Source organism: Mesorhizobium sp. AR10 (assembly GCF_024746795.1).
Classification (GTDB): Bacteria; Pseudomonadota; Alphaproteobacteria; order Rhizobiales; family Rhizobiaceae; genus Mesorhizobium.
Genome location: NZ_CP080524.1, coordinates 797,285 through 908,519, shown reverse-complemented (window position 1 = coordinate 908,519; position 111,235 = coordinate 797,285). Strand labels below are relative to the sequence as shown.

Below are 111,235 nucleotides of genomic sequence, written 5' to 3'. Positions count from 1 at the left end.
GTCGGCCCCGAGCATTCCTGGCTGCGCGATTCCGGACGCGTCGAATACGTGCCGATCCTCGACGACGAAGCGCTGGAGGCGTTCAAGCTGACGACGCGTGTCGAAGGCATCATTCCGGCGCTGGAATCGGCGCACGCCATCGCGCATGCGGTGAAGATCGTTCCCGCCATGGACAAGGACCAGATCGTCATCGTCAACCTGTCCGGTCGCGGCGACAAGGATGTGCACACGGTGGCCAGCATGCTGGGCATGGAGATCTGATCATGGCCACCCGCATCGACCGCCGCATGGCGAAACTGAAAACCGAAGGCCGTCCGGCGCTTGTCACCTATTTCATGGGCGGCGACCCGGACTACGACACCTCTCTGTCGATCATGAAGGCATTGCCGAGCGCCGGCGCCGACATCATCGAGCTCGGCATGCCGTTTTCCGATCCGATGGCCGACGGCCCGGCGATCCAGGCGGCCGGGCTCAGGGCGCTGAAAGGTGGCCAGACGCTGGTCAAGACGCTGAAGATGGCGTCGGACTTCCGCGCCGGTGACAACGAAACGCCGATCGTTCTGATGGGCTACTACAACCCGATCTACATCTACGGCGTCGACCGTTTTCTCAAGGACGCGATTGCCAGCGGCATCGATGGGCTGATCGTCGTCGACCTGCCGCCGGAGATGGATGAGGAGCTGTGCATCCCGGCACTCAAGGCGGGGATCAACTTCATCCGGCTGGCGACGCCGACCACCGACGACAAGCGCTTGCCCAAGGTGCTGCAGAACACCTCGGGCTTCGTCTACTACGTGTCGATGACCGGCATCACCGGTTCGGCGCTGGCCGACACCGGCAAGGTGGCGGCGGCGGTCAAGCGCATTAAGGGCCACACCGACCTGCCGGTCTGCGTCGGCTTCGGCGTCAAGACCGCCGAGCAGGCGCGTGTGATCGGTGCCAATGCCGACGGCGTCGTCGTCGGCACGGCCATCGTCAATGCCGTCGCCAATGTGCTGGGGCCGAAGGGCGAAAAGACGGCCGACCCGGCCGAAGCGGTTGCCACGCTGGTCAGCGGCCTTGCGCAAGGCGTGCGATCGGCCCGCCTTGCTGCCGCCGAATAAACTTCCTACGTCTTCGTCAGGACAGGAGCCGAAGCGATGAACTGGATCACCAATTACGTTCGCCCGAAGATCAATTCGATGCTCGGCCGGCGCACCGACATGCCCGAGAATCTCTGGATCAAGGATCCCGAGACCGGCGAGATGGTCTTCCACAAGGATCTGGAGCAGAACCAGTTCGTCATCCCGTCCTCCGGCCACCATATGAAAATCTCGGCCAAGGAGCGGCTGAGATTCTTCCTCGACGACGGCAAATACGAGCAGCTTGAGAATCCAAAGGTCATGCAGGACCCGCTCAAGTTCCGCGACGAGAAGCGCTACACCGACCGGCTGAAAGACGCCAAGGCCAAGACCGGCCTCGAGGACGCCATCGTCAATGCGCTTGGCTCCGTCGAAGGCCTGCCGGTGGTGGTGACGGTGCAGGATTTCGCCTTCATGGGCGGTTCGCTCGGCATGGCCGCCGGCGATGCCATCGTGCATGGCTTCGAGGTCGCCTTGCAGCGCAAGCGGCCGCTGATCCTGTTCGCCGCTTCCGGCGGCGCCCGTATGCAGGAAGGCATCCTGTCGCTGATGCAGTTGCCGAGAACCACTGTCGGTGTCGATCGGCTGAAGGAAGCCGGGCTTCCCTACATAGTCGTGCTGACCAACCCGACCACCGGCGGCGTCACCGCCTCCTATGCCATGCTGGGCGACGTGCACATCGCCGAACCCGGCGCGCTGATCGGCTTTGCCGGACCGCGCGTCATCGAGCAGACCATAAGGGAAAAGCTGCCGGATGGCTTCCAGCGCTCCGAATATCTGATGGAGCACGGTATGGTCGACATGGTGGTGTCGCGGCTGGAGCTGCGCGGGACAATCTCCAGGTTGCTGAAGATGCTGCTCAAGCTGCCGGAAGAGCAAAAGCCGCTGGAGCCGGAAATCCTGCCGCCGGCGGTGATCCCGGCAGAAGCGCGCCCGCAAGCCTGACGCGACATCGTTTCGCCGCGAACCGCGATTGCGTGCGATCTATCGCGCTGTAGCTTCTTGATTGCGCATGATCCCCAGCGAAAATCGATTCCGATTTTCGCGGTCATGCACTAGGATTCCCGTAATGACCACGCTTGCCGCAAACCGCGAAATCGAAAGCCTGATGGCACTTCATCCGAAGGGCTTCGACCTTTCGCTCGACCGCATTTCGCGGCTGCTCGAACGGCTGGGCAATCCGCAGGACAAATTGCCGCCGGTCATCCATATCGCCGGCACCAACGGCAAGGGTTCCTGCGCTGCCTTTTCGCGGGCACTGCTCGAAGCGTCGGGCTACCGCGTCCATGTCCACACCTCGCCACATCTGGTGAACTGGCACGAGCGCTACCGGCTGGCCGCCGATGGCGGCGGCAGGCTGGTCGACGACACGGTCTTTGCCGAGGCCATCGCCCGCGTCGCCAAGGCCAATGGCGGCGAGAAGATCACCGTCTTCGAAATCCTCACCGCCGTCACTTTCCTGCTGTTTTCCGAGCATCCGGCCGATGTGGCCATCATCGAGGTCGGCCTTGGCGGCCGCTTCGACGCCACCAATGTCATCAATGAGCCGGCTGTCTCGGTGGTCATGCCGGTCTCGCTCGACCACGAAGCCTATCTCGGCGACCGGGTCGAACTGATCGCCGCCGAAAAAGCCGGCATCATCAAGCAAGGCTGCGCGGTGGTTATCGGCGCCCAGGAAAGCGAAACGGCGCTGCAGGTGCTCATCGAGACCGCCGAGCGGCTCGACTGCCCCACCTTCGTCTATGGCCAGGATTTCCTCGCCTATGAGGAAAACGGCCGCATGGTCTACCAGGACGAAGATGGCTTGCTGGACCTGCCGCCGCCGCGCCTGCCGGGGCGTCACCAGTTCGCCAATGCGGCGGCCGCGATCGCCGCGGTCAAGGCTGCCGGCTTCGAGATCAGCCAGCGCGCCACCGAGAAGGCAATGGCCACGGTCGCCTGGCCGGGCCGGATGCAGAAGCTTCCGCAAGGCAGGCTGGCGGAACTGGCGCCGAAGGGCGCCGACATCTGGCTCGACGGCGGCCACAATCCGGGCGCCGGCGTGGTCATTGCCGAAGCGCTGGCCGAGCAGGAGGAAAGGAACCCGCGGCCGCTGTTCCTCGTCTCAGGCATGATCAACACCAAGGACCAGAGCGGCTATTTTCGCGCCTTCAAGGGCCTGGTCCGGCATGTCTACACGGTGCCGGTGAGCCTCAGTGAGGCCGGCGTGCCAAATGACGAACTGGCGATCCGGGCAACCGAGGCCGGGCTGACGGCCGAACCGGTCAGTTCCGTCGCCAGCGCGCTGATGCTGCTGCGCGACACCTGGGACGGACCGCCGCCGCGCATCCTGATCGGCGGTTCACTGTACCTGGCCGGTGCGGTATTGGCCGAAAACGGCACCCCGCCAACATGATCAAGGTAAAGCAGCTCGCTCACGTCTGCATTTTCGCGCATGATTTGGAAGTGACGCGAAGCTTCTATCGGGACGTCCTTAGCATGGACACCCAATTCAATTTCTTGCGCGACGGCAAGATTTTCGGTTTCTACCTCAATTGCGGCGGACGCAGCCATGTCGAGGTGTTTCAGAAGGACGGCACGAGCCATAGCGAGCTAAACCAGATCAACCATCTCTGCCTTGAAGTGGAAAACATCAACGCAGCGATCGCCCACATCAGGTCGAAGGGCGTCGACGTCACGTCAAAGAAACACGCCTGCGACGATACCTGGCAGGCCTGGATTCGCGATCCCAACGACGTGAAGATAGAGCTGTTCGAATATACCGAAAAAAGCGCGCAATTCGCCGGCGGCGACCGTATCGCCGATTGGTGATCGCGCCTTGTCACGGGGCGGCAGCGCCTGCCCTGATGCGACCTGGCGGATTATTTCAGCTCGATCTCGATGAAGGCGTATTCGCCCTCATTGGCGTTGATGACGTCGTGTTCGACACCTTCCTTGCGAAAATAGGGCGCACCCTTCTTCATCTCGGCAAAGGATTCGCCGTCCTTGGTCAGGAGCTTCACCTTGCCGTCCATCAGCGGCACGACGACATAGTCGTGGCCATGGCGGTGCCAGCCGGTGTTTTCGCCCGGCGCGAAGCGGTATTCGGTGACGATGACGCGGTCATTGTCGATGAAGACGGTGGCCTTGGCGGATCCGGTCATGTCGTTTCTCCTGTTTGCCAAAACAGAGGACATGGAGCCGGTCGGCGCGAGGGCCAGAGCCGCTCAGCGATGACGCCAACAAAAAACCCGGCCATTGGCCGGGCTTTTGTCGGAAATGTCGGTCTGCTCAGGCGAGGCTGCCATTGATCCAGTGCGACAGCGCGGTTTTGGGCGCTGCACCCACCTTCATGTCGGCCATTTCGCCGCCCTTGAAGATCATCAGCGTCGGGATCGAGCGCACGCCGTACTGTGCGGCAAGCTCGGGATTCTCGTCGATGTTGAGCTTGGCGATCTTCACCTTGGCGCCGAGCTCGGTGGCGATGTCTTCGAGCGCCGGCGCGATCATCTTACAGGGGCCGCACCATTCCGCCCAGAAATCGACGACGACCGGTACGTTGGCGTCCAGCACATCGGTCTGAAAATTGCTCTTGTCGACCTTGACGGTGGTCATGCGGAAAAATCCTTTCGAAAGTTTTTGTCCCACCAAATGTGGTGGTGATAGCGCCCTTCTTCAAGCAGGTGTTGTGTCACGCTCCCGTGAGTCGGGCAAGGGCGTCATCCATGGCCACTGGCGGCAGCTCGATCAGCCGCGGCGCTTCGGTAAACAGCAGCGCAGCCGAGACCTCGCGGCCGGGGTAAAGCGGCTGCAGCAACGCTCGATAGAGGGCAAGTTGCAGGACATAGGCTGGCGGAACCTCGGCAATCGTCATCGGCGCCGGCCGGTTGGTCTTGTAGTCGACGATCGAAACGCTGTCGGGCGTCACCGCCAGCCGGTCGATCTTGCCGGAGATCGAGCGCATTTTGCCCTTCACCTCCAGGCTGCCCATAACGGCGACTTCCGCCCGCGACATTGACCCAAACAGCTGATCGAAGCGGCTGTCGGCGAGGATCGCCGTCACCGAGGCCAGCGCCCTGTCGCGCTCGGCATAAGGCCACTCTGCGCCCGCGCGGATAAGATAGCGTTCCGCCGCCGCCCGGCGTTCGCTTTCAGCAATACCGGGCAGCATCTGCAGAAGCCTATGGAGCGCCAGCCCGCGCATCACCGCAAAGCCAGGCTCCGCCTCGCTATCCAGCACCGGCGAGCGTGTATCGACCACGGCCTCCTTGCCTTCATCGATTAGCGCCGAGGCGCCGGACGGCGACAGCGGTCGTGGCAGATCCTCGTAAGGCGGCAGCGGCCGGAACAGGGTGGCTGGCAAGAGCCCGAACTGGCGCGCTTGTCGCGCCTCTTCGACGGCTACGGGCGTCATCGGCAGCAGCTTTGTCACGTGAAACCGATGCACAGCTTCGCCGATCGCGGGGTGCTGGCGCTCCTCGCTTTCAGGCGCGCCGACCAGCGCCCGGCTGACGATAGAATGCCAGGTGCCGGTGCTGGGCGCCCGCTTGCCATGGTAGCCGCAGACGATCAGCCGGTCCTCGGCCCGCGTCATGCCGACATAGAGCAGCCGGCGGTATTCGTCGTCGGCGAGATCCCGCGCCCGAGCAGCGGCAGCCCGCGAAAAGCCGTTGGCAACGTCGCTGGCGGCGCGCCAGAGATAGCCCTTGCCGTCCCAATGTTGACCTGAGCCTTCGAACGGCATCAGCCGCGGCAGATGCTGGTCGCTGAACGGCGCCGAACCGCCATCGACCAGGAACACCACTGGCGCTTCCAGGCCCTTGGCGGCGTGCACGGTCATGACGCGGACCTCGTCGCGGGTCTGGTCCATTTCGCGCTTGATCTCGGGGCCGGTGTTCTCCAGCGTCGACAGGAAGGATTCCAGCCCCGGCAGGCCAGTCCGCTCCTCGGCCAGGCAGAAGCTCAGGAATTCGTCGAGAATATCTCCGGCTTCCGGTCCCAGCCGCGCGATCATCTTCTTGCGCAATCCGTCACGCGCCAGGACGCCGGCGTAGAATTCAAACACCGGCTTGAACGCCGCTTCGTTCGACCATGAGTCGAGCCGGGTGACGACAGAAGTCAGCGCGGCACTGTCGCCGGCGTGTTGACGCAGCGAAGCTATCAGCGAAAGGCCAGACGGCCTCTCGCCTGCCAGCGTGAAAAGCATCTCTTCCGCAACATCGAAGATCGGGCTGCGCAGCACGGCGGCAAGCGACAGATCGTCCTGTGGCTGGATGAGAAAATGGCCGAGCGCGATCAGGTCCTTCACCGCGATATGGCCGGGCAGGCTGAGCCGGTCGGCGCCGGCGACAGGAATGTCGCGGCGCTTCAATGCGCGCGTCAGCGCGTGGACAAAGCGGTCGCGCTTGCGCACCAGCACCAGCACATCGCCGGGCCGCAGTTTCGTCCCGCGGCCTTCGATGATTTCGCCGCTACCGATCCAGCCGGCAATGGTTGCCGCGACGTTTTCGGCAACGCGCACCGCTGGTGCATGGGCGTGGTCGATGGCCTGCGTCCAGTCGTCAGGCTCGTCGACAATGTCGGCACCGATCGACGGCCACACCTCGACATAGCCCGGCGCATCGGTGCGGATCGCCTTGTGGTCCAGCGGATCTGGATCATGGCTGATGCCACGCCGTACGCCCGGCTCGGCGAAGACGCGGTCGACGGCGGCAAGGACGTCGTCGGTCGAGCGGAACGACCAGGTCAGCTTGAGATCGGCGAACGCAGCGTTGGCGTCGCGCACGCGTCCGGCAAACAAAAGTCGGCTGTCGGCGAACGAGTCCGGCGCAGCGCCTTGAAAGGAATAGATCGACTGCTTCTCGTCGCCGACGGCAAACACCGTGCGGTGGACGCGGTCGCGGGCGCCGTGCCCGGCAAAGAACTCTTCCGCCAACCGCTTCACCACCACCCATTGGTCGGGGCTGGTGTCCTGCGCCTCGTCGAGCAGGATGTGGTCGATGCCCTGGTCGAGCTTATATTGCACCCAGGGGCCGGCATCGGGCCGCGCCAAAAGGTTGACCGTGCGGGTGATGAGGTCGTTGAAATCGAGGAAGCCGCGGCCGCGCTTCAGCGCCTCGTAGCGGGCGATCAGCCAGTCGGCGATGGTCAGCGCCGCGCGCGTGCCCTCCAGCATCCTGAACAGCGCCAGCCGGTCGGAGATGTCGAGAATGGCTCTGACCGTCGAGAGATAGCGATCCGGCAGCTCGGGCAGCCGGTCGAGCAACGCCTTCTTGAAGGCCTTTGCCGGATCGTAAGGGTCGCCATCCGCCTTGAGAAAAGCCCGGCAAAGCAGACCAAGCCTGCGCACCGGATCACCCTCCGCGAAGGCTAACCTTGCATAGGGCAGGATGTTGTTGAGCACGGTGCGGGCATCGGCATCCTCGGCGGCGCGGGCGAAGCCGGCAAAATAATCCGGCAGGAAGCCCGGCAACGGCCAGACGGACGCCGCTATGTTTTCAGCAGTCTGCCCGGCCCTGAACTGGAATTCGTCGAACAGCGCTTGAAAGCGGTCGCGGCCGGCAACATTGATAAAGGCACGCAAACCGTCACGCTTGCGCACGATCTCGGCCAGCAGTGCGTCGAGCCCGGCCTCGCCGCTGCGTTCCAAAACGGTGGCGAAGGCCTCGGCCAACTCCATGTCGCCGGCCGCGGTGCCCGAAATCATGTCGCGGCAGGCGCTGGCGAACAGCGACGCCTCCATCTGCGGATCGAGCATCTCGAAATGGGCGGGGATGTTGGCTTCCAGCGGAAACTGATGCAGCACCGATTCGCAGAAGGCGTGGATGGTCTGGATCTTCAGCCCGCCCGGCGTTTCCAGCGCTTCGGCGAACAAGCGCCGCGCCCGGCGCATGGTGTCGCGATCGGGCCGGCGATTGTCCAGCGCCTCTATCCTGGTCACCAGTTCCGCGTCGCCCAGCGCCGTCCATTCCGACAATGTCGAAAACACCCGGTTCGACATGTTGGCGGCGGCGGCGCGCGTATAGGTCAGGCACAGGATTTTCGACGGGTCGGTGCCGCGCAGCAAAAGCCGGATGACGCGCTGGGCCAGCACATGGGTCTTGCCCGATCCGGCATTGGCCGACACCCAGGCCGAATTCAACGGGTCGGAGGCACGCGCCTGGCTGGCTGCGGTCTCGGTGGGGATGGGATAGGCCTTCTTCACGCCTCCCCTCCCTCGTCACTGGTGTCGCCGCCGGCAGACCATTCGAGCACGCGGGCGAGATGGTCGTAGTCGCCATCGGTCTCGCCCTCGCGGAACGGCAGCGCCCGCGACAAATAGCCGGTCGTCGGATCGGCATAGTGGATCAGCAGCTGTTCCAGCCGCGCCCAGGCCTCTTCGGCGAGATCGGTGGCGGTTCGCGGCTTGCGGTTGTATTCGAGGATCGATTCTTCGAACACCTCGCCATTCGGCTTCAGCCTGATGAAGGCCAGTTGCGACGGTTCGCGCGCGCCCAGCCCCTTGAACGCGCCGCGCCTGAGCAGCGCGCCCTCCAGCGCCAGCTGCGGCGCCAGCAGCGTATGCGCTTGTGCCTTGGACGGTGAGGAGCCGGTCTTGTAGTCCAGAATGTCGGCCATGCCGCCGGCCAGCAGGTCGACGCGATCGGCATAGCCGGACATCGTCACGCCGGATTGACCGACGACGGTTTTCTCGGCGCGTTCCTCGGCATGCCGCCTTGCCACGGCGGCGGCGCGGCCGCGCTCCCACTCGATGATGCTGGCGGCCAGTTTTTCGAAGCGCGGCCACCACACGGCCTCGACATCGGTGGGAAGGGCCGCCTCGGCAAAGCAGGCCCGGCCTGCGGCGATGAGACCCTCCAGCGCCTCAGGCGCGCGCGGGTCGGCCACGCGCCGTGAGAAGAGGTGCAGGATGGCGTGAAACAGCGTGCCGCGCTCGACGGCACCCGGATCGCGGATAACCGGATCGAGCGGCATCAGGCCAAGAATCCTCCTGGCGTATACCGCGTAGGGGTCGCGGCGCAGCGTCTCGATCTCGGTAACCGAGAAATGCTGCGGCCGCACATTGAGTGGCGGCTTCGGCTGCGGCCTTGGCGCGAAATCTTCCCGCTCACCGGCATCGAGCGCGCGCGCCCAGGCCAGCAATTCGTCGCCGCGCCGGCGAAGCACGGCCGCGTGCTCCTTGCCGGTGAAGGTAAGGATGCGCTGCAGCCAGCGCGACGGCACCGCCGGCGCGTCACCGGCGCGGGCGGAGCGGGCCAGCACCACCTTCTTCGCGCCCATTGCCATCTGGAAATCATGGGCGGCAAGGCCGATACGTCGTTCCGGCGGTTCAAGATCGATGCCGGTCTTCATCAGCCGCGACATGAAGCGATCGCTCTCCGGCTTGCGCGGCCACACGCCTTCATTGAGCCCGCCGATCACCAGCGTGTCGACGCTCTGCAGCCGGGCTTCCAGCGCGCCCCAGATGGCGATGTTGCGGTCGGTGCCTTGCGCCGGCTTGACCGTTTCTGGCGCGATCAGCGCGTCCATCACATCCGGCCATTCGTCCGCCGCGAAGGCAAAGGAAGCTGATACGGCGACCAGCCCGCGCAGCAGCTCGGCAAGCTTTTCACCGGCGTCGCCGGCATAGAGTTCACTTAGGCTCCCGTCCGCCCCACGGCCGAGATTTTCCAGCGCGACGATGCTGGCCTGCGTCAGCATGGCGAGATCGGCATTCTCCTCACCGCGAAAGGTCGTCAGCGGTGCCAGCGCATAGGCAAGACGGCTGAGCAGGTCGCGCGCGCCTTCGATGCCTGCAACGGTCAAGCGGGAAAACCAGAAAGGCTGGCGCTTGTCGCCGCTCAGGCCGGCAAGACGAGCCTCGAACAGCGCCGGCAGCGATGCGATATCGGGGCGCCCGGTGCCGCCGCGCAGCGCCACCAGTTCTACGATCTCAGCCGCATGACGGACCCTGGCCCGCTCCAGGCCAAGCGCAAGCAGCGGGTGCTTGAGCAGCGACAGCAGGCCGACCGGATCACCGGGGCGGAACGTGGCCTGAAGCGCCAGCCTGAGCAGGCTGGCCGCCGGCGTGTTGGCGAGCGGCGTGCCGCCGGAATCGTCGGCGACGACACCGAAGCGCAACAGCTCGGCCGAAACGCGCCGCGCCAGCGCGCGATCGCCAGTAACCAGCGCTGCCCGCTGTCCCGGCTCTTCGACCGCAGTCTTGAGCGCCACGGCAATGGCCACCGCTTCGTCGCGTTCGCTGGCGGCCTCCACCAGCGTCACATCGGCAAAGGCCTCGGCGATGTCAGCGGCGGCAAAACGGATGCGTGTCTCGACCCATAGCTCGGTGGTTTCGGCCGGCCGCAGCGCTTCGCCGACAAGAGCCGCGCGGATGGCAAGCGGCCTAGCCGCCTCCACGATCTCCTCGACATCGGCGCGTAGCACGCCGATCTTGCCGATCAGCTTTGCCAGGCCGTATTGCGGATGGCCAAGCAAGGCTGGGCGGGCGCCGGGCGCTGCAATCGCCGCGAAGGATGGATCGTCGAGCATCCGGTCGAGGCCAGGAAGCACCACGGCACCATTGGGCAGTCTGGCGACCACGGCAAGCAGTTCAGCCGTGGCCGGGATCGAACCGGTGGAGCCGGCGGCGATCACCGGCCCAGCGGGCGGATTGCGTTTCAGCCGCGCCGCTTCGAGACGGATCAGCGCGTTGCGATGTGCGGCTGGGTTGGAGCGGTCGTGCTCCTGCAAAAGTTTCGGCCAGTTGTCGGTGACGATGCCGAGGAAATCGAGTGTCACCTGCCACCAGCCGGCGAGGTTTCCGGTCACCAGATCGGCAAGCCGGGTCCAGTCTGAATCCTCGGTCTCGATCTCGTCCATCAGCCGGGCAAGGTCCCGCGCCAGCCAGATGGCGTCGGCGGCGGAGGCCGGCACGACGATCTCCTCGTCGAACATTGCCGCGACATGAGCCGGCAGGTTGCGTTTCCAGGCACGCACCAGCGGCGCCAGCAGCAGCAGGCGTTCGATCGCTGCAATCGGCGGTGCAAGGTCGATGGCGGCTGATGCTTCGGCCTCGAAAGCAGCCTCGTCCTCGTCGAATTCGCCGAGCGGGCGGATGACCGGCAGGATCGCCGAGCGGCCACCCATACTGTCCACGAAAGCGCCGCGCAGAGCGCGCGCGGCGCGTCGCGTCGGCACATAGATGGTCACATCGGCCAGCGTCAGCGGATCGCCGTCGAAGCGGAAACCGGGAACCAACTGGCCCGCAAGCAGCGCCTGCGCCAGCGTCGGCAGAAACGGCGCTCCGGGCGGGATCGAGAAAACGCGGCGGGAGCCGCTCATCGTGACTCAGTGAGGGCGCCGGCGACCGCCGCTTCCGCCAGCGGAATGGCGTCGGGTGTGCCGACGGTGATCCAGCGGCCGTGCATCGTCATGCCGAACAGGCGCCCAGCGGCAATCGTCGTGTCGAAATAGGCGTTGAGCGAGTGCGGCTCGGTCGGGGCATCCTTGAACAGGCGCGGATGGACGATGGCAGCGCCGGCGTAGATCAGTCCCGCCGGATCACCTTTTGAACGTCGTAGAGCGCCGTTCGGCGCCACCAGGAAATCCGTGCCGCCGCTGTGTCCGGTCGCTGATGGAAGGTCCGCGAGCATCAGCAGAATATCCATTTTCGCCGCGTCCCATGCAAGGGCGAGGCGGGAAAGGTTGGGCACGCCGCTGTCGATCCAGAATGTGTCGGCATTGATGATGTAGAAGGGGCCGTTCCCCAGCTCCGGCAATGCCTTGACGATGCCGCCGGCGGAATCGAGCAAGATTTCGCTCTCGTCGGAAATGACGACCTGCGGGGTGTGGCGTGTGGCGACGTGGCCGACGATCTGTTCGGGAAAGTAGTGAACGTTGACGATGGCTTTGCTGACACCGGCGCCGGCCAGGCTGTCCAGGCTCCAGTCGAGCAGCGTCTTGCCGGCGATCCTGATCAGCGGCTTTGGGATCGTGTCGGTGATCGGCCGCATGCGCTTTCCAAGCCCGGCGGCCAGCACCATTGCGGTCTTGGGACTTGCCGTCACAGCGATCGTTCCTCCATCAGGCCATGGGCGACGTAGAAGTCCCGCAGGCTTGCCAAGGCCGGGTGCGCCAGTGCCCGCCGGAGATAGTCGCGGATACGCGGCAGGTGCTTCAGGTAGTAGGGCTTGCCGTCGCGCTTTTCGAGCCGGACGAAAATGCCGAGGATCTTCGAATTGCGCTGTGCTGCCATGATTGCATAGGCCTCGGTGAACTTGTCCTCATCGAAGGCGCCGGCCGCGCGTCGCGCTGCGATATAGGCGTCGAGCGTCTGCCTTTCAATTTCCGGCGACATGGTGACACGAGCATCCATGGCCAGCGACGCGACATCATAGGCAGCGGGGCCGATCAGCGCGTCCTGGACATCGACGACGCCGAGGCGATCATGGCCGGAACGGTCGCCGCGCCAGATGATGTTGGGCGAATGAAAGTCGCGCAGCATCAGCGTGTTTTGGTGACCTTTCAAGCGGTCGAGAACCGCGTTCCACGCGTTGTGGTAGCCGGCCCGCATGGCATCGCTTGGCGGGCTGCCGGTCAGCATCGGCACATACCAGTCGACCAGCAGGTCGGCTTCGATCATCATGGCATCACGGTCGAAAGGCTGCACGTGGTGAAGAACGCCGGGCGCGACCTCCATCCGGTCGGGCCAGGTCTTGCCATGCATCATGGCAAGCAGTTCGGCCGCCGCCGCAAAGCGTTCGGCCACCGGCTCGCCGTGCCCGTCGAGAAATCCCTCCGAACCCAGATGCTCGATCAGCAGGAACCCCTGTTCCAGGTCGTCGGCATGGATCTCCGGGACGCTGACACCGCCGGCCAGCAAGGTCCGGTCGATGGCAACAAAGGCGGAAACGGACTGCGCTGTGTGGGCGATCAAGGCATAGGGCTTGCCGTCGCGGACCGGCGGCCCCAGCACCAGCCGCGGCGAGTTCATCAGCACCCGCGGCGCAAAACCGGCGAGCGAGACGATTTCATAGGAGCGGGCCGAGGCGTCGCCGACAAAATATCGTCTCTGCGCTTCGCCCCAGCCAGCCCGGTGGAGAAAGTCGCGCATCGCCAGCGATCGCGCCACGCGCTCGAAGGCCGCGCCTTGTCCCGAGAGCCTGGCAAGGCGTCCGTCGCCCTCTTGAGTTAGTTCGATCAGGATCGAGGTCTTCGGCAGAGTGGACTCTGCCCGTTCCGGCCATTCGACCAGGGCGGCGCCTTGCGCCAGCGCATCGTCGAAGCCCAGCTCGTCGATTTCATCAGCCGAAGACAGCCGGTAGAGATCGAAATGATGGACCGGGACACGCGTGTCGTAGCTCTGCACCAGCGTGAATGTCGGGCTCGGCACGTCGAGGCCGGGATCGTCGGCCAATGCCCGGATCAGCGCGCGCGCCAGGGTCGACTTGCCGGCGCCGAGATCGCCTTTGAGGGCAAGCACGTCACCGGGCCGCAGCGACATGGCGAGATCTTCGCCGAGCCTTGCCGTCGCAGCCTCGTCAGCGAGAAAACGCTCCAGCCCTGCCATGCAGCGCGCTACTCGGCCGCTTCGCGGATGCCCGACGGCGTGTCGGGGAAGGTGCAGATGACGGTGGTGCCCTTGTCCTTGCCGGTCTCGATGCGCACGCTGCCGCCATGCAGCTCGACAAAACTCTTGACGATCGACAGGCCGAGCCCGGCGCCGCGCCGGCGGCCGCCATTGGTCTTTGGCTCGAAGCGGCGGAACACAGAATCGAGCAGGTCCGGCGGCATGCCGGGACCATCGTCATGGACGGAGAACTCGACGCCTTCCCCAAGCTGGCGGCAAGCGAGCGTGATGGTGCTCGCCTCCGGCGCATAGTTCGCAGCGTTGCTCAGCAGATTGTAGAGGATCTGGCGGACGCGGATCTCGTCGCCATGGAAACTTTTTGGTGCGGCAGCAGCGTCTATCCTGAGCTCGATCGAATGCTGCTCCAGCCGATCTGAGACCAGTTCGGCGGCCGCCGCGATGGTCCTGTCTATGCTCACTTCGGAGATGTCGAGCTGCATGATGCCGGCGTCCACCGTCGCCAGATCGAGTATGTCGTTGACGATGGTGAGCAGTACCGAGGAGGACGATCCGACATGCTCGACATATTCGCGCTGCTTCGGGCTCAACGGTCCGGTTGTCGGCAGCGACAAAAGCTCGGTGAAGCCGATGATGTTGGTCAATGGCGAGCGCAGCTCGTAGGAGACGTGCTGCACGAACTCGTTCTTGAGCTGGTCGGATTTTTCCAGTGCTTCGTTCTTGTCTTTCAGCGCCCGCTCGACATTGACGCTGTCGGTGACGTCGACGAAGGTCATCATCACTTGACCGTTGGGCAGATGGATGACGGCGTAGCGCAGCACATTGCCGTTGTTGAGCTCGGTCTGGCCGTGGCGGTCGCGGCGCTCATCGTCGAAACCGGTGATGGCGGCAACAAACCCACTCCAAGGGCTGTCAGCGGCATGCTGGTCGCACAGATCGCGGATCGTTGAGACATGGACGTTTGGCTTGACCACGTCCGCGCCCAGTCCCCACAGCGCGACAAAAGCGGGATTGGACAGGCGCAACCGCCCATCCGGGCCGAACACCGCCACGCCTTCGGCAAGGTTGTCGAGCGTTTCGCCCTGGACCCGCACCGCGGTCTGGTAACGGCTTTCCAGGTCCATCTTCTCGGTCAGGTTCTCGAACACCCAGGTCACGCCGCCCTTGGGCTGCGGGTTGGCCACCACGCGGATGGTCTTGCCGTCGGGCAGATGCCACCAATGTTCCTGCGATTCGACGGCGCGGTAGGCGCCGAGCAGGCTTTCCTTCCAGCGCCGCCATTCGGGCTGCTCGGCGATCTTGCCTTCGCTGCGTAGCCGGTCGAGCAACAAGGCGTTGTCCGGGGCGCTGTGCAGGAAGCCGCTGTCGAGGTTCCATAGCTTCTGGAATGCCTGGTTGAAGAAACGCAGCTTCTCGTCGGTATCGAAAATCGCAACGGCCGTGTTCAGCTGGTCGAGCGTGTCGGCATGGCTTCTCACCGTCCGCTCATATTCGCCACGGATGGTTTCGATGGCGCTGGTGTCGCTGGCGATCCCGGCGGAGCCGTCGGCGCCGGCGAAGTCGGTCACCGCGAACATGCGGCGGTCGCCCTCGATCACCGTCGACAGCGTCTGTTCAAAGACCGGGCGCGATTTGTGCTGTTCGGCGATCGCATCGCGCGCCTGGCCGCCGAGGAATTCCTTGGCGTCACGAACAGCGGCTTCTGCGGTTTCAGCTTCGACCGCCTCGGCATAGGCACGGTTGACCCATTTCAGCCGTCCGTCGGCAGCGCGCAGCCATGACGGCATCTTGAGCGCGTCGAGAAGACCGATCATGGTGTCGTAGTCGGCGGCCAGCCGCTGGTTCTCGATTTTCAGCCTGGCCTGGCTTCGCTGCGTTTCCGAAAGCGACACGAAACGCACAAGCACATGGGCTGCACTCTTGCGCCCGTGCACTTCGAGCGGCGCTCCGGCCTGCGATTCGATGACGAGATCGAAGGCCTTCGTCTTTTCGCGCAATCCCGCCACGGCATTCTCGAGCGCTGCCGCCGAGCGCGGCATCAGCCAACGGCCGAAGGCGAGGAAGGCGGCACGGTCTTCGGGCGCCCCGCTCTCGATCGGCAGCGTTCCTATCAGTTCAGGCTTCTTGTTTTCCGAGCCCCACACGATTACGCGCTGATCGCGCAGGTTGAGCAGCGCCTCGGAGCGCTGCAGCGCTGCATTGACGTCGGCGATGCGGGCCCTGAGTTCGCCATTCTGCGCCGAGGTTCGCGCCCTTTCGCGGATCAGGAAAATCGCCGAGACAAGTGCCGCGCCCATGACGCCGGCAAACATGGCAAGTTGCATGACCTCGACCGTGCTGACCGAGAGTCCGGTTTTTTGGGCAATGCTGGGCTCGGCGTGCGCCGCCAAGCAAAGCAGCGGACCAGCGAGTGTGGCCGTGGCAAGAAACGTCGCGACGCGGGCGCGCCATGAAAGGCTCCCGCCTGTGACGACGGAGCCGATGGCCCCCGAATCGTTGCGGCCGCCGGAAACGGCCTGTCCCGCGCGAGGCGGGTTTTCCCCCGGCATGTCTTGGTCCTTTTCGCCGCCTGAATGCAAGACCGCCCAAATGCGTACGCCGGTCCTCGTCCCCGGACCGCGAATCAGCACCATAGCGCTTGCTGGAATCGGCGTGAAGAATCAATCAGCGCAAAAATAAAGCCGAGCGAAAAGTCAATCGCCCGGCTTCAATATCTAGTGGTAACCTCCGCTTTGGTTAATAGCGGTAGTGTTCCGGCTTGAACGGTCCCTGCGGGGTCACGCCGATATAGGCGGCCTGTTCGCCCGACAGTTCGGTCAGGCGGGCACCGAGCTTGTCGAGATGCAGGCGCGCGACCTTTTCGTCGAGATGCTTCGGCAGGACATAGACCTGATTCTCGTACTGTCCGGGCTTGGTGTACAGCTCGATCTGGGCCAGCACCTGGTTGGTGAACGACGCCGACATGACGAAGCTCGGGTGACCGGTTGCGTTGCCGAGATTGAGCAGGCGGCCTTCCGACAACAGGATCATCCGCTTGCCGTCCGGGAAGGTGATCAGGTCGACCTGCGGCTTGACGTTGGTCCATTTCAGGTTGCGCAGCGCCGCCACCTGGATCTCGTTGTCGAAGTGACCGATGTTGCCGACGATCACCATGTCCTTCATCGACCGCATGTGGTCGAGGGTGACCACATCCTTGTTGCCGGTGGTGGTGATGATGATGTCGGCCGTCGGTGCGGCATCTTCGAGCGTGACGACTTCAAAGCCGTCCATCGCCGCCTGCAGCGCGCAGATCGGATCGACTTCGGTGACCTTGACGCGGGCGCCGGCGCCCTTCAGCGAGGCCGACGAGCCCTTGCCGACGTCGCCGTAGCCGCAGACAACCGCGACCTTGCCGGCCATCATCGTGTCGGTGCCGCGGCGAATGCCGTCGACCAGCGATTCCTTGCAGCCATATTTGTTGTCGAATTTCGACTTGGTCACCGAATCGTTGACGTTGATCGCCGGGAACGGCAGCAGGCCCTTCTTCTGCAACTGGTAGAGTCGGTTGACGCCGGTCGTCGTCTCTTCGGTGACGCCGCGGATCGCCGCCGTCTGCTTGGTGAAGAAGCCGGGCGATGCCTTCATGCGCTTCTTGATCTGAGCAAACAGGATCTCTTCCTCTTCGCTGCCCGGATTGGACAGGACATCCTCGCCGGCTTCGGCGCGGGCGCCGATCAGGATGTACATGGTGGCATCGCCGCCATCGTCGAGGATCATGTTGGAGGTGCCGCCATCGGCCCACTGGAAGATGCGGTCGGTGTAGACCCAATAGTCCTCGAGTGTCTCGCCCTTGATGGCAAACACCGGAATGCCGGCTTCAGCAATCGCGGCAGCCGCGTGGTCCTGGGTCGAGAAGATGTTGCAGGAGGCCCAGCGGATGTCGGCGCCAAGCGCCTTCAGCGTTTCGATCAGCACCGCCGTCTGGATGGTCATGTGCAGCGAGCCGGTGATGCGCGCGCCCTTGAGTGGCTTCTTGTCGCCGAATTCTTCGCGGCAGGCCATCAGGCCCGGCATTTCGGTTTCGGCGATCTCGATTTCCTTGCGGCCCCAGCCGGCAAGCGAGATGTCGGCGACCACATAGTCCTTGCTACCCGTCATGGCAGTGCTCCGATGTGAATTATCTGCGGGATGCGCCCACGCCGGAAGGCATGTCGAAGGGCGCGAATTGCCGGCCTGACTAGCAGATCGCCGGTCGCACGACAATGGGATATAAAGAAATCTTTATTCGTGCATGTCTTTGGAAGCGCCTTAGGCTTCCTCGCCGAAGCGCGACGCGACCAGCTGCTCCAGCGCGTCGATGACCTGCTCGGCTTCGGGCCCGCTGGCGGTGACGCGGATCGAATAGCCGGGGCTTGCCGCCAGCATCATCAGGCCCATGATCGAGGTGCCGCCGACCTTGACGCCGTCCTTCTCGACATGGACCGAGGCGTTGAAGCCGCTGGCGACCTGAACGAACTTGGCCGAGGCGCGCGCATGCAGCCCGCGCTGGTTGACGATCGGAAACTCGCGGACGACCTGGTCCCTCTCCGGCAACAGCGCGTTCATTTGCTGCTCAGAAGCTGGCTGGCGACGTTGATGTATTTGCGCCCCGCAGCCTGCGCCTCGTCGAGCGCGGCGGTCATGTTGTCGCCCTTGCGAATGCTGGACAGCTTGATCAGCATCGGCAGGTTCATGCCGGCGATGACTTCGGTACGGCCGGATTCCATCACCGAGATGGCCAGATTGGAGGGCGTGCCACCGAACATGTCGGTCAGCACGATGACGCCCGACCCGGTGTCGACGCGCGCCACGGCGTCGACGATGTCGCTGCGTCGCTGCTCCATATCGTCATCGGCGCCGATCGCCACGGTTTCGAAATTGTCTTGTGGCCCCACGACATGTTCCACGGCATGGCGGAACTCGGCGGCCAGTTGACCGTGCGTTACAAGCACGAGTCCGATCATTCGTTGGTGGCTCCCGTCATCGCCGCTTCACAGGCATATTTTATGCTCGCCGGCCATTCCAGGCGGCGGGAGCGCTATCTTGTCGACGCGAGGCGCGTTGACAAGCCCAAAATTGCGCCGACCTACGCCATTTTGACGCATTGCAGCAAAAAATCCAAACCGGATCATATGAAAGGCGCAATCGACAGCCGCGCCATTACGGCCGGCAAGGCCGTCGCAACGTTGCGCTCGATTAGATCGATCCGCGGTACCGGACAGCCCGCGATCGGCTCGCTGAAGTCTTCCTGAAAGCGGTCCCTCTCATGCTTCGGCACCAACCGGATATGGAGGTCGATCACCCCGCCCGGCTCGAACGGCAGCGGTCGCGGCATGAAACCCGGCACTTCCGCGAGGCCGGCAATGGTCGCGGGTACGCGGCAGATCAGCCGCCCGGCGCGAGCGGCCGCAAGCAGCCTGTCGTCCCCGATCAGCCGTGAAAACAGCCCTCGCGCCCGGCAATGGTCGATGAGCACCAGCGCCAGTGTCGTTTTGCCGGCGCCGGACGGTCCGGTGATGAGCACACCGCGTTCGCCGATCAGAAGCGCCGTTCCGTGAATGTTTTCAGCCTCAGTGACCGGCTCAAGCGTGTTCTTGTCCGAAAACCGGTTCCCACTTTTCACTGCGTGGACCTTCGGTTCGAGATCATCCCTCAGCCTTCGGCCGGCAGCGTCACGACGAAGCGCGCACCTTTGATCTCGCCGGGCTTGGTGCCCGGGATGTTCTCGGCGGTCAGCGTGCCGCCATGGGCTTCGACGATCTGCCGGCTGATCGATAGGCCGAGGCCTGAATTCTGGCCGAACGCCTCGCCGGTCGGCCGGTCGGTGTAGAAACGTTCGAAGATGCGGTCGATGTTGTCGGCCCGGATGCCGGGGCCGTTGTCATCGATGGTGACGATGTTGAACTTGCCGGCGCGCGCCAGCGACATGGCGATGTGACCGTGTTCCTCGGGAACGAAGGAGCGGGCATTCTCGATCAGATTGGTGATGACCTGGCCGATCCTGAGATCATGGCCGACGACGAAGTAGCCTTTGACGCCTTGCGGCAGTTTGGCGACCTTGAATTCGATCTCGACCGCCTTCTTGTTGCGCGTGGCTTCGCGCGAAACGGCGACGAGATCGGTGATGAACTTCTTCAGGTCCACCGTTCCGGCATCTTCACGCGCCAGTTCGGCATCAAGGCGGGAGGCGTCGGAAATATCGGTGATCAGACGGTCAAGCCGCCTTACATCGTGCTGGATGATCTCCATCAGCCGGCTGCGCGAATTGTCGTTCTTGGCCAGCGGCAGGGTTTCCACCGCGCTGCGCAGCGACGTCAGCGGGTTCTTCAGCTCATGCGACACGTCGGCCGCAAAGCTTTCGATCGCCTCGATGCGGGCGTAGAGCGCATTGGTCATGTCGCGTATGGCGATCGACAGATTGCCGATCTCGTCCTGCCGGTCGGAGAAGTCGGGGATTTCCTCACGGTTCTTGACGCCGCGCCGCACCCGCACCGCCGCTGCCGACAACCGGCGCAACGGGTTGGCGATGGTCGAGGCCAAGAGCATCGACAGGATGGCGGTGACAAGGGCAGCAATGCCGAAGACGCGCAGGATCGCCCTGCGTTCGGCCGCCACGATCTTGTCGATGTCGCCGCCTTCCGTCGACAGCATCAGCACGCCGAGAACGGCGCGGAAACGCTGGATCGGCACGGCGACAGAAACGATCTGCTCGCCCTGCTCGCTGATCCGCACGATGGTCGATGGGCTGCCGGTGAGCGCCTTGACCACTTCCGGAAACGCGGCGCCGTTGCCGCCCGGCTGTTCGTGATAGACCGGCAGTTCGGTGTTGCGGAAGAAATCGAAGACGAATTTTTGCATCCGCTCGACAAGATCAGGCTCTTCCTCCTCGACTGGCGGCAGGTCGTAGCGAAGGATCTGGCCGCGCGAATAGAGATGGCGCGAATCGAGCAACAGATTGGCATCGCGGTCGTAGATGCGGGCGCGCGTCCGCGTCGGCGAAATCAACCGCCTGAGCACCGGCGCCACGCGTTCCGGATTGATCGGGAAATCCAGATTGTCGAGCTGGTCGGAGCCGGGTCCGAGGCTTTCGCCGGCTTGCAGCTCAAGCAGTTTTTCCGGATCGATGCTGATCGAATCGGTCTCGACCGTCGCCGACGCCGCAATTGCGCCGGCGATGATCTCGCCCTGGGTCATCAGGCTTTCGACGCGGGCATCGATCAGCCCGTCGCGAAACGTTTGGAGATAGAGGATGCCGGTGACCAGCACGGCAAGGCCGGCAAGGTTGAGGAAGAGGATGCGCCGCGTCAGGCTGGAAAAGATATGGTGGCCGAGGAATCGGCGCATCGGCACCGTTATTCTCGACAGGAATGCGGGCAGAATCCGCGACCGCCTGACAGCGCCCGTCCGCCTGCTCCGCTCGACATCCACTGCCATCGAATAGCAGCTCCCGCTCAACTTATGCTTCGCGGAACCGGTATCCGACTCCGTAAAGGGTTTCGATCATCTCGAAGTCATCATCGACGGCCTTGAACTTCTTGCGCAGCCGCTTGATGTGGCTGTCGATGGTGCGATCGTCGACATAGACCTGTTCATCATAGGCCGAATCCATCAGCGCATCACGGCTTTTTACCACACCGGGACGCTGGGCCAGCGAATGCAGGATCAGGAACTCGGTGACGGTTAGCGTCACCGGCTCGCCCTTCCAGGTGCAGGTGTGACGTTCCTGGTCCATGACGAGCTGGCCGCGTTCGAGCGAGCGAGCCTGCTGGCTGGGCGTCTTGGCCGCCGCCTCGCGGGCGCTGGCCCGGCGCAGCACGGCGCGGACCCGCTCGACCAGAAGACGCTGGGAAAAGGGTTTGCGGATGAAATCGTCGGCGCCCATCTTGAGGCCGAAAAGCTCGTCGATCTCGTCGTCCTTCGACGTCAGGAAGATGACCGGCAGGTCGGACTTCTGGCGCATCCGGCGCAGAAGCTCCATACCGTCCATGCGCGGCATCTTGATGTCGAGGATGGCAAGATTCGGCGGGCGCGCCGCCAGGCCTTCCAGTGCTGACGCCCCATCCGTGTAGGTCTCGACGCGATACCCCTCGGATTCGAGGGCAATCGACACCGAAGTCAGAATGTTGCGGTCGTCATCGACAAGCGCGATTGTTGCCATTTCAAGCGGCTCCCTCATGAGCTGTCCCTTCTTTCGTAGAGAAGGGGCTTTTGCAGGACAAATTAGGTACAAAATGTGGCATAGGCTTAGACCGCTGTCACGAGCGGCATGCCGGCGGCCTCAAACGCACCTCTACACGGATTGGACGAACAGAGACTGCCAATCCTTTGGGCAACCACCCAACTTTTCGCACATATAAACGATTTAAACAACTTTCAAAATTTTTAAATCGATTAATGATTTGATATCATTCGGCTTTTCTGGTTCTGACCCTTCAGCCCCTGCAATGGGGGTCTGGAAATTCGCCGGCAAGATGCGGCAAATCGAAAGAAGGGACACCCATGTCGGAAGTCGGCAAACGCAATCCCGCATGCGCGATCGATCGGATCGGTCTCAAAACTTCAGGCGTGGTGCGCTATAATTTCGGCGCGGGTCAACTTTACGAGCAAGCGATCGGCCGCGGCGAGGCCCGGCTGACCGCACATGGCGCGCTGGTCGCCGAGACCGGGCAGCATACCGGCCGCTCGCCCAAGGACAAATTCGTCGTGCGCGACGAAACCAGCGGGCCCCATGTCTGGTGGGACAATAACAAGGCGATCGCGCCTGCCCAGTTCGAGACGCTGCTTGCCGATTTTCGCGCCCATGCAGCAGACAAGGACCTCTATGTGCAGGACCTCATCGGCGGCGCCGACGAAGGGCTGAAGCTGACGACCAGGGTGGTGACCGAACTGGCCTGGCACTCCTTGTTCATTCGCAATCTGCTGATCCGCCCCAAAGCCGCCGAGCTCGAGAATTTCGTGGCTGAGATGACGATCATCGACCTGCCATCGTTCCGCGCCGATCCCGTCCGCCACGGCACCCGCACCGAAACCGTCATCGCTGTCGATCTTGCGCGCAAGATCGTGCTGATCGGCGGCACCTCCTATGCCGGCGAAATGAAGAAGTCCGTGTTCACCATGCTCAACTATCTGTTGCCGGCGAAGGGTGTCATGCCGATGCATTGCTCGGCCAATGAAGGGCCTGACGGTGACGCCGCCGTCTTCTTCGGCCTGTCGGGGACCGGCAAGACGACGCTGTCGGCCGATCCGTCGCGGACATTGGTCGGCGACGACGAGCATGGCTGGGGTCCGCACGGCATCTTCAATTTCGAAGGCGGCTGCTACGCCAAGACGATCAAGCTCTCCGCCGAAGCGGAGCCGGAGATCTTCGCCACCACCCGGCGTTTCGGCACGGTGCTGGAGAATGTCGTGCTCGACGCGGATCGCGTGCCGGATTTCGATGACGGCCGGCTGACCGAAAACACCCGCTGCGCCTATCCGCTCGATTTCATTCCCAACGCCAGCAAGACGGGCCGTGCCAGCCATCCGAAGAACATCATCATGCTGACCGCCGACGCCTTTGGCGTCATGCCGCCGATCGCGCGGCTGACCCCGGCGCAGGCGATGTATCATTTCCTCTCCGGCTATACGGCCAAGGTGGCCGGAACCGAAAAGGGCGTCACCGAGCCCGAAGCAACGTTCTCGACCTGTTTCGGTGCGCCGTTCATGCCGCGCCACCCGTCGGAATACGGCAATCTGCTGCGCGAGCTGATCGCCCGCCACGACGTCGATTGCTGGCTGGTCAACACCGGCTGGACCGGTGGCGCTTACGGCACCGGCCGTCGCATGCCGATCAAGGCGACGCGGGCGCTCCTCGCCGCCGCGCTCGACGGCTCGCTGAAGACGTCCGGCTTCCGCACCGACGCAAATTTTGGTTTCGAGGTGCCGGTGGCGGTTGCCGGCGTCGACAACTCCATTCTCGATCCGCGATCGACCTGGGCCGACAAATCAGCCTATGACCGGCAGGCGGCAAGGCTGGTCGGCATGTTCGCCGTCAACTTCGAAAAATTCGAACCGCATGTCGACGCCATTGTGCTGGGTGCTGCGCCGCGCATGCGTGAAGCTGCGGAATAAGGCGCTTCCGGCATCTCGAACGCATCCTGAGGCCCGATCCCGATCGGGCCTTTTCTTTTTTCATCCGCCGCGCCATGACTGCGGCATGAATGCCGACGACAAGATCATTATTGCCGACGATGCGGTGATCCATCCGGGCGACCTGCACGAGGATTTCATCCGCTCGTCCGGTCCGGGTGGCCAGAACGTCAACAAGGTGGCGACGGCGGTGCAGTTGCGCTTCGATGCCGCCAATGCACCGGGACTGTCGGAGCGCGTCCGCGAGCGAACCATAAAGCTCGCCGGCCAGCGCGCCACCAAGGACGGCGTTATCGTCATCGAGGCCGGCCGCTACCGCACGCAGGAGCAGAACCGGGCGGATGCGCGTGCAAGGCTGACGGCGCTGGTCGCCAAGGCCGCTGAACCGCCACCGCCGCCGCGCAAGAAGACGAGGCCGTCGAAAGGTGCGGTCGAGCGGCGGCTGAAGAGCAAGGCCGGGCGCGGCACAATCAAGAAATTGCGCGGCCGGGTGGAGAACGATTAATCGCCGCGCCAATTGCGTGGGCGAACGGCTTTCAATTCAGGGTTGCGAGTGGCAAGTAGCCTGACAGGAATCGATCGCGGCCCAAATCGACAACGGCGGCTTTCGGGTCGCCGTTTTCATTTGATGGTGGCATTGTGGATTTTTGCCAGACCAACCGGATCGACCGACCAATCTCATGCTCGTTCTGCCCAAAGGCGTCCGCCACATGCCCGGTTACCTGTCGCGTGCCGTACAGGAAGTGCTGGTCGACGATGTGAGGAAGGTCGTGCAGGAGGCCCCGCTGTTCGTGCCGGCCATGCCGCGCACCGGCAAGGAGATGAGCGTGCGGATGACCAATTGCGGTGCGCTCGGCTGGGTCACCGACAAGGAGCATGGCTATCGCTATCAGCCGACCCACCCTGTCACCGGAACGCACTGGCCGCCGATCCCGGAGCTGCTGATGCAGTTGTGGCGAGAGGTTTCGGCCTATCCGCAGCCGCCGGAGGCCTGCCTGGTCAATTTCTATGCGCAAGACGCCAGGATGGGCCTGCACCAGGATCGCGACGAGACCGATTTCTCGGCGCCCGTGGTTTCCGTCTCGCTGGGTGACGATTGCCTGTTCAGGGTCGGCCAGACGACGCGCGAAGGGGCGACCCGATCGTTCAGGCTGAAAAGCGGCGATGTCGTCGTGCTTGGCGGTGAGGGCCGCCTCTGCTTCCACGGCGTCGACCGTATTTACCCCTCGACCTCGGCGCTGCTGAAGAACGGCGGGCGCATCAACCTGACGCTGCGCCGGGTGAATTTGCCTTGAAGGAAGTGTTGAGTGCATTCCTGCACTCACTGTTCTTTAAAATATATATGCCATTCTAATATAATAATCTTTCGAATCTCGGTGTCTTTCCCCATGTCTTCCGAAATTGTGCAGCGCCTTTCGCATGCGAACCGGTTTTCGACGTGGCTCGCGCGCGAGAAGCGCCGTAATGCGACGATCTATGCGACGATCTTTGCATTCGTCCTCCTAACCTGGCTGGTCGCGACAATCAGGGGCGATTCGATCTTGCCCCATATTTTTGAGTATACCGGCCGAATTGTGCGCTTTTTGCCTTTGTTGGGCTCTATCCTCGTTGTCGTTGTCGGTTCCTATGCGCTCGTTCAGGGCCGCCATGGGTCACCGGTCAGCATCGCGGTCGCTACCCTCAAAGGTATGTCGAATACCCTTGCGCGTGGTTTCTGGGCTTGCGTGGTGTTGGTTCTCTTCATGGCGGCATTTCTCTACAATAAAACGATGATTCCGATTGTCGCCCCCTTCCAGTGGGACGAAACTTTCGCCCAATGGGATTCAAATCTCTTGGGTGGGTATCAGGCTTGGCAAATCATTCAGCCGATTGTCGGCACGCCTTGGGTCACCCGACTTTTAGATATTGCGTACACCCTCTGGATACTGATGGTGTTCTTGTTCTGGGTGGGGCTGCTTGTCAGCCCGTGCGTGCCTGAGCGGCTCCGTCTTCACTACTGGAGGGCGACGGTCATTTCCTGGATCCTGATCGGCCTGGTCATGGCAACGTTGTTCTCTTCTGCAGGGCCTTGTTACTTCGCGGAAATGGTGCCGGGCGCGCCCTCGCCATATGCCGATCTGAAGCGCTATCTCGACGAGGTTGCTGCGATCTATCCGCTGTCATCATCCTCGACGAAGGATTTTCTTTGGCAGGTCTACATTGGCCAAGTCGACTTGCCCGGTGGCATCTCGGCCATGCCCAGCATGCATAATGCGCAGGCGGCATTGTTTGCTGCAGTCGCATACTCCATCGATCGCAGGTTCGGTCACGCCATGCTGGCCTATGCGGTGCTGATCTTCTTCGGCTCGATCCACCTCGGATGGCACTACGCCGTGGACGGCATTGTCGGCATTGCCGCGGCACTCGTCATCTGGTGGGTTTGCATGAAATTTGGCCAGAGACGAGCGACACCCCTCTCGTGACCTGGAACATCTCGCAGTTATTCCCGCGAGAGTTCCACTATCATCAGTCGGACGCGCAACAAATCTGACGCTGCGGGGGGTGACGTGGCCGAGACACTAACCGAATCTACAGATTTTCCCCCTAAAAAGCCCCAAGCATTGCAACGCCGGCTCGGGACAATGACAGACAGCAGTGTCGTCTTCCGTCAACTGTGGACTGCCACCAACGGAGTAATCCCGCTGGTTCGCCGGGATTCCGGCCTTTATCTGTTCATTGCCATCTACACATTGGCCGGACTGGTGTTTCTGCATGCGATCGGCGCGGCCGACCGCAGTGCGTATTCGATATATTTCGGGCGCTGGATACTGCTGAACGGCGTAATGCTGCCGGTCTTCGCCATTCTTGCCGATGTGAGCCTGCTCATGCACCGCTTCGATGGCAGGCGCCGTCTGGCAGCCAAACATGTGTTTTCGACATCGCGGCTGGCGTATTCGCTCTCGGGTCTATGCCTCCTGATGGCGCTCATGATCTTTCAAGGCACATTCACTTCCGTGAAAAATGGCATGCCGGTCTGGCAGGATGGCTTTCCATTCGATGTGACACATGCCGACATCGACGCTTTCCTGCATTTCGGCGCCGATCCGTGGCGCTGGCTCTACCTGGTCGCTGAAAATGATTTCGTGCGGACGGCCGTCGAGTGGAATTACAACGTCCTCTGGTTCGTCCTCAATTTCGGCGCCTTGTTCTTTGTCGTGACGTCGCCCCGGACGGCGTCGGTTCGAACGCGCTATGTGGCCTGCTTCATGATGGTTTGGGTTGTCGTCGGCAACATCCTGGCTGGGCTGTTCTTGTCGGCTGGTCCGGCGTTCTACGGTGCGGTCACGGGCGACACGGCACGGTTTGGCGAACAGCTGGCATTCCTGGCCCACGGCGCCGCATCACACAACTCCGCCGTCTCCTATCAGCAATATTTGTGGACGCTGCATGAGGCCAGGCAGACGGGTTTCGCATCAGGCATTTCGGCCTTTCCCAGCGTGCATGTCGGGTTGGCGATGCTCAACGCGCTTTTTGTGTGGGAGTACAATCGCCGCCTCGGCGCTGTAGCGTTCGTCTATGTGGCCTTTGTCGCCGTCAGTTCGGTCTATCTGGCCTGGCACTATGCAATCGACGGCTATGCCGCCGCCGCTGTCGCAATCATGGTCTATGTCGTGGCGCGCAAACTCGTCCCCGCCGATCGGCCCTATTTGCGGCTTCTGGCGCAGGACACGCAGTCGACCGATAGATATCGTGAACCGCCCGGAGGCGGCCGTCACAGTTTCCTGAGCGCCACTTCCTCGACCAGATGGTTGGCGCCCTTGCGCAGGATGAGATCGGCCCGCGCCCGCGTCGGCACGATGTTCTCGCGCAAATTCTTCAGATTGATGTTGGCCCACAGGCCCTCGGCAATGGCCCGGGCCGAATCCTCGGAAAGCTGCGAATAGCGGTGGAAGAAGGAATCCGGATTGCGGAAGGCGGTTTCGCGCAGCCGCATGAAGCGGGCGATGTACCAGTGATGGATCAGTTTCTCATCGGCATCGATATAGATGGCGAAGTCGAAGAAGTCCGAAAGGAACGGCACGATCTTGCCGTCCTTCGGCAGTTTGCCCGGTTGTAGGACGTTGATGCCTTCGAAGATCAGGATGTCGGGCCGGTCGATGGCGACGAACTCGCCGGGAATGACGTCATAGGTCAAATGCGAATAGACCGGCGCACGGACATTGCGCTGCGCCGACTTGATGCCCGACAGGAAGCGCAGCAGCGCGCCGACATCGTAGCTGTCGGGAAAGCCCTTCCGCTCCATCAGATTGTCGCGGCGCAGAACCTCGTTGGGCAGCAGGAAACCATCGGTGGTGACGAGATCGACTTTCGGGCTCGAGGGCCAGCGCGCCAGCAATTCCTTCAGCACGCGCGCCGTGGTCGATTTGCCGACCGCGACGGAACCGGCAATTCCGATGATGAACGGCGTCTTGACCACATCGAGCGCGTTGAAGAAGACCTGGCGCTGCCTGAACAGCAGCTGGCTCGCCTCGACATGCGCCGACAGCAGCCGCGACAGCGAAAGATAGATGCGCTTGACCTCTTCGAGGTCGACCGGGTCGTTCAGCGAACGCAGGCGGTTGATCTCGTCTTCTGTGAGCGTCAGCGGCGTGTCGGCGCGAAACTGCGACCACTGCTCGGCCGAAAAGAAACGGAAGGGTGAATACTTCTCGGTGGGAGCGAGCTGATCCATCGAGTTTGCTACCCTCCGCAGCGGTTGGCGCCTCAGGGCCGAGACGCCTTTTCGGCGATGCCCGAGCGCCCGGTGCGCCCTTCGAGCTCCTTGAGCACCTCGCTAAGCGGAATGCCGGCGATGCCGAGAACGACGAGCCAATGATACATAAGATCGGCACTTTCCGAAACGAGAGCTTGTCGCTCGCCCTTGACGGCAGCGATCACCGTTTCGACGGCTTCCTCGCCGAGTTTCTGCGCCGCCTTGTCCATACCGCGCGCGAACAGCTTTGCCGTCCACGAATCCGGGTCGCCGGACTGCGCGCGCTCGCGGATGATTTTCTCCAGATCGGGGAGCGAAAACTCAGCCATGGCGCAACCTACAGCCTTTGTGGTTTGGATTGAACCGGAGAGTCCAGTCGCATCGGCAGCCCGGCGAGGGCCATATGCGCCTTGGCTTGGGCGATCGTATAGGTGCCGAAATGGAAGATCGACGCCGCCAGCACCGCACCGGCATGGCCGTCGCGAATGCCTTCGACCATATGGTCGAGCGTGCCGACACCACCCGACGCGATGACCGGCGCGCGCACCGCGTCGGCGATCGCGCGGGTCAGCGCGATGTCGTAGCCGGCCTTGGTGCCGTCGCGATCCATCGATGTCAAAAGGATCTCGCCGGCGCCGCGATCGACCATCTGCCGAGCGAATTCGACCGCGTCGATGCCGGTCTTTTCACGGCCGCCATGGGTGAAAATCTCCCAGCGGTCAGCCTCGCCTGCAGCGGACACTTTCTTGGCGTCGATGGCGACGACGATGCACTGGTTGCCGAACTTGTCGGCCGCTTCAGTGACGAAATCCGGGTTCTGCACCGCAGCCGTGTTGATCGACACCTTGTCGGCCCCGGCCAGAAGCAGCTTTCTGATGTCGGCGACCTGGCGCACGCCACCGCCGACGGTCAACGGCATGAAACATTGCTCGGCCGTGCGGGCAACGACATCGAAGATCGTCTCGCGGTTGTCGGACGAGGCGGTGATGTCGAGAAAGCAGAGTTCGTCGGCGCCGGCCGCGTCATAGGCCTTTGCCGCCTCGACCGGATCGCCGGCATCGATCAGGTCGACGAAATTGACGCCCTTGACGACGCGGCCGTTCTTGACGTCGAGACAGGGGATGACGCGGGCCTTCAGCATCAGCGCTTCTCCACCGTTGCGAGCAATTCGACCAGCAACTCACCCACCAGCGGTGGCACGTCGCCCTTGGCGTCGAATGCCGGATCGTAGGCGGAGATGGTGAGGCCGAAGATGGGCAGCGAGCCGGCCATGCCGCAGACCGCCCGGCGCAGTTGCTCCGGCGCCGGGCCGCCGGGGCTGGCGTAGCGGTTGGCCTGCAGATCTTCGGGGTCGTGCACGTCGAGATCGAGATGCAGATGGATGCGCTCGGCGCCGGTGCTCCTCAGCCTTTGCGCCGCCCCGTCCCAGCCCGGGCATTCCGTCCGGATGACCGGCAATGTCTCCAGCAATGGCTTTTCCGCAGTGTCGAGGTCGCGCGCGTTGACCAGCACGCAGCGGGCGGGATCGATTGCCTTGAACCCGGGGATCTGCGCTGCCATCGGTCGCCAGCAAAGTCCGAGCACGGCCGCCAGCGCCATGCCGTCTAGAAACCCCGATGTTGAGGTATCGGGCGTGTTGAGGTCGCCATGCTGGTCGGCCCAGATGATGGCATCGGCGCCTTCGCCGGCCACCGCGCCGGCGCTGGTCAGGCAGTTGCCGGCCAGGACGATGGGAAACCGGCCTCTGTCACGGGCAATGCGGACCTCGCCCGAAACGGCGTTGCAGACCGCGAATCCCGTTGCGATTTCCCGCCCCTGCTCGTCCCCCACTCTGCCGATGTCATGGACCGCAATGTCGTGACCGGCAAGCCTGAGCGCCTCGGCCAGCCCGCCGGCGACCAGCGCATCCGGACCCTGGCCGCAGCCGCCGTGATAGTGGCCGCTGTCATAGGACGCCAGAATGATCGAGACATTCACGGCCTTGCCTCCGCCGGCTGGCCGCGCAGGATCGCCAGTGCCTCGGCCGGGTCGATACGCCCGTCATAGAGCGCGCGGCCGGAGATCGCGCCTTCGAGCCTCTGCGCATCGGGCATGGTCATGCGCACGATGTCGGCGATCGAGGCGAGACCGCCCGAGGCGATGACCGGGATCGACACCGCTTCGGCGAGATCGATGGTGGCATCCCAGTTGATCCCGGTCAGCACGCCGTCGCGGTCGATGTCGGTGTAGATGATGGCAGCGACGCCGGCGCCCTCGAATTTCCTGGCCAGTTCGATGACGCCGAGGCTGGACGCTTCGGCCCAACCCTCGACCGCCACCTTGCCGCCCTTGGCGTCGATGCCGACGGCGATCTTTCCCGGGAATTCCTGGCAGGCCTGCCTGACCAGATCGGGATCGCGCACCGCCACCGTGCCTAGGATCACGCGGGCGAGCCCGCGATCGAGCCAGTCCTCGATCTGCGCCAGGGTGCGGATGCCGCCGCCAAGCTGAACCGGGTTCTTCGTTGCCTTGAGGATGGCGCCGACCGCGGCGCTGTTGACGCTCTGGCCCTTGAACGCGCCGTTGAGGTCGACGACATGCAGCCACTCGAAGCCCTGTTGCTCGAAGGCTTTGGCTTGCGCGGCGGGATCGTCATTGTAGATCGTCGCGGTCGCCATATCACCATGCTTCAGCCGCACGCACTGGCCGTCCTTGAGGTCTATGGCGGGAAACAGGATCATCTAGGCACCCTCTACAACAGCGAAGTGCCCCGTTGAAGCTGCCAGGCGGTTCTGCAGCGCCGTTTGGTAGACCTGTGACCGATAACAGTTCAGTGCCGTCTCGTAGCTGTCGAACTCGACCACCACATGCCTGCCAAACTCCGATCCTTCGGGGTTTGTGACCTGTCCGCCGCGCACGAGATAACGACCGCCAAAACGCGAAATGGCATCGCCGATGGCGTCACGATAGCGCTGATAGCCCTCCGGATCAGTCACCGTGAGCATGACAAGCCAGTACCCCTTCTTGCTCATCGGTCTCAGGGTCTCCATTGCAGAAAATTGGTAATCAGAGCCAGGCCCAGCGCCTGGCTCTTTTCGGGATGGAACTGCGTGCCGACGAGATTGTCGCGGGCGACAGTGGCTGTCACGGGGCCGCCATAGTCGGCAATCGCGAGGACCTCGGCTGCCGGCTTTTGCGCATCGAGATGGTAGGAATGCACGAAATAGGCGTGCAGCCCCTTGGGGCCGGTCGGAATGCCGGAAAACAGCGGATGCTTGCGCGTCAGCTCGATCGTGTTCCAGCCGATCTGCGGGATTTTCAGCGCCGGATCGGCCGGCGTGATCTCCTTGACGTCGCCGGCGATCCAGCCAAAGCCTTTTGTGACGGTCTTTTCCAGGCCGCGTTCCGACATCAACTGCATGCCGACGCAGATGCCGAGGAACGGCCGCCCCTTGACGATCGCCACCTCCTCGACCGCGTCCCACATGCCGGCGACGGCATGCAAGCCTGCCGCGCAATCGGCATAGGCCCCGACGCCGGGCAGGACGATACGGTCGGCGGTGCGGACCCGTTCGGCATCGGCGGTCAGGTCGATCGCGGCGGCGATGCCGGCTTCATGCGCGGCGCGCTCGAAGGCCTTGGTGGCCGAGCGCAGATTGCCCGAACCATAGTCGATAATCGCGACCCGCATCTCAGGGCCGTCCTGGCGTGTGGTTCAGCCCCAGCGCCATGCCCATCTGCGTCGGCCGCGCAAGGGCGGCGTCCGGAACGATCCGGTGCACAGGCGCATCTTCATCCGGAGGCGCATCGGCCGCCAGCGCATAGCGTGTGTCGGCATCGTCGAGCGCCTCGGCCTCGACGACGCCCCAATCATGCCAGCCGCGGCGGCGCAGGGCTGCAATCCGCAAACCTTGCCCCTCCAGCCCGACATAGAGCGATACCAGCAGCGACAGCAGCGAGCCGGTCAGCCCGAGGCCCAATTTTTCACCGAGCACCGAAAGCACGGCCATGACGACAAAGGCCAGGGCGGCCTCGATCCACAGCCGGTGCCAGAGCAGCCACAGCGGCGGCACCAGGAAGCCGAGCCAGGAAAAGCCGTCGCGAACAAAGGTTGCATCCGCCTTTTCGCCGCGGCCTGGCGGTTCCATCACGACATAGATGGCCATGGCGTTACCCCTTCAGCGATCCCTTGGTGGAGGGAACCGCGTCCGGCTGGCGCGGGTCGCGTTCGAGCGCTGCGCGCAGCGCACGCGCCACCGCCTTGAAACAGGTCTCGGCGATGTGGTGGTTGTTGGCGCCATAGTGGTTGGTCACATGCAGCGTGATGCCGGCATTCTGCGCCAAAGCCTGGAAAAATTCGCGCACCAGTTCGGTGTCGAACGTGCCGATTTTCGGCGACGAGAACGCAACATTCCACACCAGGAACGGACGGCCGGAGACGTCGATCGCCGCTCGCGTCAGTGTCTCGTCCATCGCCAGGTCGATCGAGGCATAGCGCATGATGCCGCGCCGCTCGCCCAGCGCCTTGGTCAGCGCCTGGCCGAGCGCGATGCTGGTGTCCTCGACCGTGTGGTGGTCGTCTATGTGCAGATCGCCCTTGGCCTTGACCGTCATGTCGATCAGCGAATGGCGCGATAACTGGTCGAGCATATGGTCGAAGAAGCCGACGCCCGTCGAAATATCGGAGATACCCGAGCCGTCGACATGGACCGATACGGAGATATCGGTTTCCTTGGTCTTGCGGCTAGCTTCGGCGGAACGGGGCGCCATGACCTCATCCTTGTCCCAGGGTTTCAGGTGTTCCAAGCGCTCACAAGCTTGAAAACGAAAGCCTTCTAGCAGCATGATCCGGCGATTGCCAGTTTCTATGGAGACCGGTATCGAGCCCCGTGATTCGACGGTTTGCAATCACCGGACCTATGCATACATATGGCCGATCAAGTCACTCGTAACGCGCCAATCGCCTTTTCGGGATCGCGCGGAATCGGAGCCAAGAAATGTCGAATGAACTGACCATGCACGCCACGACCATCATCACCGTGCGCAAGGGCGGCAAGGTGGTCATTGCCGGCGATGGCCAGGTGAGCCTCGGCCAGACCATCATGAAGGGCAACGCCAAGAAGGTGCGCCGCATCGGCAAGGGCGGCAACGTCATTGCCGGTTTCGCCGGCGCCACCGCCGATGCCTTTACCCTTCTGGAGCGGCTTGAAGCCAAGCTCGAACAGTATCCGGATCAATTGACGCGGGCTTGCGTCGAGCTCGCCAAGGACTGGCGCACGGATCGCTATCTGCGCCGGCTGGAAGCCATGATGCTGGTTGCCGACAAGTCGGTTTCGCTGGCACTGACCGGCACCGGCGACGTGCTCGAACCCGAACATGGCGTCATGGCCATCGGTTCAGGCGGCAATTATGCGCTGGCTGCGGCGCGCGCGCTGATGGACACCGACAAGGATGCCGAGGAGATCGCCCGCAAGGCGATGCAGATCGCGTCCGATATCTGCGTCTACACCAACAACAATTTCGTTGTCGAAACGCTCGATGCCGGCTGATCCGGTTGTGCTCTATGATTTTCGGCCGGTGACCGAGAAGGACCTGCCGATGATCGCTTCCTGGCTCGCCGAGCCGCATGTTGCGCAATGGTGGGATGATCCCGAGACCGAGATCGCTGAGATCGCCAAGCACATCGACAGCATCTCCGTCGAGCCGTTGATCGTCGAACTCGACGGCAAGCCGATCGCCTACCTGCAGAGCTACGATCCGCATCTGGAGGACGGCCACCCCTATGCCGACCAGCCGTTCGGCACGCTCGGCATCGATTTGTCGATCGGTGTACCCGAGCTTGTCGGGCGCGGCCACGGCTCGGCCATTGTCCGGCAGTTCGTCGAGCAGCTTTTCGAGGAAGGTGCGCCGCGTGTCATCATCGACCCGGATCCGGCCAATGCACGGGCCATCCGCGCCTATGAAAAGGCCGGTTTCAGGCCTATTGACCGCAGACAATCTGAATATGGCGACGTCGTGCTGATGGCTATCGATGCCGAAGAGGGCGACGCGCAAGAGGGGCAATGAAGAACAGGGGCAATGAAGATATGAGCGCATCCAGCGACGACAAAACCCTGTCGGCCTATGAAGACGCCTGGCGAATGGGGCTTCTGCTCGTCCTCGGCCTGATCATCTTCCAGGCCGGGGCCCTCTACGGCATGGGGCGAACGCCGATCTGCACCTGTGGCTATGTCAAGCTGTGGCACGGCGTCGTGCAGAGTTCGGAGAATTCCCAGCATATTTCCGACTGGTACACATTCTCGCACATCATCCACGGCTTCCTGTTCTATGCGCTGGCGCGGTTTCTGTTCCCGCGCTCGCCGATCGGTCTGCGGCTGGCCTTTGCCGTCCTCATCGAGGGCAGCTGGGAGTTGCTCGAGAACAGCCCTTTCATCATCGAGCGCTACCGCGCCGGCACCATCTCGCTCGATTACTACGGCGATAGCATCATCAATTCCGTGGCGGACACGCTGGCCATGGTGCTGGGATTTGTGATGGCGCGAAGGCTACCTATATGGGTGATCGTCAGCCTCGCCATCCTCTTCGAATTGGGTACCGGCTATCTCATCCGGGACAATCTGACACTCAACGTGATCATGCTGCTGCATCCGTTCGAGGCCATCAAGCAGTGGCAAAGTGGAATCTAGCGATATGACGACTTTTTCTCCCCGCGAAATCGTTTCGGAACTCGACCGCTTCATCATCGGCCAGAAAGACGCCAAGCGCGCCGTGGCCATCGCCTTGCGCAACCGCTGGCGCCGCCAGCAGCTCGAAGGCCAGATGCGCGAAGAGGTGATGCCGAAGAATATCCTGATGATCGGCCCGACCGGCGTCGGCAAGACCGAGATTTCGCGCCGCTTGGCGCGTCTTGCCGGTGCGCCTTTCGTCAAGGTCGAGGCCACCAAGTTCACCGAGGTCGGCTATGTCGGCCGCGATGTCGAGCAGATCATCCGCGACCTAGTCGAGATAGCCATCGGGCTGGTGCGCGAGAAGATGCGCGAAGACGTCAAGGCGCGCGCCCATATCAATGCCGAGGAACGGGTGCTGGAAGCGCTTGTCGGCAAGACGGCGAGCCCGGCCACCCGCGATAGCTTCCGCAAGAAGCTGCGCGACGGCGAACTCGACGACAAGGAGATCGAGGTCGAAGTGGCCGACACCGGCAATGGCGGCATGCCCGGTTTCGAGATTCCCGGCATGCCGGGCGCCAATATCGGCGTGCTCAACATCAACGACATGCTGTCGAAGGCGATGGGTGGCAAGAAGACCAAGACGCGCAAGACGACGGTGAAGGAATCCTACTCGCTTCTGGTTGGCGATGAGTCCGACAAGCTGCTCGACCAGGATGAGGTCGTGCGCAAGGCGGTCGAATCGACCGAGAACGACGGCATCGTCTTCCTCGACGAGATCGACAAGATCGCCTCGCGTGAAGGCGGCATCGGCGCCGGCGTTTCGCGCGAAGGCGTGCAGCGCGATCTACTGCCGCTGGTCGAGGGCACCACGGTGGCGACCAAATACGGACCTGTGAAGACGGACCACATCCTGTTCATCGCCTCGGGTGCGTTTCATGTCTCCAAGCCGTCGGACCTGCTGCCGGAGCTGCAGGGCCGTCTGCCGATCCGTGTCGAGCTGCGCGCGCTGGAGAAGGACGATTTCGTCCGCATCCTGACCGAGACCGAAGCCAGCCTGATCAAGCAGTACATCGCGCTGATGAAGACCGAGGGCGTCGATCTGACCTTTACCGACGATGCCATCGATTCGCTTGCCGGCATCGCCGTCGATCTCAACGCCAGCGTCGAGAACATCGGCGCCAGACGCCTGCAGACGGTGATGGAGCGGGTGCTGGACGAGATCTCCTATGACGCGCCGGACCGCAACGGCACGTCGGTGACGATCGACGCCGCCTATGTGCAAAAGCATGTCGGCGACCTCTCGAGAAACACAGATTTGTCGCGATTCATCCTTTAAAGGACAGCGCCGGAAGGTTTCCGGCGGGCGGCGGCACAATCTGCCGGCAGGAAATTGCAAGGTGTGGCCAAATGGAAGCATCTGGCCAGCTTTCGACCTGCCGGGCCAAGGGGTCTCTCGACTCCCCTTGGAGCATTACCTAGTTTGCCCCCCGACTATCCAGGCGGCGGTGCATGAAAAAACTGATCTTCGTCATTCTCGGGCTGACGCTGGCGGCAGCCATGTTCGCCGCCCAGGCGGCAACGATGGTGCCGCCGGGAAACCGCAATGCCGAGCAGCCCGACATACCGGGCGCTTCGAGCCGGCGCACCCAGGCCACCAACACCACCTTCCAGGCGAAATACCGCAAGGTCTATGCGCTGCTGCAGAACGACGCCGATCTGCGCGGCAAGATCAGGAAGGCCGCCGCCGCCTATGGCATCGACCCCATGCACATCGTTGGCGCCATCGTCGGCGAGCACACCTATAACGTCGATGCCTATGATCGGCTGCAGACCTACTACGTCAAGGCGATCTCCTATCTGTCGAGCAAGCTCTCCTTCGCCTATGAAGGCGAGGACATCACGGATTTCGTGCAACGCCCGGAATTCAGGAAATGTGCCGGCGTCTCGGACAGCTACGATCTGTGGGAATGCCGCGAGCAGGTGTGGAACCGGTCCTTCCGCGGCAAGAGTGTCGGCGGGACCAGCTTTCCCAACGACCGCTTCGGCGCCACCTTCTTCCAGCCCTACTATGCCGGCCAGACCTTTGGCCTTGGCCAGCTCAATCCGCTGACCGCGCTGCAGATGAGCGATCTTGTGCACAAGGTTTCCGGCCTGCCGAAGCTCGACGTCGGCGATCCCAACGCGGTCTACAAGACCATCATGGATCCGGACCTCACTTTGTCATATGTCGCGGCAACGATCCGCAAATCGATCGACGCCTACGAGACCATTGCCGGCTTCGACATATCGGGCAATCCGGGGCTTACATCGACACTCTACAACATCGGCAATCCCGAACAGCGCGCCCATGCGCTGAAGGCCGAGAACGACAAGCGCCGCGCCGCCGGCGAGCCTGAAAAGCTGCCGGAGGAAAATTACTACGGCTGGCTGGTCAACGACAAATTGCCGGAGCTCAAGGCGCTGTTTTAGGTGCGATCAAGTTCAGAACCTCAACCGCCCCCTTGTGGGGAGGTCGGACCGAAAGTCCGGGTGGGGGTCTGGTGCCGCCCCCATCCCCACGAGGGGGAGGGTAGACTCACGCCGCGAGCAGCGACTTCAGCTTGAACGCCTGCGAGCCAAGCGCTTCCGGCGCTGGCCTGGCCCGCTTGCCGATCAGCATCTCGGTCAGCCTTATGTCGCGGGCGACCGAATTGCCCGTGCCGATGCCGCTCGCTGCCACCAGCCTGCCATCCTGCGCCAAATGGAACAGGATGAAGGCGCCATCGCCGAGGTCGCGGCGCACGCTGCTGTGGCCCTCGTCCGAGAGGCCGGCGATCTGCAAGCTCAGGCCGTATTGATCCGACCAGAACCACGGCACCGCCGCGTGGGCCTCGCCGGCGCCCAGCATGTTCTTTGCTGCCAGCGCGCCCTGCTCCTGTGCGTTGCGCCAGGCTTCCAGCCGCACGCGCCGGCCGCTATAGACGGCAAGCGGAAACGAGCAGCAATCGCCAGCGGCAAAGATGTCCGGATCGCTCGTGCGAAGCTCGGCGTCGACGGCGATGCCATTGTCGATCGTCAGCCCCGCCTCCGCGGCAAGTCCGGTCACCGGCACGGCGCCGATGCCAATCACCGCCAAATCGGCGACGATGTCGCGCCCACCGGCCAACGTGATGCGCACCTCGGCGCCGTCGTCGGCGATTGCCGCGATGCCCTCACCGCACAGGATGTTCACGCCTTCGGTTTCGTGCGCTGCGTGGACAATCTCTGCGATTTCAGCCGGCACGCCGCGCATCAGGATGCGCGGCTGCGCCTCGATGACGGTGACATCGGCACCCAGTTTGCGCGCCGCGGCGGCGAGCTCGAGGCCGATGAAGCCGCCGCCGACAATGGCGATACGGTTGCCGGCGCGCAGATGCGCGCGAATGGCCAGCGCGTCGTTGAAGGTTCTGAGATAGACGCAGCGTCCGCCAAGGCCCAGCATCGGCAGCTTGCGTGGGATCGAACCGGTTGCCAGCAAGAGCTTGTCGTAAGGCAGGACCGCGCCGTCCGACAGCCGCACAGTATGTACGGCACGATCGATCGCCACGGCCTGGACCGAATGGATATGTCGGATTGATCGCGCGGCAAATGTCTCGTCAGTGGCGATCGCCTTGATCTCAGGCGCTTCGCTCACCATCGCGTCCTTCGACAGCGGCGGTCGCTCGTAGGGCAGATGCGGCTCGTCGCCGACCAGCGTTACCGGCCCGTCATAGCCGAGGTCGCGCAGCGCAAGGGCCGCCCTTCCGCCGCATTCACCGGCGCCGATGATGATCATCCCTTCCGTCATCACCGTCACCCGATCTGGATCAGGACCTTGCCGGCGTCGACCTTGACCGGATATGTCCTGAGATTGACGCAGACCGGCGCGCCCCTGGCGTCGCCCGTCTTGTAGTTGAAGCGGCCATTGTGCTTCGGGCATTCGATGATGTCATCCATCACCAGCCCGTCGGCCAGATGCACCTTCTCATGCGTGCACAGACCGTCGGTCGCGAAATAGTCGTCGTCGGGGCTGCGATAGATGGCGAAGGTGCGGCCGCCATGGTCGAACCGCATCACGTCCTCTTCGTCGATGTCTCCGGCTGCACAGGCTTCGACCCAGTCGCTCATTGATCCTCCCGGAAGGTCTGCTTGGTGCCCGATGGGCAAAAATCATTCCGCCGCCGCGACGGCGCTGTCGTCGTGCAAGTCTTCGCGATAGGGCCGCGCCGTCGGCGGCAGTTCACGCTTGAGGAAATAGTCCTCATTGCGCAGTTGGCGCAGGAAGGCAGGTATCATCTCGCGATAGCCGGCCAAGATCGACGGTGTCGGCGCCGGCAGATCGTGCTTGATCAGCTCATGCAGTTTCGGCAAAGCGTGGTAGGGCACCATGGGGAACATGTGATGCTCCACATGGTAGTTCATGTTCCAGTAGATGAAGCGGCTGACCGGGTTCATCAACACCGTGCGGCTGTTGAGGCGATGGTCGACGACATTGTCGGCAAGGCCGCCATGCTGCAGGATGCCGGTCAGCACATGGTGCCAGGCGCCGTAGAGCCGAGGCAGGCCGACCAGCATCAAAGGCAGGAACGAGCCCGTGTAGAGCGCCAGCGCGATGGTCGCGGCATAGATCGCCGTCCAGATGCGGGCAATGCGGATCGCCTTCGGCTGCTCCTGCTCGGGAATGAAGGTCTTTTCCGCCGGGCTGATGATGCCGGCGGCGTTGCGAACCATGTCGCTCATCGCATGCCAGGCGTCGAGAACACCGACGAAGGCAAGGACGACGCGCAGCAGATCCGGCGGCCTCATGACCGAGATTTCCGGATCGCGGCCGACGATGATGGTGTCGGTGTGGTGGCGTGTATGGCTCCAGCGCCAAGTCACCGGATTGCGCATGATCATGAAGCAGGCGATCTGATAGATCACGTCGTTCATCCACTGCGTCCTGAAGGCGGTGCCATGGCCGCATTCGTGCCAGCGTGAATCGGTCGAGGAGCCGTAGAGGGTGCCGTAGACGAAGAAGAACGGCACGCACCACCATGTGCCCCAGAGCCAGGCGCCGCCGGCAGCACTCAGGATCAGGGCGGCGAGCCAGATGATGGTGTCGCGGATCGCCGGCTGGTCCGAGCGCTGCATCAATTCCTTCATCTGCTTGCGCGGAATATCGGTGTGATACCACTCGGCCGCCGAAAGTCCGGTCTCGACGGCGAGCTTGGCGTCACGGCCGATCAGGCTGTAGTCGCGCCGGGACGGTGCTGCGTCCATCATCGCCGTCATTGAGGTTCCTCCATCAGCGCCTTGCGATCAGCCCACAACGGAAGCTCGGGCGCAATGGCTGGCGTCGGAATTCAAAATAGCGCCAAGCCATGATAGTCTCAATATCACAAAGATAGTTTCTATCATTTCATATCAGAATGAGGTAACCTGAGTCCGCAAGCAGTGGAGGATTCATGGTAAAGCGGCCAACCATCACCGATCTGGCGCGCGTCTCCGGCGTCAGCGTCGCCACGGTCGACCGGGTGCTGAACAACCGGCTGCCGGTGCGCGAGGAAACGGCGCGCCGCGTCTATGAGGCTGCGACCGGCATCGGCTATCATGCCGCCGGGCTGATCAAGCAGCGCATGCGCCAGGAATTGCCGGAATACCGGCTCGGCTTTCTGCTCCTGAGGGGCAATGATGTTTTCTACAGCGATTTCGCGCGGGAACTCGAAATGGCGGTCTCGCAATCGCAGCGCTTCCGCGGCGTCGCAACCATCGACTTCGCCAGTTCTCTGGCCCCCGACGAGATCGCCGCCCAGATGCGCAAGCTGGCAGCGAAATCCAGGGCCATCGCCCTTGTCGGCCCGGACCATCCGACGCTGACAGCCGCCGTGGAGGCGCTGAAGTCGAGGGGGCAACCAGTCTTCTCCCTGTTGTCCGACTTTGCCGCCGGCATCCGGGAGGGCTATGTCGGCCTCGACAACCGCAAGGTCGGTCGCACCGCGGCCTGGATGATCGCCAGGGCAGCGAGGAAGCCCGGCAAGGTCGCGCTATTCGTCGGCAGCCATCGCTTCCACGGCCACGAGTTGCGCGAGATCGGCTTCAGATCGTTCTTTCGCGAACATGCGCCGGAATTCACGGTGATGGAAACGCTGGTCAACCTGGAAGCCAACCAGGTGACCCACGATGCGATGATCGATCTTCTGGCGCGCTATCCGGATCTTGCCGGATGCTACGTCGCGGGCGGCGGCATGGAAGGCGCGGTGTCGGCGCTGCGGGCAGCGAGGCCAGCAAACATGCCGGTGGTCGTCTGCAACGAGATCAATGCCGAATCTCGCGCTGCGCTTGCCGACAACATCCTGACCATGGTGATCTCGACGCCGCTTGCCGCACTTTGCCGCGAGCTTGTCAGGCTGATGGCGCATGCCATCGAGACCGGTGCCGCCAACGCGCCAGGCCAGACCTTTCTCCCCTTCGACATCTATCTGCCGGAAAACATCTAGAGCTTTGTCCATACTTGATAGACCGGACGCGAGGCTCGGCGAGCCGCCGTGCGATGATAGAATCTATCAGGAATGGCCTTCAGGCCCGACCTCTGGGACTGTCGGCATGGATGCGACGCGAAATTGCGGCGTGGCGACCGAAAATCCGCCATCCGGTTTCGGAATTTCCCTTGACGCCTTGACGCGAAATGGAATAAATATTTCACCAACCGGGTATTTTGGTTCTTTCGTTCCGGAACATCTGTTTCAAACAGCAGGCTTGGCGTTCCAAATCGCAGATAAAAAGCCATCCGGAACAGAAATGGCATTCGGGAGAGATTCCCTGGGAGATCGGGGATTCCGGGTAAATCGGTGCAGCCGGACACCAACGTGTGGAGGAGAACTAAAATGAAGAAACTGCTTTTGGGCGTCGCCTTTGCGGCGCTGATGAGTTCGTCGGCACTCGCTGCCAAGGTCGGCGTGTCGATGGCCAAGTTCGACGACAACTTCCTGACCGTGCTGCGCAACGGCATGATCGAGCAGGCCAAGGGCATGGACGGCGTTGAACTGCAGGTGGAGGACGCGCAGAACGACGTCGCCAAGCAACTCGACCAGATCAAGAACTTCGTCGCCTCGGGCGTCGATGCGATCATCGTCAACCCGGTCGACACCTCGGCCACCCAGGCGATGTCGGACGCAGCCGCTGCGGCCAAGGTTCCGCTGGTCTATGTCAACCGCGAGCCGGTCAATGTCGACACGCTTCCCGACAACCAGGCTTTCGTCGCTTCGAACGAGGCCGATTCCGGCACGCTCGAAACCAAGGAAGTCTGCCGCCTGTTCACGGAAGCCGGCAAGAAGGAAGCCAATGTCTATGTGATCATGGGCGAGCTGTCGAACCAGGCCGCGGTGATGCGCACCAAGGACATTGACGACGTGATCGCCACGCCGGAATGCAGCTTCATCAAGATCATCGACAAGCAGACGTCGAACTGGAACCGCGACGAGGCCCAGAATCTGATGACCAACTGGCTGTCGACCGGCAAGCCGTTCGATGGCGTGATCGCCAACAATGACGAAAGCGCCATCGGCGCCATCCAGGCAATGAAAGCCGCCAACATCGACATGAAGTCGGTTGTCGTCGGCGGCGTCGATGCCACCCAGGATGCGCTTGCCGCGATGCAGGCGGGCGACCTTGACGCGACCGTGTTCCAGGACGCGGCCGGCCAGGGCGCCGGTGCTCTCGACGCCGCGCTCAAGCTGGCCAAGGGCGAGAAGGTCGACCAGAAGGTCTACATTCCCTTCCAGCTGGTCACACCGGCAAACATCGACAAGTTCCTGAAGAAGAACTGAGGCAGGCGCTTTGACAAAGGGGCGGCGCATCTAACCAGAACAACAGCGTCGCCCCTCCTTTCCACCCGCCCCAGCGGGCGGGCGGATGAATGCGGCCGACGGAGGAAAAAAACGTGGCACAGACATCTCATGGCGTCGGCGGACTCAGCTATGATGCCAAGAAGCGCGATTGGCCTGCCGAATTCAACGTTTTCCTGGCGCTCATCATCCTCGTCGGTGCTTTCGAACTGATTGGTCGGGTCTTCCTCGGCGACAGTTTCCTGTTCAACACCCGCGACAACGTCGATGCGATCTTCAACGAGGCGCGTCTGCAGATCATCATCCTGCAGGTGTCGATCGTCGGCATCATCGCCATCGGCGTGACGCAGGTGATCATTTGCGGCGGCATCGACCTGTCCTCGGGTTCGATCGTCGGCGCCACGGCGATGATCGCCATGAGTTTCGCCCAGGTGGCGACGGTGAATGGCAACCCGAACCCCAAGGCGATGTTCCTCGCCCAGGGCTGGACCGACCTGCCGGTGATCGTGCCGGTGCTGGTCGCGATCAGCTGCGGCCTGCTGGCCGGGCTGGTCAACGGCTCGTTGATCGCCTACACGCGCATTCCGCCGTTCATCGCCACGCTCGGCATGATGGTCACCGCGCGCGGCATCGCCAAATGGTGGTCCAAGGGACAGCCGATCTCATTTCCCACCGAGGGTTTTGCCGCCATCGGCAAAGGCCTGATGCCGGTCATCATCTTCCTGTCGCTGGCGGTGCTGTTTCAGCTGATCCTGACATACACCAAGTACGGCAAGCACTGTTATGCGATCGGCTCCAATGAGGACGCCGCGCGCATGTCCGGCATCAAGATCGCCAACCACAAGATCCTCGTCTACACAATCGCCGGCATCCTCGCCTCGCTCGCCGCCGTGGTGCTGAGCTCCAAGAACCTCACCGCCCAGGCCGGCATGGGCGTGATGTACGAACTCGATGCGATCGCCATGGCGGTGATCGGCGGCGTCTCGCTGTCGGGCGGCCGCGGCTCGATCATCGGCACGGTGATCGGCTCGCTGATCTTCGGTGTCATCATCTCCGGTTTCACCTTCCTGCGCCTCGACGCCTACTACCAGGAGATGGTCAAGGGCGTGATCATCGTCGGCGCGGTCGTTCTCGACCAATGGCGCCAGCGCAGGCGAGCGATAGGAGTTTGACCATGTCGGACATCATCCTGAAGACCGAAAACCTGACCAAGCGCTATGGCGGCGTGCATGCGCTCGAAGGTGCGAACTTCGAACTGCACAAGGGCGAGCATGTCGCCATCATGGGCGACAATGGCGCCGGCAAATCGACCTTCGTGCGCCAGATCACCGGCGTCGAGCAGCGCACGGACGGCAAGGTCTGGTTTGACGGCAAGGAAGTGAACTTCGCCGGCCCGATCGAAGCGCGCGAGGCCGGCATCGAGACCGTGTTCCAGAACCTGGCGCTTGCCGACGATCTCGACGTGCCGTCGAACCTGTTTCTCGGCCGCGAAAAGGTGCTGTTCAATCTCGGGCCGTTCTCGATCCTCGATCGCAAGTTCATGCGCAAGGCGACCGAGGCAGCTTTGGTCCGCACGGCGGTCAAGATTCCCAACCTGTCCAACACCATCCGCCACATGTCTGGCGGCCAGCGCCAATGCGTGGCGATCGCCAGGACCGCGACCTTCGCCTCCAAGCTGATCATCATGGACGAGCCGACGGCCGCACTCGGCGTGCAGGAGACGGCGCAGGTCGAAAACATCATCCGCACGCTGAAGGAAAATGGCGAGCCGCTGATCCTGATCAGCCACAACATGCGCCAGGTATTCGACCTGGTCGACCGCATCGTCGTCTTCCGGCGCGGCCGCATCGTCGCCAATCTGCGCAAGCAGGATACCGACGGAAACGACATCGTCTCCTACATCACCGGCGCCAAGACTGGAGAGGCGGAACTTGCGGCCTAGAGCATGATCCCGAAAAGTGGAATCCGGTTTTCGGGCAAGATCATGCTCAAGCAAGAAACATAGAGCAGGCGGGTCACCCGGCTTCGGGACGATCTGCCGCGCTCGGAAATAACCCTGCCACCTTTCCCCAACAGGAAAGGTGCGGACACAATTCTCTCAAACCATCCCTAGAGGAAATACCCCATGACTGTTCGTTTCGCTCTCCTTGGTGCCGGCCGTATCGGCAAGGTCCACGCCCGTGCCGTCGGCTCCAATCCGCAGGCCAAATTTGGTTGCCGTGGCCGACGCCTTCGAGAAGGCGGCGACGGAACTGGCGTCGGCCTATGGCGCCGAGGTGCGCACCATCGACGCCATCGAAAAATCCGGGGATATTGACGCCGTCGTCATCTGCACGCCGACCGATACCCATGCCGACCTGATCGAACGCTTCGCCAAGGCCGGCAAGGCGATCTTTTGCGAAAAGCCGATCGACCTGAAAGCCAAGCGCGTGGAAAAATGCCTGGCCGTGGTCGACAAGGCAAAAGCCACCCTGATGGTTGGCTTCAACCGCCGCTTCGATCCGCATTTCGCCGCCGTGCGCAAGGCGATCGACGACGGCGCCATCGGCACGGTCGAAATGGTCACCATCACCTCGCGCGATCCGGGTGCGCCGCCCATCGACTACATCAAGCGTTCGGGCGGCATCTTCCGCGACATGACCATCCATGATTTTGACATGGCGCGCTTCCTGCTCGGCGAGGAGCCGGTGGCGGTCAGCGCCCATGCCTCGGTGCTGGTCGACAAGAAGATCGGCGCGGCAGGCGACTTCGACAGCGTCAGCGTCATCCTCGAAACTGCTTCGGGAAAGCAGTGCATCATCTCCAATTCGCGCCGCGCCACCTATGGCTACGACCAGCGCATCGAAGTGCATGGTTCGAAAGGCATGATCGCCGCCGAGAACCAGCGGCCGGTGTCGATCGAATTGGCCAACGAAAAGGGCTATACGCGCCCGCCGCTGCACGACTTCTTCATGACCCGCTACCTCGACGCCTACGCCAACGAGATCGCCGCGTTCATCATGGCGGCTACGACCGGCAAGAAGGCGGCGCCGAGCGGCCAGGACGGGCTGATTGCACTGCGGCTGGCGGATGCGGCGCTGAAATCGGCGACCTCCGGCAAGACCGTTCGTCTCGACACGGCAAAGTAAGGAGCAAGAGCGATGAGCGGTTCAGCCGGTCGCAATTCTGAGACACGCGCCATCGTCACCGGCGGCGCGCAAGGCATCGGCTTTGCCGTTGCCGAGGCGCTGGCCGATGAGGGTTGCCGCGCGCTGGCGCTGATCGGCCGCTCGCAGGAGAAAGGCGACAAGGCGTTAGCCGCTCTGAAGAGATCCGGCGTCGATGCCATTTTCATCAGCGCCGACGTTTCAAAGGTGGCCGACTGCAAGCGCGCCGTCGAAACCGCGATCGCCCATTTCGGCACCGTCAATGCGCTGGTCAACGCCGCCGCGACCTCCGCGCGCGGCTCTCTGGTCGAGACCAGCGAAGAGCTTTTCGACACGATCTTCGCGACCAATGTGCGCGGACCGTTCTTCCTGATGCAGGGCCTGGTCGCGCATCTGCTCGAACGCAAGGCGCCGGGCTCGATCGTCAACGTTCTGTCGATGTCGGCGCATGCCGGCCAGTCCTTCCTGACGCCGTATTCGACCAGCAAGGGCGCTCTGATGACGCTGACCAAGAATGTCGCCAACGCCTATCGCTTCAACCGCATCCGCTGCAATGCCGTACTGCCCGGCTGGATGGATACCGAGGGCGAAGACATCGTTCAGAAGAAATGGCACGACGCACCTGACGACTGGCTGGCAACGGCGGAAGCGGCGCAGCCGATGGGCCAGTTGGTCAAGCCGGACCAGCTGGCGCGGCTGATCAGCTACATGGTCAGCCCGCAGTCGGGCGTCATGACCGGGTCGCTGGTTGACTATGACCAGAGTGTTGCGGGGGCGTCTCCGGAGTAGCATCATCAGAGGCGTGACAAACGCCTCCGCTTGGGCTATATGAACCTCATGATCAACCTGACCGCCACGTATTGGTACTTTAGGAGCTCGCTGGCGGCGGGAGGATTGCGCTCGATCTGAAGATTGCAGCATCAAAATCCGAACAGCCGCCAGACCTGGCGGCTTTTTTTGTTTTCAGCCGGCAGGTCTCCCAATCAGGAGCAGAAAGCCGTGTTGACCACCACAGATGATCTTCGGGTCAAGGAAATCCGAGAACTGAGTACGCCGGACCAAGTGATGCGGGAGATACCGCGCACGCTGACGGCGACGCGCACCGTCAGCGCGTCACGCAACGCAATCCACGCTATCTTGAATGGCACCGACGATCGACTGCTCGTCATCGTCGGCCCGTGTTCGATCCACGATCCGGTCGCGGCCGTTGACTATGCCAGCCGTCTGGCGGCGCTGCGCGAAACCCTGTCCGACCGGCTGGAGATCGTCATGCGGGTCTATTTCGAGAAGCCGCGCACGACGGTCGGCTGGAAGGGCCTGATCAACGATCCCGACCTCGACGGCAGCTTCAACATCGACAAGGGGCTGCGGATGGCGCGCAATGTGCTGTCCGCCGTCAACAATCTCGGCCTGCCGGCGGCAACCGAATTCCTCGACATGACCACGCCGCAATACATCGCCGACCTCGTTGCCTGGGGTGCCATCGGCGCGCGCACGACCGAGAGCCAGATCCACCGCGAACTGGCATCGGGCCTCTCTTGTCCGGTTGGCTTCAAGAACGGCACCGACGGCAATCTCAGGATCGCCGCCGAGGCGGTGAAATCGGCCGCCCAGCCGCATCACTTCATGGCGGTGACCAAGGGCGGGCGCAGCGGCATCGCGACGACCACCGGCAATGAGGATTGCCACGTCATCCTGCGCGGCGGCGTTCAGCCGAACTATGATGCGGCCAGCGTTGCTGTCGCCTCGGCGGAACTCGCCCGGATAGGTGTTGCGCCCAGGCTGATGATTGATGTCAGCCACGCCAACTCCAGCAAGAAGCCCGAGAACCAGCCGAAGGTGGCGGCCGACGTGGCGAGCCAAGTGGCAGCGGGCGACGAACGCATCATCGGCGTCATGATCGAGAGCAATCTCGTCGCCGGCCGGCAGGACGTTGTTGCAGGCAAGCCGCTCGTCTATGGCCAGAGCATCACCGATGGCTGCATCGACTGGGCAACCACCGAGACGGTGCTGCACGGTCTTGCCGGCGCGGTCGAGTGGCGCCGGTCTGCGCGCCGCGCCATGGTGGAGAGCCGGCAGGGAGCGGCCTGACGCGGAGGAGCTAGCGCACCGAGACCCAGCGTTGTTCCTCGAACGAGCGCGCCATCGCATGCACGGTGCGCTCGATCTCCAGTCCTTCGTCGAAGTCGATGATGCGCGCCGGCTTGCCGGCGAGCCGCGTCAGCAACTCCCGGCATTCGATGATCTTGAGGTCGTTGAAGCCAAGGCCATGGCCGGGTGCTGGCAGGAAGGAATCGTAAGGCTTGTGGTGTGGCGCCACCAGGATGGTGCGATATCCCTGCTCGGTCGGGCGGTCTGAGGTGAGATAGAGCTGGAACTCGTTCATCCGCTCCTGGTCGTACAGGATCGAGCCTTTCGAGCCAAAAATCTGGATGGCGATGCGGCCCTTGCGGCCCCAGGCCGAACGGTTGACCAGCAGCGTGCCGGCAATGCCGTTTTCGAGATGCATCAGCACGCTGGCGATGTCGTAGGTCTCGACCGCGCGGCGCTCGCCTGTCGCAACCTTGCGATCGGCACAGGGTTTGGCCATGTCGCACATGACGCGGCCGACGCGGCCGAACAGCACCGAAATCAGCGACAGCGGATGCACGGCGAAATCGTCGAGCGCGCCATAGCCGGACGCCGCCTCATGCTTCCAGAAGAACAGCGCCTCCGGGTCGGCCATGAAGTCCTCGTCCATCTCGATACGCAGCAGGTTAACCTCGCCGATGATCTTCTCGTCGAGCAGCGCGCCAATGTGGCGGATCGCCGGGTTCTGGATGTAGTTGTAGCCGAGCGCCGCCACCTTGCCGGATTTTTTCGCTGCCGCCGCCATGGCTTCGGCCTCGCCGAAGCCCGGCGCCATCGGTTTCTCGCACCATAGATGTTTGCCGGCTTCGAGGATGGCGATGGCCATTTCCGGATGGAACTGGTTGGGCGTGGTCAGCGAGACGATATCCACCTCGGGATCATTGACGACGGCGCGCCAGTCGCCGGACGCCTTGGCGAAGCCGAACTCGCCCGCCTTGCGCTTGGCAAGTTCCTCATTGACCTCGCCAAGATGGACGAGCCGTGGCTTGGCCACGTCAGGGAAGACGGCACCGACGGCACTCCATGCAATGGCATGGCATTTGCCCATGAAGCCCGTGCCGATAAGACCGACTCCGACCATTTTCCTTGTCTCCGCTGGCTGAAAAGTCTTGCGTGGATGAATTAGTCCATTTTTTCCGAAAATGGAACGCTTGCCTCATTTATTATGGTGTTCTTGCACAGGCTCGCTATGATGGGGCAGAGAGGGAACCCGACAGATGAGCTTGGACAAAGCGACGATGGACGAACGGGTACCTCGCGATTTCGAGACGCTGCGCGCGACGATCCTGGAGCGGCGCGAAAGCCTGCCCAAGCGCATCGCCCAGATCGCCGCCTATGCGCTCGACAATCCCGACGACATCGCCTTCGGCACCGCCGCCAGCATCGCCGCCTCGGCCGGTGTTCAGCCTTCGACCTTGATCCGCTTTGCCCAGCAGCTCGGCTTCGACGGCTTCACCAGCCTGCAGTCGGTGTTTCGCGAACGGCTGCGTGAGCGCAATTCGTCCTATGACGAAAGGCTGCTGGCGCTGCGCGCCAAGGCCGAGGAAGGCGCCGGCCACCGGGCGATCTTCGACGGTTTCGTCGCTGCGGCCAGCACGTCACTCAACGACATTTCGCGCACACTCAACGAACCGCATTTCGAAGAGGCGATCGCTCTGCTGGCAAAGGCGGAAACCATCTATGTGCTGGCCAAGCGCCGCTCCTATCCTGTCGCCTCCTACATCGCCTATGCGCTGGGCAAGCTCAAGATCCGCAACCAGCTGATCGAATCCGCCGCCGGCCTGAACGCCGAGATGATCGGCTTTGCCTCATCCAGGGATGCCGTCATCGCCATCAGTTTCTCGCCCTATGCGCCGGCAACCATCGAGGAGGCGCGCGTCATTTCGGAGCAGGGCGTGCCGATCGTGGCGATCACCGACAGCGCCTTTTCGCCGCTCGCCCAGTTCGCCAAGGTCTGGTTCGAAGTCGCCGAGGCGGACTTCGCCGGCTTCCGCTCGCTGTCGGCGACGATGGCGCTGGCCATGGCGCTGACCGTCGCCGTTGGCGAGAAGCGGCGCGACACCGGCCGCAAGCGCAAGGCCTAGACGCTCCCTGTCTGCACTTTTCAGCAAAGGAATGCTCATTCCATATTGACTATGGATTGGAATTATTATTTCATATTGCTGCCGCCACGCTGCCGCTCGCGCGTGTTATCAAAGACAACAAGGCCGATGGGAGGTTCGAATGGGCGAAGCCGTGGAAGCAAAGCATGCGCCGCTCGACGTCATCACCATCGGCCGTGCCTCCGTCGACCTCTATGGCCAGCAGATCGGCTCGCGGCTCGAGGACATCACCTCCTTTGCCAAGTCGGTCGGCGGCTGTCCGGCCAACATTTCGGTCGGCACGGCCAGGCTCGGCCTGCGCTCGGCGCTGCTCACCCGCGTCGGCAATGAGCAGATGGGCCGCTTCATCCGCGAACAGCTCAGACGCGAGGGCGTTTCGGTCGACGGTCTCAAGACCGACCCGGACCGGCTGACGGCGCTGGTGCTGCTGTCGGTCGAGGAAGAAGGCGTCTCGCCGATGATCTTCTACCGCAGCGACTGCGCTGACATGGCGCTTTCCGAAGAGGATATCGACGAAGCCTTCATCGCCTCGGCCCGCGCCATTGTCGTCACCGGCACGCATTTTTCGCGGCCCAACAGCGATGCCGCCCAGCGCAAGGCGATCCGCGCCATCAAGGCCAAGGGCGGCAAGGTGGTGTTCGACATCGACTACCGCCCTAACCTGTGGGGCCTTGCCGGTCATGCCGAAGGCTTCGAACGCTATGTCAAATCCGACCGGGTTTCCGCCCAGCTGAAGACGGTTCTGCCCGATTGCGACCTCATCGTCGGCACTGAAGAAGAGATCATGATCGCCTCCGGCGCCGATGATTGCCTGAGCGCGCTGAAGACCATCCGCTCGCTGTCCAAGGCCACCATCGTCTTGAAGCGCGGCGCCATGGGCTGCATCGTCTATGACGGACCGATCAGCGACGATCTCGAGGACGGCATCGTCGGCAAGGGCTTTCCGATCGAAGTCTACAATGTGCTCGGCGCCGGCGACGCCTTCATGTCCGGCTTTCTGCGCGGCTGGCTCGGCGAGGAAAGCCTTGCCACCGCGGCAACCTGGGCCAATGCCTGCGGCGCCTTCGCCGTGTCGCGCCTGCTCTGCGCGCCGGAATACCCGACCTTCGAGGAGTTGCAGTTCTTCCTGAAGAACGGCAGCAAGCATCTGGCGCTGCGCAAGGATGAAGCGATCAACCACATCCATTGGGCGACCACGCGCCGCCGCGATATTCCCTCGCTGATGGCGCTGGCCTGCGACCACCGCATCCAGCTAGACGATGTCGCCGCCAAAGCCGGCGCCGATCCCTCGCGCATCCAGGATTTCAAGGTGCTGACGGTCAAGGCGGCGGCGAAGGTTGCCGCCGGTCGCGCCGGCTACGGCATGCTGCTCGACGAAAAATACGGCCGCGACGCGATGTTCGAATTCGCCCGCCATTCCTTCGCCTGGCTTGGCCGGCCGGTCGAACTGCCGGGCTCGCGGCCGCTGCGCTTTGAGTTCTCGCAGGACATCGGCTCGCAACTGGTCGAATGGCCGGTCGACCACTGCATCAAATGCCTGTGCTTCTACCATCCCGACGATCCGGCGGCGCTGAAGGAAGAGCAGCAGCAGAAGCTGCGCGCCCTGTTCGAGGCCGCGCGGAAAGTAGGCAGGGAACTTCTCATCGAGATCATCGCCGGCAAGCACGGCAAGCTCGACGACACGACGATCCCGTGCGCGCTGGAGGAACTCTATGCGCTCGGCATCAAGCCCGACTGGTGGAAGCTCGAACCGCAGGCCTCGGCCGGCGCCTGGGCAATGATCGAGGCGGTGATCCTGAAGCACGATCCGTGGTGCCGCGGCGTCGTGCTACTCGGCCTGGAAGCGCCGCAGGACAAGCTGGAAGCGGCCTTTGCCGCCACCGCCAAGGCGCCCATCGTCAAGGGTTTCGCCGTCGGTCGCACCATCTTCATCAACGCCGCCGAACAATGGTTGGCGGGCAAGATGTCGGACGATGAGGCGGTGGCCGATATGGCGTCGCGCTTCGAGAAGTTGACCGAGGCATGGCTTGCCGCGCGCGGCCGCAAAGCAGCATAAGAAGGCGCGGCATAAGGACTGCGGAGGAAACAAAATGACCAAGACAATCCGCCTGACGATGGCGCAGGCACTGACCCGCTTTCTCAGCAAGCAGATGACCGAGATCGATGGCACAAAAGTGCCGATTTTCGGCGGTGTCTGGGCGATCTTCGGCCATGGCAATGTCGCCGGCATCGGTGAGGCGCTCTATCAGGTGCGCGATGAATTGCCGACCTTCCGCGCCCACAATGAACAGGCGATGGCGCATGCTGCGATCGCCTATGGCAAGGCCAATTTCCGCCGCCGCTTCATGGCCGCGACCAGTTCGATCGGCCCCGGCGCGCTCAACATGGTGACGGCGGCGGCACTGGCTCATGTAAACCGGCTGCCCGTCCTGTTTCTGCCCGGCGATGTCTTCGCCAACCGCATCCCCGATCCGGTGCTGCAGCAGGCCGAGGATTTTTCCGATGGCACGGCGACGGTCAATGACTGCTTCCGTCCGGTGTCGCGCTATTTCGACCGCATCACCCGGCCGGAGCAGATCATCCCGGCGCTGGCGCGGACCATGCAGGTGCTGACCGATCCGGCCGAATGCGGGCCGGTGACATTGTCGCTCTGCCAGGATGTGCAGGCCGAGGCCTATGATTATCCCGAGAGCTTCTTTGCCGAACGCGTCTGGAACCAGCGCCGTATCCGTCCGGACCGCAGCGAATTGATGGCTGCAGTGGCGGCACTCAAGGGTGCGAAAAAACCGCTGGTGATCGCCGGCGGCGGCGTGCTCTATTCGCAGGCCTCCGGCGAACTGGCCAAGCTGGTGCAAGGCGCCGGTATTCCGGTCTGCGAGACGCAAGGTGGCAAATCCTCGCTGCCGGACGATCATCCGCTCAACATGGCGGCAGTCGGCGTCACCGGCACGTCGGCTGCTAACCGGCTGGCCGAGGAGGCCGACGTGGTGCTGGCGGTCGGCACCAGGCTGCAGGATTTCACCACCGGCTCGTGGTCGCTGTTCAAGAACTCCGGCAAGACCATCATCGGGCTCAACATCCAGCCATTCGATGCCGGCAAGCACCGGGCGCTGCCGCTGGTCGCCGACGCAGCCGAGGGGCTGGCCGAACTTGGCGCGGCGTTGAAAGGCTGGAAGTCGCCGTCCGCCTGGACCGACAATGCGGCCAAGGGCAAGAAGGACTGGCAGGCCGATGCCTCCAAGGTGACGGCGTCGACCAACGCCGCCTATCCGTCAGATGCGCAGGTGATCGGCGCCGTGCAGCGCGCCATGGGCTCCGGCGTGACATTGTTGCATGCCGCCGGCGGTCTGCCCGGCGAATTGCACAAGCTCTGGCAGGCCGGTGCGCCCGGCTCCTACCACGCCGAATATGGCTTCTCGACCATGGGTTACGAGATCGCCGGTGGGCTCGGCGCCAAGATGGCCAAGCCCGAGCAAGAGGTCGTCGTCATGATCGGCGACGGCTCCTATCTGATGCTAAATTCCGAGATCGCGACCTCGGTGATGCTCGGCCTCAAGCTGACCATCGTGCTGCTCGACAACAGAGGCTATGGCTGCATCAACCGGCTGCAGATGGCGACCGGCGGCGCCAACTTCAACAATCTCCTGAAGGACTCGCGTCACGAGGTTCTGCCGGATATCGACTTCGCAGCACATGCGGCGAGCCTTGGTGCCATTGCCGAAAAAGTGCCGTCGATCGCCGGCCTGGAAAATGCGCTGGCGCAGGCCAAGAAGAATACCCGCACCACGGTGTTGGTCATCGACACCGACCCGCTGGTTTCGACCGACGCCGGCGGCACATGGTGGGATGTTGCCGTGCCGGAGGTCAGTGCGCGCAATCAGGTGAATGCGGCGCGCAAGGCCTATGAGGAAAAGCGGCAAATGCAGACCATTGGCGATTGATGCCTGCGCTGCCACGAAATTAGGAAAATAGCCGGCATCGGGGCGAACCCTGGTCCGGTGGTCTGAAACTGGAGTGACGACTTGAAAGCCAAACTGGGCATGTCCCCCATTGCGTGGTGGAACGACGATCTTGCGGAACTCAGCGATGACGTGTCGCTGGAGGAGTGTTTGCGTCAGTCGCGTTCGGCCGGCTTCACCGGCATGGAAATGGGCCGGCGTTTTCCCAATGATCCAAAAATCATGCTGCCGATCCTGAGAGAGGCCGACGTCACCCTTTGCGGCGGCTGGTTCTCCGGCACGCTGGTCGATGAAGACATGGGCAAGAACAAGGATCGCATCCAGTCGATGATCGACCTGTTCAAGGCGGTGAATGCGCCTTGCATCGTCTATGGCGAGGTCGGCCGCTCCATCCAGGGCGACCGCTCGAAGCCGCTCGCGACCAAGCCAAAACTTTCGGACGACGAGATGAAGGCGTACGCCAAGCGCCTGACCGAGTTCGGCGAATGGTGCGCAGAACAAGGCATGCCGCTCTCTTACCACCATCATATGGCGGCCGTGGTCGAAACCGAGCCGGAGCTCGATGCCTTCATACGCCATTCGGGCGAAGGCATTCCATTGCTGCTCGATGCCGGTCACCTGGCCTTTGCCGGCGGTGACGTGCTGCGCGCCATCGACAATCACCACCGGCGTATCTCGCATGTCCATGTGAAGGATGTGCGCATGGCGGTGATCGACAAGCTCGATCGCAGCAAGCAATCCTTCCTCGATGCCGTCGCCCTTGGTGCCTTCACCGTGCCGGGAGATGGCTCGCTGGATTTCGGCGCCATCGTGAAGAAGTTTGCCGATCATGGCTATGAAGGCTGGTTCGTGGTCGAGGCCGAGCAGGATCCGAAGAAGAATCCGCCGCTCAAGATGGCGCAGGTCGGCTACAAGGAGCTTATGCGGGTGATGACGGCTGCCGGCTACACGGTGGAAACACAGGGCTTCCCCAATGCATGAGCGCTGGATTCCCGGCGACGGACAGCCTATCTGATGACCAGTTGTTGAAGCGCGGATTGGCCCAATGAAAGACTATGAGCACCCGTTCTTCCGGCCCTTGTGGCGGCGCGTTGCCATAGTCGCGGTCTGCCTGGTCTGGTCCGTGATCGAATTTGCCACCGGCACGCCATTCTGGGGCGTTCTCGCCCTTGGTTTCGCCGGTTACGCCGTCTGGCAGTTCTTCTACCTCTACAAGCCGGCCGACCAGAACAAGGTTGACGCCGAACCGAAGGAATAACTCCATGTCGAAACTGCTCGTTAAAGCCGAGAAGGGCCATGGCCGCGTCGCCCATGTGACGCCGAAAAGCGCCGGCTGGACCTATGTCGGTTTCGATCTGCACCGGTTGAGGCCCGGCGAGAGTGCCTCCGGGCAAACGGTGGATCGTGAAATCTGCCTGGTGTTCGTCACCGGCAAGGGCAAGGCGGCAGCCGGCGGCAAGGAGCTCGGCCTGCTCGGCGAGCGCATGTCGCCCTTCGAAGGCAAGCCGTGGTCTGTCTATGTGCCCCAAGGCTCGGACTGGGCGGTCACCGCCGATACCGAACTGGAACTCGCCGTCTGCTCGGCGCCCGGCCTTGGCGGCGGCCTGCCGGTCCGTGTCATCGCGCCGGACGATCTTGGCCAGGAGGTTCGCGGCAAGGGCACCAACACCCGCCATGTCACCAATATCCTGCCGGAGGGAAAACCGGCCGACTCGCTGCTGGTGGTCGAGGTCATCACGCCCGGTGGCCACACGTCGAGCTATCCGCCGCACAAGCACGACCAGGACAATCTGCCGGCCGAATCCTATCTCGAGGAGACCTACTATCACCGTCTCAACCCGCCGCAGGGTTTTGCCTTCCAGCGCGTCTACACCGATGCCGACAAGAATGGCGAGCGCGCACTGGACGAGGCGATGGCGATCGAGGACGGCGATGTCGTGCTGGTGCCCGAGGGCTACCATCCTTGTGCGGCCTGCCACGGCTATGACCTCTACTATCTCAACGTCATGGCCGGGCCGAAGCGGACGTGGAAATTCCACAACGCGCCCGAGCACGAATGGCTGATGAAGGCCTGATCGGTCTTTCCCCGGCTGGTCCAAGACGAAAAAATCGTCGGCTAATGACCTCATTGCGTCGTTTTGTTATCGGAAACGCTGCAAGGCTTCGTCAATCCGTCATGGAAATCGCCTATGGCAGCGAAGCTGACGAAGGACTTCTCATGCGCTACGCCATCTATTTCACCCCCCGGCAGGACGAACCGCTGGCGCGGATCGCCGCCAACTGGCTCGGCCGCGACCCGTTCGGTGCCGTCACCCGGCCGGTCGAGGCAGTCGCCGACCTGTCGGCGGCGGAAGTCGCCTTCCACACCGCTTCGGCGCGGCGCTATGGTTTTCATGCGACGCTGAAGGCACCCTTCCGGCTGGCCGCGAACGAGACCGAAACCTCGCTTCGCACCGCACTCGACGCCTTTGCCGAGGCGACGCCGATGGTGACGATCCCACGCCTGGTCGTCAGCCAGATCGACAGTTTCTTCGCGCTGGTGCCGGAAGCACCGTTGCCGGCGCTCAATCGCTTCGCCGATGATGTCGTGATCGGCTTCGACCGTTTTCGTGCGCCGCTGACCGAATCGGAAATCGAGCGGCGCAGCCCCGATTCGCTGAAGCCGGCCGAATTCCGCAATCTCTGCCAGTGGGGCTACCCCTACGTCTTCGAGACTTTCCGGTTCCACATGACGCTTTCGGGCCGGGCGGGGACACAGGAAAGCCCTCGTCTGCGCTTAGCAATCGACAGCCTGTTTGCGCAGGTGCTGCAACAGCCGGTGCCGGTGGACGCGCTGACCTTGTTTGTCGAAACCGAACCTGGCGCCCCGTTCATGGTGCTTTCCCATCACGCGCTCGGGCATCGCCCGGCCAGAAAAACCGCCTGAATAATCAAGAACTGCCTGACAACCAAGGACCGCCCGAGATGACTGCCGAGACTGTTCTCAACAACGCCCGCATCGTCCTTGCCGACGAGATCGTCGAGGGTTCGCTTGTGCTGCGCGACGGCGTGATCGCCGGCATCGAGGCCGGTACCGGCCGCCTCGGCGAGGACATGGGTGGCGACTTCATCATCCCCGGTCTGGTCGAGTTGCACACCGATCATCTCGAAGGCCACTACGCGCCGCGGCCCAAGGTGCGCTGGAATCCGATCGCCGCGGTACTGGCCCATGACGCGCAGGTGGCGACCGCCGGCATCACCACCGTGCTCGATGCCTTGCGCGTCGGCATGGACGAGGACGCCGACATGACGTCCGACGACATGCGCAAGCTGGCCGATGCGATCGAGGACAGCGTCCAGCAGGACCGGCTGCGGGCCGACCACTTCATCCACCTGCGCTGCGAGGTTTCGGCGCCGGACTGCCTTGCCGCCTTTGTGCATTTCGACAACGATGAACGGGTTAAGATGGCGTCGCTGATGGACCATGCGCCCGGCCAGCGCCAGTTCGTCAACCTCGAAACCTATGCCTACTACTACCAGCGCAAACTGAAGCTGACCGATCGCGACTTCAAGATATTCTGCGAAAAGCGGATGGCGGAGTCGGCGATGAACTCGGCCTCCAACCGGGCAGTGATCGCCGCCGCCTGCCATCAGCGCGGCATCGTGCTGGCCAGCCACGACGACGCCACCACAGGCCATGTCGATGAAGCGATCGAGCAGGGTGTGCGTGTCGCCGAATTCCCGACCACCCAGGAGGCCGCCAGGGCCTCGAAGGAGGCGGGGCTCGGCGTGCTGATGGGCGCGCCCAACGTCATGCGCGGTTCCTCGCATTCGGGCAATGTGTCGGCCCGCACGCTGGCCGGTGACGGCCTGCTCGACATCCTGTCGTCCGACTACATTCCCTTCAGCCTGATCCAGTCGGCCTTCTTCCTCGGCGACGTGGTCGACGGCATTTCGCTGCCGCAGGCTGTGGCCATGGTGTCGAAGAACCCGGCCGAAGCGGTCGGCCTCAGCGATCGCGGTGTCATCGAACAGGGCCGGCGCGCCGATCTGGTTCGCGTCCGTGTCGACGACCACGTGCCGGTCGTGCGCACGGTGTGGCGGCAGGGACGCCGGGTCGCATGATGGTGTCAGCGTTGATCGAGCGTGAATTGTCGGCCGAGACGTTTCCGATCCGCGACGGTGTCTTTGTCGCCGTGGTCGGACCGAGCGGTGCCGGCAAGGACACGGTGATCGGCTATGCCCGCACCCTTTTCACTGAGGAGACCCGGCTGGAGTTCGTGCGCCGGGTCATCACCCGGCCGAGCGACGCTTCGAGCGAGGACCACGACACGCTGGCCGACGCGGCTTTCGTCGAGGCCGAAGCCGACGGCGCCTTCGCCATTTCGTGGGAAGCGCACGGTTTGCGCTACGGCATCCCGGCCGATGTCGACTGGTCGGTCGCCAACGGGCGTGTTGCGGTCGCGAATGTTTCCCGCGCGATCATCCCGGCGCTACGCGACCGCTACGCCAATCTGGCTGTTGTCGAGATCACCGCCACGCCGGAAATTCTCGCCGAGCGGCTGGCGATGCGCGGCCGCGAATCGCGCGGCGAAGTGCTGGCCCGCCTGGCGCGCAGCGCCAACGTCGCCCTGTCCGGGCCGGGCGTCACCTCGATCGACAACAGCGGTCCGCGCGAAGCGGCCGGCGAGCGTTTCGCCGATGTGCTGCGCAAGGCCATGGCCTTTTCCGATATGTCAGGGTTGATTTAAACCCTGCTGCGAGCCTCCGGGTTATTCTGCCGGAGCGCCTGCCGCGCCCTTGCGGGTGGCGTCCATCATCTGCCGCCGCGCCCGGAACACGCCCCATTGCTGGTCGACCAGCACGCCGATCAGGATCACCCCGCCCATGACAGCGAAGTTGAGCGAGGAGGGGATGCCGAGCAGGTTGACGAGGTTCTGCAACTCCTGCAGCAGGACGGTTCCGAGGATCACGCCGATCAGCGAGCCTTCGCCGCCGCGCAGCGAGAAGCCGCCGAGCACGGCCGCCGCAATGGCGTAGAGTTCGTAGAACTGGCCGTGGCTGGCCGGCGAGATCGAGCGCGTGTACATAGCGAAATAGATCGCCGACAGCGCCGTCAGCACGCCGCAGATCACATAGGCCGCCATCACCATGCGGTCGGTGCGTATGCCGGAATAGCGTGCTGCTTCCTCGTTCTTGCCGATGGCGTAGAGATAGCGGCCGAACACCGAACGGTGCAGCACCACCCACATCACGATAGCGATGACGATCAGCGCAATGAAGCTGTTCGGCACGCCGAAGGACCGTCCGGCGGTCAGGAACTCAAGTTCAGGAAAATTCTGGCCGAAGGCAAAGCCGGCGGTGCCGTCGGCGGTGTAGAAGCGCGCTACGCCGCGATAGATCAGCAGGCCGCACAGCGTGACGACGAAGGGCTGCAGCTTCAGCCGCGTGATCAGCCAGCCATGTGCCAGCCCGATGATGCCGCCAAACACCAGGATCAGCGGCAGGGCCACCGGCCACCCCATGCCACGCGTGGCGATGAAGTCAATGAACAGCGTACCGAGCAGCGCAATCACCGAGCCGACCGACAATTCGATGCCGCCGGTGATGATGACGAAGGCCTGGCCGATCGACAGGATGCCGAACAGGCCGATCAGGTTAGATGTATTGGCAAGGTTGATCGGCAACAGGAAACGCGGGTTGATGATCGCCACCACCGCGCCCACCACCAGGATCAGGATCAGCAGGCCAAGATCTTTCTTGCTCATCGTCGTCTCCCCAACGCCTAGGCAGGTTCCGCAAAAAGTGTTCCGCGGTTTTGCGCTCAGAACCTGCGGCAGAACAAAGCTATTTCGGCTTCTTGCCCACCGCCAGCAACAACACGTTTTCCTGGCTGAAGTGTTCCTTCTCGAGAATGCCGGAGATCTGGCCCTCATGCATGACGGCGATGCGGTCCGAAACGCCGATCACCTCTTCCATGTCGCTAGAGATCATCAGCACCGCGACGCCGGCATCGGCCAGCGCCCGCATCAGCCCGTAGATTTCGGCCTTGGCGCCGATGTCGATGCCGCGCGTCGGCTCGTCGAGGATCATCACCTTCGGGTTCATCGCCAGCCACTTGCCCAGCACCACCTTTTGCTGGTTGCCGCCGGACAGCGTGCCGGTGCGTGTCGCCACCGAAGGCGCCCTGATGCCGAGATTGGTCTTCTGCTTTTCGGCGGTGACAGCTTCGGCGCTGGCGGAGACCAAAGAGCGGCGAGCATGCGCCGGGAGGTTGGGCAGCGAAATATTCTGTGCAATCGACAGGTCGAGCAGGATGCCGGTCAGCTTGCGGTCTTCGGGCACCAGAAAGATCCCGCTGGCCACCGCATCGGCAGCCGAGCCGAGAACCAGCTCTTTTCCGACAAGCTGGAGTACGCCGCCAAAGCTCTTGTCGATGCCGAAAAGCACACGCGCCAACTCGGTCCGGCCGGAGCCGACAAGACCGGCGAGACCGAGGATTTCGCCACGCCGGACGTCGAGGTCGACCGGCCGGTCGGGATAGGCACTGGTGCGAATGGCCTTAGCCGACAGCGCCACGGCGCCTGGCGCCCGCCCTGACTCTGCGGCCTTCTCCCGCTCCTTCAGCATGCGGCCGATCATCAGCTTGACCATCTGGTCGTGGTTGATCGAATTTTTCTGCAGCGTGCCGGCAAGCATGCCATCGCGCAGCACGACGACACGATCGGCGACCCGTTCGACTTCATGCAGACGGTGCGAGATGAAGATGACGCTGATGCCGTCCGCCTTCAGCGCGGCGATGACATCGAGCAGCTTGTCGGTTTCGGCAAGCGGCAGGCTCGACGTCGGCTCGTCGAGGATCACCAGCCGCGCCTTGATCGACAGCGCCTTGGCGATCTCGACCATCTGCTGCTGGGCGAGCGACAGCGCCGAAACCGGTGTGTCGGCCGAAAAGTTCGCACCCACCCGCTTGAGCAATGGCGCCACCATCGTACGCAGCCTGGCGCGGTCAACCAGCTTGAGCGGACCGCCACGCAACGGCTCGCGGCCGAAGAAGATGTTGGCGGCAACGTCGAGGTTTTCGAACAGGTTGAGTTCCTGGTGCACGAAGGCGATGCCCGAACCGAGGCTGGCTTCGACGCTCAGCCCGTCATGCGCGACACCGTCAACGGTGATCGTGCCGGTGTCCGGCCTGGTCACGCCGCCGAGGATCTTCATCAGCGTCGATTTGCCGGCGCCGTTTTCACCGACGAGGCCGATGACCTCGCCGGGCCTGACCTCCATCGAAAATCCGTCCAGCGCGACAACGCCGGGATAGGTCTTGCGCACGCCGTCCAAGCTTAGGAATGGAGCAACCGCGGACGCGACGATGGATGTGTCGGAATAATTCATCATGCCTGACAGCAGCCGGTGCGCTACAGACTGACGGGCCTTGCGAGGCCCGTCAATACGAACGCCGGCTCAAGGCAACCCTGAGCCGGCGCAGCTCGTCTTACTTGCCCGACATCGCCGCAAGGCTCGCGGCGTAGGCGTCGACATCATCCTTGCCGATGATCTTGGTCGGGATGATGATCAGCCCGTCGGCCGGAACGCCCGACTTGTCGCCGCCGAGATAGGCGGCCATCAGCTTCATGCCCTGGTAGGCCCATTCGAACGGCTGCTGCACGACAGTCGCGGCGACGGTGCCTTCCTTGACGCCGCCAAGCGTGATCGGATCGTCGTCGAAGCCGACGACGGTGATCTGGCCGAGCTTGCCGGCGTCGCGCAGCGCTTCATAGATGCGCGGCGTGTTGTAGGAATAGAAGCCGACCATGCAGGTCACGTCGGGGCTGGCGACCAGCGCGTCCTCGACGTTCTTCTTGGCGCGGGCCTGGTCGATGTCGTCGCCACGTACGTCTACGAGCTCGATCTTGGTGCCTTCGAGTCCGGCCTTCATGCCCTCGATGCGTTCCTTGGCGTTGTCGGCACCGAGCAGGCCGACGAAGCCGAGGCACTTGCCGCCATTGGGCATCGCTTTCTTGGCGATCTCGGCCGCCTGCTTGCCGGCGTCGACATTGGACGAGCCGATATAGGCGACACGCTTGGTCTGCGGCGCGTCGCTGTCGGTGGTGAACAGCGCCGTCTCAGAAGCGATCTTGTTCAGCCCGTCGGTCGAGGTCTTCGGGTCGACGGCCGAAACCATGATCGCCTTGACGCCGGCCGTCACCAGATCGTCCATCAGCCGCTGCTGGATGGCGACCGACGACTGTTCGGGGTATTTGAGCTCCAGATTGTAGTTGGGCAGTTCGGCTTGCGCTTTCTTGACGCCCGCCTCGGCCGCCTTCCAGAAATCGGAAGCGCCATTGACGACGAAGGCCAGCGTCGGCTTGTCGTCGGCGCGCGCGATCGCCGTCGCGGACAGACCGAGCAGCAGGGCAGCAGCGGCTACGGACGCATTTCGTAAAACAGATTTCATGTTCATCCTCCCGTTTGGCTTAGACATTTTCGCTGATCAGAAATTGTCGCTTGCGGCTTGGACGCCTCCTCCTCAAGGCGGTTCTAAGTCAGCGAAAGAACGGCGCCATTCCAGCCGCGACGTGGACATTAGAGACTCATTTGCTTCTCGTAAATAGTCCGATTTGTCTGACATTTCCGTGATTATGCGACACGGCTCAGCCGGCCGGAGCCGCCCGATATCGCGCCACATGCATGCTTCCCGTCATGCCGCTCGATCGCGAGCCAAACATGACAAATTGACATTAGGACGCTTACCGATATTAGTAAATAGTATTAGTTCTTGAGTTGGAAATTGCCCGGCGAGCCGTTCACTTCGTGAAGTGGAGAGGCGTTTCATGGCCAGGATTGGTGTCGAAGAGACGAAAAGATGAGATACCTCAATGCTTTGTTTCTTGCCGCTTGCGCAACGCCCGGTTCATCCGCGCCTGCGCGGCGATGGCTCTGCAGGCTAAGGTGATAATAATCATAAATTGTCGGTTTGGTTTATAAATTCAGGTACCGGTTATCTTGCTCTGCCGGCTGCCTCTGGCTAGACAGGCTCTGGATGGGGAACGAGGGTAGATGAGCGAACCGACGGAATTACGCGATCCCTCTCTTGAGGTCTCCCGGCGCCGCAAGCCGTCCGGGAAAAATCCCAAGGGTCGTGTCACCATGACCGACATCGCCAGGGCCGCCGGCTGCTCGCAGGCCACGGTTTCATTCGTCCTCAACAATACGCCAGGCGTCAGGCTCTCGCAGCAGACCCGCGAGCGCGTGATCGAGGCCGCGCGCGGTCTCGGCTATGCGCCGCCGGCCTTCTCAGCGCTTCGCGCGCCCGTCGCCTCGTTCGAAGGACTGGACGGGGTGATCGGCTTCGCCGTCGATCAACTGGCGACCAGCCCCGAGGCGGTCGTCGCCATCGAGGGTGCGCGCCAGGCGTCGTGGAATGCCGGCAATGTCCTGCTGGTCGCCCAGACGCTCGGCGATTCCGTCATGGAGCCGCGCGCCATTGCGGCGCTCACCAAGCGGGGCATTTCGGCGCTGATCTACATGACGATCTTCACCCGGGAGATATCGGCGCCCGACTACCTCTACGGCCTCGATATCCCGGTCATCCTGCTCAATTGCTACACCGCCGACTATGCGTTCCCCGCCGTGGTGCCCTCCGAAATCGCCGGCGGCCAGAGTTCCACCCGCCACCTGATCAGCCATGGCCACCGCCGCATCGCCACCATCACCGGCGAGCCGTGGATGCAGGCGGCGCAGGACCGGCTGAAAGGCTACCGCCGGGCCTTGGCGACGGCCGACATCCCTTTCGATTCGGAGCTGGTCGTCGAAGGCGACTGGTCGGCGAGCGCCGGCTATGCCGCGACCGTCAAACTGCTGGCGCTCGGCGATCGGCCGACCGCCATCTTCTGCCAGAACGACCGCACCGCGATCGGCTGCTACGAGGCGCTGAAGGAGGCCGGCCTGCACATCCCGCAGGACATTTCCGTCGTCGGCTACGACGACGAGGAGATCGCCCGCCACCTCTTCCCGCCGCTGACGACGTCGATCCTGCCGCATATGGCGATGGGCCAATGGGCGATCGAGCAGCTGGAGGTTCCCGCACCTCCGGGCAGAGGGCGCTATCCGATCACGAAGCTCGAATGCCCGCTTGTGGAGCGGGAATCGGTGGGCGTCGTGGCTTCATGAGCACCGCAGCCTCGCCGTCGACCTCCTTGGGCGTCTTGCCAGCCATTGCGTTCACGCGCCGGCGCGGCGCTCGCTACGCCACTTCGTGGCATAGGGCAGTACGAACATGTAGAGCCCCGTGAACAGCAGCAGGAAGAGCGGCAAGAGCGGCGAGTAGACCACCCAGGCTGGAGGCTCCCCCAATGCCATGGCGACGAAGTTGGCGATGACGGTCACCGTAAAGACGATGGACAACCAACGGTGACTCTGCCGGATCCAAATGTTCCAGTTCAATGCAATCTCCTCTGAAAGACGAACAAGGCCCGCCTACCAGCGCGCCAGTTGGGTGATCTGGATGAGGTTGCCGCAGGTGTCGTTCAGCTGGGCGATGGTCGAGCCGGTCATCTCGGTCGGCGGCATGGCGAACCCTGCACCGCGCGCCTTGATGCGCTCGTAGTCGCCCTTGACGTCGTCGGTGAAGAACATGACCGCCGGCTGGCCCTGCTGGAACATGGCTAGCTGGTAGGTCTTGGCCGCGGGATTGTCGTTCAAAGCCAGCTGCAGCTCGGTTCCGTCGGGCCCATCGGGTGAGGCCACGGTCAGCCAGCGAAACGGCCCGTTGCTGAAGTCCGCCTTCTTGGTGAGATCCAGCATGTTGGTGTAGAAACGCAGAGCTTTTTCCTGGTCGTCCACATACACTTTGGTCAACTTGATCTTCATCGGTACGCCTCTCCTTAGTCGTGGTTGGGATGTGGCCCGCTTTGTGAAAAGGGGCGCGGCTTTGAATTGTGCCGGCAGACTTCAATCTGCCCGCGCCAGGACCTGCTCCAGCGCCGCAAAGAACTGCTGCCACCCGCTCCTGGCGCCCCGGTAGGCCCGCTCCTGATCCGGGCGGAAGCCCGACTGCTCCATGCGCAAATGGGTGCCCGTGCTCGTCGGGGTGAGGGTCCAGGTAACGACACTCTCGAGGCCATAGCCCTCCCAAGTATAGGACAGCGTCTTGTTCGGCTCGACGGCCGTTACCTGACAGTCGACAACGATGCTCACGTCAGGTTGAGGGTCTTTTCGAAGATTGAAACGGTGGTCTACGATTGGCTTGAAATCATTCTTCATGAGCCACTCCTCGATCAGGTGCGGTTGGGTCAGTGCGCGCCAGATCTTCTCCGGCGGATAAGTCATCTCACGTTCGACAACGACGGAACGCGCTTCGGTCGGGGTGTTGATCATTGGTCCACTCTTTTGAGCAGATTATCGAGATCGTCGAACCGGCTCTGCCAGAACCCGGCCATCTGGCTTGTCCGAGATGCTTTGACACGGCCGGTTGCGAGACCCCAGACTGAGCTGTCAGGGCCTCCTCGGTCTGTTCTCCCTGGCGGCACAGGCGCTCGAAGATCGCCCTCCGCGTTGGATCGGTGAGTGCACATCGTAAGCGTTCGGCATCCGGGATCGATAACTCTCTGGCTATTGATTGACGTATAACCGTAGAGATATATGTGAGTCAAGCAGGAACGTGGAGCGGAATGATAATCCTCGTTACAGGAGCCACCGGCCATGTTGGGCGCGCCGTCGTCTGCAAACTGGCGTCACTCGGCCACGACGTGGTCGCAATGGTCCGTGACGTCCAGGTCGCAAGCAGGCGCCTGCCAGCTGGAATCGCGTTGCGCATTGCGGACTACGACGATGCCTCGGCTCTGAAAGAGGCATTTGCGGACATCGATGATTTGGTCCTGATTTCGAGCGATGGCGATGCGAGCGCAGTCATGCGCCATCACGCCAACGCCATGGACGCAGCTGCGGCCGCAGGCATCGCGCGCATCGTCTTCACCAGCATTGTCGATGTTGAGCCAGGGTCACCGTTCTACTTCGCTCCCGTTTACCGGGATGCCGAACGTCGGTTGGCTGCCAGCGGCATAGCCTCGACCATCGTGCGATGTGGCCTGTATTCGGATTTCGTCCTTGAGCATTGGCTGAAACCAGGCGCCAAGTCCGGAGAAGTTCTTCTGGCTGCCGGCCAGGGACTCGTGGCGCCGATCTCGCGCGACGATGTCGCGACCGCCATCGTTGCAATCGCGTCTCAGCCCGGAATGCGCCGCCCCCTCTATGTCATCACTGGACATCAGGCACTCACGCTGGAGGCGATTGTCGCTGCATTTGGCGAAGTCGCGGGTCTGCCAATACGATATTCCGACGCCAGCATCAGCGACTATCTGGCCTGGGCCCGGGCGCATCTGGACGACCCCTGGCCTGATGCCTTTTCGAGCTTGTGTGCGTCGATTGATGAAGGGCGATACGGCCGCGTTTCGAACGACTTCGCTGAACTTGTCGGCCAGAAGCCGGAAAGCCTTTCGCAATTCCTCCGTCGCGCTGTCTGGGCCGGATCGTCCAGTCCGCGCTGACTTCGGATTCCCTCACCATCATCCGAGACCGGGAGCCGCGAGCCCGACTCTCCCATCTGACTGTCCGAATTTCATAATCAATGGGCTATGTTTTGCTGCTGCGAAATGGCCTCCATCGCCGCCTCCAGTTCGCGGCTATCCGCCAACCATCAGCTTGACGACTTCGTCATGGTTGGTTTCCGAGATCTTGCGTTCGCCGGCCTGGACACCGCGCCGCAGCACGACGATGCGGTCGGAAACGGCAAAGATATCCTGCAAATTGTGAGAGATGAAGATCACGCCGCGCCCTTGCGCCTTTAGCTGGTGGATGAGCGAAATGACCTTGCGCTGCTCCGGCACGCCGAGTGCGGCGGTCGGTTCGTCCATGATCAGAATCTGCGCGTCCCAGTAGACGGCCCGGCCGATGGCGACAGCCTGCCGCTGGCCGCCAGAGAAATTGCTGACCGGGGCATCGAGACGGCTGACATGGAAATCGAGCCGCCCCATGGTCTGCTTGGCGGCGACGGCCATGGCCTTGCGGTCGAGCACCGGCAGGAAGCCAAAGGCTTTGCGCATGGGTTCTCGGCCCAGGAAGATGTTGGCGCCGATGGACAGGTTGTCGGCCAGCGCCAGGTCCTGGTAGATGGTCTCGATGCCTTTTTCGCGCGCCTCCTGCGGCGTCGCAAAGGTCACCGGCTGACCTCTCAGCAGGATCTCGCCGCCCGTCGGCTGAAACACGCCCGATATCGCCTTGATCAGCGTCGTCTTGCCGGCGCCGTTGTCGCCGGCCAGCGCCACCACTTCGCCTGGCCGCACCGCCATGGAGAAATCGTTGAGCGCCTGGACCGCACCAAAATGCTTGGAAAGGTGGCGGACTTCGAGAAGCGGCGTGGTTTGTTCATTCATCCTGGCGAGCTCCACTGAACCGGCGCTGCGCCTGGTCGATAAGGACGGAGATGATGATGACGAGGCCGACGGCGATGAACTGCCAGAACGGCTCGACATTGACGAAAACCAGCCCGTATTGAATGACCGCGATCACCAGTGCGCCGGCGACCGTCCCGAAGATGGTGCCGGAGCCGCCGAACAGGCTGGCGCCGCCGATCACCACGGCTGCGACGCTGTCGAGCAGCAAGGGTTCGCCGGCCTGTGCAGCGCCCGCGGTGAAGCGCGCCGCGTAGAGCGCGCCACCAAGGCCGGCGCACATCGCCGAAAGCACATAGAGACGCAGTATGTGTCCCCTGATGTCGATGCCGGCCCGGCGCGCCGCCTGCACATTGGCGCCGATGGCGTAGTTGTGCTGGCCGAACCGGGTCTGGCTCAGGATGTAGTGCATCACCACGACGAAGATTGCGGTGATCATGACAAGATAGGGCACGCCGTGGAACTTGCCGTTGCCGAGTAGCGCGAACCAGGAATTCTGGACCGGCACCGTCGTGCCGCCGGCAAGCAGATAGGCAGCGCCGCGCGCCACGCCGAACATGCCGAGCGTGCCGATGAAGGGCGGGATTCTCAGCCGGGAGATCAAAAGGCCGTTGATGACGCCGGGCACGCCGGCGACAAGCACGGCAGCCAGAATACCGGCCAGCATTGCCAGTGGCAGCGGGATTGTGGCTCCCGCCATGTTGGTAGCGTGGGCGGCAACGACGGCCGCAAGGCCCATGATGAAGCCCAGCGAGAGGTCGATGCCTCCCGAAATGATGACGAAGGTCTGTCCGGTTGCAAGCAGCAACGGCGCCACCGCAAAGATCGCTATGGACTGCACGTTGAACGGGTTGAGCACGAAGGTCGCGCCGAAGGAGAGCCGCGACCAGACCTCGAAACAGATGATCAGGCCGGCGAGGAACAGCCAGGCGCGCCCATCGGCGATGCGCCCGATCCAGGTCCTGGCCGGATCACCGTGATCCGCCTGGGGAGCGACATGCGTTTCGCCCTGGGTTGGGGATGTTGAAGTCATGAATGGTTCCGATCCGCGGCGCCGCCTAAAGCTGGGGTCCAGGGCGCAGGTCCCCTCCCGGCGCGGCGGAAGGAGACCTGGCTGACTGGACTTATTCGGAATAAAGATACTTCGAGATGTTCGGATCCGCGATGTTGGACTTGTCCATTATCGTGAAGCCGGTGCCGATCGAAACCGGGATCGAATTGCCGGTCAGATGGGCATAGGCTGAAACGACGCCAAAGTAGCCGATCTCGGCGGGATGCTGGGCAATCGCAACGTCGACCAGGCCGGTGTTGATGTTGTCGACGATGCTGGTAGGAGCGTCGAACGCCACGACCTTGACGGTGCCGGTCTGCCCGGCTTGCTGGACGCCATTAGCGGCGCCGAGCGCGGAGAACAGGTTTGCGCCGAACACGCCAACGAGATCGGGATTGCGCGCGAACACGGCCTGCAGCTGCGAGGCGGCCTTGTTGGCGTCGTTGTCGTTGAACTGGGTTTCGAGAACGGTGATGCCGGGATGATTGGCCGCCATCTCCTTCTTGAAGCCCTCTTCACGCTGGTCGGTGGTCGAAATGCCAGGCTTCACGTTTGAAACGTAGACCTTGCCCTTGTCGCCAATGGCCGTGGCCAGTGCCCGCGCGGCAATCTCGCCACCCAGAATGTTGTCGGAGGCGATATAGGAGAGCGGGAAATCCGCATCGCCGGCGCCGGTCTGGTAGACGCCGCTGCCGATGAAGGTGTCGACGGTGATCACCGGAATGCCGGCATCGTGGGCCTTACGCAGCGGCTCGACCAACTGAACCTTGTCGGTCGGCGCGATCAGGATGGCGTCCGGCTTCTTGGCAATGACCGCGTCAAGCACGGGAACCTGCGTTACCGGATTGAAATCCGGGGCGCCCTGGAACACCAGGGTCACACCGAGCGCATCGGCTGCCGCCTGGGCACCCTTGCGCATGGTGATGTAAAAACCATCGGTGGTCAGGCCCGGAATGAGCGCAATGGTGTACTTCTTGTCCTGCGCCGATGCGGGCCCGATCAGCGCCGTTGCGCCGATGGCGAGAGCCGCGAGCGCGGCAACGATCTTCTTCATGACATCCTCCACATGATGTTGGCAGATTTGAACGGATTTCGCCTGTTTGCTGTTACCGGCAGCTCCTCCCAGGCGCCCCCAAGTCGTTAGGTCAACCGGTCGAAACCGACCGGCCTGATATCAGCAGTTCCGTTTCCTTGCCTCGGCAAGGCCCAGAGAACCGCGCTGCCCGGCGCGCATGCGTGCCTGGCTGCAAGGTTGTAACACTTTGCTGAAAGATATTGCAATCGGGTATTTCCCGGACCGAATGGCTTTTCAAACCGGACGACATCTGTCTGCTCCGCAGAGCCCCGCGAGCTGACTATTGCCCTAACCCGTTGACGACACAACTGGTGATTCACGACGGGGGATCCGCCTCTACCGAGGCAAGAGCGCCTCGAGGATGGCTTGCGCCGTCTTCGTGTCCGTTATCAGCGCATTGATAAGCCTGGCGCGGACGGCGCCGATGATGGCGCTCGCCTTCTCCGGCGAGGCGGCAACGCCGATCACCAACGGGATGGCGCGAAGCTGGGCCGGCGACATGGCGATCATCCGGCTCTCGCCTTCCCATGGGATAAGGGTGCCGTCGGCGTCGAAGTAATGGCGAAGGACGTCTCCAGCCGCGTGAAACAGCGCCTGCTCGCTGAGCGTCGCCGCACTTGCCTCGGGCGGATTGATGGCATGGGGAAGGCCAATGCCGACGATCGCCACATCGGTCCGGTCCCAGAGCGCGACGCTGTCGGCAATGGCCGCGTCGCCAAGGAAGACATCGCGCAATTCGCTGGAGGGCAGATAGGGCGCATGGATGAAATGCGGCGTTCCGCCGAACTCCTCGGCGGCCAGCCGCACGAACTCGTTGATCTGGAAATGCGCCGCCTGCTGCTGCATGCCGCCGGTGGCAGCGACGGTCAGCACGCCGGGAATGCGCGGCAGGCCGGCGCGGATCACCTCGCGGATGGCGCGTCCCCAGCCGATGGCGACCACCGAGCCGGCCGAAAGGTCCGCTTGCCTGAGCAAGGCGCCGAGCGGCGCGGCCAGCGCCGTCAGCGCCCCGGCGGCCGGCGTCTCGATGACCGCGGCATTGCGCAGCCCGAGCCCTTCGACCAACTGCGTAGTGATGACCTCGGGCGTTGCCAGGTCGAGAACCTCGATCCGCACGATGCCCTCTGCCCGCGCGCGCTGCAGCAGGCGCGATATGGTCGCGGTCGAGACACCGAGCCGCCGCGCGATATCGACCTGCGACATCTCCGCCTCGTAATGCATCTTGGCAACCGTATGCAGCATCGTCCGCGATGCGGCGGCATCGTTTGCAGGAGGGACAGACAGCTTGCAATTCCTTTCAGCAATGTGTTACAGGTCCGTCGACTGATCGAGTTATCGCGCAAATCCGGCAGACCTGCAACGTGGCTTCGTTCCACGGCAGGATTGCCGGCCAGGCCGGATTTCTTGTTCCACGGAATTGCGCCCGGGCGCCAACAGCGGACAAAACACCATGACAAAGATGACCACTGCGGAGTTGCGTGGCTACCAGCAGATATGCGGCAAGGACGGGGCGATGATGGCCATCGCCTGTGACCAGCGCGGCGGCATGCGCACCTTGCTGGCGTCGGACCCCGAAGAACAGGCAAAAATCACCAACGACATGCTGGGCGACACCAAGGCCGACATCACCCGCTACCTTGCCAGCCAAGCATCCTGCGTGCTGCTCGACCCGCTCTGCGCGGTGCCGCGGGTGGTCGACGAGGGGGTGCTGAACCGCGATACGGCGCTGCTCATCGGCCTCGACGCCTCCGGCTTCGACGTCTCGCCCGACGGTTACCGCCTGTCGCGCCTCGTTCCTGGCATCGATGCGCGGCGCGTGCGCGAGCTCGGCGGCACCGGCGGCAAGATCATGGTCTATCTCAGGGCCGACAAGCCAGAGGCGAATGAGCACAACATCGCCATTCTGCGCCAATGCATCGCCGACTTCGGCAAGGAAGACCTGCTGCTCGTCGTCGAGTTCCTGACCTATCAGCTCGAAGGCGAAAGCCTTGAGGACTATACGGCCAAGATCCCCTCGCTGGTCGAGGGGGGCACAAGGATCTCGCTGGAATGCGGGGCCAAGGTGCTCAAGCTTCCCTATCCCGGAACGCCGGAAGCCTGCGCCAGGATCACCAGCATGGCCGGCGAGGTGCCTTGGGCGGTGCTGTCCGCCGGCGTCAACCACGCGACGTTCCTCGGCCAGGTCGAGATCGCAATGAAGAACGGCGCCTCAGGCGTCATCGCTGGCCGCTCGCTGTGGAAGGACTGCATCTCGCTGGACCGTGACATCCAGCGCGAAAAGCTCAAGACGATCGCCGTATCGAGATTGCGCGAGCTTCAGGCGGTGATTGGCAATTACCGGCAAAAGGCGGCCTAGAGCGCTTCCGCAGCGGGATCATTTGGCGTCCGCACAAAATCCTGCAAACAATAGCCAAGAGCGGCTTCCCGGTTCCAGTGAACCGGAGCCCACTCACGCACGGGACGTCATGCGACAGAAATCGATGGCCATAGGAATCGATATCGGCGGCACCAATCTGCGTGCCGCCCGCATTTCGGCCACGGGCGAAATCCTCAAGCGCATGTCCGAGAAAAGTGCGCCCGACCCGGAGCTCGTGCTCGGCCGCATCGCCGACATGGTGCGCCAACTCGATACGTCAGAAGTGGCAAGCATTGGCATCGGCGTTCCCGGCCGGGTCGATGCGCGGCGCGGCACGGTGCTCTCCGGCGGCTATGTCGACCTCGCCTCGGTAGCACTTGCGCAGCGGCTGGAATGCATGACGGGCAAGCCCGTCGTCATCGACAATGACTGCAACATGGCGCTGACAGCCGAAATGGCCCGGGGCGCCGGCCACGACAACATCGTCATGTTCACCATCGGCACCGGCATTGGCGGCGCGGTCGCTGAAAACAGGCGCATCGTGCGCGGCAGGGCGACGGCCGGGCAGCTCGGCCATATCTGCGTCGACCTGAATGGCGAAGCCTGCGTCTGCGGCCGGCGCGGCTGCGTCGAAACCACCAGCTCCGGCACCGCACTTGGCCGCCACATCGCCCGCGCCGGCCTCGGTCCGGACGTCTCGGTCGATCAGCTCTTTGCCCGCGACGCCGGCGGAGACGCGATCGCGCGTGGCATTTTGGAAGCCTGGGCCAGGCCGCTCAGGGCGGCAATAGATACGGCGGTCGCCATGTTCGCCCCCGATCTGGTGCTGCTCGGCGGCGGTCTTGGCCACGCGGCGCACAGGGCGCTTGCCCGTGCCCCGGCTCTGGCGCCCTGGTACCAATGCCCGGTGGAACCGGCGCAGCTCGGCGACGACGCCGGCGTCATCGGCGCCGGCCTGCAGGCGCTGGCGGCGCAAGGCAAGATCAAGGAGCGCACGATCATGGAGGCACCGGGCATGGGCGCACGATCCACGGCTTCTGTGACACCTGCGACGTCCAGCCGGTCGTCGAAATCGATGCTGCGCGTCGTCCCGGCCGTCTCCACGCCTTCGGTCCGGCTTGCGCACGCCCGACGCGCCGTGCTCGTCAACGGCATTCCCGCCAGCGGCAAAAGCACGGTCTCGCGCGGCATTGCCGAGCGCATGGGCTGGCCATCGCTGGCGCTGGATACGATCAAGAACCCGTTCCTCGAAGCGCTCGGCGGCGGCGACCGCGAATTCAACCGCACCCTCGGCCGCGCCAGCTACCAGGCCATCTGGTCGGTCGTCGGCGAGGCCCCGGCGGGCAGCATTTTTGTCGTCGATGCCTGGTTCGGCTTCCAGCCGCGCGAACTGCTGGAGGAGCATTTGCAAAGGGCGGGTATCGAGCAGACCGCCGAAATCTGGTGCCATGCCCCCGGCGAGGTCCTGGCCGAGCGCTACCGCGCCCGCCTCGACGAGCGTCTCCCCGGCCATCCCGGTGCCGCCTACATCCCCGAGCTGATCGAACTCGCCAAACGCGCCGAGCCGCTGCGGCGCGGGCCGCTGTTTGAGGTGGATACGACGAAGCCGGTTGATTTTGAGGCCATTACGGGGTGGTTAAGGGGAGTGATGGCGGCGTAGGCGATGAGTGTCGGCGATGCGAGGCCAAGGCACCGTCAGTCGAAATGAAGCGCACCTTTGTCCGCCTAGCCCGACATGACCGATGACCGGCAAGCCTGACTATGGGCTCACGAGCCGATCGCCGGGCGGCCACTTTGAAATGTTTCACCCAGATGCATCGCTTTGCACGTTCCGAAGTGTCGTTCCACAATCCCCAATTGGTAGACTTGCACGATGCACAGGCAGTTAGTGCCTCCGCCGGGTCAAAGGAGGGAACGCCCGCGCGACCGGGAGGAAACGATGTCTGTGCATAAGGAAGACTATCGAACCAACAGAGCCGACTACGCGATTGCTGCGACGCATAGCCAGGCGACCACTGATGACTGCGATCGGGCTGAACTGCTGGCAAGAAAAAAGAAGTCCCTTTGGCTGAAAGATCGGCGATCCGTCAGATTGTTCGCACACCCGGCGGAAAGCTCGCCAGGACCGAAAGCCAGACCGCGCGGTTAATTGGTGCGCCACGCGGCGCCCTCATTCCTTTTTCGCATCCTCGTCCCCGTCCGGGGCTTTCCGCTTGCGGGGAGGTCGCAGATTCTCGAAGCCCATATAGTGGTCGGCATCCGACGTGTTCCAGCTACCGGCCAGATAGATCATTGCAATGACCGCGGCGATGATGAGCAGGCCATAGATCGTTTCCATAGTCCGCTATTTAGGGCGCAGAATTCGGCCGGACACCTGCCGCTATAGCTTCGCGATCACAGGGGGCGGACCGATCCCTGGATAGCGCTGGCAAGGGTTGGTTGGGTGCCTAGTCGAACCAAATCTGTAGATGGGCGTTTTATGTCTCGACCAAGCGGATTTTGGAAACGCCCAAATGAAAAAGCCCTACGAAAAGCCCAAGCTCGTGAAGCGTGAGAAGCTCACGGAGTCGACCGCTCAGATTGTCGCTTCAGGGATAATACTAGGTCAGTGAACCTATCTAGGGCATCGGCTTGCAGCGTTCAGTCCATTGGCAAACGCACGACCCCACTCGCAATCCCGCGAGTCAATTAGCTACAGCTTAATTAGTAGTTCCGGGACATTTTAACGAATCGTTGACCGCGCTGTCCCAGAATAGGACGGCGCGGTCAAACCCCAACCGGACTGCGCAGGCGGCTCCGGCAAATCAGCCCCTACCCCCTTGTCGGAGCCGCTACCACACTCATTCATAATACCAGCAATGGTTGAACCAACCGTTACCGCACGTGCTTTCCAGTGCGCTTTCCCAGTCGTTAGAATTTGATGGAACAGCGCCTCGCATCCGCGCGCGTGCCGTCACGGTTTCGATCGAGCTGGTGCGAAGGCCGAACGGCACAGCGCCGCCACTCGATGTGTCAGCTTCAAAAGCCCGCGCCACGGAGGGACCAATGACGCGGGCCGGCCGATGTTTCCATCGGTCTACGCCGGACACTAAGCAGCAGTATCTGACGCCAAACCGAAACTGTGAGAGACCGCTAATGTTCCACTTGATGGTGAACTGCGCGCCCCTTGGGCCGCGCCCCGCCGGCTGGCGGATGAGGCGCTCAGTAGCAATGCGCCACCCAACAAAAGAGCCCGCCGGCGCGAGCCAGCGGGCGAATTGGTCTGGAGTAGCCAGGAGCCATCCTGGTAAAAAATAACGAGGCAGACGGGCTTTGGTTGCAGGGGTGCAGAATGGAGCTTGACCGCCTCGGTTGCATAAGCGATGCTGAATACACCGCCCCCCGGCTAGACAGAGGCAATTCTGTCTAGGGTCCTTATCGAGCCGTCGCAGAACGGCACTTCGAGTGGAACGAGAAGCTGGCCGTCAGGCCGCTTGTTGGGGAGGAATACGAGAATGACATACAAGTCGGTTCAGGAAACGCTGCGGGCAGCTGGAATTGTCATGAGCAAGAAGGGGCAAGTCCACCGTATAAACTTCTTCAGCGGGCTGGAAGACACAGCGCATTACACTGCCAGTCTGCAAGAGGCTTTGGAGAAGGGCCTCGCCATGACGAGACGGCGGTCGCTCAGAGCCTAGACGGAGGCGTGGAGGACGCGCCGGACTGTTAGTGCGGCGCACCGCCAGCCAGCAGATAGCCGTTGGTGGTCATCCAACGTGCGCGGGCAAGATGCGTGGCCCAAGCCCGATATGCCCATTCAGGTTCTTTCTCCGGATCGATGGGAAGCACGATCCTGACAGGCGGCTGCGAGCGTGGCGCAGTGGATCGAAGAAATCGTAGGTTGCCAAATGGTGCGCCGATGAAACTGGGCACCGCTATGCTATTTTGGCGCCTATCAATTCCTAAGGCTCACCACTGAATGCACGTTCGGCCGTGGCACAAAATGTCAGCGTGCTAATCGCCGGCCGCTGTGCGCGCGGCGGCACATTCGAACCGGAGGCACAAATGTCAGTTGTCCAGGAAGAACCTTCGCCCGAGGTCCCCTCACATCCTGAGGAAATCAAGTCGGTTTTCGATCTGCGCTTGGGTAAGCATGTTACCTTGCAAGGCAGTGCCAGGATAACGCCGGCAGGCGTGATCAGCGCCGGGATCGCGGTCGCCGTTATGACGCTTGCGCTGGGCTATCTCGCTTCGTCGACGATGCGTCGCAGGTAACAGGCGGGATGCCCGGTTAGTTGGCGCACCCGACAGGATTCGAACCTGTGACCTCTGCCTTCGGAGGGCTCCACTTACTATTACCCGCCATTTCCCGGACGTTCCCGCTGTATCACTCAACCATCTGATTAAGTTGCACAATTTGGCCTGCCAATATCCCTCACGCGCGCGCGAGGCCTTGCCAAATCCTGTCGCGGTGCTTACTGGGTGATTGCTAGGCGGGGTCGACAGGCGGGCGAATGGCTAAAATCAAAATCACCAAAACGACGGTGGAAGCCATCGCGCCTACCGACTGCGACCAAATATTCTGGGACGCCGCGTTGAAAGGGTTTGGGCTGAAAGTGACCCCGGCAGGGTCAAGGGTATATCTCGTTCAGTATCGTACGGGCGGCGGCCGATCTGGCGTCACCAAGCGTGTGACAATTGGTAAGCACGGCTCCCCTTGGACACCGGATATGGCGCGCTCCGAGGCTAAAGCGGTTCTTGCTCGCGTCACGCAAGGGTCTGACCCTGCGAAAGCTAAGCAATTGGATCGCCAGATGCTCACTATCTCGGAGCTTTGCGACAAGTACCTTCAAAATGGGACTGGGACCAAGAAGGAGAGCACTCTCTCGACCGACAAGGGTCGCATTGAACGCCACATCAAGCCGCTCATTGGGAAGCTCAAACTCACTAGCGTCACTCAGGCAGACATCAAGAAGTTCATCAAAAATGTCGCGGAAGGAGCGACGGCTACCGACGTCAAGACGAAGAAACGTGGTCGCGCTATCGTTCGTGGCGGGAAGGGCACCGCGACCAGAACGGTCGGCCTGCTCGGCGGCATTCTCACCTACTCCGTGGAACTTGGCCTTTTGACCAACAATCCGGTTAAGGGCGTCAAGCGCTATCCAGATAAAAGGAACGAACGATTCCTGACAGCTGCCGAGCTTGGCACCCTTGGGGCCGAGCTCCGACGTGCCGAGCTGCACGGCGTTAATCCAAAGGCTATTGCCATCATAAGGCTCCTCGTGTTCACCGGCGCGCGGCGAGGCGAGATCGAACGTTTGCGGTGGCCAGAGGTCGATCTGACGGGCAGCAGGTTGCGGCTGGATGATTCCAAAACCGGCCAGAAAATCATCCCGCTGAACCACGCTGCCTTAGTAATTTTGACGACACTCAAGGAGGCTTCGTCAGGCAAGGGGTTTGTGTTTGAGGCGGCCAAGGGTGACGGCCATTACGTCGGCGCCCCTCGGATATGGTCATCTTTGCGGAGACGCATTGGCCTCTCCGAGGTGCGGCTACATGATCTGAGGCATTCCTATGCAAGCGTAGGAGTAGCAAGTGGTACCCCGCTCATAATTATAGGAGCGCTTCTTGGCCATAACGACCACGCTACTACCTTGCGATACGCTCATCTTGCGGCTGATCCCGTAAGCGCGGCAGCCGAGGAAATCGGTGTGCTGCTTGCAAAAGCAGTTAATGCGACAGGTGGCAAAGTGGAAGAGGTGCCAATCGACTCTGACGCTGAGGTCGGCCCAGACATCAAAATGATTGCTCACTTTTCGACCAATCAACAGTTGGTCATCAAAGGCAGCGCCTGGGCCTTGGCGAGGCTTTCCGTTTACATCGAAGATGTCGTCGGTTCGAGCCCGTTATCGCCCACTACCGGGCTGTCGGTCCAGCAAAGGATCTCCGGCACTTATGAGCGCGACAGCCCAGACCAGGCGGCCGGAGCCAAATTTTCTTGAACGGATTGGCCGTATTTCGTTAAGGTTTGCCCGGGAGGGCTACCCAGTGTCACAAGTAATCTCGGATTTTATCAGTGCTTATACGCGAGAGTACGATTTTTACCAGTCGGCGTCGGGGATTTGCAGCCTCAGGTGCGAACAACTCCTGGCAACGCAAGGGATTCGCGCGATCGTTAGTCACCGCGCGAAGCGACCGAATAAACTTCAGGCCAAGCTTCTGCAAAGAAACAAGGAAAAAAATTACGCAAGCAGCGAGGAAATTCGAGCAGACATACCCGATCTAGCTGGCGTGCGGATAGCGCTTTATTTCCCGGCGGACCGTGAGAAGGTCAAGGCGATCCTGAACGACAATTTCGATTTGCTCAAGGCGAAGAACTTCCCCGAAAGGACGAAGCCGCGCAATAACGCAAAGCGTTTCGACGGATACCACGCCGACCACTATCGGGTCTTGATGCACGAAATAGGATTGGAAGAAGGTGAGAAGTCGTACGCCGCCGCCCCTATCGAAATCCAGGTGGGCTCCGTTCTCATGCATGCGTGGGCGGAGGTCGAGCATGATCTGGTTTATAAGCCCGAAAGTGGCACGCCTTCCGAGGACGAACATGCCATCCTTGATGAATTGAACGGAATGGTGATTGCCGGAGAGATCGCGCTTGAACGGCTACAAAAGGCTGTTGAACGCAGATTGACCAACGCGCAAGGCGCGCCGTTCGACAATCACTACGAACTGGCGGCGTTTATCCACAAATGGATGCAGGGAAATCTGCTCGATGGCGCTAAGCCACCAATTGGTCGGGTCGACATCGTTTGGGAATTGTTGAAGCGCGCTGATCTGAACAGCCCGGAAAAGGTGATGACACTACTTCCCGAGGCCGCCACCGTGGCCGCAGCAAGTGCGGCACCACTTTCAGACAAGCTGGCGGATGCGCTGCTCGCGCTCCATCCCGAGCTCTATTCAGCTTATGGAACGCTACAGTCCAGCCTCACGGCCACGGAAGTTTCACCGCAGCAGACCCCAGAGTCCGCCGCGCGAACTGACAACATGGGAGATTTTCTCTCGGCCTGGATTACGCTCGAAAGGACGTTTCGTATTTTGGGAGCCGACGTCAATTCCAAAAAGGGCGGATATATCGATCCTCTCAAGGGCGCTAAGTCGATGGAACTTTCACCAGGAACGATTGAAACCATCGTCGGAATTCGACGCCTTAGAAACAATTTAGTGCACGGGATCGAGATACCGTCGCGCAAGAAGTTGGCGGAAGCAAAGATCGCCCTGGATTCGGTGTTCTTCGAGTTACAAAACCACCCAGAGCAGCGCGTTCGGGAAGCTCTCGCCGAGGCGAAGGACCCGAGCACTCGGCCATGATTTCCGCAATTCGGGCGACTGCGACTACGCACCCACAGGGAGCAGCGGCGCATGGCTGACACACTCACCAGGGCCGAGCGTTCGGAACGAATGTCACGCATCGGCGGCAAGAACACTAAGCCAGAAATGGTCGTGCGGCAGCTTGTCCATTCTTTGGGTCACCGCTACCGACTTCATTGTGCAGATCTGCCAGGCTGTCCAGACCTTGTCTTTCCTGCGCGACGAAAGGTGATTTTCGTGCATGGTTGCTTCTGGCATCGTCATCCCGATTCGTCTTGCAAATTGTCGCGACTGCCAAAGTCGCGGGAGGATTTTTGGATACCAAAGCTGAAGGCCAATGCCGAGCGCGATATCAGGAACGAGAAAGCGCTCAACGAACTGGGATGGGAAATTTTGGTGATTTGGGAATGCGAGATAAAAGACCGGGCTTCGCTCCAAAGAAACATCGAGGCATTCTTGCATGATGAAGTCAATTGAACTCTTCGCGGGTGCTGGTGGACTTGGAATTGGACTGCACTACGCAGGCTTCGATCCGGTAAATGTGGTCGAATGGGACTCCTATTGTTGTGACACTATTCGCGAAAATAAGAGCCGCGGTATCGCGGCCGTCAAGAAATGGAAGGTCACCGAGGGCGACGTTCGGCAGGTCGATTTCAGGCCGTATGAGGGTAGGGTGCGCCTCGTTTCCGGTGGACCGCCCTGTCAGCCTTTCTCAATGGGGGGCAAGCACGGTGCTTATGACGACGCGCGAGATATGTTCCCACAGGCTATCCGCGCCGTGCGCGAGGCGAGGCCACAAGCCTTCATCTTCGAGAACGTCAAGGGACTAACGCGGCCGACATTTCGCAACTATTTCGAATACATTCGCCTCCAGCTGGAGCACCCCGAAATCAAATCTCGCCGAGCCGAGGAATGGGGTGACCATCTGACGCGCCTGGAACAGCACCACACAAGCGGCAGCAAGGCAGGCTTAAACTACCGCGTGGTCACTCAGGTCGTAAACGCGGCGAATTATGGCATTCCACAAAGGCGCGAACGCGTGTTCTTTGTAGGATTTCGGGAGGACCTTGGCGTCAGATGGCATTTCCCGCTTCCTACCCACTCACGTGAGGCGCTCCTCCGAAGGAAGAACTCTCAAAGTCTGTCCCCATGATGTATACCGGCGCTGCCAATTTAGCCACGTCGAAAGGCGGTGACTTGGTGATACAAGCGCAGTTGAACGCGCTGATGTATGACGGCTTGGCTGACTACGAAAACGCCAAGAAAGCCTTCCAGGCCGACCTAGGCGAAAAACCAACGGGCGAATTGACCGTGTGGCAAATCCACACGCTTGGCTACCGATCAGCGCGCACCAACATGACCTACGTGAGCTTCTTCTCTTCGATTTCGGTGGGGTCATGAACGAGGATTGGGCTTCGGTCAAAGGCACACTCCAAATCCTAGATGAGAGGATCGCATACCCGATCAACAATGTTGCCATCACGTGCGACCGTGTAAGAGGAACGTGCGACTATCGCCAGATCGCCCTCACGCTCCCGGATGAAAACTCTTGGACGCAATCCTACAGTGTCGGGCAGGTCGCGAATGAGACGTATAGGATTACGCGCTGGGACGGCAATCAGATTGACGCGGTTCCCTATGAAAATACCGCCTGCCGCACGAACCAGCTAAGTCTCAATTTCGCGACCAAAGAGTATTTGGAGATTGCGCGAAACAATACGGCTGGCGACTGCGCGACGGCGCTAGGGGGCACTCTGCCAAAGCTCGAAAAGCCCCGCGTGTCGCAGATTGTTGATGGAAGCAAGATCACGGATGCGGAGTTCAAGCGCATCAATGACGAAGCCTATGGGTTTACATCGAGCGCCTTTCGCAAGAAGATCGACGCTTTAAAGTCCAAGTAGAGACGTGAAACTACTCTTGCGGAATATGGGTATGGCGTACTTGCTCGAGACACGGCCGTCGCCAGCTCAGCCCGCGCTAGATGCTCATGTCCCGGCGCGGCGTCCAAACGTTTTTGGGGTGGCCTTTGGAGGTTGGGCCCGAACGTGGGCGGACAACGCCGGTTCACGAGGAGCGAACTCAACTGGCGGGGGTTCATAAGCTCGGTCTTCGGGGAGTCCGGTTTGCAGATTCACCGTCATCGTAGGGGCAAAGTGGACGCTGTATCCCGCAGGCTCATAACCCCTTGCGAGTAGCCGGTTGAAGTGCCAGCGGTTGTAAACGAAAATCCAGACGAAGCCAGAAAGGCCGAATGTCATGAGCGCGGAGGCGACCATTGCGATAAAGCCGAGGAGGTCACCTCGAATTAATGCTGGAAACGGACCAAAGAAAAAACAGGTCCACGAAAATCCCTCGTAGCCCATGTGCGTGGTCATAGTCATGGGATTCTGCATACGCGTAGCAATGGCCATGAACGGTGCCTCCCGGATTCTTCCCCATGGAGTAGTTTCCGGAGAGAAATATCTCTTTAACAACAATCTTAAAGATTGACCGATAGAGTCTGAATGGCATTTCTATCTTCCCGATTAGAGTGTACAGGCCGTTGGACTGGGACTGTATTGCAGTTTGCGACCGGGTGTGTCCTGTGTCAGGCTGCGTTGTGGCATGGGGGGTGAGGCGTGGGGGAGCGAGCACAGCGGATGCGCGACGAAGCCGAGAGGGCAGCATTGCTAGCGCTGCCTTTGCACGTTCGGCTGAGAACCAACATGCTGGCAGTGCTGGTCGTCTGTAGCCTTGCGGCGATCGCACTCGTGATGGCCTTGGGCTCGGTGTTCGCGGAAACCGTAGACGTGAAGTATCGCGGACCGGTGGACTTAGCCAAATTCCAGTGCACCGCGGAGCTAGATAGCAGTGTCGTCAAGCGCGTCTGTTACAACGCTGAACACGCCTATATGCTCATCCGGCTAAAGCAGGTCTGGTATCACTACTGCCAGATCGACCAGGACACCGTGTCCGCCCTGTTGGCAGATGGGTCAAAAGGCGCCTTCTACAACGAGAACATCAAGGACGCGGCGACTCGCGGCAAGTTCGGTTGCAGAGACAAGCCAATCCCGCAATTCTAGCTGAATGTGCAGCCTCTACAGCATCACCACGTCACAAGAGGCTATCCGCCAATGGACCGAGCCTTGCGGGTCATCTTAGGCAACCTCGCGCCGTCCATTGATATCTATCTCAGACAGTTCGGCCCGGTGATCCGCAGTACACCGGAGGGCGCGCTAGAAGCCGCGTTTGCTTTTTCGCAGACCGTGGGATTTTTCTAGGGATGTAGCCGAGTTTCGCGAGCAAGCGTCTCGTCGAGAGACACACGAGGAAGGGCACAAACGAAGTGAAAAAGTATCTCGCTGCGGTAGCATCGTTGGTGATAGCCGGGCCAGCAATGGCAGATGATTTCAGCGCCATTCTATTCGGTCATTCGGTCGAAATTTACGGCAAGACTGAGGAGACGATGCATCTCGACGGAAAACCGACCATTGCGGACGGCAGGCTCACCATCGACGAAATCGCCATGGTGGACGGAATTCCCACATTGGTCGGCAACAGTTTATCTGGCGGCGCCTCGTGCGAAGGATCGCCCTTCGTTGTTTCGTTTCCACCCAACAGCAATGCTCGCATCGACGGGCCGATCGAGGGCGCCGACTGCGCCTTGGTAACCCGCAAGGTTGAAGACACTGCGATTACTTTTTCCACAACCGCAGGTGCCGGAAGCGTCGGCAAGATGTGGGTGTGGACGCCCTCCGCCGGGCTTACGGAACGGGCGTCCGTCGAAATGCAACCAGACATGGCTAAGGGCATTGCGACCTTGCGGGAGCGCACCGTCAAACATCCGTCGGAACTTTTCTCTTACGGCGAAGTAAGCAACGCGATCAGTGACCTGCTCGGCACCGACCTCAAGGCGTACCGCGAAATACTCGATGGGACAGGCTCCGGGAAATTCGTCGGCGACGACTATGTCGGAACTGCTTGCACCCGGCATATGTGCGGCCTTCAGGAGGCAATGGTTTTCGTGTCCGCAAAAGAACATCGCATCTACGCGGCCTGGAAACCGGATCAAAAGAAGATAGAAGTCCGGCCACCTCTGCAGGATTGGCCGGAAAAGGCTCGGGCCGAACTGGCAACGTGGGCGGGGAAATGGAAGTAACTTGCCGCCCAGCCCTACGCCCAATGATAAGGACCCCGACACCGGCATCCAGCGGAATTACTGGTTCGCGTTGAACGAGGACCGCCCGCTCTTCTTTTTTGCTGGCCTCTGGACGCCTTGGCATGGGGTTCGCAAGGTGAAGGACGGTCCCGGCGATCACGAGGTCTACGGATTTCTAACAACCGCGTCCAACGCCCTCATCAAGCCGATCCACGAGAAGGCGATGCCGGTGATCTTGACCACACAAGATGAAACCGAGACGTGGCTTACCGCACCGTGGTCGGAGGCGAAGTGGCTACAGCGCACGGCCGCAGATGATGCACTTGTGATCGTTGAGAAGCCCGCGACGCAGATCAAGGTTCCAACGGCGCCCGTGCAGGGCTCGCTGTTCTAGCCAAGATGGCAACAGGGACTGCTTCAGTGAACCGTCAGTAAATGGGTGGAAAGTTGCCGTTCGGCTCATCAGTTGGACGAGCAGGTTGCGCCACTTCCTGATCTCCCAGAACGTAAGACTGAGGTCGCGCCTCCGCCCTTTCGAGACGCTCATTCATAGCGTGTGCTGAGCTTGATCCATTGCATCAAGGCGCGTTCGATCTCGCACCGCCCCTCAGCGTTCCAGGCGCTTAGGAGCCCGACAGAGATCAGAATCTCGCGTTCGCCAACCCAAAAGGCGCGTAGCCGACGGCCAGTATCGTTACTATTGCAGGCCGCAATAGAACATGCCACAGGGAGCAAGCCGGGTAGAGGTTGCAGCCCCCGCCCGGCTCTTGATCAAACCGAGCAGTTGTGTTGCCTGATTTGATCCGGTGCCCCGTTTAGGCGACACCCCGGACAATTCAAGACCCTCCCTGCGCAACCTTGTGGAATTGTGCACCATGACCAATGTTTGGTTCGCGGTGTGACCCGACATGACTTCGCACAAGCAAGCAACAACAGAAAATAAAACAGGCAGCATAGACGGACAACAGAACAATGTTTGGATTTGGAAAGAAGGCGCGACGGAGAAAAGAGGCCGAAGGCGTCTTGCAACTTACGATGGGTGGTTGCAGCGCCATAGCTATGTTCACAGAAGGCGACGCGGCAAGTTCGCAATGGTGGGCATCCTTTGCGGCTGCCGTTGGAAACATTGTGAATATCGCCGAAGAACATTTGGCTGACTGCAAGACCGACGCGGACAAGGAGCGGCTGTCTGCGGAACTCATCAATCTGTCGGATCGCGCGGGCGACAAGACAAAGGAAATGGCGATGGGTATCGTGGCTATGCACATACTGGCATCCACGATGCGCGATGAAGAAGCCGGGGACAACGCGTTCTATTTGGCGGGTGCGGTAATTGATGACGCGCTGCAATTCATTCAGGACGGCAGAATTCCAAGCGCCGAGTTGGCGGCATCCATGAACCTCTACCTGCCCGGTTGAAGCCATGCTGCGGGCCGCAGGCCCCGGCGGGCCAAGCGCTTGGAAACCCGGCGCTTGGCGAATACGGCGAGCCGACGACGTTCTTTGTTGGCGGCGATGTGCCCGACATGGAGTGACGGATCGCCGGTTCACCCCCCTATTCAGAAGGGAGGAACATCTTCTCCTCCTTGGCGGCCGCCTCGAATGCCTTACGGGCTTCTTGAGTTGGCATCTCGTCGGCCAGAGCAGCCATGCAGACGCGCACCGCATAGTCCCACTTAGGTCCCTTCTTGGTCCATTTCAGGAGCTGCTCGGCCGCGCCCTCGACATGGCTGACCCCATAGCTGAGCCCGGGACGGTCGGTCCTTACGTAGACCGGAGGGTTGAACCAGTGAAGAGCCATGAGGGCTATTCGCGGCTATTAAGGGCAATGAACGGGTCCAAGGCGGTCGCCACGGTCACACCTTGGCCTTCCGCCAACCGGCCCACCATGCTTCCCATTGCGAGCAGAACCAGCGCTCGCCTCGCACGGGATTCACGCGCGTGGCCAGATAATACTCTTGGCCGGGCATGTGATAGATATGCTCGCCGCGCTCGTTAATGTTCCCCTTGATGTCGCAGCCTGCCTTGCGAAAGACCACCTTGCTCGATGAACCTCCGGAGGAATGGACCCGCTGGCGCTGATCGCCGGTCGCAACATTGGCGACGGAGGTAATCCCAAGCAGTGCTAGAACCAGCATAAGGCGAGCGGCGAGAAGCGAGCGCCACCATGGCCTTCGCCGTCCTGTCCATTTGGGATGAACTGCTTTGCCCATCGCCCTCTCCCAGGAAGGAGAATGCGTCCGTTAGGAGCGGAAGTCTAGAAGTTGCAGATAGCGACGGATGCCTAGGCCTTAGTTTTCCGCTTAGCTGGCGCTTTCTTCGGCGCGGACTTCGTGGTCGCCTTGCGGCCGAGGCCAATGGATTTCGCAAGGACGGACCGTTGAGCCGCGTAGCTCGGCGCCACCATAGGATAATCCCTCGCGAGACCCCACTTGGCTCTGTACTCATCGGGTGTCATGCCCAGCAAACCAAGGTGGCGCTTCATAGACTTGAACTTGCGCCCGTCTTCCAGACTCACGATGTAGTCGGGAAACACCGACTTCTTCGGATTGACCGCTGGAGTGAGCGCTGCTGGCGGCGGGGCAACCGGCTCGACTAAGCCTGACAGAGCAGAATTGACGCTGGCGATCAAATCCGGGAGACCGGCCACCGGCGTCGCGTTGTTCTGAACATAGGCGGCGACAATGTCTGCGGTCAGGCCCAACAGGTCGGCAGTCATTGTTTCTGCATCATTCTGCATTTGCGAGTTTTCCAAATTGAACTCCGACGTTCCTATCGGGCAAGTTCGTAAAACGCTATTGCTCGTCGCAGGACTGAGCGTTGTACGTAATGCACCTACCGTGGCCGTTATCACCGGAGCGGCGGAACTGGCGGCGGCACTCTTGTCATTTACCGTCCTTCGACATACTGCAAAGATCCTCACAGACATGCTTGCGCAAGCTGGCCCCGCAGCCCATTATAGATTTCGGGTTTGGGTAGGCGGAAAATAAATGCGTATGATTTCGATGGGCTTCGTTGTAGCCCTTTTGTCAGCTTCTTGTTTAGAGGCCGCGGCAAATCCCTCCAATACTTTTCCAGTTTGGATTTTTACGGACTATCATACCCGCGCAGGTGTTCTTCCGGCCTCGCTGCGTACGCCGCAATCAGACGCGCTTTGGTTGGTTGTATCAAGTCGACCTACCGAGGACGAAGCTATCGCCTTAGCGCAATCGTTTGCTCCGACTCTGGGGCCTACGGTCGTAGCGCAAAGCCGCAACGGCCACTTTGCCATCATCGCGGGCACGTTGAAAATCGATAAGGCCAAACCCAACCTGAAGACGCTAAAGGAGTTGCACATAATCCCGCAGGACGCATTTTTGTCCCGCGGGGAGAGCCTAGATCGTGTTGCTTGGCTGTCATTTCAGAGAGGCGAATCTTTCGATTTCATGGTGCAACCGGCATATCTCAAAGTGGTCCAACGCCTCCAGGCTGCGATGACGCGGCTCTCGTTCTATAACGGTCCAATTGACGGTTTGATCGGCCCGTCGACTGTCACGTCCTTCAAGACTTACACGGCAGGCTTTGGAATTCCTGCAGGCGATCTGCTCACAGAATACAGCCTCGCTGAGATCGAACGAGGCGCAGGTGATGGCTTTAGGAACGACCAAGAACGGAACCTCGCACAGTCACTTGGCTTCACCGATGCCGCCTCGTACCGAGACGCAATGGCTGGTGGATTTCCTTCGGCCAGCATGTTTTTGCAGGCTAAGAGCTTGGGTTTCAGCACCCAAAGGGAATTTGATGCTGCTGTATTGGGAGGTTTCAGAAGCCGCGATGAATATCAAAGGGCGCAGGCTACTGGCTTCACGTCCGCCGACGATTTTCGTGCGGCGCAACAATTTGGAATTCAATCCAAAAGTGAACTCGTGGCATTTCGCGCCTCCGGGTTCACAGACCCCGTGGAATTTAGGAACGCAAGCCAAAAGGGCTTCGCTGACAAGGCCTCGTTTGACAAGTTCGAGGCTCGAAGGCTGAAAGCGTCAAAAACAGCTGCAACGATCCTGCTGTCAGACGCAGAAACGTTTCTAAAGCTGAATCCGCAGACGACCAATGTGGTCGAGATCGCTGACAAGGCGGCCGCTCTCAACGCTCAAGTTCAAACAAATTCGGCCGACGCGCTAAACGACTCAACGCTTCGCCTAACTAATCTGCTGATGGCAGTTCCAGGTTTTGCCGAATTTTCCGCATCTAGGGACAAGGAACGGTCCCAGGACATCGAAAAGCAAAAAGCGCTTATCTTGGCCGAGCTTCAAGGCGACCAGCAGGCCCTCAAGACATGGATGGCAGCTCATCTCACTTCCAGCAAGCTGCCGTTGGTTGTCAGTGAAGTTAAGGCGCTTGACGGCTTGACCTCGTCGTCGGATTTGGAAGCCCTTACTGAATCGCGAGACAGCGTTCGGGCGCTCATCGTGAACCAAGGTCTCACCAGTGAGTTGGCGACCTTAAAAGCCCGATCGCAGGGGGAAGATAAGGGCGAACCGCAGGCAGACAACAATCCTGCCTTCACCGTTACTGAATTGAACAAAGTTCTGCTCAGAGGCGCACTTGATGATGTCGTTGTCCTTTACAACGCAGGTCCGGCAGCCCCATCGCTTTTGAAAACCCTCTCAGGCGAATTTTCATTCACCAAGAACGAGGCCTGGATTTGTCTCTTTGGTGTGGACAGCACCCCAGCGCTCGAAAAGGTTCTCCAAGTTGCTTTGGACCCGCTAGGCGGGAAAGCTATCCACGTTAGCCGGGAGTGCGGCCAAGCGGATATCAGACAAGCCGATCTCTTGTTTATTCAGCGGAAGAAATTCGTTGAAGCCAAACCGAGCTTCGCGGTTGCGTACCTGGAGGCCATCGAGGCAAAGACCCTGCGCCCCTTCGAGGAAATACATTTCGCCGATCTTAAGCGGCGAATGGACCAAGATAAGGCCCTCGCCGCCCAGATTGCAGCTGATGTCGAGAAGGGGTCTCGGCTGGGGTATGGCGGAATTCTGTTGGACAGCAAGTCCACCAGGATCTGCGGCGTGATCGACGGAGAGCCGCAAGTTCATATGGCTACCATCGACAAGCTGGCCGATTTTGCATCCATCCGGAAGGCTGATCCACAAATATCGAACGTCGATACTGCCTACCAGGATGTACGCCGGGATAAATGCCGGATCCTCTATGGCTCAAGCACGACCCTCAAAGCCGTAACCGAAGCCTTGACGCGGGACAGCGTCAATTTTGCATATGCCCCGATCTGGTTTGAACAGAGTGACGTCACTGCGGCTCAAGCGAAGTTCGAGCTTACGCGGCAGGACCAAGTCAAGTCTGAACAAGCCGCGCGCGTTGCAGCCGAAGAGGCAAAACGCGTTGCCGCCCAACGTGTCCAGGAAGCGCAAAAGACGAAGTCAGTGCAAGAAGCAGCTCTTCGTCAAAAGAATGGTCCAGCAGCCGTTGCCCTTTTGAACATGTTCTCTGACGGCTTGAAAACAGCCATCCTTAATGGGGCGGCCAAAACTCAATCGCCATCCGAGGTAAACATCGCCGCTCTGTTCCCCGAGTTCACAAGTTGGAACCAACTACTCGGCCAGGATGCATGGAAGGCAACTGACGTTGCCTCGTCAGTCGACAACTACGGGACCGTGAACTGGAAGAGCCGAAACCTCGAGGCGATCATCATCAAGACGGTCGTTAAAATGGCGAGTGCGGAACGTGGAGAATACAAAGACGAATGTTTCGTTTTCGGAGCCGTGATCGACAACGAATTTAAGATGGTGCGCGATCCATATGAGGCGAGATGTGAGAAAGACGCTTCGTCCGATTGGGCGGTTGGCCATGAGCTCAAGAGCTTATGGGTGGTCAACTAAGGCCTGCCAAAGGCTTAAATTGAATGATATTTCGGTGGCTGCGGCTAGGCTTGGCGTGGCCCGCGCGTCAGCTAGGCGGGGGCCCCGTCGACCCCGCAGCGCGGTTTCGCGCGCTGGCGGCCCCTGCACGGCCTGAAAAACACCTATTTAGGCGCTGAGCTGGGGCGGTTTTTCGAAAACTTGGCTTTTGCAGGTGCTGACTGTCATCGACTCAAGCAGCGCGATCACATGCTCGGTTTCGAGTTCGTCTCCATCACAGAATCCCAGCAGGTACGACGCCTTGTCACGACGTTCGGGGTCGTTGCGGGCTGGAAAGCGGCACAGCGCCATGAACAAGTCGCGCTCGGATTTGCTCGCCTCTTCCAATCGTCGGCAGTCGACTAGACTGGCCTCGTCGCCAAGCGCGACTACGTCGGTCTGCCGAGCGGCACGGGCAACCGCTGCATACGCCGCACAGTGCGACACGATGGCGTGAACCAAATCGGGAGACACAGTTTCCGCGGCCTCCATGGTCTCGGCGATGTCGGCGCACCTGACCGGATCCTCGACGTAGTTTGAGGGATAGACCGTGGCGAACCATTTGCAGCCGTCAACTTGATTCAAGGCGTCGGACAATTCGCGCGCGAGCCGAGCGATGCGGCCAGCCAGCAGCTCAGCAGGTAAGACCAAGTTGCCGATGCCGGGTTCGGCCCCCTCGGCGCCGCAGGAGGCCAGCGGCAACAATACCGCCGCTGGCAGGGCCTGGACAACCGCTCGGCGGGTGAAGGTCGCCCCTCCGTTTGAGCCGACCATCAATATTCCTCCGCGCGCATGATCGTCAGCGCCCGACGCGTCAATTCCGCGTTGGTTGGGTCGGGCGACCCGCCTCGCATCTCTGCGTCGTAGTAGTCGATCTTCCAGAAGAACTTCGAGCCCTCTAGGTCGATGGCGCCGAAATCGTGTTCTGCATGAGGATCGTTGCCGCTGTTAAAGGCTTCGAAGGCCCGAACCGAGCGCAACAGCGCCCGGCGTTCGGTATCGGCAAGGGCAGCTACGCCGCTGGTAAGGACGACATGGCCGCCAATGAAGCTGCGGCGGAAGGCATCATTAAGGCGTCGAATTTCTGGTGTTTTGTCGGTCATCGTACATCCCGGCTGTTGATGATCAGGCAAGCAGTTACGAACAGAACCACCCGCCCTCATTCGGCATGTCGGGGGTGCAACAGGGCGAGGTGATGGGTGCGCCGAACGATCACCGGCCAGTCGGAGAAGTCGCGCCACTTGAGGGTGAACAGCCCATCGGCGCTAACCTGGATGACATGGGCGGGGAACCAGCCATCGTTCGCATCCTCGCAAGCCAGCACCAAACTGCCGAAGATGATCTGGTCCCAGCCTTCTGGAATGGTCAGGCCTTCGTTCACGTCGCCTGATTGGTTTGCACCGACGGCAGATGCCTTTTTGCCGGGCTTGGGTTTTTCGGCTGCGGGCTTGGCAGCTCTGACAGGCCACCTGTACGATTTGGGTAGGTGGGTGGCGATCTTGTCGAACAATGGCACCTTAACGAACGGCACGAATGCCTTGCCGCTGGCAAACACGCGGCCCTGACGCAGCTTCCCAGCCAGATCGCGCAGCTCATCGGTTGAAGCTCGAAGTGCCGCCATCCCCATCATGCCCGCGGCCTTCTCGGCCAGATCAGTTTCGGCTTCAGCGAACCAGGAGGCATGGGCCTTGCCGCCATCATCGAGCCCTAGGACGATCAAGGCAGGCAAGGCGGCCGACGAAGCGGCGGAAACTGTGGCATTGGTCATTTAGGCCTCCAAAAGAAAAGGAGCCGATTGGCCCCTTTTTGGTTGAGTTTTTCAGATGATAATCGGTGGCGTCGGCGCGAAGTCGTTGGCGGCACAAGCCGGGCTCACAGCCTTATCGTCAAAACAGTCATTGCCCGCCTTTGCTCGGTTCAGCGGCGAAAATCGCCCATCTGAACAACCGCATTATATAGGAATAAATGCCTCTTGTCAAGGTTTTCCGCTAAACGGGGTCGTTTTGTCATAGCTATGATCCGCGCCGCCAACGCTAGAGCGACAAGAGATTGCCATGCGACTGGGGTGATGTAAGCAATGCTTTTCGGCCGCCATTGTTGCATAGTGGCTTGGGGAAAGAGCGGGGGAATTCATGGCAGCTGGCGTTCGAAGAGCGATTGCGCTCTGTAGTTTGATTGCGACCGCTATCGCCTTCTTTTCCTCACCAATGTTTGGAGCCGCCAAGCTTGCATTCAATTACTACGATCCAATTTCAATTGCAGAATTCAGGCTTCGTTGGCTCTCAACCGATGACATCGCAGCGAAGATTGAGGAGGCAATTGCTGAAAAGGATTTTTCCGACGCATCCAAACTAGTGGAGATCGGGGAGGAGCAAGGCCACACCTTCGATCCCGAGCTGGTCGCGCGAACTAAGGAGGGACTACTTCGAGCCGGGTGGCGGAACGCGAATGATCTTGTCTCCGGCTTCTTGTCAGGCAACGTCGAGACTTTCGGCAGCTTTCCCGGCGCAATCCTCGCGGACTACTTCGGCTTTGGCGACATCAGGGACGCAACTGTAGAAGGCACAAAGGCGGCCAGTGGTGAAGACTATGACGCGATCACGCTAGGAGCGTCGGTCGTTGGCATTCTGACAGTGCTGCCGGGGACTGGCACTCTAGACGTTGGCGCCTCTGTCGTAAAAAATGCCAACAAGGCGAAAAAACTAACCGCACCGATGGCCCGCTTCCTCAAAAAAGCATTTAGCAATTTGGTGGACCTGAAAGCTTTGAAAAAACCGCTTTCGGCGTCCGAGCCCCTTTTCAAAATGCCAAGCATCGCTTCGATCTTGCGCCTACGAGACAAGATCTCTGTCAGGGAGATTGAGGACCTGGATTTCTCAAGGCTAAGGGCTGCGGCCAGTGAAATCGGCCGCATCGATTCCAACGCTATTCGGAAAAAATTCGATGGGGTTCTCCGACCAGAAGAGTTGGAAGAGGTGGTGAAATTTACAGGTGGAGTCTCGACTGTAGCTTACGGCGGTGGCCTGAGAGCTGCTTTCCAGGCGCTCTCGAAATCGGACGATCCGACCGATCTATCCCGTTACGGAATGTTGGCTAAGAAGGCAGGAAAGCGCTCGTCACCTATAATCCGCCTGCTTGGCAAGAGCTCCATCTACTTAGGCAAGCTGGTCTATGCAATCATCGGCGCTGTGATCTACGCTGTTGTGTGGGTGCTTGGTGCGATCTGGTCAGTGTTTGCGTTTGTCCGCAACTTGCGAAGGCTACGCTAAGGTCGGGAGGGGTTGAGAGTGGCGAAGCGGTCTACATTAGCGCTCGTGGCAGCAGGCGTCGGCAGCGCAGCCGTTGCAGGCTACGGCCTCTCAATTGGCAGAGACCTTTGGAAAACGACCAAGCGGAGCCAAGGTGTCATTATCGTCGCCATAGCTTTGTTTGGGGCTGTTGCGCTTCCAGTTGTTGGTGGACGGGGACTGGTAAGGGGGCATGATCGAGGACCTATTGCTGGCCTGCTTATAACCTTTGTTGGCAGCGTTTGCCTGATCCTCGTGGGGTTCGGACTCGCCTTTTGCTTGCTTGGATACCTGACCTACGATGAAACCCTTCCAAACGCGGGGCTCCATGCAACCGCACTGGTCTGTGCCGCCATCACAGGAGCCTTTGCCGCGATAGGCATGATGTGGGGAGCAGTGCAGCGGCCTAGCCGCCTGCGGACCTTTGCGGTCTCCAAGGCAAACCAGCAGTTCTTGGACAACATCGGATTTAAGGAAACCGGCGGTGAGGATATAACTCACTACGATCCATCCGGGCAGGCCCTACGACTGCTCGAACATCATAAGGATCGTCTGGTTTTCATGGCGGTTGGGCGACGCGGAAAACGCGCATTTATCGATCTGGACGCAGCCGGACAGATGACTGGCTACAGCGGCATAAGCTGACCGATCGATTACAGCAGCCGTCTTTGGCGGCGATAGCCAACTGCCGGTCAAATCGTGTTGGCTGCAGACGTCAGGGCGGCTGTGACGTCCCGCGCACCTTCCTCGGCCCAAACCCTATCGTCCAACATAAATCGCCAACTGTTTGTATGTTCGACGCGCTTGGCACGGCGCACCACGACCTCATGCGGGATCACGATGGCCTTGGTGACCCGGTAGCTTTCATCGAACAGGACGGCAGCCAGGAAATCAAAGGTGTTGTCAGGAAGGCGCCGGATCGCGCTGAGCTGACGGGACGCATTCCTGGGCGTGATGCGACGGCTTTTGATCTGGTATCGCAGTCCCGCGGCATCCGTCGCATCGTGGCCGCTAGAAGAATTGCTTTGCAGCGACCATCCAAAAGCCGTTGCAAAAAGAAGCTCGGCATAGTCCCCGAGAGGAGCATTGCCGGTGCGCACGATCTCACGATCACGTAGCTCATCCATGATCTGGCTATGCAGGATCAGCAGTTCAGTGACGCCTGCCGTTCTAATTATTTCCGGCCGAAGCGGCACGGCTGCCTGCTGAACAATCTGAATCACACCGACCAGAGGGACGGCTACCTGCGGAACTGCCACGCCCATTTCGTACTCTTCGGCAGGCACAACCCGCCGCAACATGTTGCCGATGATCATCCGTTGTTGACCGGGGTTGAGGTGCGAATATCGAGCCTGCCGGTCGATCCCATAGCGCTTAGCCACATCGTACAAGCGGGCAAGGTCGAGCTGACCGTCCGACTCTTTAACCTGCGGTTCAAGCCAAAGGTTAAACGGACTATCGGCGGTGTTCTTGAGCCAAGCGTCACGCTGGTCGGGAGATATCTTCATGTGGCACAGCCTCGGTGTGGTGGATATCAGGTACGCATGCGTCAAACACGATATCCTCGTCGCCACGACCAGCTATGCGAGGTTTCCAGAAAAGCCGCTAGCCCAGCACGTTCTCCGTGAGCGGCGAAGGGCGATCTAGAGCAGAGGATCGCCAATCTTAAGGCAGTAAACGCGCCTTCCAGAGACTGGGATGTAACGCGGCGCTTTTATAGAAAGCTTCGGGTTCCTACCTTTTTCTGTGATTAAGGCACCTTGCGCTCGCAAGTCCTTCAGTACGCGGGAGAGGTCTGTGCTGATTTCACGAAGTTTGCTGGTCTCGATGTAGTAGAATGTTTCGCCATGTTGGGACGTCCATCTGTATCCAAAATCGGTCTCAAAAGGCACACGATGCTTTGGAGCTGCACTTGAGCCGAGATCGAACACGGATCGTCCTTTTGCCCTCAAAACCTCTTTTATGACCTCGGTCGCTGAGTTCTGAACGACAGCTTGAGGACTCCCGACTTTAGGAACAAGTTGAAGCGCGTATATGCAGGAATTCATGACCGATGCGTCGTTGTCCGGTAAGATGCCCCATTTTTTCGCCATGAAACCAGCCGCATACGTTATCGAGAATGTATCCACTATGCGACTTGGCAGCGCTCCGTTTCCGATCTTGGCCCTGAAGGCCGTCATGAGACTCACAATGCGCGAGCGAAATCTGACCGGATCTTGGGCGACAGCAGTTGCAACCTCCTGAATGAACGCGCGGCCAGCCGTCCCATACTGTTGATTGCAGATTACCCGAATGTGGTTGGTGGCAGACATAGTGTCAGGGTAGCCCGCTGGAACCTCACGCATAAGCGGCCCCTGAAAGGATACTTCACAGGTACGACTAGCCACGGCGCGAGCAACGCCGTCCGGCCCCTTCATTCCGTCACGGGTCGAAACATTGCCCGTGCTTAGAAGTGCCATGCGGAGGCTTTCCGCTGGCGGGTGGTCGAACTTGCGCCTTCCGCTGCTCGAAGCCTGCTTGAATGCCATTTTTCCACTGATCTGCAGCGAGATATCCATTTCGTTCTGTTCGTCGATAAAAAGCATTGAGTCGTTGTACGGCTTGCGGAGTTGGTCGAACGACGCCTCTGACAAATTCCAAGTTACACCGCCGCCGATCCCACTTGAGGGATCACCAGCATGGACGGACGCGGCAAGCATGGCGAATGTCGTTTTCCCGGACTCCGGCTCACCTATCAATTCAATGTAGGGGTTCAGAACATGGGACGGCGCGAACCTCAGAAGCGGCCCTAACAGCGCATACGCCTGCAGGAAAAGCGTTATGGGTTCTTTGCCGCCTATCGCGGATAATTGGGCTTTCCATTCTGCAAGGGTGCCAACGGGAGTGTGGCGTTCATTGGTATCGAACGTGACGATGATCTCAGTTGCCGCCCCATCCGCTCGGCAAATCGACCCGTCTCCAAAGACATAGATATTATCGGTCAGCCAGCCGGGTCGGGACGCTATCAATCCATCTCGGAAATGCAGGTGCTCTTCCACAATTTTTTTAACGGAATTGCGCTTGCTCGTCGTAAGATACGTCATCCCGGCAGCCGCCAGTCTGGAGAAAACGTTTTTGTCGTTTTCGATGAGGTCGCTCGTTGAGAACCATACGGCGCTGGAGGCCGTGCCGAATTTGTAGTGGGTCTGCCCGTTTTGACTCTTAACAGCGTCCAAGATCCCGGGGGGCTCATTGGCCGGGACGGGTGCTCCTTCGGACAAGTTCGACATATTTATTCTCCCTTTCGAAAGTGGGAATTCATCGTTTCCCACCTTTCCCACCAATTTTTTACCGTCATAATTTTTTTTGTATTTTCGGCCATTTCGTCGACGTGCAGTTTTAAGGCTCGCAGCATCAACTGGGCCGTAGAACGCTTCCAGGAACCCGTTGAGGCCGTCGAACGCCTAGTTGGTCAAGCAACTCGCCCATATCGGCAGTCAGGAACGTGTCGATCAATTTCGGCCGCAGGCCACGGCTGATCACCAGTTCCCGAATGCCGTGGTCGGCGAACCATGACAACCATTCGGCGCGTTCAGATGGTGCCATCTTGTTGCGCCGCCGACTTGGCCTGCCGTTTTCGGCTTCGTACGAAGAACGAAACTCGGGCTTGAATTTCGTCATATAGAGAAGGTGACCCCGCAAATGGAAAACAGGCAGGACTTTGGATTTTATGTGGGGGGCTTTAGGGATTGCGATGTTTAGTTCGTCCAAGGTCGGACCAGCGAAGATGGCATGGAGGTGAGGTTCGAAGACCATCGCACCGTGGATGTCGACAGCAGACACTTCAACAACCGCAATGCCTTTGGATGTCACGCCCCGACTTTTTAGATTGCGGTGTATCGTTCCAAGGATGGCCGCAGGCCGCCGAGGCGAGAAGCCGAGCAACTGCCCCGCTGGAACGCGGTGGTTTAGATCGGCAATGGTGATCGAATGTAGATCAGGGTCGCCGTCCATGACGTCAGCGATGGAGGTAATCGCCGCCAACCGAGCGCGGAACTGCTCGTAGACGCATGCAGCGCTTCTCGGCGCAGCACAATCAAGCGAGTCGAAATCGCGATGGACGGCCTGTTCAAAGGCAAGGCCGTCGAACCCAGACGCTTCAACCAACGACTTGTTGTTAGACTGCCGCTGCGCGAGGCCACGGACAGAGAATGTCACCGCCGAAGGATCGCCTTTGTAGCGGACGCCCGCAGCTTCAGCGGCTGCTTGTGCCTCAGTGATGATCGATTTCAAGGCATCGCGGATTTCAAACTCGGTATCAAAAATGCGCTTCGAAAGGTGGGGGCGCCAAGGAGCTTGGGGTGCCATCACACACCCCCGCAGGCGGTAGTGCTCGTGCGAACACGGGCTCTCAGAAAAGATTTCAGTTCCCTGACGCGATAGGAGACGGTGCCTCCTGTTTTGACGGAACGGCGCCTCACTTGTTGGCTCCCCGGGCGCGCTTTCCTTTTGATGGCCGATAGCCCGCCGGGTCGATCTTCGTAATGATCCGAATACGCACCTTATATTTTTTGTCGAAGGCAGGCTCGCTTGCGATCAACAGGACATCCGTTGGAACGCCCGGCGGATCGAAAATCCTGACAAAGGAGACCGTCTGGTCATCGCCCAAAGCCAGCAGGGCAACATGAATAATCTTGGCTGCGGTGAGCGCGTGATGATCGGCCACATGATGGACGAGCTGATAAAAATCAAGCAAGCCTTTGCCGCAGCAAGCCACTTCAGGCTCTTCGGAGCACATGGCATAGGCAAGGATGAAATTGGCATCATATCGCGGCTTGTATTTTTCTTCGAGCGGAAGGCTCGTCACCATTGCGTTGACGTCGTCAAGAGTCTGCTGGAAGGTAAAAACTACCGGCAGAGACTCCCGGAGCCGCAGCACCAAAAAATCGATCACCTCGGGTTCTTTGTCGAGTAGGTCGAGTGGAGCATTGTCGTTTTCGGCCAAAAACGAGGACATGATCAATCTCCCAGATTCTGAGAGGTCGACGAGCGGGTTCTTGACTTGATAAAGAGAGCGAATTCGGGGGCAGGATATGCGACCCTCGATCCCAGTTTCACAAATTGTGGACCCGAACCTTGGACTCTCCAATTCGCTAGAGTCTTGGTGCTGATCGTCAGAATATCGGCAGCGGCTTTGGGAGTGAGAAGAGCGCAAACGTCGCGCCCGTACCCGCTTTTTGGTTGTTCTTCTTCAAACGTAGACATCCGCGCTCCTTGCTCTCGGGAGGCTAGGAGGCTGTTTGGACGGGCTTGAACTAAGACGCCGCGCGCAACTCCATAACCTCACCGGATTGATCGGTGAAATTTCGCATGGCCGAAAAGGAGTCACTCGAGCTGTGGCTTAGAGCCACGCCAATGATTTTTTCGGGTATGTCGCGGATTTTCGCCCTCTGCCAATGGCAGCGCCAATTCAACTGTGCATCAAAACCGGCAAAATGGTCAAGCATGAAATGGTGGTTGCTAAGTGCTTGCTAGGCAAGATGCCGAACGGCGGTGCAAGCTATAACCCATTGATTTTGTTGGCGCACCCGACAGGATTCGAACCTGTGACCTCTGCCTTCGGAGGGCAGCGCTCTATCCAGCTGAGCTACGGGTGCTTTCAGGACCTGTGATCCGGAAAACGAACCAGCCGGTAAACCGGCCAGCCACGGCTTCTTAGCGGAAGCCGGCGCGGGCTTCAACGGGCAAGTGGCCTGCGGCAGGACTGCAAACCCGGATTAACGCGCTTTCGGATTTCTGATTCCCTGGAGGTTCCATGATCAGGAGCCTTGCCGCTCTCGAAGGGGCACGAGAGGGCGTACAAGCCTACGAGAAACGAAAAACCCGCCTCGGCGGCGGGTGGTGGCGCAAATCAGCACCATGACCAAATCTATAGCACCGGGCAATCGAACTCACCCTGCCGCCGGGGCGGGATGGTCCGCCGGCGGCGCAAGGCCGCGATGGATCAGCGCCGCGCAGGCACTGGCTATGGTTCCGGCAAACCAGGCAACGGCATACCAGGCGGCGGCAAACCGGGGAGCGGCGAAGCGGTCTGCGGCTGCCCCGCGTACATCAGCCGCGTCTTCGTGTCCGCCATCGTCGGCGACAGGCTCCGCTGGATCAGCGCCTCGACATGGTCGTTGCGCTGGCGCGCGCTGTCGGCGCCCATCACCACCACCACCAGCCGGCGGCCGTCGGCGTCATAGGAGGTGACGATGTTGAAGCCCGACGCCCTGATATAGCCGGTCTTGATGCCGTCGACGCCGCGCACCCGGCCCAGCATGTCGTTGTGGCCGCGTACCAGCCGGCCGCGGAACATGAAGTCGCTTTCGGAGAAATAGTGGAATTGCTGCGGGAAGCGGGCGCGCAGCGCCATGCCCAGCACCGCCATGTCGCGCGCGCTCGTGTGCTGGTCGGCGTCCGGCAGGCCCGATGCGTTGCGGAACACGGTGCTGCTCATGCCGATCTGGCGCGCTTTGGCGGTCATGGCGCCGGCAAACGCCTCTTCTGAGCCGCCGAGATATTCGGCGACGGCCACCGCCACGTCATTGGCCGATTTGACGACGATCGCCCGGATCGCCGAATCGACATCGATCGTCTCGCCGCGCCTGAAACGCAGTTTGGTCGGCGGCTGCCCGGCGGCGTGGGCCGAAACCGGGATCTGCGTGTCCTTGCCGACGCGGCCCGACTCCAGCGCCTCGAACAGCAGATAGAGCGTCATCATCTTGGTCAGCGAGGCCGGATAGCGCTGCGCCGTCGAATTGACCTCGAACAGCTGCTTGCCGGTCCTGGCGTCGATGACGATGGCCGCATATTTCTGCGGCGCCGCCGGCACCGCCAGCACAACGTCGGGCGGCGCGGTGGTGCAGCCGGCAACAAACAGCAGCAGCATCAACGCCACGACAAATCTCTGGACGAGGGAAGGGAAGCGGAGCAAGGCGGTTCCGAAGCAGGCTGTTGCTGAGAGGGCCGAAACCTAGCCTAACCCGATTGCTTCGTCCATTTGGTTAATGCTGTATCCCCTTCACCCGTTCACGGCAGAACCCCCTCACCCGGATTGCCAACCGAATTGCAAAGGGGGCAATTCGGGGCAATCCGACCTCTCCCCGAGGGGAGAGGAGGTCGCCGACGCCGGTGCTCGTCTCTTCTCCCCTCGGGGAGAAGGTGGACGCGAAGCGGCCGGATGAGGGGGGGTCTTGTCTCTTCCGTAGGCCGTCTGCCCACCCGCCCCGAAATCGCCCGTTTCCTGTTCTGTTTTGCCTTCGGGGTCGCGCTGCCGTTAAAGTGGTGCGACATTTGGCTTGGGGGTTTTTTATGACGAGTGGAATGGAACTCGGCGCGCAGGCGCCGTCGCTGATCAGGGCATCGCTCAGCCGCACCGGCAAATGGGCCGGCAGCATCGCCTTTGTCGGCGGTGCGGCCTCCGACATCCTCAATCCGCTGGCGCCCTTCGCCGCCTATATCGCGCTGGCCGCTTCGGTGGCGGCGCTCATCATCGCCATCGCCATCGTGCTCAGGCTGGTGCTGGCGACCAAGGCGCTGCCGGCGTTGATTTTCGCCACCAGTGCCGCGGCCGTCGCCGGCGGCGTCTATGGCCTGCAACAGCAGACCAATTCGCAGAACGGGTTGATCGCCGGCCTGGTGCCGGCCATCGCTCAGTTGCAGCAGTCGATGGGCATCGTCTCGGCCAAGGTGGCCAAGATCGAACAGACGGTCACGCAGACGCAGCAGACGGTCGAGGCGGTCAAGCAGACGACCGACACGGTGGCCAAGGCGACCGAGGAGATCGCTTCGACCCAGCAGCAGCAGACCGAGCAAGGGGCGCAGACGCAAAAGACAGTCGAAGCGGTCAAGCAGACCACCGATACGCTGGCCGCCGGCCAGCAGCAGCAGGCGGCCCAGGCCGAAAAGCTGCAGGCGACCACCGAGCAGATCGCCGTCTCGATCGATACCATCGCCAAGGGTTTTGCCGCGCTCGCCGCGCAGGGCGGGACGATCGCCGAGCCCAAGCGGCCGGATGAATTCTACCACAATGCCCGCGTCTACGAACTGTCGGGCGACATGCTCAACGCGCGGCGCTCCTATCTGGCGTTCGCCGGTTTCGATGTCGACGCCGTCGACCCCTACACGCGCTTTGCCACGCTGCTTCGCGTGCAGGACGGCAAGGCGGGTGCGCGCGAAGTGTTCGGGGCACTGGCCGACAAGGGCAAGGCGCTGTCGATCAAGCTGGTCCACGCACTGCAGTTCGACGACACCCAGCGCCTCGAAAAACTCAACGCCTTCATTGCGGCCCATCCCGATTTTCCGCCGGCCTATTTCCTGTTGTCGCAGGAATTTTCGGAAGACCGCCTTGGTTCGCAGTCGCTGTCCGACAAGCGCAACGAGGCGACGGCGCTGACCAAATTCATGTCCTATGAAAAGGATGGCGGGCTGCTCAAATATTTCGTCGACCAGACTCAGCTCGCCGATTGGCTGGACCGCAGCCGCAGCCGGCTGGCGGCCCTTGGCGATGTGCTCGATCCCACGCGTTTCGCGCCGACGCTGACGCCGATGCGGTCGAACCAGGGTTGGTCGATGACCATCTCGCTTCCCGAACCCGCCACCGCCATCTCCTGGCGCATGGGCGACAGCGGGCCGTTCACCGACACTGGTTTCCTGGCGCTGAACGACCAGAAGACCGGCAAGCCGATGCCCAATCCGAGCTTCGAACTGCCCGACAGCACCGGGCCTGGCACCATCGCGATCAAATATCTCGATCTCCGGGGACGCGAAACCGGCCCGTTCAACATCAGCTTCGATCCCGAGGCAGCGCTTCAGCAAGGCGCCAAGCAGGTCCTCGACCAGTTCTGGACATCGTGGATCGCCTTCGACGCCAGCGGCAATCATGGCCTCGTCTATTTCTCGCAGATGCTGTCGTTCCGCTGCGCCATCAAGCAGGTGCATTACGGCCTGAATGGTGCTGCGCTCGACAAGGAGATCAAGATGCCGCCTTGCGACAAGAAGGACCCCTACGCCATCCCCTACGACTACCTGCCCTATTTCAAGGTCGCCGACAGCGTGAAGTCGATGTCGGTCCAGGTCACCTACACCGACGGCACTCAGTCGCCGGTGCGCGAATACAAGCGGCAGTAGGGCCCTGGCTGCCGCGTCTAAGACGGGCAATGAATTCAATTGATGTGGTCGTGCTACGGGAGTTGGCGCTGCCCCTCATCGCCCTGCCGGGCACTTCTCCCCGTATAAGTGACGGGGAGAAGGACGCCGTCATCGATGGTTTCGCCAATCACCAACGGAGCAAGATGGACGCCAGGGTTGCGCCCAGCCTACTTCTCCCCGTTCACGGGGAGAAGGTCCCGGCAGGGGGATGAGGGGCAGCGCCAACAAATGAGGATTGGTTCCCCTCCGCGCAGTCGCCGAAGACCAACTCTGATGCAAAATGCCGGCCGCCACGCTTGCGCAACCGGCGCGGAGCGGCTTTTGCTGGCGCGGGCAGATTCGGCAGGTGCATGATGGATACGATCACGATCAAGGCAAAAGGCATTTCGGTTTCGCTCGACCTCACGGTCGGCCATCTCGCCGACATGGCGGTCGACATCGACGGCCGCCGGCTGCAGCCGCTGCATCGAGCGCCCTGGGTCGACGCGCGCGAGACTCTTCCGGAAAACCTGCCCGAAGGCACGGTTCGCCTGTCAGGCGATTTCCTCTGCGCGCCGTTTTCGCGCAGCGATATCGAGGACGCACCGCTGCATGGCTGGCCCGCCAACAGCGCCTGGGATGTCGTCGACAGCCAGGCGACATCAGATGGCTGGCGCGCCACCTTCCGACTGCAGCGCAAGGTCATGGGCGCCACGGTCGACAAGATCCTAACCCTTCGCGACGACCACCCCTTCCTCTACCAGGAGCATGTCTTTTCCGGCGGTTCGGGCGCCATCTCGGTCGCCCATCATCCGATGACGGCGATGAAGAACGGTGGCAGGTTGGCCTTTTCGCGTAAGCGCTTTGCAGCAACGCTGGATGACCCGCTGGAGCCCGATCCGGCCCGTGGCCGGTTCCTGCTCGCCTATCCCGCGCGCTCCACCGACATGACACACTTTCCCGACGCTGCCGGCGGCACCATCGACCTGACCGACTATCGCATGGACCAGCTGCGCGAGGATTTCATCACCCTGGTCGAGGCCGATCACGGCGGGCCGGGCTGGACAGCACTTGCGCGCCGCGCCGAAGAAGATCTGGTGCTGGTGCTCAAGAACCCGGCCGAATTGCCCGTCACCATGCTGTGGCTCAGCAATGGCGGCCGCGACTACGCACCGTGGAACGGCCGTCATCGCGGCGTGCTTGGCATCGAGGACGGGCGCGCTTCTGTCGGCCATGCCGCATCCGTGGGCGACAACTGGCTGAAGCGGGAAGGGGTGGCGACCGCGTTTGCATTGGATGAAGGCAGCAAGGTTTCTTTCCGTCATGTCATCGGCGCCGTGCCCCAGTCCGGCGGCGAGCCGCCGCGCGACATCGCCACCGCGCAAGGCCGGATGCGCATCCTTGCTGCCGACGGCACAGAGCGGGACATCGCCTTCGACAGCGATTTCCTGCGCATCGGGCGCTCTGTCCCTGCCTGAGTGCGTTGCGTCATTGCGGGTTTGAAATTTCCGCGAACTATCGCCAAGATGCGGCCGAAACAACCCTGCGGAACACCCAGCCAGGAAGGCTCTCATGTCCGAAATTGCCCATCTCGCCGCCACCATCTTCAAGCGTGCCGGCAAGGCGCAGCGCTTCATCGTCGCCATTGCCGGTCCTCCGGCCGCCGGCAAGTCGACGCTGTCGACCAGCCTGCATGATTTGCTGCCGGAAGGGGCTGCCGAAGTCGTGCCGATGGATGGTTTCCACTATGACGATATCGTGCTCAACCGGCGAGGTCTTCGTGCGAGAAAGGGCGCCCCTGAAACCTTCGACTTTGCCGGCTTCGAGACGCTGCTGAAGCGCATCCGCGCCAGCGAACCCGATATCGCCATTCCGGTGTTCGACCGAAACATGGAGCTGTCGCGCGCCGCTGCCGCAATCGTCACCGCCGAGACCAAATTCATCCTCGTCGAGGGCAATTATTTGCTGCTCGACGAAGAGCCGTGGTCGCGCCTGGCGCCGCTTTTCGATTTTACGGTTTACGTCGATGTGCCGCGCGCCGAGCTCGAGCGCCGCCTGGTGGAGCGCTGGCACGAGCATGGCCGGTCCGACGAGGACGCGCGCGCCTGGATCGCCTCCAACGACATGCCCAACATCGATCGCGTGCTTGCTCGCCGCCGGCCCGCCGACCTGATAATCGGCGATCACGCATAATTCGCGGGAATTCCGAACGGGAACCTTAAGACTTTCAGGTCGTTATCCCTCACCGGCAATCGTGCCGACGCGAGGGAACCGTCCGATGGCTACCAAGGCAAGAAAACCCGTCAAGGGTAAGACAGCTCAACCCAAGGCAACGCAAGCGAAGGCGGGCGCTGGTCCGGCAATCGCGGCGCGGTCCAAGGACGCAAAGCCGGCTTTCGGCAAGGCAGCACCCAAGAAGGTGGTACCCGGCACAACGGCGAAGGTGGCAGCAAAAACCGCCAAGCCGAAGAAGCCGGCAAGCGGCGGCGGATCGATGGCAGGCAACGCCATGCGCACGGTCAAGGCGACGGCCAATGTTGCCGCCGGTGCAGTTGTCGCCACTGCCAGGGGCGCTGCGTCGCTCGCCGCTTCCGTCATCGGCAAAGGCGGCTCAAAAGCCAAGGCCAAGGCGAAATAGGCCGAGCCCCACAAGATAGGTTGGGCCGCTCCCTGTGGCCTTGGCAGTCAGCCGCGTGCCGGAATGGTTAGGCCTTTTTGCACCGCAGGCCGCGCGAGGCCGCGCTCCAGCCATGCCGCAACGATGGGGAAATCGTCGAAGCCGACGAGTTCCCTCGCATCATAGAAGCCGATCAAATTGCGCACCCAGCCGAGCATCGAGATATCGGCGCGAGCATCGAGATATCGGCGATGGTGTAATCGTCGTCCATGATCCAGGTGCGACCCTTCAGTCTTGTCTCCAGCACACCGATCAGCCGCCGCGATTCGTCGCGATAGCGTTCCAGTGGGCGCTTGTCGGCGATCTCGCGTCCGGCGAATTTGTTGAAAAAGCCGACTTGTCCGAAGATCGGCCCGATCGAGGCCATCTGGAAGAACACCCACTGGATCGTCTCGTAGCGCCGCACCGGGTCGGCGGGGATCAGTCTGCCGGTCTTGTCGGTCAGGTAGAGCAGGATGGCGCCGGATTCGAACAGGCCGATCGGCCTGCCGCCCGGACCGTCCGGGTCGATGATCGCCGGTATCTTGCCGTTGGGGTTCAGCGACAGAAACTCCGGCGTCCAGCTTTCGTTCTTGCCGATGTTCACCAGATGCGCCTCGTAGGGCAGTCCCAGCTCCTCCAGCGCGATCGACACCTTCACTCCGTTCGGCGTCGTCGCCGAATAGAGCTGGATGCGGTCTGGGTGGCTCGCCGGCCAGCGCGTGGCGATCGGAAAAGCGGACAGATCGGTCATCGAAACTCCAGGGCCGGGATTTCGCGCGGCATCGCGCGGGCATGGCGGGTTGCCAAGAGTTAGGCGGGCATGCAGCCACGATCAATATGGCGGCCGAAAAGTTTCGCTGGACCATAGTCAGGAGAGGCGCGTCCGGTCAGACCGCCTTGAACGCCACCACCGCATTGGTGCCGCCGAAGGCAAAACCGTTGCTGATCGCGGCGCGCACCTTGCGCTCGCGCGCGACGTTGGGCGTGATATCGAGATCGCAATCTGGATCGGCCTCACGAAAATTCGCCGTCGGTGGCACGATGCCTTCGCGGATCGCCATGACGCAGGCGATCATCTCCAGCGCGCCCGATGCGCCGAGGCAGTGGGCGTGCATTGATTTGGTCGACGATATGGACAGCTTGTAGGCATGGTCGCCGAAAACGCGCTTGATCGCCGCCGTCTCGATCTGGTCATTGGCCTTGGTGCCGGTGCCATGGGCATTGAGATAGTCGACGTCTTCCGGATTGAGCTCGGCCTCAGTGAGGCAGGCGCGCATCGCCGCCGTCGGTCCCTCGATGGTCGGCGCGACGATGTCGGATGCATCGGCTGATAGGCCGGCGCCGGCAATCTCGGCCAGGATGTTGGCGCCGCGTGCCATGGCGTGTTCGTAGCTTTCCAGCACCGCCATGCCGGCGCCTTCGCCGAGCGACAGGCCCTGGCGATCGGCCGAGAATGGCCGGCAGGTGTCGGGTGCCAGCACCCTGAGCGCTTCCCAGCCCTTCAGGATACCCCAGACCAGCGGTGCGTCGGTGCCGCCGGCAACCATGACGTCGGCACGGCCGAGCCTGATCTGGTCGACTGCCGACGCAAAGGCGTGGTTGGACGATGAGCAGGCGGAGGTGACGCCGAAGACTGGCCCGCGCAGGCCAAGATTCATGCTGACATGGCCAGCAGCCGCGCTCGGCATCACTTTCGGCACGGTGAAGATGCCGGCGCGATTCCGTCCTTCGACCAGGATCGCACGATAATTCTCCTCGATCGCCTCCCAGCCGCAGACGCCAACGCCGACAATGGCACCCATCCGGGATGTGGTGGCTTCGTCCGAGGTCAGCCCAGCATGCTGCATGGCCTCCCGCGCAGCGATCGTTGCCAGCAGGCTGAAGCGGTCCATCGACACGGTCTGTTTGTGGCCGATGCCATGGTCGGGAAGCGTCTTGATTTCGCAGCCGACCCTGACCTTCAGGTCATGCAATTGCGAATTGGTGATCGGGCCGATGGCCGAGCGGCCGGCGCGCATCTCGCCCCAGATCGCGGGCACATCGGTGCCGAGCCCGCATATGCCGCCGATGCCGGTGATGACGACGCGTTTGCGCATTCAGCTCAAGCTTTTTTCGCGATCAGCGCGCGAACAGCCTCGACCATGTCGCCGACATTCCTGAGATTGCTCCAGGCATCGACCGTGTTCATCTCGATCTCGATGCCATACTGTTCCTCGAGATCGAAGATGATCTCGGTCAGTTCCAGCGAATGGATACCAAGCGCAGTCAATTCCGTACTGGTGGTGATTTCTTCGCCGCCGGGCTCTGCGTGTGCCCTAATCTTGGCGATGATGTCCGTTGCCAGCTGGTCAGCCATTCGGTTTCTTCCCCAACTTTATCGTTTCCCGACGCCAATTGATCAGCGCCCCTGGTTCCCCGGATTCAAATCCTTGTCGCCTTTTACCCCCGCCAGGCGCTGCATGACCGTTCCAAGGTGGCTCCCTCTATAGAAACGGAAACGATGTCAAGCAACAAGCTATATATCGACAAAGCCGCCGGAGTGCTTAACGTTGGTGTCGTGGACACGATGGAACATAGCTTGACTTCGGTGCTGCCGGCCCAGCGCGTCGCTGGAATGGCAAGGCTTGTGTGTGCCAGCACGGATGGCCGCACGCGCCTTCGGCGCCTTTACCAGGACGGCTCCGCCAAGATACGAATGCCGGCCGTCGCGTCTGATCCGCTCGAAGCCGTGTTGATCAACACCGCCGGCGGGCTGACCGGTGGCGACCGCCTTGGCTGGGAGGTGGATGTCGGCGCTGGGGCTTCCGCCACCATAACGACGCAGGCCTGCGAAAAGATCTACCGCGCTGCCTCCGATCGCGCCGAGGTGCGGGTAAAGCTGACGGTCGGCGAGCACGGCCGCATTGCCTGGCTGCCACAGGAAACCATCGTCTTTGACCGATCGGCTTTTGCCCGCACGCTCGACGTCGAGCTTGCTGTTGACGCCGAGGCGCTGCTGCTTGAGGCCACCGTCTTCGGCCGCCTCGCCATGGGCGAGCGCGCAGCACACGGCCACTTCCACGACCGCTGGCGCGTCAGCCAGGAAGGGGCGCTGGTTCATGCCGAGGATTTCCGCATCGGGCCTGGCATCGCGGCCACGCTTGGCCGTTCGGCGGTGGCCGGTGGCGCCATCGCGGTGGCAACAGTGTTGATGGTGTCGCCGCGGGCGGCGGCCTTTCTCGATCCTGCCCGGCACATCATCGGCGGGCAGGGCGACGCCGGTGCGTGGAGCGTGAAGAAATCTGGCAAGCTTCTTGCGAGACTGTTTGCCGAGGACGGCTACCAGCTCCGCAAGCGGCTGGTTCCGCTCGTCGAATTGCTCAACGGGCGGGCGGGCCTGCCCAAATTATGGTCACTCTGATTCCGATTATGCCACTCCAGGAAAACGCATGAACCTGACGCCGAGGGAAAAGGACAAGCTGCTCATTGCCATGGCGGCGATCGTGGCGCGCAAGCGGCTCGAACGTGGCGTCAAGCTCAATCATCCGGAGGCCATCGCGCTGATCACCGACTTCGTCGTCGAAGGCGCCCGCGACGGCCGCCCGGTCGCCGAACTGATGGAGGCCGGCGCCCATGTCGTCACCCGGACGCAGGTGATGGAAGGCATCGCCGAGATGATCCATGACGTGCAGGTCGAGGCGACGTTTCCCGATGGCACCAAGCTGGTAACCGTGCACGAACCCATAAGGTAGGTGAGGAGAGGAAACATGCTGGAGCTGCGCCCCAACTGCGAATGTTGCGACAAGGATCTGCCGCCGGAGGCGACGGATGTGCTGATCTGCACCTTCGAGTGCACCTTTTGCGCCGATTGCGCGGAACATGTGCTGGGTGGCACCTGTCCCAATTGCGGCGGCAACTTTTCCGCGCGCCCGATCCGCCCGGCAGCGATGCTGAAAAAATATCCGGCCTCGACCAAACGCGTTCTCAAGGCCGAAGGCTGCGGCCCCCGCAAGGCCGCTTGAACTGAAGACGATTCTGAACGGAAGGCACCTCGATGATACCAGCTCCGATGAAACGAACCGCCTTCTCGGCGATCCTGCTTCTGGTCGCGGCAATGCCTGCCTATGCTCATGTCGGCGCTGGCGCGACCTCATCCCTGTCAGCCGGCTTCATGCACCCACTCTCCGGTCTCGACCATATGACGGTGATGATCGCCGTCGGCCTGTGGGCGGCGCTCAAGGGCGGTAAGGCGATATGGGCCTGGCCGCTCGCCTTTGTCGGCGTCATGTTGGTCGGCGGCGCGCTCGGCATGCTGCACGTGTCGGTGCCCTTCGTTGAACCCGGCATTCTGGCCTCCGTCGTCGCGCTCGGCCTGCTGGTCGCGCTTGCAGTCGACCTTCCGGTTTCGGCCGGTGTCGCCATAATCGGCCTGTTCGCGCTGTTCCACGGCCACGCCCATGGCACCGAGGTTCCCGAAAATGCCGGGGGGCTCGAATACATGGCCGGCTTTGCCGTCGCCACGGCGCTGCTCCATGCCATCGGCATCGCCGCCGGCCTCGGCCTAGGCATCAGGTTTCGTGGTCTTGCCCGCGCCGCTGGCGCGGCGTGTGCGGCGGTCGGTGTCAGCCTCGTCTTCGGCGTCTTGTGAGGGGCGAGATGATCCCGGGCGAAGTCATCACTGCAAGCGGCGACATCGAACTGAACAAGGGCCTGCCGACGCTCACCCTGAAAGTGGCCAATAGCGGCGACCGGCCGGTCCAGGTAGGCAGCCACTATCATTTCTTCGAGACCAATGAGGGGCTGAAGTTCGATCGCGACAGGGCGCGGGGCATGCGCCTGGACATCGCCGCCGGCACCGCCATGCGCTTCGAGCCTGGGCAGGAGCGCGACGTCACGCTGGTGCCGCTCGGCGGCAAGCGCGAGGTCTACGGATTTCAGCAAAAGATTATGGGCAAGCTGTGAGATCGACTGCGTCTAGTGCATGTCGCCCAAAAGTTCTTAACGGTTTAGGGGCAACGACATGCATGAAAACAAACAGTGCTCGCGGCTTAGTTCTGCGGCTTGGCGGCCGCATAGATGACGATTTTTCCCGGATCGTCGAATTCGACCGCGAGCACGTCCTCGGCATGCAGGCGGCGCGAGTCGATGGCGTTGAACAGCAATGCGTTCGCCTCGATCTCCTGGCGCAGTTCCGCGATGTCGTCCTGATGTTCCCTGACCTTGGTCTCGATCGCCGGCGGCGGGCCACCTTCGCTGCGCGCCGCATCGGTAAGGAACACGATATCGACCTTGTCGAGCTTGGATGTCTTGCGCACCGTGCCGATGTTTTCGCGCGTCCGGTCGATCGCGGTGGTGACTTTGCTGGCTTCGGTAGCTGTCCGGGTCTCTTCCTGCCGAACCTCCGAGCCGATGATCCGGTTGACGGTTTCCGGGCTTTCGAGGCCCTGGGCGTTCAGCGCGGCGTGAGGAACGCTCGCCGCAAGAAACGCAGCCGCGGCAATCGCATGCAGCCATCCGGCATCGGGGGAGGAGGTGGTGATCGTCATTACTCGCTCTTGGGAGCCTTTTCGAGGCTCGTTTCAGCACTAGGCAACCGAAACGAATCCGGCCCGGCGAAGGTTCCCTCCTCGCTGCGGCGGGCGGACCGGACGCCGGTCCGCCGCAGCCTATCGTCAGCTCGCTTTCTTGGTGATCAAGGTCAGCGCGCCGTTGGGGTTCATGCTGGCGGCGATCACCTGTGCCGAGGTGAGCCCCTTGGCTTCGAGCGCGGACTTGACCTGGGGCGTCGCGTCGATCGAGCCGCGCAGTTTCTGCAAACCGTCCTCGCCGCGATTGGCGATCACTTCATTGACCTTCGCCTGCGTGGCCGCGGGCAGTTCCTTGATGTCGACGATGTTGATGGTCTGAATGCTTGGCGCCGCCGACGGAGCGCTGGGCGCCGTGGGAGCGGGGGCGGCCGGCGGCTGTTGCGGCGCAGGCTGTTGCTGGGCGCTGGCGGCTGTCGCGAGCATCAGGCTGGCAGTCGCTGCAAGAAGGATCGTTTTGCGCATGGTTCTTCCTTTTCATTGATTGGCGGACGGTCGATTTGGGGAGGCCCTTCCACCTCAATCGGTAAATGGGATCGCAAGGTGTCGCTCAGCGGGTCATTGCTTGACCATAGGATGGCGACAATGTGGGACCCGGCATCTCAGCCGCATTTCGGGAGCAATTGCTGATGGCTAGAATTACCCGCGCTGCCTATGCGCAGATGTACGGCCCGACGGTCGGCGACAAGGTGCGGCTGGCCGACACCGAACTGTTCATCGAGGTCGAGAAGGATCTTACCATTCACGGCGAGGAGGTGAAATTCGGGGGCGGCAAGGTCATCCGCGACGGCATGGGCCAGAGCCAGGTGTCGCGCGCGCAAGGCGCGGTCGATACCGTCATCACCAATGCGCTGGTCATCGACGCCACCGGCGGCATCTTCAAGGCCGATATCGGCCTCAAGGACGGGCGCATTGCCGCCATCGGCAAGGC

General features: G+C 61.7%; 111 protein-coding genes, 1 tRNA gene and 6 pseudogenes (2 of these 118 cut by a window edge). 60 read left to right on the top strand and 58 right to left on the bottom strand.

The window, feature by feature from the left end; genetic code table 11:
• The 5 genes from trpB to LHFGNBLO_RS07660 form a co-directional block, all read left to right on the top strand.
• Positions 1-261, top strand: the final stretch of a protein-coding gene (gene trpB, locus LHFGNBLO_RS07680; protein ID WP_258605613.1) for a tryptophan synthase subunit beta. It extends 960 nt beyond the left edge of the window; only the last 261 of its 1,221 coding nucleotides appear in the window; the start codon falls outside the window, past its left edge; its stop codon occupies positions 259-261.
• A 2-nt stretch (positions 262-263) separates the two neighbouring features.
• Complete coding sequence (gene trpA / locus LHFGNBLO_RS07675) at positions 264-1,103, top strand: tryptophan synthase subunit alpha (protein ID WP_258605611.1); 840 nt, start codon at positions 264-266, stop codon at positions 1,101-1,103.
• A gap of 36 nt (positions 1,104-1,139) precedes the next feature.
• Positions 1,140-2,066 (top strand): acetyl-CoA carboxylase, carboxyltransferase subunit beta, encoded by a 927-nt coding sequence (gene accD / locus LHFGNBLO_RS07670; RefSeq protein ID WP_258605609.1) that lies wholly within the window; start codon positions 1,140-1,142, stop codon positions 2,064-2,066.
• Between the two features lie 124 nt (positions 2,067-2,190).
• The gene (locus LHFGNBLO_RS07665; protein WP_258605607.1) at positions 2,191-3,516 is read left to right on the top strand and encodes a bifunctional folylpolyglutamate synthase/dihydrofolate synthase; all 1,326 of its coding nucleotides are present in this window, start codon (positions 2,191-2,193) and stop codon (positions 3,514-3,516) included.
• Positions 3,513-3,932, top strand: coding sequence for a VOC family protein (locus tag LHFGNBLO_RS07660; protein WP_258605605.1), 420 nt, complete (start codon positions 3,513-3,515; stop codon positions 3,930-3,932). Before LHFGNBLO_RS07665 ends, LHFGNBLO_RS07660 begins: the two co-directional genes overlap by 4 nt.
• 50 nt (positions 3,933-3,982) lie before the next feature.
• Here LHFGNBLO_RS07660 and LHFGNBLO_RS07655 read toward each other — a convergent pair whose 3' ends face one another.
• The 13 genes from LHFGNBLO_RS07655 to LHFGNBLO_RS07595 all read right to left on the bottom strand — a co-directional run bounded on the left by LHFGNBLO_RS07655 (position 3,983) and on the right by LHFGNBLO_RS07595 (position 21,844).
• Complete coding sequence (locus LHFGNBLO_RS07655) at positions 3,983-4,264, bottom strand: cupin domain-containing protein (protein WP_258605603.1); 282 nt, start codon at positions 4,262-4,264, stop codon at positions 3,983-3,985.
• Between the two features lie 127 nt (positions 4,265-4,391).
• Positions 4,392-4,715, bottom strand: coding sequence for a thioredoxin (trxA, locus tag LHFGNBLO_RS07650; RefSeq protein ID WP_258605602.1), 324 nt, complete (start codon positions 4,713-4,715; stop codon positions 4,392-4,394).
• A gap of 76 nt (positions 4,716-4,791) precedes the next feature.
• Positions 4,792-8,304, bottom strand: coding sequence for a double-strand break repair helicase AddA (gene addA, locus LHFGNBLO_RS07645; protein ID WP_258605600.1), 3,513 nt, complete (start codon positions 8,302-8,304; stop codon positions 4,792-4,794).
• The gene (addB, locus tag LHFGNBLO_RS07640) at positions 8,301-11,423 is read right to left on the bottom strand and encodes a double-strand break repair protein AddB (RefSeq protein ID WP_258605599.1); all 3,123 of its coding nucleotides are present in this window, start codon (positions 11,421-11,423) and stop codon (positions 8,301-8,303) included. The genes addA and addB overlap by 4 nt, the downstream gene beginning before the upstream one ends.
• The gene (locus LHFGNBLO_RS07635) at positions 11,420-12,148 is read right to left on the bottom strand and encodes a nucleotidyltransferase family protein (protein ID WP_258605598.1); all 729 of its coding nucleotides are present in this window, start codon (positions 12,146-12,148) and stop codon (positions 11,420-11,422) included. Before LHFGNBLO_RS07635 ends, addB begins: the two co-directional genes overlap by 4 nt.
• Positions 12,145-13,650, bottom strand: coding sequence for a tRNA (adenosine(37)-N6)-threonylcarbamoyltransferase complex ATPase subunit type 1 TsaE (gene tsaE / locus LHFGNBLO_RS07630; RefSeq protein ID WP_258605597.1), 1,506 nt, complete (start codon positions 13,648-13,650; stop codon positions 12,145-12,147). The genes LHFGNBLO_RS07635 and tsaE overlap by 4 nt, the downstream gene beginning before the upstream one ends.
• Before the next feature lie 8 nt (positions 13,651-13,658).
• On the bottom strand, positions 13,659-16,217 hold the full coding sequence (locus LHFGNBLO_RS07625; protein WP_258605595.1) for a sensor histidine kinase: 2,559 nt from the start codon (positions 16,215-16,217) through the stop codon (positions 13,659-13,661).
• 187 nt (positions 16,218-16,404) lie between these two features.
• Positions 16,405-17,805 (bottom strand): adenosylhomocysteinase, encoded by a 1,401-nt coding sequence (ahcY, locus tag LHFGNBLO_RS07620; protein WP_258605594.1) that lies wholly within the window; start codon positions 17,803-17,805, stop codon positions 16,405-16,407.
• A gap of 150 nt (positions 17,806-17,955) precedes the next feature.
• A complete protein-coding gene (locus tag LHFGNBLO_RS07615) occupies positions 17,956-18,252 on the bottom strand; it encodes an HPr family phosphocarrier protein (protein WP_258605592.1) in 297 nt (98 codons plus the stop codon).
• On the bottom strand, positions 18,249-18,650 hold the full coding sequence (locus LHFGNBLO_RS07610; RefSeq protein ID WP_258605591.1) for a PTS sugar transporter subunit IIA: 402 nt from the start codon (positions 18,648-18,650) through the stop codon (positions 18,249-18,251). The genes LHFGNBLO_RS07615 and LHFGNBLO_RS07610 overlap by 4 nt, the downstream gene beginning before the upstream one ends.
• A 164-nt stretch (positions 18,651-18,814) precedes the next feature.
• Positions 18,815-19,309: an HPr kinase/phosphorylase gene (locus LHFGNBLO_RS07605; RefSeq protein ID WP_258605589.1), complete on the bottom strand. Its 495-nt coding sequence runs from the start codon at positions 19,307-19,309 to the stop codon at positions 18,815-18,817.
• A 29-nt stretch (positions 19,310-19,338) separates the two neighbouring features.
• Entirely contained in the window at positions 19,339-21,120 is a 1,782-nt protein-coding gene (locus LHFGNBLO_RS07600) for a sensor histidine kinase (RefSeq protein WP_319944217.1), read from the bottom strand.
• A gap of 22 nt (positions 21,121-21,142) precedes the next feature.
• Positions 21,143-21,844 carry a response regulator transcription factor gene (locus LHFGNBLO_RS07595; RefSeq protein WP_013528337.1) on the bottom strand — a complete coding sequence of 234 codons (702 nt, stop codon included), beginning with the start codon at positions 21,842-21,844 and terminating at the stop codon, positions 21,143-21,145.
• 341 nt (positions 21,845-22,185) lie between these two features.
• On the opposite strand from LHFGNBLO_RS07595, the gene LHFGNBLO_RS07590 reads away from it, so the two are divergent.
• From LHFGNBLO_RS07590 to LHFGNBLO_RS33460, 5 genes and pseudogenes are all read left to right on the top strand, one after another.
• Entirely contained in the window at positions 22,186-23,796 is a 1,611-nt protein-coding gene (locus LHFGNBLO_RS07590; RefSeq protein WP_258605586.1) for a phosphoenolpyruvate carboxykinase, read from the top strand.
• Between the two features lie 85 nt (positions 23,797-23,881).
• On the top strand, positions 23,882-24,319 hold the full coding sequence (gene arfB / locus LHFGNBLO_RS07585; RefSeq protein WP_258605585.1) for an alternative ribosome rescue aminoacyl-tRNA hydrolase ArfB: 438 nt from the start codon (positions 23,882-23,884) through the stop codon (positions 24,317-24,319).
• A 175-nt stretch (positions 24,320-24,494) separates the two neighbouring features.
• Positions 24,495-25,109 carry an alpha-ketoglutarate-dependent dioxygenase AlkB family protein gene (locus LHFGNBLO_RS07580; RefSeq protein WP_258605583.1) on the top strand — a complete coding sequence of 205 codons (615 nt, stop codon included), beginning with the start codon at positions 24,495-24,497 and terminating at the stop codon, positions 25,107-25,109.
• A gap of 93 nt (positions 25,110-25,202) precedes the next feature.
• Complete coding sequence (locus LHFGNBLO_RS07575) at positions 25,203-26,276, top strand: phosphatase PAP2 family protein (RefSeq protein ID WP_258605581.1); 1,074 nt, start codon at positions 25,203-25,205, stop codon at positions 26,274-26,276.
• 159 nt (positions 26,277-26,435) lie between these two features.
• Positions 26,436-27,452: pseudogene (locus LHFGNBLO_RS33460) on the top strand (phosphatase PAP2 family protein); the annotation flags it as partial.
• A gap of 113 nt (positions 27,453-27,565) precedes the next feature.
• Here the strand turns inward: LHFGNBLO_RS33460 and coaA are convergent.
• The 9 genes from coaA to hisB are packed head-to-tail and all read right to left on the bottom strand — an operon-like array spanning position 27,566 to position 33,295.
• Entirely contained in the window at positions 27,566-28,525 is a 960-nt protein-coding gene (coaA, locus tag LHFGNBLO_RS07565) for a type I pantothenate kinase (RefSeq protein WP_258605580.1), read from the bottom strand.
• A gap of 32 nt (positions 28,526-28,557) precedes the next feature.
• The gene (locus LHFGNBLO_RS07560; protein ID WP_258605578.1) at positions 28,558-28,875 is read right to left on the bottom strand and encodes a phosphoribosyl-ATP diphosphatase; all 318 of its coding nucleotides are present in this window, start codon (positions 28,873-28,875) and stop codon (positions 28,558-28,560) included.
• 8 nt (positions 28,876-28,883) lie between these two features.
• Positions 28,884-29,690 (bottom strand): imidazole glycerol phosphate synthase subunit HisF, encoded by an 807-nt coding sequence (gene hisF, locus LHFGNBLO_RS07555; protein WP_258609647.1) that lies wholly within the window; start codon positions 29,688-29,690, stop codon positions 28,884-28,886.
• Positions 29,687-30,523: an arginase family protein gene (locus tag LHFGNBLO_RS07550; RefSeq protein WP_258605576.1), complete on the bottom strand. Its 837-nt coding sequence runs from the start codon at positions 30,521-30,523 to the stop codon at positions 29,687-29,689. The genes hisF and LHFGNBLO_RS07550 overlap by 4 nt, the downstream gene beginning before the upstream one ends.
• Positions 30,520-31,266, bottom strand: coding sequence for a 1-(5-phosphoribosyl)-5-[(5-phosphoribosylamino)methylideneamino]imidazole-4-carboxamide isomerase (gene hisA / locus LHFGNBLO_RS07545; protein WP_258605574.1), 747 nt, complete (start codon positions 31,264-31,266; stop codon positions 30,520-30,522). Before hisA ends, LHFGNBLO_RS07550 begins: the two co-directional genes overlap by 4 nt.
• The gene (locus tag LHFGNBLO_RS07540; protein WP_258605572.1) at positions 31,267-31,557 is read right to left on the bottom strand and encodes a DUF1330 domain-containing protein; all 291 of its coding nucleotides are present in this window, start codon (positions 31,555-31,557) and stop codon (positions 31,267-31,269) included. It abuts the gene before it with no gap.
• A gap of 5 nt (positions 31,558-31,562) precedes the next feature.
• Complete coding sequence (gene hisH / locus LHFGNBLO_RS07535; RefSeq protein ID WP_258605571.1) at positions 31,563-32,216, bottom strand: imidazole glycerol phosphate synthase subunit HisH; 654 nt, start codon at positions 32,214-32,216, stop codon at positions 31,563-31,565.
• A 1-nt stretch (position 32,217) separates the two neighbouring features.
• Positions 32,218-32,691, bottom strand: a complete 474-nt coding sequence (locus tag LHFGNBLO_RS07530) for a DUF2628 domain-containing protein (RefSeq protein WP_258605569.1) — start codon at positions 32,689-32,691, stop codon at positions 32,218-32,220.
• A gap of 4 nt (positions 32,692-32,695) precedes the next feature.
• Positions 32,696-33,295 carry an imidazoleglycerol-phosphate dehydratase HisB gene (gene hisB / locus LHFGNBLO_RS07525; protein ID WP_258605568.1) on the bottom strand — a complete coding sequence of 200 codons (600 nt, stop codon included), beginning with the start codon at positions 33,293-33,295 and terminating at the stop codon, positions 32,696-32,698.
• A gap of 227 nt (positions 33,296-33,522) precedes the next feature.
• On the opposite strand from hisB, the gene hslV reads away from it, so the two are divergent.
• The 5 genes from hslV to LHFGNBLO_RS07500 all read left to right on the top strand — a co-directional run bounded on the left by hslV (position 33,523) and on the right by LHFGNBLO_RS07500 (position 37,662).
• Positions 33,523-34,074, top strand: a complete 552-nt coding sequence (gene hslV / locus LHFGNBLO_RS07520) for an ATP-dependent protease subunit HslV (protein ID WP_258605567.1) — start codon at positions 33,523-33,525, stop codon at positions 34,072-34,074.
• The gene (locus tag LHFGNBLO_RS07515) at positions 34,064-34,591 is read left to right on the top strand and encodes a GNAT family N-acetyltransferase (RefSeq protein ID WP_258605566.1); all 528 of its coding nucleotides are present in this window, start codon (positions 34,064-34,066) and stop codon (positions 34,589-34,591) included. Before hslV ends, LHFGNBLO_RS07515 begins: the two co-directional genes overlap by 11 nt.
• A gap of 20 nt (positions 34,592-34,611) precedes the next feature.
• Positions 34,612-35,211: a DUF2585 domain-containing protein gene (locus LHFGNBLO_RS07510; protein ID WP_258605564.1), complete on the top strand. Its 600-nt coding sequence runs from the start codon at positions 34,612-34,614 to the stop codon at positions 35,209-35,211.
• Positions 35,212-35,215: 4 nt separating this feature from the next.
• Complete coding sequence (gene hslU / locus LHFGNBLO_RS07505; RefSeq protein WP_258605562.1) at positions 35,216-36,529, top strand: ATP-dependent protease ATPase subunit HslU; 1,314 nt, start codon at positions 35,216-35,218, stop codon at positions 36,527-36,529.
• A 173-nt stretch (positions 36,530-36,702) separates the two neighbouring features.
• Entirely contained in the window at positions 36,703-37,662 is a 960-nt protein-coding gene (locus LHFGNBLO_RS07500; protein WP_258605560.1) for a DUF1402 family protein, read from the top strand.
• Positions 37,663-37,768: 106 nt separating this feature from the next.
• Here the strand turns inward: LHFGNBLO_RS07500 and LHFGNBLO_RS07495 are convergent, their stop codons facing one another.
• Genes LHFGNBLO_RS07495 through LHFGNBLO_RS07485 form a run of 3 tightly spaced genes read right to left on the bottom strand, consistent with a single transcriptional unit; the run spans position 37,769 to position 40,452 of the window.
• On the bottom strand, positions 37,769-38,998 hold the full coding sequence (locus LHFGNBLO_RS07495; protein WP_258605558.1) for an NAD(P)/FAD-dependent oxidoreductase: 1,230 nt from the start codon (positions 38,996-38,998) through the stop codon (positions 37,769-37,771).
• A 5-nt stretch (positions 38,999-39,003) separates the two neighbouring features.
• Complete coding sequence (locus LHFGNBLO_RS07490; RefSeq protein ID WP_095083246.1) at positions 39,004-39,318, bottom strand: MocE family 2Fe-2S type ferredoxin; 315 nt, start codon at positions 39,316-39,318, stop codon at positions 39,004-39,006.
• 42 nt (positions 39,319-39,360) lie between these two features.
• Positions 39,361-40,452, bottom strand: a complete 1,092-nt coding sequence (locus LHFGNBLO_RS07485) for a fatty acid desaturase family protein (RefSeq protein ID WP_413774708.1) — start codon at positions 40,450-40,452, stop codon at positions 39,361-39,363.
• A 185-nt stretch (positions 40,453-40,637) separates the two neighbouring features.
• Here LHFGNBLO_RS07485 and LHFGNBLO_RS07480 point away from each other — a divergent pair, with 185 nt between their 5' ends.
• The 7 genes and pseudogenes from LHFGNBLO_RS07480 (at position 40,638) to LHFGNBLO_RS07450 (ending at position 48,253) form a co-directional block, all read left to right on the top strand.
• Positions 40,638-41,669, top strand: coding sequence for a LacI family DNA-binding transcriptional regulator (locus LHFGNBLO_RS07480; RefSeq protein WP_258605556.1), 1,032 nt, complete (start codon positions 40,638-40,640; stop codon positions 41,667-41,669).
• Between the two features lie 387 nt (positions 41,670-42,056).
• Positions 42,057-42,998 carry a sugar ABC transporter substrate-binding protein gene (locus LHFGNBLO_RS07475; protein WP_258605555.1) on the top strand — a complete coding sequence of 314 codons (942 nt, stop codon included), beginning with the start codon at positions 42,057-42,059 and terminating at the stop codon, positions 42,996-42,998.
• 113 nt (positions 42,999-43,111) lie between these two features.
• Positions 43,112-44,188 (top strand): ABC transporter permease, encoded by a 1,077-nt coding sequence (locus tag LHFGNBLO_RS07470; RefSeq protein ID WP_258605553.1) that lies wholly within the window; start codon positions 43,112-43,114, stop codon positions 44,186-44,188.
• 2 nt (positions 44,189-44,190) lie between these two features.
• The gene (locus LHFGNBLO_RS07465) at positions 44,191-44,958 is read left to right on the top strand and encodes an ATP-binding cassette domain-containing protein (protein ID WP_258605552.1); all 768 of its coding nucleotides are present in this window, start codon (positions 44,191-44,193) and stop codon (positions 44,956-44,958) included.
• A 183-nt stretch (positions 44,959-45,141) separates the two neighbouring features.
• Positions 45,142-46,144, top strand: a pseudogene (iolG, locus tag LHFGNBLO_RS07460) (inositol 2-dehydrogenase).
• Positions 46,145-46,156: 12 nt separating this feature from the next.
• Positions 46,157-46,951 (top strand): SDR family oxidoreductase, encoded by a 795-nt coding sequence (locus LHFGNBLO_RS07455; RefSeq protein ID WP_258605551.1) that lies wholly within the window; start codon positions 46,157-46,159, stop codon positions 46,949-46,951.
• A 210-nt stretch (positions 46,952-47,161) separates the two neighbouring features.
• Positions 47,162-48,253, top strand: a complete 1,092-nt coding sequence (locus LHFGNBLO_RS07450) for a 3-deoxy-7-phosphoheptulonate synthase (RefSeq protein WP_258605550.1) — start codon at positions 47,162-47,164, stop codon at positions 48,251-48,253.
• 10 nt (positions 48,254-48,263) lie between these two features.
• On the opposite strand, the gene LHFGNBLO_RS07445 is transcribed toward LHFGNBLO_RS07450, so the two are convergent.
• Positions 48,264-49,373: a Gfo/Idh/MocA family protein gene (locus LHFGNBLO_RS07445; protein ID WP_258605548.1), complete on the bottom strand. Its 1,110-nt coding sequence runs from the start codon at positions 49,371-49,373 to the stop codon at positions 48,264-48,266.
• 157 nt (positions 49,374-49,530) lie between these two features.
• Between LHFGNBLO_RS07445 and LHFGNBLO_RS07440 the strand changes: the two genes are divergently transcribed.
• From LHFGNBLO_RS07440 to phnN, 9 genes are all read left to right on the top strand, one after another.
• Positions 49,531-50,376 carry a MurR/RpiR family transcriptional regulator gene (locus tag LHFGNBLO_RS07440; RefSeq protein WP_258609646.1) on the top strand — a complete coding sequence of 282 codons (846 nt, stop codon included), beginning with the start codon at positions 49,531-49,533 and terminating at the stop codon, positions 50,374-50,376.
• A 139-nt stretch (positions 50,377-50,515) separates the two neighbouring features.
• Complete coding sequence (locus tag LHFGNBLO_RS07435; protein WP_258605547.1) at positions 50,516-52,450, top strand: bifunctional 5-dehydro-2-deoxygluconokinase/5-dehydro-2-deoxyphosphogluconate aldolase; 1,935 nt, start codon at positions 50,516-50,518, stop codon at positions 52,448-52,450.
• Positions 52,451-52,484: 34 nt separating this feature from the next.
• Positions 52,485-54,335 (top strand): 3D-(3,5/4)-trihydroxycyclohexane-1,2-dione acylhydrolase (decyclizing), encoded by a 1,851-nt coding sequence (gene iolD / locus LHFGNBLO_RS07430; protein WP_258605546.1) that lies wholly within the window; start codon positions 52,485-52,487, stop codon positions 54,333-54,335.
• An 81-nt stretch (positions 54,336-54,416) separates the two neighbouring features.
• Positions 54,417-55,334, top strand: a complete 918-nt coding sequence (gene iolE / locus LHFGNBLO_RS07425; RefSeq protein ID WP_258605545.1) for a myo-inosose-2 dehydratase — start codon at positions 54,417-54,419, stop codon at positions 55,332-55,334.
• 64 nt (positions 55,335-55,398) lie between these two features.
• The gene (locus LHFGNBLO_RS07420) at positions 55,399-55,611 is read left to right on the top strand and encodes a DUF3329 domain-containing protein (protein ID WP_258605543.1); all 213 of its coding nucleotides are present in this window, start codon (positions 55,399-55,401) and stop codon (positions 55,609-55,611) included.
• Between the two features lie 4 nt (positions 55,612-55,615).
• Positions 55,616-56,428 carry a 5-deoxy-glucuronate isomerase gene (iolB, locus tag LHFGNBLO_RS07415; RefSeq protein WP_258605541.1) on the top strand — a complete coding sequence of 271 codons (813 nt, stop codon included), beginning with the start codon at positions 55,616-55,618 and terminating at the stop codon, positions 56,426-56,428.
• A gap of 143 nt (positions 56,429-56,571) precedes the next feature.
• Positions 56,572-57,279 (top strand): DUF1045 domain-containing protein, encoded by a 708-nt coding sequence (locus LHFGNBLO_RS07410; protein ID WP_258609644.1) that lies wholly within the window; start codon positions 56,572-56,574, stop codon positions 57,277-57,279.
• A gap of 38 nt (positions 57,280-57,317) precedes the next feature.
• Positions 57,318-58,457 carry an alpha-D-ribose 1-methylphosphonate 5-triphosphate diphosphatase gene (locus LHFGNBLO_RS07405; protein WP_258605539.1) on the top strand — a complete coding sequence of 380 codons (1,140 nt, stop codon included), beginning with the start codon at positions 57,318-57,320 and terminating at the stop codon, positions 58,455-58,457.
• Complete coding sequence (gene phnN, locus LHFGNBLO_RS07400; RefSeq protein ID WP_258605538.1) at positions 58,454-59,083, top strand: phosphonate metabolism protein/1,5-bisphosphokinase (PRPP-forming) PhnN; 630 nt, start codon at positions 58,454-58,456, stop codon at positions 59,081-59,083. Before LHFGNBLO_RS07405 ends, phnN begins: the two co-directional genes overlap by 4 nt.
• Before the next feature lie 21 nt (positions 59,084-59,104).
• Here the strand turns inward: phnN and LHFGNBLO_RS07395 are convergent, their stop codons facing one another.
• From LHFGNBLO_RS07395 to LHFGNBLO_RS07385, 3 genes are all read right to left on the bottom strand, one after another.
• Complete coding sequence (locus tag LHFGNBLO_RS07395; protein WP_258605537.1) at positions 59,105-60,100, bottom strand: ABC transporter permease; 996 nt, start codon at positions 60,098-60,100, stop codon at positions 59,105-59,107.
• Between the two features lie 79 nt (positions 60,101-60,179).
• Positions 60,180-61,724 carry a sugar ABC transporter ATP-binding protein gene (locus tag LHFGNBLO_RS07390; protein WP_258609642.1) on the bottom strand — a complete coding sequence of 515 codons (1,545 nt, stop codon included), beginning with the start codon at positions 61,722-61,724 and terminating at the stop codon, positions 60,180-60,182.
• Positions 61,725-61,824: 100 nt separating this feature from the next.
• Positions 61,825-62,787 carry a sugar-binding protein gene (locus LHFGNBLO_RS07385; protein ID WP_258605535.1) on the bottom strand — a complete coding sequence of 321 codons (963 nt, stop codon included), beginning with the start codon at positions 62,785-62,787 and terminating at the stop codon, positions 61,825-61,827.
• A 602-nt stretch (positions 62,788-63,389) separates the two neighbouring features.
• Here LHFGNBLO_RS07385 and LHFGNBLO_RS07380 point away from each other — a divergent pair.
• Positions 63,390-64,502 carry a LacI family DNA-binding transcriptional regulator gene (locus LHFGNBLO_RS07380; protein WP_258605533.1) on the top strand — a complete coding sequence of 371 codons (1,113 nt, stop codon included), beginning with the start codon at positions 63,390-63,392 and terminating at the stop codon, positions 64,500-64,502.
• Positions 64,503-64,553: 51 nt separating this feature from the next.
• Here the strand turns inward: LHFGNBLO_RS07380 and LHFGNBLO_RS07375 are convergent, their stop codons facing one another.
• The 4 genes and pseudogenes from LHFGNBLO_RS07375 to LHFGNBLO_RS07360 form a co-directional block, all read right to left on the bottom strand.
• Positions 64,554-64,775 carry a hypothetical protein gene (locus LHFGNBLO_RS07375; RefSeq protein ID WP_258605532.1) on the bottom strand — a complete coding sequence of 74 codons (222 nt, stop codon included), beginning with the start codon at positions 64,773-64,775 and terminating at the stop codon, positions 64,554-64,556.
• 33 nt (positions 64,776-64,808) lie between these two features.
• Positions 64,809-65,201, bottom strand: a complete 393-nt coding sequence (locus LHFGNBLO_RS07370) for a VOC family protein (protein ID WP_258605531.1) — start codon at positions 65,199-65,201, stop codon at positions 64,809-64,811.
• An 81-nt stretch (positions 65,202-65,282) separates the two neighbouring features.
• Positions 65,283-65,708, bottom strand: a complete 426-nt coding sequence (locus LHFGNBLO_RS07365) for an SRPBCC family protein (protein ID WP_258605530.1) — start codon at positions 65,706-65,708, stop codon at positions 65,283-65,285.
• Positions 65,705-65,928: pseudogene (locus LHFGNBLO_RS07360) on the bottom strand (ArsR/SmtB family transcription factor). Before LHFGNBLO_RS07360 ends, LHFGNBLO_RS07365 begins: the two are co-directional and overlap by 4 nt.
• 73 nt (positions 65,929-66,001) lie before the next feature.
• Between LHFGNBLO_RS07360 and LHFGNBLO_RS07355 the strand changes: the two are divergent.
• Positions 66,002-66,877 (top strand): NAD(P)H-binding protein, encoded by an 876-nt coding sequence (locus LHFGNBLO_RS07355; RefSeq protein ID WP_258605529.1) that lies wholly within the window; start codon positions 66,002-66,004, stop codon positions 66,875-66,877.
• Positions 66,878-67,012: 135 nt separating this feature from the next.
• On the opposite strand, the gene LHFGNBLO_RS07350 is transcribed toward LHFGNBLO_RS07355, so the two are convergent.
• The 4 genes from LHFGNBLO_RS07350 to LHFGNBLO_RS07335 all read right to left on the bottom strand — a co-directional run bounded on the left by LHFGNBLO_RS07350 (position 67,013) and on the right by LHFGNBLO_RS07335 (position 71,148).
• On the bottom strand, positions 67,013-67,762 hold the full coding sequence (locus tag LHFGNBLO_RS07350; RefSeq protein ID WP_258605527.1) for an ATP-binding cassette domain-containing protein: 750 nt from the start codon (positions 67,760-67,762) through the stop codon (positions 67,013-67,015).
• Positions 67,755-68,813, bottom strand: coding sequence for an ABC transporter permease subunit (locus LHFGNBLO_RS07345; protein ID WP_258605525.1), 1,059 nt, complete (start codon positions 68,811-68,813; stop codon positions 67,755-67,757). The genes LHFGNBLO_RS07350 and LHFGNBLO_RS07345 overlap by 8 nt, the downstream gene beginning before the upstream one ends.
• A gap of 91 nt (positions 68,814-68,904) precedes the next feature.
• Positions 68,905-69,885 carry an ABC transporter substrate-binding protein gene (locus LHFGNBLO_RS07340; protein WP_258605524.1) on the bottom strand — a complete coding sequence of 327 codons (981 nt, stop codon included), beginning with the start codon at positions 69,883-69,885 and terminating at the stop codon, positions 68,905-68,907.
• Between the two features lie 357 nt (positions 69,886-70,242).
• The gene (locus LHFGNBLO_RS07335) at positions 70,243-71,148 is read right to left on the bottom strand and encodes a sugar-binding transcriptional regulator (protein ID WP_258605522.1); all 906 of its coding nucleotides are present in this window, start codon (positions 71,146-71,148) and stop codon (positions 70,243-70,245) included.
• Between the two features lie 208 nt (positions 71,149-71,356).
• On the opposite strand from LHFGNBLO_RS07335, the gene LHFGNBLO_RS07330 reads away from it, so the two are divergent.
• Both LHFGNBLO_RS07330 and LHFGNBLO_RS07325 read left to right on the top strand, forming a co-directional pair.
• Complete coding sequence (locus tag LHFGNBLO_RS07330) at positions 71,357-72,262, top strand: tagatose-bisphosphate aldolase (protein WP_258605521.1); 906 nt, start codon at positions 71,357-71,359, stop codon at positions 72,260-72,262.
• Positions 72,263-72,386: 124 nt separating this feature from the next.
• Positions 72,387-73,922 carry an ROK family protein gene (locus tag LHFGNBLO_RS07325; RefSeq protein WP_258605519.1) on the top strand — a complete coding sequence of 512 codons (1,536 nt, stop codon included), beginning with the start codon at positions 72,387-72,389 and terminating at the stop codon, positions 73,920-73,922.
• 510 nt (positions 73,923-74,432) lie between these two features.
• On the opposite strand, the gene LHFGNBLO_RS07320 is transcribed toward LHFGNBLO_RS07325, so the two are convergent.
• A complete protein-coding gene (locus tag LHFGNBLO_RS07320; protein WP_258605518.1) occupies positions 74,433-74,600 on the bottom strand; it encodes a hypothetical protein in 168 nt (55 codons plus the stop codon).
• 1,367 nt (positions 74,601-75,967) lie between these two features.
• Positions 75,968-76,090, bottom strand: a pseudogene (locus LHFGNBLO_RS07315) (DUF2285 domain-containing protein); the annotation flags it as partial.
• 216 nt (positions 76,091-76,306) lie between these two features.
• On the opposite strand from LHFGNBLO_RS07315, the gene LHFGNBLO_RS07310 reads away from it, so the two are divergent.
• The 7 genes from LHFGNBLO_RS07310 (at position 76,307) to LHFGNBLO_RS07280 (ending at position 81,510) form a co-directional block, all read left to right on the top strand.
• Positions 76,307-76,516: a hypothetical protein gene (locus LHFGNBLO_RS07310; RefSeq protein ID WP_258605516.1), complete on the top strand. Its 210-nt coding sequence runs from the start codon at positions 76,307-76,309 to the stop codon at positions 76,514-76,516.
• 239 nt (positions 76,517-76,755) lie between these two features.
• Positions 76,756-78,243, top strand: a complete 1,488-nt coding sequence (locus LHFGNBLO_RS07305; protein WP_258605514.1) for a tyrosine-type recombinase/integrase — start codon at positions 76,756-76,758, stop codon at positions 78,241-78,243.
• A 46-nt stretch (positions 78,244-78,289) separates the two neighbouring features.
• The gene (locus LHFGNBLO_RS07300) at positions 78,290-79,609 is read left to right on the top strand and encodes a GTP pyrophosphokinase family protein (protein WP_258605513.1); all 1,320 of its coding nucleotides are present in this window, start codon (positions 78,290-78,292) and stop codon (positions 79,607-79,609) included.
• Between the two features lie 51 nt (positions 79,610-79,660).
• Entirely contained in the window at positions 79,661-80,086 is a 426-nt protein-coding gene (locus LHFGNBLO_RS07295; protein WP_258605511.1) for a very short patch repair endonuclease, read from the top strand.
• Positions 80,070-80,762 carry a DNA cytosine methyltransferase gene (locus LHFGNBLO_RS07290; RefSeq protein WP_258605510.1) on the top strand — a complete coding sequence of 231 codons (693 nt, stop codon included), beginning with the start codon at positions 80,070-80,072 and terminating at the stop codon, positions 80,760-80,762. The genes LHFGNBLO_RS07295 and LHFGNBLO_RS07290 overlap by 17 nt, the downstream gene beginning before the upstream one ends.
• Positions 80,759-81,010 (top strand): hypothetical protein, encoded by a 252-nt coding sequence (locus tag LHFGNBLO_RS07285; RefSeq protein WP_258605509.1) that lies wholly within the window; start codon positions 80,759-80,761, stop codon positions 81,008-81,010. Before LHFGNBLO_RS07290 ends, LHFGNBLO_RS07285 begins: the two co-directional genes overlap by 4 nt.
• A complete protein-coding gene (locus tag LHFGNBLO_RS07280) occupies positions 81,007-81,510 on the top strand; it encodes a hypothetical protein (protein ID WP_258605507.1) in 504 nt (167 codons plus the stop codon). Before LHFGNBLO_RS07285 ends, LHFGNBLO_RS07280 begins: the two co-directional genes overlap by 4 nt.
• An 84-nt stretch (positions 81,511-81,594) precedes the next feature.
• Here LHFGNBLO_RS07280 and LHFGNBLO_RS07275 read toward each other — a convergent pair whose 3' ends face one another.
• Entirely contained in the window at positions 81,595-82,020 is a 426-nt protein-coding gene (locus tag LHFGNBLO_RS07275; protein WP_258605506.1) for a hypothetical protein, read from the bottom strand.
• Between the two features lie 228 nt (positions 82,021-82,248).
• Between LHFGNBLO_RS07275 and LHFGNBLO_RS07270 the strand changes: the two genes are divergently transcribed.
• The 5 genes and pseudogenes from LHFGNBLO_RS07270 to LHFGNBLO_RS07250 all read left to right on the top strand — a co-directional run bounded on the left by LHFGNBLO_RS07270 (position 82,249) and on the right by LHFGNBLO_RS07250 (position 85,166).
• On the top strand, positions 82,249-82,671 hold the full coding sequence (locus LHFGNBLO_RS07270) for a KTSC domain-containing protein (protein ID WP_258605505.1): 423 nt from the start codon (positions 82,249-82,251) through the stop codon (positions 82,669-82,671).
• Between the two features lie 51 nt (positions 82,672-82,722).
• Positions 82,723-82,869, top strand: a complete 147-nt coding sequence (locus tag LHFGNBLO_RS07265) for a hypothetical protein (RefSeq protein WP_258605503.1) — start codon at positions 82,723-82,725, stop codon at positions 82,867-82,869.
• 65 nt (positions 82,870-82,934) lie between these two features.
• Positions 82,935-83,747 carry a hypothetical protein gene (locus LHFGNBLO_RS07260; RefSeq protein WP_258605501.1) on the top strand — a complete coding sequence of 271 codons (813 nt, stop codon included), beginning with the start codon at positions 82,935-82,937 and terminating at the stop codon, positions 83,745-83,747.
• Positions 83,748-83,754: 7 nt separating this feature from the next.
• A pseudogene (locus LHFGNBLO_RS07255) lies at positions 83,755-84,141 on the top strand (SOS response-associated peptidase family protein); the annotation flags it as partial.
• Positions 84,142-84,719: 578 nt separating this feature from the next.
• A complete protein-coding gene (locus LHFGNBLO_RS07250) occupies positions 84,720-85,166 on the top strand; it encodes a hypothetical protein (RefSeq protein WP_258605500.1) in 447 nt (148 codons plus the stop codon).
• Between the two features lie 136 nt (positions 85,167-85,302).
• Here the strand turns inward: LHFGNBLO_RS07250 and LHFGNBLO_RS07245 are convergent, their stop codons facing one another.
• From LHFGNBLO_RS07245 to LHFGNBLO_RS07235, 3 genes are all read right to left on the bottom strand, one after another.
• A complete protein-coding gene (locus tag LHFGNBLO_RS07245; RefSeq protein WP_258605499.1) occupies positions 85,303-85,548 on the bottom strand; it encodes a DUF982 domain-containing protein in 246 nt (81 codons plus the stop codon).
• Positions 85,549-85,603: 55 nt separating this feature from the next.
• The gene (locus LHFGNBLO_RS07240; protein WP_258605498.1) at positions 85,604-85,960 is read right to left on the bottom strand and encodes a hypothetical protein; all 357 of its coding nucleotides are present in this window, start codon (positions 85,958-85,960) and stop codon (positions 85,604-85,606) included.
• Between the two features lie 71 nt (positions 85,961-86,031).
• Complete coding sequence (locus tag LHFGNBLO_RS07235; RefSeq protein WP_258605497.1) at positions 86,032-86,487, bottom strand: MucR family transcriptional regulator; 456 nt, start codon at positions 86,485-86,487, stop codon at positions 86,032-86,034.
• A gap of 250 nt (positions 86,488-86,737) precedes the next feature.
• Here LHFGNBLO_RS07235 and LHFGNBLO_RS07230 point away from each other — a divergent pair, with 250 nt between their 5' ends.
• The gene (locus LHFGNBLO_RS07230; RefSeq protein ID WP_258605495.1) at positions 86,738-89,626 is read left to right on the top strand and encodes a peptidoglycan-binding domain-containing protein; all 2,889 of its coding nucleotides are present in this window, start codon (positions 86,738-86,740) and stop codon (positions 89,624-89,626) included.
• A 147-nt stretch (positions 89,627-89,773) separates the two neighbouring features.
• Here LHFGNBLO_RS07230 and LHFGNBLO_RS07225 read toward each other — a convergent pair whose 3' ends face one another.
• Genes LHFGNBLO_RS07225 through LHFGNBLO_RS07215 form a run of 3 tightly spaced genes read right to left on the bottom strand, consistent with a single transcriptional unit; the run spans position 89,774 to position 91,412 of the window.
• Complete coding sequence (locus LHFGNBLO_RS07225) at positions 89,774-90,418, bottom strand: hypothetical protein (protein ID WP_258605494.1); 645 nt, start codon at positions 90,416-90,418, stop codon at positions 89,774-89,776.
• Positions 90,418-90,747, bottom strand: a complete 330-nt coding sequence (locus LHFGNBLO_RS07220; protein WP_258605492.1) for a DUF3768 domain-containing protein — start codon at positions 90,745-90,747, stop codon at positions 90,418-90,420. Before LHFGNBLO_RS07220 ends, LHFGNBLO_RS07225 begins: the two co-directional genes overlap by 1 nt.
• A gap of 56 nt (positions 90,748-90,803) precedes the next feature.
• Entirely contained in the window at positions 90,804-91,412 is a 609-nt protein-coding gene (locus tag LHFGNBLO_RS07215; RefSeq protein ID WP_258605491.1) for a hypothetical protein, read from the bottom strand.
• Positions 91,413-91,776: 364 nt separating this feature from the next.
• On the opposite strand from LHFGNBLO_RS07215, the gene LHFGNBLO_RS07210 reads away from it, so the two are divergent.
• Positions 91,777-92,913 (top strand): transcriptional regulator, encoded by a 1,137-nt coding sequence (locus LHFGNBLO_RS07210; RefSeq protein WP_258605490.1) that lies wholly within the window; start codon positions 91,777-91,779, stop codon positions 92,911-92,913.
• Between the two features lie 18 nt (positions 92,914-92,931).
• Positions 92,932-93,576, top strand: coding sequence for a hypothetical protein (locus LHFGNBLO_RS07205; protein WP_258605489.1), 645 nt, complete (start codon positions 92,932-92,934; stop codon positions 93,574-93,576).
• A 47-nt stretch (positions 93,577-93,623) separates the two neighbouring features.
• On the opposite strand, the gene LHFGNBLO_RS07200 is transcribed toward LHFGNBLO_RS07205, so the two are convergent.
• The 7 genes from LHFGNBLO_RS07200 to LHFGNBLO_RS07170 form a co-directional block, all read right to left on the bottom strand.
• Positions 93,624-94,439 carry a hypothetical protein gene (locus LHFGNBLO_RS07200; RefSeq protein ID WP_258605488.1) on the bottom strand — a complete coding sequence of 272 codons (816 nt, stop codon included), beginning with the start codon at positions 94,437-94,439 and terminating at the stop codon, positions 93,624-93,626.
• Between the two features lie 135 nt (positions 94,440-94,574).
• Positions 94,575-96,200: a DUF927 domain-containing protein gene (locus LHFGNBLO_RS07195; protein ID WP_258605487.1), complete on the bottom strand. Its 1,626-nt coding sequence runs from the start codon at positions 96,198-96,200 to the stop codon at positions 94,575-94,577.
• A gap of 124 nt (positions 96,201-96,324) precedes the next feature.
• The gene (locus LHFGNBLO_RS07190) at positions 96,325-97,278 is read right to left on the bottom strand and encodes a hypothetical protein (protein WP_258605485.1); all 954 of its coding nucleotides are present in this window, start codon (positions 97,276-97,278) and stop codon (positions 96,325-96,327) included.
• 109 nt (positions 97,279-97,387) lie between these two features.
• A complete protein-coding gene (locus tag LHFGNBLO_RS07185) occupies positions 97,388-97,927 on the bottom strand; it encodes a hypothetical protein (protein ID WP_258605484.1) in 540 nt (179 codons plus the stop codon).
• 298 nt (positions 97,928-98,225) lie between these two features.
• The gene (locus LHFGNBLO_RS07180; RefSeq protein WP_258605483.1) at positions 98,226-98,417 is read right to left on the bottom strand and encodes a hypothetical protein; all 192 of its coding nucleotides are present in this window, start codon (positions 98,415-98,417) and stop codon (positions 98,226-98,228) included.
• Positions 98,418-98,490: 73 nt separating this feature from the next.
• Positions 98,491-98,567 (bottom strand) — tRNA-Arg (locus LHFGNBLO_RS07175).
• A 368-nt stretch (positions 98,568-98,935) separates the two neighbouring features.
• Positions 98,936-99,841, bottom strand: coding sequence for a D-alanyl-D-alanine carboxypeptidase family protein (locus LHFGNBLO_RS07170; protein WP_258609640.1), 906 nt, complete (start codon positions 99,839-99,841; stop codon positions 98,936-98,938).
• Between the two features lie 422 nt (positions 99,842-100,263).
• On the opposite strand from LHFGNBLO_RS07170, the gene LHFGNBLO_RS07165 reads away from it, so the two are divergent.
• The 4 genes from LHFGNBLO_RS07165 (at position 100,264) to LHFGNBLO_RS07150 (ending at position 104,719) form a co-directional block, all read left to right on the top strand.
• The gene (locus tag LHFGNBLO_RS07165; RefSeq protein WP_258605481.1) at positions 100,264-102,081 is read left to right on the top strand and encodes a methyl-accepting chemotaxis protein; all 1,818 of its coding nucleotides are present in this window, start codon (positions 100,264-100,266) and stop codon (positions 102,079-102,081) included.
• Positions 102,082-102,455: 374 nt separating this feature from the next.
• Complete coding sequence (locus LHFGNBLO_RS07160; protein WP_413774707.1) at positions 102,456-103,559, top strand: hypothetical protein; 1,104 nt, start codon at positions 102,456-102,458, stop codon at positions 103,557-103,559.
• A 94-nt stretch (positions 103,560-103,653) separates the two neighbouring features.
• Entirely contained in the window at positions 103,654-104,274 is a 621-nt protein-coding gene (locus tag LHFGNBLO_RS07155; RefSeq protein WP_258605480.1) for a nucleoside triphosphate hydrolase, read from the top strand.
• 85 nt (positions 104,275-104,359) lie between these two features.
• The gene (locus LHFGNBLO_RS07150) at positions 104,360-104,719 is read left to right on the top strand and encodes a hypothetical protein (RefSeq protein WP_258605479.1); all 360 of its coding nucleotides are present in this window, start codon (positions 104,360-104,362) and stop codon (positions 104,717-104,719) included.
• Positions 104,720-104,766: 47 nt separating this feature from the next.
• On the opposite strand, the pseudogene LHFGNBLO_RS07145 reads toward LHFGNBLO_RS07150, so the two are convergent.
• From LHFGNBLO_RS07145 to LHFGNBLO_RS07135, 3 genes and pseudogenes are all read right to left on the bottom strand, one after another.
• Positions 104,767-105,491, bottom strand: a pseudogene (locus tag LHFGNBLO_RS07145) (glutathione S-transferase family protein).
• Positions 105,492-105,627: 136 nt separating this feature from the next.
• On the bottom strand, positions 105,628-106,836 hold the full coding sequence (locus LHFGNBLO_RS07140; RefSeq protein WP_258605477.1) for a beta-ketoacyl-[acyl-carrier-protein] synthase family protein: 1,209 nt from the start codon (positions 106,834-106,836) through the stop codon (positions 105,628-105,630).
• Between the two features lie 5 nt (positions 106,837-106,841).
• Positions 106,842-107,096, bottom strand: a complete 255-nt coding sequence (locus LHFGNBLO_RS07135; protein WP_258605475.1) for an acyl carrier protein — start codon at positions 107,094-107,096, stop codon at positions 106,842-106,844.
• A gap of 210 nt (positions 107,097-107,306) precedes the next feature.
• Here LHFGNBLO_RS07135 and LHFGNBLO_RS07130 point away from each other — a divergent pair, with 210 nt between their 5' ends.
• Genes LHFGNBLO_RS07130 through LHFGNBLO_RS07110 form a run of 5 tightly spaced genes read left to right on the top strand, consistent with a single transcriptional unit; the run spans position 107,307 to position 109,681 of the window.
• Entirely contained in the window at positions 107,307-108,140 is an 834-nt protein-coding gene (locus LHFGNBLO_RS07130; RefSeq protein ID WP_413774670.1) for an urease accessory protein UreD, read from the top strand.
• A 28-nt stretch (positions 108,141-108,168) separates the two neighbouring features.
• Positions 108,169-108,471, top strand: coding sequence for an urease subunit gamma (locus LHFGNBLO_RS07125; protein ID WP_019862540.1), 303 nt, complete (start codon positions 108,169-108,171; stop codon positions 108,469-108,471).
• Positions 108,472-108,486: 15 nt separating this feature from the next.
• Positions 108,487-108,741: a DUF1272 domain-containing protein gene (locus tag LHFGNBLO_RS07120; RefSeq protein WP_258605474.1), complete on the top strand. Its 255-nt coding sequence runs from the start codon at positions 108,487-108,489 to the stop codon at positions 108,739-108,741.
• Between the two features lie 32 nt (positions 108,742-108,773).
• Positions 108,774-109,367, top strand: a complete 594-nt coding sequence (locus LHFGNBLO_RS07115) for a HupE/UreJ family protein (RefSeq protein WP_258605473.1) — start codon at positions 108,774-108,776, stop codon at positions 109,365-109,367.
• Between the two features lie 8 nt (positions 109,368-109,375).
• Positions 109,376-109,681 carry an urease subunit beta gene (locus LHFGNBLO_RS07110; RefSeq protein WP_258605471.1) on the top strand — a complete coding sequence of 102 codons (306 nt, stop codon included), beginning with the start codon at positions 109,376-109,378 and terminating at the stop codon, positions 109,679-109,681.
• 86 nt (positions 109,682-109,767) lie between these two features.
• On the opposite strand, the gene LHFGNBLO_RS07105 is transcribed toward LHFGNBLO_RS07110, so the two are convergent.
• Both LHFGNBLO_RS07105 and LHFGNBLO_RS07100 read right to left on the bottom strand, forming a co-directional pair.
• Positions 109,768-110,265, bottom strand: a complete 498-nt coding sequence (locus LHFGNBLO_RS07105; RefSeq protein ID WP_258605469.1) for a hypothetical protein — start codon at positions 110,263-110,265, stop codon at positions 109,768-109,770.
• 126 nt (positions 110,266-110,391) lie between these two features.
• Positions 110,392-110,769: a hypothetical protein gene (locus LHFGNBLO_RS07100; RefSeq protein ID WP_258605468.1), complete on the bottom strand. Its 378-nt coding sequence runs from the start codon at positions 110,767-110,769 to the stop codon at positions 110,392-110,394.
• A 164-nt stretch (positions 110,770-110,933) separates the two neighbouring features.
• Between LHFGNBLO_RS07100 and ureC the strand changes: the two genes are divergently transcribed.
• A protein-coding gene (gene ureC / locus LHFGNBLO_RS07095; RefSeq protein ID WP_413774669.1) for an urease subunit alpha crosses the window boundary here: on the top strand, positions 110,934-111,235 show its beginning. It continues 1,411 nt past the right edge of the window; 302 of the gene's 1,713 nt are visible here — the first part of the coding sequence; its start codon is at positions 110,934-110,936; the stop codon falls past the right edge of the window.

Coding starts and splice junctions, on each gene's coding strand:
- trpA (WP_258605611.1), top strand. CDS start 264: ATGGCCACCCGCATCGACCGCCGCATGGCGAAACTGAAAACCGAAGGC.
- accD (WP_258605609.1), top strand. CDS start 1,140: ATGAACTGGATCACCAATTACGTTCGCCCGAAGATCAATTCGATGCTC.
- LHFGNBLO_RS07665 (WP_258605607.1), top strand. CDS start 2,191: ATGACCACGCTTGCCGCAAACCGCGAAATCGAAAGCCTGATGGCACTT.
- LHFGNBLO_RS07660 (WP_258605605.1), top strand. CDS start 3,513: ATGATCAAGGTAAAGCAGCTCGCTCACGTCTGCATTTTCGCGCATGAT.
- LHFGNBLO_RS07655 (WP_258605603.1), bottom strand. CDS start 4,264: ATGACCGGATCCGCCAAGGCCACCGTCTTCATCGACAATGACCGCGTC.
- trxA (WP_258605602.1), bottom strand. CDS start 4,715: ATGACCACCGTCAAGGTCGACAAGAGCAATTTTCAGACCGATGTGCTG.
- addB (WP_258605599.1), bottom strand. CDS start 11,423: ATGAGCGGCTCCCGCCGCGTTTTCTCGATCCCGCCCGGAGCGCCGTTT.
- tsaE (WP_258605597.1), bottom strand. CDS start 13,650: ATGGCAGGGCTGGAGCGTTTTCTCGCTGACGAGGCTGCGACGGCAAGG.
- LHFGNBLO_RS07625 (WP_258605595.1), bottom strand. CDS start 16,217: ATGCCGGGGGAAAACCCGCCTCGCGCGGGACAGGCCGTTTCCGGCGGC.
- ahcY (WP_258605594.1), bottom strand. CDS start 17,805: ATGACGGGTAGCAAGGACTATGTGGTCGCCGACATCTCGCTTGCCGGC.
- LHFGNBLO_RS07615 (WP_258605592.1), bottom strand. CDS start 18,252: ATGAACGCGCTGTTGCCGGAGAGGGACCAGGTCGTCCGCGAGTTTCCG.
- LHFGNBLO_RS07610 (WP_258605591.1), bottom strand. CDS start 18,650: ATGATCGGACTCGTGCTTGTAACGCACGGTCAACTGGCCGCCGAGTTC.
- LHFGNBLO_RS07600 (WP_319944217.1), bottom strand. CDS start 21,120: ATGGCAGTGGATGTCGAGCGGAGCAGGCGGACGGGCGCTGTCAGGCGG.
- LHFGNBLO_RS07595 (WP_013528337.1), bottom strand. CDS start 21,844: ATGGCAACAATCGCGCTTGTCGATGACGACCGCAACATTCTGACTTCG.
- LHFGNBLO_RS07590 (WP_258605586.1), top strand. CDS start 22,186: ATGTCGGAAGTCGGCAAACGCAATCCCGCATGCGCGATCGATCGGATC.
- arfB (WP_258605585.1), top strand. CDS start 23,882: ATGAATGCCGACGACAAGATCATTATTGCCGACGATGCGGTGATCCAT.
- LHFGNBLO_RS07580 (WP_258605583.1), top strand. CDS start 24,495: ATGCTCGTTCTGCCCAAAGGCGTCCGCCACATGCCCGGTTACCTGTCG.
- LHFGNBLO_RS07575 (WP_258605581.1), top strand. CDS start 25,203: ATGTCTTCCGAAATTGTGCAGCGCCTTTCGCATGCGAACCGGTTTTCG.
- coaA (WP_258605580.1), bottom strand. CDS start 28,525: ATGGATCAGCTCGCTCCCACCGAGAAGTATTCACCCTTCCGTTTCTTT.
- LHFGNBLO_RS07560 (WP_258605578.1), bottom strand. CDS start 28,875: ATGGCTGAGTTTTCGCTCCCCGATCTGGAGAAAATCATCCGCGAGCGC.
- hisA (WP_258605574.1), bottom strand. CDS start 31,266: ATGATCCTGTTTCCCGCCATAGACCTCAAGGACGGCCAGTGCGTGCGG.
- LHFGNBLO_RS07540 (WP_258605572.1), bottom strand. CDS start 31,557: ATGAGCAAGAAGGGGTACTGGCTTGTCATGCTCACGGTGACTGATCCG.
- hisH (WP_258605571.1), bottom strand. CDS start 32,216: ATGCGGGTCGCGATTATCGACTATGGTTCGGGCAATCTGCGCTCGGCC.
- LHFGNBLO_RS07530 (WP_258605569.1), bottom strand. CDS start 32,691: ATGGCCATCTATGTCGTGATGGAACCGCCAGGCCGCGGCGAAAAGGCG.
- hisB (WP_258605568.1), bottom strand. CDS start 33,295: ATGGCGCCCCGTTCCGCCGAAGCTAGCCGCAAGACCAAGGAAACCGAT.
- hslV (WP_258605567.1), top strand. CDS start 33,523: ATGTCGAATGAACTGACCATGCACGCCACGACCATCATCACCGTGCGC.
- LHFGNBLO_RS07515 (WP_258605566.1), top strand. CDS start 34,064: ATGCCGGCTGATCCGGTTGTGCTCTATGATTTTCGGCCGGTGACCGAG.
- LHFGNBLO_RS07510 (WP_258605564.1), top strand. CDS start 34,612: ATGAGCGCATCCAGCGACGACAAAACCCTGTCGGCCTATGAAGACGCC.
- hslU (WP_258605562.1), top strand. CDS start 35,216: ATGACGACTTTTTCTCCCCGCGAAATCGTTTCGGAACTCGACCGCTTC.
- LHFGNBLO_RS07500 (WP_258605560.1), top strand. CDS start 36,703: ATGAAAAAACTGATCTTCGTCATTCTCGGGCTGACGCTGGCGGCAGCC.
- LHFGNBLO_RS07495 (WP_258605558.1), bottom strand. CDS start 38,998: ATGACGGAAGGGATGATCATCATCGGCGCCGGTGAATGCGGCGGAAGG.
- LHFGNBLO_RS07490 (WP_095083246.1), bottom strand. CDS start 39,318: ATGAGCGACTGGGTCGAAGCCTGTGCAGCCGGAGACATCGACGAAGAG.
- LHFGNBLO_RS07485 (WP_413774708.1), bottom strand. CDS start 40,452: ATGGACGCAGCACCGTCCCGGCGCGACTACAGCCTGATCGGCCGTGAC.
- LHFGNBLO_RS07480 (WP_258605556.1), top strand. CDS start 40,638: ATGGTAAAGCGGCCAACCATCACCGATCTGGCGCGCGTCTCCGGCGTC.
- LHFGNBLO_RS07475 (WP_258605555.1), top strand. CDS start 42,057: ATGAAGAAACTGCTTTTGGGCGTCGCCTTTGCGGCGCTGATGAGTTCG.
- LHFGNBLO_RS07465 (WP_258605552.1), top strand. CDS start 44,191: ATGTCGGACATCATCCTGAAGACCGAAAACCTGACCAAGCGCTATGGC.
- LHFGNBLO_RS07455 (WP_258605551.1), top strand. CDS start 46,157: ATGAGCGGTTCAGCCGGTCGCAATTCTGAGACACGCGCCATCGTCACC.
- LHFGNBLO_RS07445 (WP_258605548.1), bottom strand. CDS start 49,373: ATGGTCGGAGTCGGTCTTATCGGCACGGGCTTCATGGGCAAATGCCAT.
- LHFGNBLO_RS07440 (WP_258609646.1), top strand. CDS start 49,531: ATGGACGAACGGGTACCTCGCGATTTCGAGACGCTGCGCGCGACGATC.
- LHFGNBLO_RS07435 (WP_258605547.1), top strand. CDS start 50,516: ATGGGCGAAGCCGTGGAAGCAAAGCATGCGCCGCTCGACGTCATCACC.
- iolD (WP_258605546.1), top strand. CDS start 52,485: ATGACCAAGACAATCCGCCTGACGATGGCGCAGGCACTGACCCGCTTT.
- LHFGNBLO_RS07420 (WP_258605543.1), top strand. CDS start 55,399: ATGAAAGACTATGAGCACCCGTTCTTCCGGCCCTTGTGGCGGCGCGTT.
- iolB (WP_258605541.1), top strand. CDS start 55,616: ATGTCGAAACTGCTCGTTAAAGCCGAGAAGGGCCATGGCCGCGTCGCC.
- LHFGNBLO_RS07410 (WP_258609644.1), top strand. CDS start 56,572: ATGCGCTACGCCATCTATTTCACCCCCCGGCAGGACGAACCGCTGGCG.
- LHFGNBLO_RS07405 (WP_258605539.1), top strand. CDS start 57,318: ATGACTGCCGAGACTGTTCTCAACAACGCCCGCATCGTCCTTGCCGAC.
- phnN (WP_258605538.1), top strand. CDS start 58,454: ATGATGGTGTCAGCGTTGATCGAGCGTGAATTGTCGGCCGAGACGTTT.
- LHFGNBLO_RS07395 (WP_258605537.1), bottom strand. CDS start 60,100: ATGAGCAAGAAAGATCTTGGCCTGCTGATCCTGATCCTGGTGGTGGGC.
- LHFGNBLO_RS07390 (WP_258609642.1), bottom strand. CDS start 61,724: ATGAATTATTCCGACACATCCATCGTCGCGTCCGCGGTTGCTCCATTC.
- LHFGNBLO_RS07385 (WP_258605535.1), bottom strand. CDS start 62,787: ATGAAATCTGTTTTACGAAATGCGTCCGTAGCCGCTGCTGCCCTGCTG.
- LHFGNBLO_RS07380 (WP_258605533.1), top strand. CDS start 63,390: ATGAGCGAACCGACGGAATTACGCGATCCCTCTCTTGAGGTCTCCCGG.
- LHFGNBLO_RS07370 (WP_258605531.1), bottom strand. CDS start 65,201: ATGAAGATCAAGTTGACCAAAGTGTATGTGGACGACCAGGAAAAAGCT.
- LHFGNBLO_RS07365 (WP_258605530.1), bottom strand. CDS start 65,708: ATGATCAACACCCCGACCGAAGCGCGTTCCGTCGTTGTCGAACGTGAG.
- LHFGNBLO_RS07355 (WP_258605529.1), top strand. CDS start 66,002: ATGATAATCCTCGTTACAGGAGCCACCGGCCATGTTGGGCGCGCCGTC.
- LHFGNBLO_RS07350 (WP_258605527.1), bottom strand. CDS start 67,762: ATGAATGAACAAACCACGCCGCTTCTCGAAGTCCGCCACCTTTCCAAG.
- LHFGNBLO_RS07345 (WP_258605525.1), bottom strand. CDS start 68,813: ATGACTTCAACATCCCCAACCCAGGGCGAAACGCATGTCGCTCCCCAG.
- LHFGNBLO_RS07340 (WP_258605524.1), bottom strand. CDS start 69,885: ATGAAGAAGATCGTTGCCGCGCTCGCGGCTCTCGCCATCGGCGCAACG.
- LHFGNBLO_RS07335 (WP_258605522.1), bottom strand. CDS start 71,148: ATGCTGCATACGGTTGCCAAGATGCATTACGAGGCGGAGATGTCGCAG.
- LHFGNBLO_RS07330 (WP_258605521.1), top strand. CDS start 71,357: ATGACAAAGATGACCACTGCGGAGTTGCGTGGCTACCAGCAGATATGC.
- LHFGNBLO_RS07325 (WP_258605519.1), top strand. CDS start 72,387: ATGGCCATAGGAATCGATATCGGCGGCACCAATCTGCGTGCCGCCCGC.
- LHFGNBLO_RS07320 (WP_258605518.1), bottom strand. CDS start 74,600: ATGGAAACGATCTATGGCCTGCTCATCATCGCCGCGGTCATTGCAATG.
- LHFGNBLO_RS07310 (WP_258605516.1), top strand. CDS start 76,307: ATGTCAGTTGTCCAGGAAGAACCTTCGCCCGAGGTCCCCTCACATCCT.
- LHFGNBLO_RS07305 (WP_258605514.1), top strand. CDS start 76,756: ATGGCTAAAATCAAAATCACCAAAACGACGGTGGAAGCCATCGCGCCT.
- LHFGNBLO_RS07295 (WP_258605511.1), top strand. CDS start 79,661: ATGGCTGACACACTCACCAGGGCCGAGCGTTCGGAACGAATGTCACGC.
- LHFGNBLO_RS07290 (WP_258605510.1), top strand. CDS start 80,070: ATGATGAAGTCAATTGAACTCTTCGCGGGTGCTGGTGGACTTGGAATT.
- LHFGNBLO_RS07285 (WP_258605509.1), top strand. CDS start 80,759: ATGATGTATACCGGCGCTGCCAATTTAGCCACGTCGAAAGGCGGTGAC.
- LHFGNBLO_RS07280 (WP_258605507.1), top strand. CDS start 81,007: ATGAACGAGGATTGGGCTTCGGTCAAAGGCACACTCCAAATCCTAGAT.
- LHFGNBLO_RS07275 (WP_258605506.1), bottom strand. CDS start 82,020: ATGGCCATTGCTACGCGTATGCAGAATCCCATGACTATGACCACGCAC.
- LHFGNBLO_RS07270 (WP_258605505.1), top strand. CDS start 82,249: ATGCGCGACGAAGCCGAGAGGGCAGCATTGCTAGCGCTGCCTTTGCAC.
- LHFGNBLO_RS07265 (WP_258605503.1), top strand. CDS start 82,723: ATGGACCGAGCCTTGCGGGTCATCTTAGGCAACCTCGCGCCGTCCATT.
- LHFGNBLO_RS07250 (WP_258605500.1), top strand. CDS start 84,720: ATGTTTGGATTTGGAAAGAAGGCGCGACGGAGAAAAGAGGCCGAAGGC.
- LHFGNBLO_RS07245 (WP_258605499.1), bottom strand. CDS start 85,548: ATGGCTCTTCACTGGTTCAACCCTCCGGTCTACGTAAGGACCGACCGT.
- LHFGNBLO_RS07240 (WP_258605498.1), bottom strand. CDS start 85,960: ATGGGCAAAGCAGTTCATCCCAAATGGACAGGACGGCGAAGGCCATGG.
- LHFGNBLO_RS07235 (WP_258605497.1), bottom strand. CDS start 86,487: ATGCAGAATGATGCAGAAACAATGACTGCCGACCTGTTGGGCCTGACC.
- LHFGNBLO_RS07230 (WP_258605495.1), top strand. CDS start 86,738: ATGCGTATGATTTCGATGGGCTTCGTTGTAGCCCTTTTGTCAGCTTCT.
- LHFGNBLO_RS07225 (WP_258605494.1), bottom strand. CDS start 90,418: ATGGTCGGCTCAAACGGAGGGGCGACCTTCACCCGCCGAGCGGTTGTC.
- LHFGNBLO_RS07220 (WP_258605492.1), bottom strand. CDS start 90,747: ATGACCGACAAAACACCAGAAATTCGACGCCTTAATGATGCCTTCCGC.
- LHFGNBLO_RS07215 (WP_258605491.1), bottom strand. CDS start 91,412: ATGACCAATGCCACAGTTTCCGCCGCTTCGTCGGCCGCCTTGCCTGCC.
- LHFGNBLO_RS07210 (WP_258605490.1), top strand. CDS start 91,777: ATGGCAGCTGGCGTTCGAAGAGCGATTGCGCTCTGTAGTTTGATTGCG.
- LHFGNBLO_RS07200 (WP_258605488.1), bottom strand. CDS start 94,439: ATGAAGATATCTCCCGACCAGCGTGACGCTTGGCTCAAGAACACCGCC.
- LHFGNBLO_RS07195 (WP_258605487.1), bottom strand. CDS start 96,200: ATGTCGAACTTGTCCGAAGGAGCACCCGTCCCGGCCAATGAGCCCCCC.
- LHFGNBLO_RS07190 (WP_258605485.1), bottom strand. CDS start 97,278: ATGGCACCCCAAGCTCCTTGGCGCCCCCACCTTTCGAAGCGCATTTTT.
- LHFGNBLO_RS07185 (WP_258605484.1), bottom strand. CDS start 97,927: ATGTCCTCGTTTTTGGCCGAAAACGACAATGCTCCACTCGACCTACTC.
- LHFGNBLO_RS07180 (WP_258605483.1), bottom strand. CDS start 98,417: ATGCTTGACCATTTTGCCGGTTTTGATGCACAGTTGAATTGGCGCTGC.
- LHFGNBLO_RS07170 (WP_258609640.1), bottom strand. CDS start 99,841: ATGCTGCTGCTGTTTGTTGCCGGCTGCACCACCGCGCCGCCCGACGTT.
- LHFGNBLO_RS07165 (WP_258605481.1), top strand. CDS start 100,264: ATGACGAGTGGAATGGAACTCGGCGCGCAGGCGCCGTCGCTGATCAGG.
- LHFGNBLO_RS07160 (WP_413774707.1), top strand. CDS start 102,456: ATGGATACGATCACGATCAAGGCAAAAGGCATTTCGGTTTCGCTCGAC.
- LHFGNBLO_RS07155 (WP_258605480.1), top strand. CDS start 103,654: ATGTCCGAAATTGCCCATCTCGCCGCCACCATCTTCAAGCGTGCCGGC.
- LHFGNBLO_RS07150 (WP_258605479.1), top strand. CDS start 104,360: ATGGCTACCAAGGCAAGAAAACCCGTCAAGGGTAAGACAGCTCAACCC.
- LHFGNBLO_RS07140 (WP_258605477.1), bottom strand. CDS start 106,836: ATGCGCAAACGCGTCGTCATCACCGGCATCGGCGGCATATGCGGGCTC.
- LHFGNBLO_RS07135 (WP_258605475.1), bottom strand. CDS start 107,096: ATGGCTGACCAGCTGGCAACGGACATCATCGCCAAGATTAGGGCACAC.
- LHFGNBLO_RS07130 (WP_413774670.1), top strand. CDS start 107,307: ATGGAACATAGCTTGACTTCGGTGCTGCCGGCCCAGCGCGTCGCTGGA.
- LHFGNBLO_RS07125 (WP_019862540.1), top strand. CDS start 108,169: ATGAACCTGACGCCGAGGGAAAAGGACAAGCTGCTCATTGCCATGGCG.
- LHFGNBLO_RS07120 (WP_258605474.1), top strand. CDS start 108,487: ATGCTGGAGCTGCGCCCCAACTGCGAATGTTGCGACAAGGATCTGCCG.
- LHFGNBLO_RS07115 (WP_258605473.1), top strand. CDS start 108,774: ATGATACCAGCTCCGATGAAACGAACCGCCTTCTCGGCGATCCTGCTT.
- LHFGNBLO_RS07110 (WP_258605471.1), top strand. CDS start 109,376: ATGATCCCGGGCGAAGTCATCACTGCAAGCGGCGACATCGAACTGAAC.
- LHFGNBLO_RS07105 (WP_258605469.1), bottom strand. CDS start 110,265: ATGACGATCACCACCTCCTCCCCCGATGCCGGATGGCTGCATGCGATT.
- LHFGNBLO_RS07100 (WP_258605468.1), bottom strand. CDS start 110,769: ATGCGCAAAACGATCCTTCTTGCAGCGACTGCCAGCCTGATGCTCGCG.